Source organism: Roseovarius litorisediminis (assembly GCF_900172295.1).
In the GTDB taxonomy this organism is placed as follows: Bacteria; Pseudomonadota; Alphaproteobacteria; order Rhodobacterales; family Rhodobacteraceae; genus Roseovarius; species Roseovarius litorisediminis.
The window spans coordinates 171,777-283,967 of the sequence record NZ_FWFL01000002.1; the positions used below are offsets into that span (position 1 = coordinate 171,777).

Annotated in this window: 111 protein-coding genes and 1 pseudogene (2 of these 112 running past the window's edge); 42 read left to right on the forward strand and 70 right to left on the reverse strand. The window is 57.7% G+C overall.

Annotated features, from left to right (window positions below):
• Positions 1-352: the 3' portion of an invasion associated locus B family protein gene (locus PEL8287_RS04190; RefSeq protein WP_176228556.1), read on the forward strand. It extends 176 nt beyond the left edge of the window; only the last 352 of its 528 coding nucleotides appear in the window; its start codon lies off the left edge, out of view; the stop codon is at positions 350-352.
• A gap of 218 nt (positions 353-570) precedes the next feature.
• On the opposite strand, the gene PEL8287_RS04195 is transcribed toward PEL8287_RS04190, so the two are convergent.
• The 9 genes from PEL8287_RS04195 to PEL8287_RS04235 form a co-directional block, all read right to left on the reverse strand.
• Complete coding sequence (locus PEL8287_RS04195) at positions 571-2,208, reverse strand: DUF4139 domain-containing protein (protein WP_085891113.1); 1,638 nt, start codon at positions 2,206-2,208, stop codon at positions 571-573.
• 215 nt (positions 2,209-2,423) lie between these two features.
• Positions 2,424-3,446 (reverse strand): aspartate-semialdehyde dehydrogenase, encoded by a 1,023-nt coding sequence (locus tag PEL8287_RS04200; RefSeq protein WP_085891114.1) that lies wholly within the window; start codon positions 3,444-3,446, stop codon positions 2,424-2,426.
• A 76-nt stretch (positions 3,447-3,522) separates the two neighbouring features.
• Positions 3,523-4,695: an MFS transporter gene (locus PEL8287_RS04205; RefSeq protein ID WP_085891115.1), complete on the reverse strand. Its 1,173-nt coding sequence runs from the start codon at positions 4,693-4,695 to the stop codon at positions 3,523-3,525.
• Positions 4,696-5,262: 567 nt separating this feature from the next.
• Positions 5,263-5,832, reverse strand: coding sequence for a PEP-CTERM sorting domain-containing protein (locus tag PEL8287_RS04210; protein ID WP_139837698.1), 570 nt, complete (start codon positions 5,830-5,832; stop codon positions 5,263-5,265).
• Between the two features lie 633 nt (positions 5,833-6,465).
• The gene (locus tag PEL8287_RS04215) at positions 6,466-8,838 is read right to left on the reverse strand and encodes a trimethylamine N-oxide demethylase (protein WP_085891117.1); all 2,373 of its coding nucleotides are present in this window, start codon (positions 8,836-8,838) and stop codon (positions 6,466-6,468) included.
• Positions 8,835-9,218 (reverse strand): cupin domain-containing protein, encoded by a 384-nt coding sequence (locus tag PEL8287_RS04220; protein ID WP_085891118.1) that lies wholly within the window; start codon positions 9,216-9,218, stop codon positions 8,835-8,837. Before PEL8287_RS04220 ends, PEL8287_RS04215 begins: the two co-directional genes overlap by 4 nt.
• Complete coding sequence (locus PEL8287_RS04225; RefSeq protein ID WP_085891119.1) at positions 9,218-11,191, reverse strand: ABC transporter permease; 1,974 nt, start codon at positions 11,189-11,191, stop codon at positions 9,218-9,220. The genes PEL8287_RS04220 and PEL8287_RS04225 overlap by 1 nt, the downstream gene beginning before the upstream one ends.
• A 1-nt stretch (position 11,192) precedes the next feature.
• A complete protein-coding gene (locus tag PEL8287_RS04230) occupies positions 11,193-12,221 on the reverse strand; it encodes a quaternary amine ABC transporter ATP-binding protein (RefSeq protein ID WP_085891120.1) in 1,029 nt (342 codons plus the stop codon).
• Between the two features lie 167 nt (positions 12,222-12,388).
• Entirely contained in the window at positions 12,389-13,339 is a 951-nt protein-coding gene (locus PEL8287_RS04235; RefSeq protein ID WP_085891121.1) for an ABC transporter substrate-binding protein, read from the reverse strand.
• Positions 13,340-13,528: 189 nt separating this feature from the next.
• Here PEL8287_RS04235 and PEL8287_RS04240 point away from each other — a divergent pair, with 189 nt between their 5' ends.
• Complete coding sequence (locus PEL8287_RS04240; RefSeq protein ID WP_085891474.1) at positions 13,529-14,461, forward strand: LysR substrate-binding domain-containing protein; 933 nt, start codon at positions 13,529-13,531, stop codon at positions 14,459-14,461.
• 4 nt (positions 14,462-14,465) lie between these two features.
• Here the strand turns inward: PEL8287_RS04240 and PEL8287_RS04245 are convergent, their stop codons facing one another.
• The gene (locus PEL8287_RS04245; RefSeq protein WP_085891122.1) at positions 14,466-15,392 is read right to left on the reverse strand and encodes a histone deacetylase family protein; all 927 of its coding nucleotides are present in this window, start codon (positions 15,390-15,392) and stop codon (positions 14,466-14,468) included.
• Positions 15,393-15,489: 97 nt separating this feature from the next.
• Here PEL8287_RS04245 and PEL8287_RS04250 point away from each other — a divergent pair, with 97 nt between their 5' ends.
• The 7 genes from PEL8287_RS04250 to PEL8287_RS04280 all read left to right on the forward strand — a co-directional run bounded on the left by PEL8287_RS04250 (position 15,490) and on the right by PEL8287_RS04280 (position 22,747).
• Positions 15,490-16,836, forward strand: coding sequence for a mechanosensitive ion channel family protein (locus tag PEL8287_RS04250; protein ID WP_085891123.1), 1,347 nt, complete (start codon positions 15,490-15,492; stop codon positions 16,834-16,836).
• 217 nt (positions 16,837-17,053) lie between these two features.
• A complete protein-coding gene (rsfS, locus tag PEL8287_RS04255) occupies positions 17,054-17,446 on the forward strand; it encodes a ribosome silencing factor (protein ID WP_176228557.1) in 393 nt (130 codons plus the stop codon).
• Complete coding sequence (gene rlmH / locus PEL8287_RS04260; protein WP_085891124.1) at positions 17,447-17,917, forward strand: 23S rRNA (pseudouridine(1915)-N(3))-methyltransferase RlmH; 471 nt, start codon at positions 17,447-17,449, stop codon at positions 17,915-17,917.
• 176 nt (positions 17,918-18,093) lie between these two features.
• Positions 18,094-18,654, forward strand: coding sequence for a GNAT family N-acetyltransferase (locus tag PEL8287_RS04265; protein WP_139837699.1), 561 nt, complete (start codon positions 18,094-18,096; stop codon positions 18,652-18,654).
• A 107-nt stretch (positions 18,655-18,761) separates the two neighbouring features.
• The gene (gene gpmI / locus PEL8287_RS04270) at positions 18,762-20,279 is read left to right on the forward strand and encodes a 2,3-bisphosphoglycerate-independent phosphoglycerate mutase (protein ID WP_085891126.1); all 1,518 of its coding nucleotides are present in this window, start codon (positions 18,762-18,764) and stop codon (positions 20,277-20,279) included.
• Positions 20,276-21,406, forward strand: coding sequence for a murein hydrolase activator EnvC family protein (locus PEL8287_RS04275; RefSeq protein ID WP_085891127.1), 1,131 nt, complete (start codon positions 20,276-20,278; stop codon positions 21,404-21,406). Before gpmI ends, PEL8287_RS04275 begins: the two co-directional genes overlap by 4 nt.
• 3 nt (positions 21,407-21,409) lie before the next feature.
• Positions 21,410-22,747, forward strand: a complete 1,338-nt coding sequence (locus tag PEL8287_RS04280) for a S41 family peptidase (RefSeq protein WP_085891128.1) — start codon at positions 21,410-21,412, stop codon at positions 22,745-22,747.
• Positions 22,748-22,879: 132 nt separating this feature from the next.
• On the opposite strand, the gene PEL8287_RS04285 is transcribed toward PEL8287_RS04280, so the two are convergent.
• From PEL8287_RS04285 to PEL8287_RS04305, 5 genes are all read right to left on the reverse strand, one after another.
• Entirely contained in the window at positions 22,880-23,482 is a 603-nt protein-coding gene (locus PEL8287_RS04285; RefSeq protein ID WP_176228558.1) for a hypothetical protein, read from the reverse strand.
• A 41-nt stretch (positions 23,483-23,523) separates the two neighbouring features.
• The gene (locus tag PEL8287_RS04290; protein WP_085891129.1) at positions 23,524-23,658 is read right to left on the reverse strand and encodes an aa3-type cytochrome c oxidase subunit IV; all 135 of its coding nucleotides are present in this window, start codon (positions 23,656-23,658) and stop codon (positions 23,524-23,526) included.
• A gap of 94 nt (positions 23,659-23,752) precedes the next feature.
• Positions 23,753-24,205: a DUF6173 family protein gene (locus PEL8287_RS04295; protein WP_085891130.1), complete on the reverse strand. Its 453-nt coding sequence runs from the start codon at positions 24,203-24,205 to the stop codon at positions 23,753-23,755.
• Positions 24,206-24,208: 3 nt separating this feature from the next.
• Entirely contained in the window at positions 24,209-25,252 is a 1,044-nt protein-coding gene (locus PEL8287_RS04300) for an MBL fold metallo-hydrolase (RefSeq protein ID WP_085891477.1), read from the reverse strand.
• Entirely contained in the window at positions 25,252-26,970 is a 1,719-nt protein-coding gene (locus tag PEL8287_RS04305) for an acyl-CoA dehydrogenase family protein (RefSeq protein WP_085891131.1), read from the reverse strand. The genes PEL8287_RS04300 and PEL8287_RS04305 overlap by 1 nt, the downstream gene beginning before the upstream one ends.
• Positions 26,971-27,105: 135 nt before the next feature.
• Between PEL8287_RS04305 and PEL8287_RS04310 the strand changes: the two genes are divergently transcribed.
• Positions 27,106-28,047: an L-threonylcarbamoyladenylate synthase gene (locus tag PEL8287_RS04310; RefSeq protein WP_085891132.1), complete on the forward strand. Its 942-nt coding sequence runs from the start codon at positions 27,106-27,108 to the stop codon at positions 28,045-28,047.
• On the opposite strand, the gene PEL8287_RS04315 is transcribed toward PEL8287_RS04310, so the two are convergent.
• Both PEL8287_RS04315 and PEL8287_RS04320 read right to left on the reverse strand, forming a co-directional pair.
• Positions 28,044-28,370: an AzlD domain-containing protein gene (locus PEL8287_RS04315; RefSeq protein ID WP_085891133.1), complete on the reverse strand. Its 327-nt coding sequence runs from the start codon at positions 28,368-28,370 to the stop codon at positions 28,044-28,046. The two genes, PEL8287_RS04310 and PEL8287_RS04315, sit on opposite strands and share 4 nt — an antisense overlap.
• Complete coding sequence (locus PEL8287_RS04320; RefSeq protein ID WP_085891134.1) at positions 28,367-29,101, reverse strand: AzlC family ABC transporter permease; 735 nt, start codon at positions 29,099-29,101, stop codon at positions 28,367-28,369. Before PEL8287_RS04320 ends, PEL8287_RS04315 begins: the two co-directional genes overlap by 4 nt.
• A gap of 63 nt (positions 29,102-29,164) precedes the next feature.
• On the opposite strand from PEL8287_RS04320, the gene fdhD reads away from it, so the two are divergent.
• The 5 genes from fdhD to PEL8287_RS04345 are packed head-to-tail and all read left to right on the forward strand — an operon-like array spanning position 29,165 to position 32,885.
• Positions 29,165-30,049, forward strand: a complete 885-nt coding sequence (gene fdhD / locus PEL8287_RS04325; RefSeq protein WP_085891135.1) for a formate dehydrogenase accessory sulfurtransferase FdhD — start codon at positions 29,165-29,167, stop codon at positions 30,047-30,049.
• Entirely contained in the window at positions 30,046-30,504 is a 459-nt protein-coding gene (locus PEL8287_RS04330; RefSeq protein ID WP_085891136.1) for a GNAT family acetyltransferase, read from the forward strand. Before fdhD ends, PEL8287_RS04330 begins: the two co-directional genes overlap by 4 nt.
• On the forward strand, positions 30,494-31,141 hold the full coding sequence (gene mobA / locus PEL8287_RS04335) for a molybdenum cofactor guanylyltransferase MobA (RefSeq protein WP_085891137.1): 648 nt from the start codon (positions 30,494-30,496) through the stop codon (positions 31,139-31,141). The genes PEL8287_RS04330 and mobA overlap by 11 nt, the downstream gene beginning before the upstream one ends.
• A complete protein-coding gene (mobB, locus tag PEL8287_RS04340; protein ID WP_085891138.1) occupies positions 31,138-31,629 on the forward strand; it encodes a molybdopterin-guanine dinucleotide biosynthesis protein B in 492 nt (163 codons plus the stop codon). The genes mobA and mobB overlap by 4 nt, the downstream gene beginning before the upstream one ends.
• A 5-nt stretch (positions 31,630-31,634) precedes the next feature.
• Positions 31,635-32,885: a molybdenum cofactor synthesis domain-containing protein gene (locus tag PEL8287_RS04345; protein WP_235862184.1), complete on the forward strand. Its 1,251-nt coding sequence runs from the start codon at positions 31,635-31,637 to the stop codon at positions 32,883-32,885.
• 38 nt (positions 32,886-32,923) lie between these two features.
• On the opposite strand, the gene PEL8287_RS04350 is transcribed toward PEL8287_RS04345, so the two are convergent.
• From PEL8287_RS04350 to PEL8287_RS04440, 19 genes are all read right to left on the reverse strand, one after another.
• Complete coding sequence (locus tag PEL8287_RS04350; RefSeq protein ID WP_085891140.1) at positions 32,924-34,708, reverse strand: ABC transporter ATP-binding protein; 1,785 nt, start codon at positions 34,706-34,708, stop codon at positions 32,924-32,926.
• A 154-nt stretch (positions 34,709-34,862) separates the two neighbouring features.
• Positions 34,863-35,444 carry an amino acid synthesis family protein gene (locus tag PEL8287_RS04355; RefSeq protein ID WP_085891141.1) on the reverse strand — a complete coding sequence of 194 codons (582 nt, stop codon included), beginning with the start codon at positions 35,442-35,444 and terminating at the stop codon, positions 34,863-34,865.
• Positions 35,437-36,279, reverse strand: a complete 843-nt coding sequence (locus PEL8287_RS04360; RefSeq protein WP_085891142.1) for a UPF0280 family protein — start codon at positions 36,277-36,279, stop codon at positions 35,437-35,439. The genes PEL8287_RS04355 and PEL8287_RS04360 overlap by 8 nt, the downstream gene beginning before the upstream one ends.
• Positions 36,279-37,730, reverse strand: a complete 1,452-nt coding sequence (locus tag PEL8287_RS04365; RefSeq protein WP_085891143.1) for a 6-hydroxynicotinate reductase — start codon at positions 37,728-37,730, stop codon at positions 36,279-36,281. The genes PEL8287_RS04360 and PEL8287_RS04365 overlap by 1 nt, the downstream gene beginning before the upstream one ends.
• Entirely contained in the window at positions 37,727-40,417 is a 2,691-nt protein-coding gene (locus tag PEL8287_RS04370) for a molybdopterin-dependent oxidoreductase (RefSeq protein WP_085891144.1), read from the reverse strand. The genes PEL8287_RS04365 and PEL8287_RS04370 overlap by 4 nt, the downstream gene beginning before the upstream one ends.
• Positions 40,414-41,265, reverse strand: coding sequence for an FAD binding domain-containing protein (locus PEL8287_RS04375; protein ID WP_085891145.1), 852 nt, complete (start codon positions 41,263-41,265; stop codon positions 40,414-40,416). Before PEL8287_RS04375 ends, PEL8287_RS04370 begins: the two co-directional genes overlap by 4 nt.
• Before the next feature lie 176 nt (positions 41,266-41,441).
• Entirely contained in the window at positions 41,442-42,137 is a 696-nt protein-coding gene (locus tag PEL8287_RS04380; protein ID WP_085891146.1) for an ABC transporter ATP-binding protein, read from the reverse strand.
• On the reverse strand, positions 42,137-42,844 hold the full coding sequence (locus PEL8287_RS04385) for an ABC transporter ATP-binding protein (protein WP_217807665.1): 708 nt from the start codon (positions 42,842-42,844) through the stop codon (positions 42,137-42,139). The genes PEL8287_RS04380 and PEL8287_RS04385 overlap by 1 nt, the downstream gene beginning before the upstream one ends.
• Positions 42,841-43,785, reverse strand: coding sequence for a branched-chain amino acid ABC transporter permease (locus PEL8287_RS04390; protein WP_085891147.1), 945 nt, complete (start codon positions 43,783-43,785; stop codon positions 42,841-42,843). Before PEL8287_RS04390 ends, PEL8287_RS04385 begins: the two co-directional genes overlap by 4 nt.
• Positions 43,782-44,708, reverse strand: a complete 927-nt coding sequence (locus PEL8287_RS04395; protein ID WP_085891148.1) for a branched-chain amino acid ABC transporter permease — start codon at positions 44,706-44,708, stop codon at positions 43,782-43,784. The genes PEL8287_RS04390 and PEL8287_RS04395 overlap by 4 nt, the downstream gene beginning before the upstream one ends.
• Before the next feature lie 204 nt (positions 44,709-44,912).
• Positions 44,913-45,341, reverse strand: coding sequence for a GNAT family N-acetyltransferase (locus PEL8287_RS04400; RefSeq protein ID WP_085891479.1), 429 nt, complete (start codon positions 45,339-45,341; stop codon positions 44,913-44,915).
• Between the two features lie 349 nt (positions 45,342-45,690).
• Positions 45,691-46,182 carry a SixA phosphatase family protein gene (locus PEL8287_RS04405; protein WP_085891149.1) on the reverse strand — a complete coding sequence of 164 codons (492 nt, stop codon included), beginning with the start codon at positions 46,180-46,182 and terminating at the stop codon, positions 45,691-45,693.
• Entirely contained in the window at positions 46,179-46,820 is a 642-nt protein-coding gene (locus PEL8287_RS04410; RefSeq protein WP_085891480.1) for a ferredoxin, read from the reverse strand. Before PEL8287_RS04410 ends, PEL8287_RS04405 begins: the two co-directional genes overlap by 4 nt.
• Positions 46,817-47,611, reverse strand: coding sequence for a sterol desaturase family protein (locus PEL8287_RS04415; RefSeq protein ID WP_085891150.1), 795 nt, complete (start codon positions 47,609-47,611; stop codon positions 46,817-46,819). Before PEL8287_RS04415 ends, PEL8287_RS04410 begins: the two co-directional genes overlap by 4 nt.
• A gap of 60 nt (positions 47,612-47,671) precedes the next feature.
• Positions 47,672-48,535, reverse strand: a complete 864-nt coding sequence (gene argB / locus PEL8287_RS04420) for an acetylglutamate kinase (RefSeq protein ID WP_235862189.1) — start codon at positions 48,533-48,535, stop codon at positions 47,672-47,674.
• 117 nt (positions 48,536-48,652) lie between these two features.
• Positions 48,653-49,303, reverse strand: coding sequence for a ribosome biogenesis GTP-binding protein YihA/YsxC (gene yihA / locus PEL8287_RS04425; RefSeq protein WP_085891151.1), 651 nt, complete (start codon positions 49,301-49,303; stop codon positions 48,653-48,655).
• The gene (locus PEL8287_RS04430) at positions 49,303-50,046 is read right to left on the reverse strand and encodes an MOSC domain-containing protein (RefSeq protein WP_085891152.1); all 744 of its coding nucleotides are present in this window, start codon (positions 50,044-50,046) and stop codon (positions 49,303-49,305) included. The genes yihA and PEL8287_RS04430 overlap by 1 nt, the downstream gene beginning before the upstream one ends.
• Positions 50,046-51,845: a membrane protein insertase YidC gene (yidC, locus tag PEL8287_RS04435; RefSeq protein ID WP_085891153.1), complete on the reverse strand. Its 1,800-nt coding sequence runs from the start codon at positions 51,843-51,845 to the stop codon at positions 50,046-50,048. The genes PEL8287_RS04430 and yidC overlap by 1 nt, the downstream gene beginning before the upstream one ends.
• Before the next feature lie 111 nt (positions 51,846-51,956).
• Positions 51,957-53,240 carry a putative bifunctional diguanylate cyclase/phosphodiesterase gene (locus PEL8287_RS04440; RefSeq protein ID WP_306372176.1) on the reverse strand — a complete coding sequence of 428 codons (1,284 nt, stop codon included), beginning with the start codon at positions 53,238-53,240 and terminating at the stop codon, positions 51,957-51,959.
• Between PEL8287_RS04440 and PEL8287_RS20505 the strand changes: the two genes are divergently transcribed.
• Positions 53,136-53,363: a hypothetical protein gene (locus PEL8287_RS20505; RefSeq protein ID WP_306372177.1), complete on the forward strand. Its 228-nt coding sequence runs from the start codon at positions 53,136-53,138 to the stop codon at positions 53,361-53,363. The genes PEL8287_RS04440 and PEL8287_RS20505 overlap by 105 nt on opposite strands.
• A gap of 186 nt (positions 53,364-53,549) precedes the next feature.
• Here the strand turns inward: PEL8287_RS20505 and ttcA are convergent, their stop codons facing one another.
• Entirely contained in the window at positions 53,550-54,419 is an 870-nt protein-coding gene (gene ttcA / locus PEL8287_RS04445) for a tRNA 2-thiocytidine(32) synthetase TtcA (protein WP_085891155.1), read from the reverse strand.
• 440 nt (positions 54,420-54,859) lie between these two features.
• Positions 54,860-55,426 (reverse strand): TlpA family protein disulfide reductase, encoded by a 567-nt coding sequence (locus PEL8287_RS04450; RefSeq protein WP_085891156.1) that lies wholly within the window; start codon positions 55,424-55,426, stop codon positions 54,860-54,862.
• 24 nt (positions 55,427-55,450) lie between these two features.
• Between PEL8287_RS04450 and argH the strand changes: the two genes are divergently transcribed.
• From argH to PEL8287_RS04470, 4 genes are all read left to right on the forward strand, one after another.
• On the forward strand, positions 55,451-56,842 hold the full coding sequence (gene argH / locus PEL8287_RS04455) for an argininosuccinate lyase (RefSeq protein WP_085891157.1): 1,392 nt from the start codon (positions 55,451-55,453) through the stop codon (positions 56,840-56,842).
• Positions 56,839-57,018 (forward strand): argininosuccinate lyase, encoded by a 180-nt coding sequence (locus PEL8287_RS04460; RefSeq protein ID WP_085891158.1) that lies wholly within the window; start codon positions 56,839-56,841, stop codon positions 57,016-57,018. Before argH ends, PEL8287_RS04460 begins: the two co-directional genes overlap by 4 nt.
• A 130-nt stretch (positions 57,019-57,148) precedes the next feature.
• On the forward strand, positions 57,149-58,414 hold the full coding sequence (lysA, locus tag PEL8287_RS04465; protein WP_085891159.1) for a diaminopimelate decarboxylase: 1,266 nt from the start codon (positions 57,149-57,151) through the stop codon (positions 58,412-58,414).
• Between the two features lie 38 nt (positions 58,415-58,452).
• Positions 58,453-61,023 (forward strand): TIGR02302 family protein, encoded by a 2,571-nt coding sequence (locus PEL8287_RS04470; protein ID WP_085891160.1) that lies wholly within the window; start codon positions 58,453-58,455, stop codon positions 61,021-61,023.
• 53 nt (positions 61,024-61,076) lie between these two features.
• Here PEL8287_RS04470 and PEL8287_RS04475 read toward each other — a convergent pair whose 3' ends face one another.
• From PEL8287_RS04475 to PEL8287_RS04495, 5 genes are all read right to left on the reverse strand, one after another.
• Positions 61,077-61,958, reverse strand: coding sequence for a DMT family transporter (locus PEL8287_RS04475; protein ID WP_139837700.1), 882 nt, complete (start codon positions 61,956-61,958; stop codon positions 61,077-61,079).
• Entirely contained in the window at positions 61,948-64,023 is a 2,076-nt protein-coding gene (locus PEL8287_RS04480; RefSeq protein ID WP_085891162.1) for an ABC transporter permease, read from the reverse strand. Before PEL8287_RS04480 ends, PEL8287_RS04475 begins: the two co-directional genes overlap by 11 nt.
• Positions 64,020-65,084 carry a quaternary amine ABC transporter ATP-binding protein gene (locus tag PEL8287_RS04485; protein ID WP_085891163.1) on the reverse strand — a complete coding sequence of 355 codons (1,065 nt, stop codon included), beginning with the start codon at positions 65,082-65,084 and terminating at the stop codon, positions 64,020-64,022. Before PEL8287_RS04485 ends, PEL8287_RS04480 begins: the two co-directional genes overlap by 4 nt.
• Positions 65,085-65,099: 15 nt before the next feature.
• Positions 65,100-66,050: an ABC transporter substrate-binding protein gene (locus PEL8287_RS04490; protein WP_085891164.1), complete on the reverse strand. Its 951-nt coding sequence runs from the start codon at positions 66,048-66,050 to the stop codon at positions 65,100-65,102.
• Between the two features lie 335 nt (positions 66,051-66,385).
• Positions 66,386-67,261 (reverse strand): zinc-ribbon domain-containing protein, encoded by an 876-nt coding sequence (locus tag PEL8287_RS04495; protein WP_085891165.1) that lies wholly within the window; start codon positions 67,259-67,261, stop codon positions 66,386-66,388.
• Between the two features lie 163 nt (positions 67,262-67,424).
• Here PEL8287_RS04495 and PEL8287_RS04500 point away from each other — a divergent pair, with 163 nt between their 5' ends.
• The 4 genes from PEL8287_RS04500 to PEL8287_RS04515 are packed head-to-tail and all read left to right on the forward strand — an operon-like array spanning position 67,425 to position 70,330.
• Positions 67,425-68,102, forward strand: a complete 678-nt coding sequence (locus tag PEL8287_RS04500; RefSeq protein ID WP_085891482.1) for a cell division ATP-binding protein FtsE — start codon at positions 67,425-67,427, stop codon at positions 68,100-68,102.
• 8 nt (positions 68,103-68,110) lie between these two features.
• The gene (locus PEL8287_RS04505) at positions 68,111-69,004 is read left to right on the forward strand and encodes a cell division protein FtsX (RefSeq protein ID WP_085891166.1); all 894 of its coding nucleotides are present in this window, start codon (positions 68,111-68,113) and stop codon (positions 69,002-69,004) included.
• Complete coding sequence (locus PEL8287_RS04510; RefSeq protein ID WP_085891167.1) at positions 69,001-69,741, forward strand: lysophospholipid acyltransferase family protein; 741 nt, start codon at positions 69,001-69,003, stop codon at positions 69,739-69,741. The genes PEL8287_RS04505 and PEL8287_RS04510 overlap by 4 nt, the downstream gene beginning before the upstream one ends.
• Positions 69,728-70,330: a pyridoxamine 5'-phosphate oxidase family protein gene (locus PEL8287_RS04515; protein WP_085891168.1), complete on the forward strand. Its 603-nt coding sequence runs from the start codon at positions 69,728-69,730 to the stop codon at positions 70,328-70,330. The genes PEL8287_RS04510 and PEL8287_RS04515 overlap by 14 nt, the downstream gene beginning before the upstream one ends.
• A gap of 2 nt (positions 70,331-70,332) precedes the next feature.
• Here PEL8287_RS04515 and lpdA read toward each other — a convergent pair whose 3' ends face one another.
• The 9 genes from lpdA to mdh form a co-directional block, all read right to left on the reverse strand.
• A complete protein-coding gene (gene lpdA, locus PEL8287_RS04520) occupies positions 70,333-71,721 on the reverse strand; it encodes a dihydrolipoyl dehydrogenase (protein ID WP_085891169.1) in 1,389 nt (462 codons plus the stop codon).
• A 110-nt stretch (positions 71,722-71,831) separates the two neighbouring features.
• A complete protein-coding gene (locus tag PEL8287_RS04525) occupies positions 71,832-72,242 on the reverse strand; it encodes an MAPEG family protein (protein ID WP_085891170.1) in 411 nt (136 codons plus the stop codon).
• A gap of 125 nt (positions 72,243-72,367) precedes the next feature.
• Entirely contained in the window at positions 72,368-72,718 is a 351-nt protein-coding gene (locus PEL8287_RS04530; protein ID WP_085891171.1) for a hypothetical protein, read from the reverse strand.
• Positions 72,719-72,821: 103 nt separating this feature from the next.
• Entirely contained in the window at positions 72,822-74,327 is a 1,506-nt protein-coding gene (gene odhB, locus PEL8287_RS04535) for a 2-oxoglutarate dehydrogenase complex dihydrolipoyllysine-residue succinyltransferase (RefSeq protein WP_085891172.1), read from the reverse strand.
• Positions 74,328-74,330: 3 nt separating this feature from the next.
• Complete coding sequence (locus PEL8287_RS04540; RefSeq protein WP_085891483.1) at positions 74,331-77,288, reverse strand: 2-oxoglutarate dehydrogenase E1 component; 2,958 nt, start codon at positions 77,286-77,288, stop codon at positions 74,331-74,333.
• Positions 77,289-77,385: 97 nt separating this feature from the next.
• Positions 77,386-78,267: a succinate--CoA ligase subunit alpha gene (gene sucD / locus PEL8287_RS04545; RefSeq protein ID WP_085891173.1), complete on the reverse strand. Its 882-nt coding sequence runs from the start codon at positions 78,265-78,267 to the stop codon at positions 77,386-77,388.
• Between the two features lie 11 nt (positions 78,268-78,278).
• A complete protein-coding gene (locus tag PEL8287_RS04550; RefSeq protein ID WP_085891174.1) occupies positions 78,279-79,394 on the reverse strand; it encodes a hypothetical protein in 1,116 nt (371 codons plus the stop codon).
• 101 nt (positions 79,395-79,495) lie between these two features.
• A complete protein-coding gene (sucC, locus tag PEL8287_RS04555; protein ID WP_085891175.1) occupies positions 79,496-80,689 on the reverse strand; it encodes an ADP-forming succinate--CoA ligase subunit beta in 1,194 nt (397 codons plus the stop codon).
• A 227-nt stretch (positions 80,690-80,916) separates the two neighbouring features.
• Positions 80,917-81,879 (reverse strand): malate dehydrogenase, encoded by a 963-nt coding sequence (mdh, locus tag PEL8287_RS04560; RefSeq protein WP_085891176.1) that lies wholly within the window; start codon positions 81,877-81,879, stop codon positions 80,917-80,919.
• A 160-nt stretch (positions 81,880-82,039) separates the two neighbouring features.
• On the opposite strand from mdh, the gene PEL8287_RS04565 reads away from it, so the two are divergent.
• The 5 genes from PEL8287_RS04565 to PEL8287_RS04585 all read left to right on the forward strand — a co-directional run bounded on the left by PEL8287_RS04565 (position 82,040) and on the right by PEL8287_RS04585 (position 85,665).
• The gene (locus tag PEL8287_RS04565; RefSeq protein ID WP_085891177.1) at positions 82,040-82,792 is read left to right on the forward strand and encodes a sulfite exporter TauE/SafE family protein; all 753 of its coding nucleotides are present in this window, start codon (positions 82,040-82,042) and stop codon (positions 82,790-82,792) included.
• Between the two features lie 219 nt (positions 82,793-83,011).
• The gene (locus PEL8287_RS04570) at positions 83,012-83,872 is read left to right on the forward strand and encodes an HpcH/HpaI aldolase/citrate lyase family protein (RefSeq protein ID WP_085891178.1); all 861 of its coding nucleotides are present in this window, start codon (positions 83,012-83,014) and stop codon (positions 83,870-83,872) included.
• 3 nt (positions 83,873-83,875) lie between these two features.
• Positions 83,876-84,424 (forward strand): NnrU family protein, encoded by a 549-nt coding sequence (locus tag PEL8287_RS04575; protein ID WP_176228559.1) that lies wholly within the window; start codon positions 83,876-83,878, stop codon positions 84,422-84,424.
• A 3-nt stretch (positions 84,425-84,427) separates the two neighbouring features.
• Positions 84,428-84,631: a DUF1737 domain-containing protein gene (locus tag PEL8287_RS04580; RefSeq protein ID WP_085891180.1), complete on the forward strand. Its 204-nt coding sequence runs from the start codon at positions 84,428-84,430 to the stop codon at positions 84,629-84,631.
• A gap of 2 nt (positions 84,632-84,633) precedes the next feature.
• Positions 84,634-85,665 (forward strand): MaoC family dehydratase, encoded by a 1,032-nt coding sequence (locus tag PEL8287_RS04585; protein WP_085891181.1) that lies wholly within the window; start codon positions 84,634-84,636, stop codon positions 85,663-85,665.
• On the opposite strand, the gene PEL8287_RS04590 is transcribed toward PEL8287_RS04585, so the two are convergent.
• The gene (locus PEL8287_RS04590) at positions 85,641-86,600 is read right to left on the reverse strand and encodes a LysR family transcriptional regulator (protein ID WP_085891182.1); all 960 of its coding nucleotides are present in this window, start codon (positions 86,598-86,600) and stop codon (positions 85,641-85,643) included. The genes PEL8287_RS04585 and PEL8287_RS04590 overlap by 25 nt on opposite strands.
• A gap of 103 nt (positions 86,601-86,703) precedes the next feature.
• Here PEL8287_RS04590 and PEL8287_RS04595 point away from each other — a divergent pair, with 103 nt between their 5' ends.
• Positions 86,704-87,687: a sterol desaturase family protein gene (locus PEL8287_RS04595; RefSeq protein WP_085891183.1), complete on the forward strand. Its 984-nt coding sequence runs from the start codon at positions 86,704-86,706 to the stop codon at positions 87,685-87,687.
• Here PEL8287_RS04595 and PEL8287_RS04600 read toward each other — a convergent pair.
• The 3 genes from PEL8287_RS04600 to hrpB all read right to left on the reverse strand — a co-directional run bounded on the left by PEL8287_RS04600 (position 87,684) and on the right by hrpB (position 92,264).
• The gene (locus PEL8287_RS04600; protein WP_085891184.1) at positions 87,684-89,165 is read right to left on the reverse strand and encodes an inorganic phosphate transporter; all 1,482 of its coding nucleotides are present in this window, start codon (positions 89,163-89,165) and stop codon (positions 87,684-87,686) included. The two genes, PEL8287_RS04595 and PEL8287_RS04600, sit on opposite strands and share 4 nt — an antisense overlap.
• 90 nt (positions 89,166-89,255) lie before the next feature.
• On the reverse strand, positions 89,256-89,714 hold the full coding sequence (locus PEL8287_RS04605; protein WP_085891185.1) for an NUDIX hydrolase: 459 nt from the start codon (positions 89,712-89,714) through the stop codon (positions 89,256-89,258).
• A 75-nt stretch (positions 89,715-89,789) separates the two neighbouring features.
• Positions 89,790-92,264, reverse strand: coding sequence for an ATP-dependent helicase HrpB (gene hrpB, locus PEL8287_RS04610; RefSeq protein WP_370737912.1), 2,475 nt, complete (start codon positions 92,262-92,264; stop codon positions 89,790-89,792).
• A 105-nt stretch (positions 92,265-92,369) separates the two neighbouring features.
• Here hrpB and meaB point away from each other — a divergent pair, with 105 nt between their 5' ends.
• From meaB to PEL8287_RS04645, 7 genes are all read left to right on the forward strand, one after another.
• On the forward strand, positions 92,370-93,347 hold the full coding sequence (gene meaB, locus PEL8287_RS04615) for a methylmalonyl Co-A mutase-associated GTPase MeaB (RefSeq protein WP_085891186.1): 978 nt from the start codon (positions 92,370-92,372) through the stop codon (positions 93,345-93,347).
• A 290-nt stretch (positions 93,348-93,637) separates the two neighbouring features.
• A complete protein-coding gene (gene sdhC, locus PEL8287_RS04620) occupies positions 93,638-94,021 on the forward strand; it encodes a succinate dehydrogenase, cytochrome b556 subunit (protein ID WP_085891187.1) in 384 nt (127 codons plus the stop codon).
• A 12-nt stretch (positions 94,022-94,033) separates the two neighbouring features.
• Positions 94,034-94,405, forward strand: a complete 372-nt coding sequence (gene sdhD, locus PEL8287_RS04625) for a succinate dehydrogenase, hydrophobic membrane anchor protein (RefSeq protein ID WP_085891188.1) — start codon at positions 94,034-94,036, stop codon at positions 94,403-94,405.
• Positions 94,406-94,420: 15 nt separating this feature from the next.
• On the forward strand, positions 94,421-96,223 hold the full coding sequence (gene sdhA, locus PEL8287_RS04630) for a succinate dehydrogenase flavoprotein subunit (protein ID WP_085891189.1): 1,803 nt from the start codon (positions 94,421-94,423) through the stop codon (positions 96,221-96,223).
• An 11-nt stretch (positions 96,224-96,234) separates the two neighbouring features.
• Positions 96,235-96,648, forward strand: coding sequence for a hypothetical protein (locus tag PEL8287_RS04635; RefSeq protein ID WP_139837701.1), 414 nt, complete (start codon positions 96,235-96,237; stop codon positions 96,646-96,648).
• Entirely contained in the window at positions 96,648-96,974 is a 327-nt protein-coding gene (locus PEL8287_RS04640; protein WP_235862196.1) for a succinate dehydrogenase, read from the forward strand. The genes PEL8287_RS04635 and PEL8287_RS04640 overlap by 1 nt, the downstream gene beginning before the upstream one ends.
• A 15-nt stretch (positions 96,975-96,989) precedes the next feature.
• On the forward strand, positions 96,990-97,769 hold the full coding sequence (locus PEL8287_RS04645) for a succinate dehydrogenase iron-sulfur subunit (RefSeq protein ID WP_085891191.1): 780 nt from the start codon (positions 96,990-96,992) through the stop codon (positions 97,767-97,769).
• A gap of 50 nt (positions 97,770-97,819) precedes the next feature.
• Here PEL8287_RS04645 and PEL8287_RS04650 read toward each other — a convergent pair whose 3' ends face one another.
• From PEL8287_RS04650 to PEL8287_RS04675, 6 genes are all read right to left on the reverse strand, one after another.
• Entirely contained in the window at positions 97,820-97,999 is a 180-nt protein-coding gene (locus tag PEL8287_RS04650) for a helix-turn-helix domain-containing protein (RefSeq protein WP_139837702.1), read from the reverse strand.
• A 306-nt stretch (positions 98,000-98,305) separates the two neighbouring features.
• Positions 98,306-99,184, reverse strand: coding sequence for a DMT family transporter (locus PEL8287_RS04655; protein WP_085891193.1), 879 nt, complete (start codon positions 99,182-99,184; stop codon positions 98,306-98,308).
• Between the two features lie 73 nt (positions 99,185-99,257).
• Entirely contained in the window at positions 99,258-99,500 is a 243-nt protein-coding gene (locus PEL8287_RS04660) for a DUF4166 domain-containing protein (RefSeq protein WP_176228560.1), read from the reverse strand.
• A gap of 40 nt (positions 99,501-99,540) precedes the next feature.
• Positions 99,541-99,837: a hypothetical protein gene (locus PEL8287_RS04665; protein WP_085891195.1), complete on the reverse strand. Its 297-nt coding sequence runs from the start codon at positions 99,835-99,837 to the stop codon at positions 99,541-99,543.
• A gap of 12 nt (positions 99,838-99,849) precedes the next feature.
• Entirely contained in the window at positions 99,850-100,215 is a 366-nt protein-coding gene (locus PEL8287_RS04670; protein WP_235862198.1) for a thiol-disulfide oxidoreductase DCC family protein, read from the reverse strand.
• Positions 100,216-100,521: 306 nt separating this feature from the next.
• A complete protein-coding gene (locus tag PEL8287_RS04675; protein ID WP_085891486.1) occupies positions 100,522-100,857 on the reverse strand; it encodes a DUF8846 family protein in 336 nt (111 codons plus the stop codon).
• Between the two features lie 136 nt (positions 100,858-100,993).
• Here PEL8287_RS04675 and PEL8287_RS04680 point away from each other — a divergent pair, with 136 nt between their 5' ends.
• Positions 100,994-101,383, forward strand: coding sequence for a rhodanese-like domain-containing protein (locus PEL8287_RS04680; RefSeq protein WP_085891196.1), 390 nt, complete (start codon positions 100,994-100,996; stop codon positions 101,381-101,383).
• Between the two features lie 316 nt (positions 101,384-101,699).
• On the opposite strand, the gene dapD is transcribed toward PEL8287_RS04680, so the two are convergent.
• Both dapD and PEL8287_RS04690 read right to left on the reverse strand, forming a co-directional pair.
• Positions 101,700-102,527, reverse strand: coding sequence for a 2,3,4,5-tetrahydropyridine-2,6-dicarboxylate N-succinyltransferase (dapD, locus tag PEL8287_RS04685; RefSeq protein WP_085891197.1), 828 nt, complete (start codon positions 102,525-102,527; stop codon positions 101,700-101,702).
• Between the two features lie 139 nt (positions 102,528-102,666).
• Positions 102,667-103,587, reverse strand: a complete 921-nt coding sequence (locus tag PEL8287_RS04690; protein WP_085891198.1) for a threonine/serine dehydratase — start codon at positions 103,585-103,587, stop codon at positions 102,667-102,669.
• An 81-nt stretch (positions 103,588-103,668) separates the two neighbouring features.
• On the opposite strand from PEL8287_RS04690, the gene PEL8287_RS04695 reads away from it, so the two are divergent.
• The gene (locus tag PEL8287_RS04695) at positions 103,669-104,484 is read left to right on the forward strand and encodes an LOG family protein (protein WP_085891199.1); all 816 of its coding nucleotides are present in this window, start codon (positions 103,669-103,671) and stop codon (positions 104,482-104,484) included.
• Positions 104,485-104,599: 115 nt separating this feature from the next.
• Here PEL8287_RS04695 and PEL8287_RS04700 read toward each other — a convergent pair whose 3' ends face one another.
• The 4 genes from PEL8287_RS04700 to PEL8287_RS04715 form a co-directional block, all read right to left on the reverse strand.
• Entirely contained in the window at positions 104,600-104,803 is a 204-nt protein-coding gene (locus tag PEL8287_RS04700) for a hypothetical protein (protein ID WP_085891200.1), read from the reverse strand.
• A gap of 121 nt (positions 104,804-104,924) precedes the next feature.
• Positions 104,925-106,106, reverse strand: coding sequence for an SRPBCC family protein (locus PEL8287_RS04705; protein ID WP_085891487.1), 1,182 nt, complete (start codon positions 106,104-106,106; stop codon positions 104,925-104,927).
• Between the two features lie 62 nt (positions 106,107-106,168).
• A complete protein-coding gene (rlmN, locus tag PEL8287_RS04710; protein ID WP_085891488.1) occupies positions 106,169-107,344 on the reverse strand; it encodes a dual-specificity RNA methyltransferase RlmN in 1,176 nt (391 codons plus the stop codon).
• Between the two features lie 85 nt (positions 107,345-107,429).
• Positions 107,430-108,002, reverse strand: coding sequence for a DNA-3-methyladenine glycosylase I (locus tag PEL8287_RS04715; protein WP_085891201.1), 573 nt, complete (start codon positions 108,000-108,002; stop codon positions 107,430-107,432).
• Between the two features lie 111 nt (positions 108,003-108,113).
• Between PEL8287_RS04715 and PEL8287_RS04720 the strand changes: the two are divergent.
• The 3 genes and pseudogenes from PEL8287_RS04720 to phbB all read left to right on the forward strand — a co-directional run bounded on the left by PEL8287_RS04720 (position 108,114) and on the right by phbB (position 111,182).
• Positions 108,114-108,955 (forward strand): annotated as a pseudogene (locus PEL8287_RS04720) (EAL domain-containing protein).
• Between the two features lie 132 nt (positions 108,956-109,087).
• Entirely contained in the window at positions 109,088-110,263 is a 1,176-nt protein-coding gene (locus PEL8287_RS04725; RefSeq protein WP_085891202.1) for an acetyl-CoA C-acetyltransferase, read from the forward strand.
• 196 nt (positions 110,264-110,459) lie between these two features.
• Positions 110,460-111,182 carry an acetoacetyl-CoA reductase gene (phbB, locus tag PEL8287_RS04730; RefSeq protein WP_085891203.1) on the forward strand — a complete coding sequence of 241 codons (723 nt, stop codon included), beginning with the start codon at positions 110,460-110,462 and terminating at the stop codon, positions 111,180-111,182.
• 300 nt (positions 111,183-111,482) lie between these two features.
• Here the strand turns inward: phbB and PEL8287_RS04735 are convergent, their stop codons facing one another.
• Both PEL8287_RS04735 and PEL8287_RS04740 read right to left on the reverse strand, forming a co-directional pair.
• Positions 111,483-111,653 (reverse strand): YdcH family protein, encoded by a 171-nt coding sequence (locus PEL8287_RS04735; protein WP_085891204.1) that lies wholly within the window; start codon positions 111,651-111,653, stop codon positions 111,483-111,485.
• A 114-nt stretch (positions 111,654-111,767) separates the two neighbouring features.
• Positions 111,768-112,191, reverse strand: partial view of a tRNA1(Val) (adenine(37)-N6)-methyltransferase gene (locus tag PEL8287_RS04740; protein ID WP_085891489.1) — the 3' portion only. The gene runs 347 nt beyond the window's last position; the window shows 424 of its 771 coding nt (coding positions 348-771); its start codon lies beyond the right edge, outside the window — the gene reads right to left on this strand; the stop codon is at positions 111,768-111,770.

Below are 112,191 nucleotides of genomic sequence, written 5' to 3' on the forward strand. Positions count from 1 at the left end.
CAGCAAGGATGGACGTGTGGTTGCGGTCAAGCGTGGCGATATCCTGTTGATGACCTTCTATCGGCCGGGTGCCGGTGTGAAGGGGCAGATTGCCTTTACAGGTGGCTACCCGTTTGCGGGTGGATCGACGGTGAATGTGAACGTTGGCGGCAGCGAGTTTGAGCTGTTTACCGAAGGGGAATGGGCTTGGCCGGCCAGCACGGCTGATGACGCCAAGATCATTGCAGCGATGAAGCGTGGCAGCGATGCGGTTCTGACCGCGCGTTCGGCCCGGGGCACGGTGACGAAAGATACGTTTTCGCTGCTGGGATATACTGCTGCGGTGGAAGAGGCCGAAAAGCGCTGTCCGTGATCCGGAGACGGTAAAGCGGAGCGTCAGGATTTCTGCACCCGCTGCTGAAATGAAATTCCGACGAATTCAGCCCCAAAAAGTCAGGGTACGTGTTGCTGTCGCAATCCGAAACTTTGATTTCAGAGGAGTGCGCATTCGTTACCGTGACGCCCGCCACGCCAGTTTTTGTGGCGCGCCACGGTTAGGTCTGTTCAAAAACGTCTAGCCGAACGAATCCGTCAGCGCAGAACCTTGCCTTCCGGCCACTCAAGATCGTGGTCCAGGGTGATTTCCTGCGTTTCGCCGGCGGGCAGGGTGAACTCCCACGCCAGAACTCCGCGTTTGCCGTCGACATCCTGTTCGGTCGGACGCGGTTGGGCCTGCCATGCGATTTCAAGGTCTTCCTGTTCGGAATAGGGCACGCGGTCCAGCAGGTTAATGGGCCAGCTTTCACCGGTCAGGTTTTCCACCTCTATGCGAACGCTTTCTGTCAGTTCGTTGGATTTGCTGATGATACCCCGATCACCCTCGTTGCGGTCCAGAACCGTGCGGGTCAGGCGCAGCCCGTCAATCGGGCCAAAGGACAGATCAGCCTCGCCGCCCGCAGGGATCAGGTGGAGGTACTGCTGTCCGATGTAGCGGCCATCAATGTAAAAACTGGCCTCGTTCGAGGGCAGGATCAACTCACCCATATCATTGGTGAGACTCGCCATAAGAAAGGCGGTCTGATCCATCAGCGGGACGGCGCGGGCCTGCAGATCCACCTTTGTGGTGAGCGTACCAAGCGACAGGCGAACACGGTCAGCCCTTGAGGCGACGGAAACCGGTGAAGGGTAGTTATAGGTAACAGCCAAACCGTCAAACTGCGCGTCAGCCTCTTCGCGGACAATGGCGGGTTCTGCGGCCATATCCAGCGCTGCGCCCATTTCCATCTGATCGAACGCGGCGCGGTTTTTGCTTTGCAGACGGGGTTGATCCGGGTCTTCGATCCGTCTGAGCCAGGGCCAGATGTCGCCTGGGGTGGTCTGTTCCGACGGGCGGACAGTGGACAGTGTCAATGACACGTCCTGCCAGTTTTCACCGGTGGCCTGATAGACAAAGGCGCCGCGTTCGATATCCAGCGCACTGGTATCACGGGTCAGTTTCAGGTCATAGACGGGCTGCCAGCCGGCCTGCGCGATATTGTAGGTGACAGTCAGCGTGCCTTTCGATTCAGTCTGCGAAGAAACCGAGACGGCCAGCATGGCGCGCGCCTTGTCCTCGGGGACCAGCGCGGCAAGTACCTGATGGGCCTTTTCCAGCGCTTCGCGGGTGTCCTTTAGCGCACGGTCGGCTGCATCGGCCCGGTTTTGGGCGTCAAGCGCGGTTTTCCTGGCGGCAAGGGTTTCGTCACCGATCATACCAACCAGATCGCGCAGGGCGGTGACATCCATTTTCGCCACGCCGTCGCCTTCGCCGATCTGGCGCAGAAAGGCGACGCGGGCCTCGGCGGCGTCGATCTCAAGCCGGATGGCCTGCACATTGGCCTGCCCATCGCGCAGGGCTTGTTCCAGACGTTCAACTTCGGTTTTGGCCGCGTCAAATGCAGCGTTGATTTCATCGTCGCGGGGTGGGACAAAATCGTTCCGGGCGGTGATGGTGCCCATACTCGCACCATCCACCGCAACGCGGATCGACGCCAGCGGCGTGGATTGTGGAAGGTCGGTAAGGATCAGGTCATGCTGTCCCACCGGAATGGTAAAGGGGACAGCACGGGTGATGGTGGCGCCCTGCGGATAAAGCGTGACCTGGCTAACATCGCTGGTCAGCGGAATGTCTGCGGCCCACAGGGCAGCTGGCGTCAGGGTAAGGATAAGAGGCAGGGTGACGGTACGCATGGGAACACTCCTTTGTTCTGGCGTAACTATCCGCTGCGTAGTTGGTCAAAGGCAAGGGGGGGCCGTTGTGATGTGCGGGTTTACGCTTTGCTACCCATTTCCGGGCCACGGCTACATCTGCCTGTTTGGTGGGGCGGCGAGCAAACCGGACATGAAAACGGGCACATCTGAAGATGCGCCCGAATTAGATGTTATAGAACCGATAAAGGGGCCGCTTAGCCCTTTTTCAGGCAGCGCATTCCTAGCGTTTCGGCGATCTGCACCGCGTTCAGGGCAGCCCCCTTGCGCAGGTTGTCCGAGACGCACCACAGGTTGATGCCATTTTCAATCGTGCTGTCCTGCCGGATGCGGCTGATGAATGTGGCATAGTCGCCAACGCATTCGATTGGGGTGACATAGCCACCATCCTGACGCTTGTCGATGACCATCACACCGGGGGCTTCACGCAGGATATCGCGGGCTTCGTCTGCATCCAGAAACTCTTCGAACTCGATGTTCACGGCTTCGGAGTGACCTACAAAAACAGGCACCCGCACGCAGGTTGCTGTGACTTTGATCGACGGGTCGACGATTTTCTTGGTTTCGGCGACCATTTTCCATTCTTCCTTGGTTTCACCCGAATCCATGAACACGTCGATATGCGGGATCACGTTGAACGCGATCTGCTTGGTGAATTTCCGGGCGGGTTTGTCATCGGTCGGGTTGTAGATCGATTTGGTCTGATCCCACAGCTCGTCAATGCCTTCTTTGCCTGCGCCCGATACCGACTGATAGGTCGAGACGACAACGCGTTTTATCGTGGCGCGGTCATGCAACGGCTTGAGGGCCACAACCATCTGCGCGGTCGAACAGTTGGGGTTGGCTATGATGTTTTTCTTGGTGTAGCCTTCAACCGCCTCGGGGTTCACCTCGGGGACGACCAGCGGCACATCCGCGTCGTAGCGGTAGAGCGATGAGTTGTCGATCACCACGCAGCCGGAGTTGGCGGCTTTGGGCGCATAGATCTTGGTTGCGTCCGAGCCGACAGCAAAAAGCGCGATATCCCAGCCGGTGAAATCAAAGGTATCAAGGTCCTTCGTCTTCAAAGTTCGGTCGCCAAAGCTGACTTCGGAGCCGAGAGACTTTCGGCTGGCAAGTGCCACGATCTCATCGACAGGGAACTGGCGTTCGGCCAGGATGTTCAGCATTTCGCGGCCCACATTACCTGTGGCACCGACAACGGCGACTCTGTAACCCATAATATGTTTCTCCAATGTCCATAGGGTTGGCGTGCGCGTCATAGACCCAATGCGCGGCAGGGGGAAGGGGGGTGCGTCAGTTGGTGGCGTCGCGGCTGAGAAGATAGATCAGCGTGCCGGCCAGAAGTGACAGGCCGAAGAAGGCGAAAAGGATGGAATAGCCCGCCTGGGCACCTGAGGTGGAAGTCGCGGTGTAGAGCGGCCCCGAGGCGAACTGCATGAAGCCCACGCCACCGATACCGAAGAGGTTCATCAGGGTGACACCGCGGCCTGCCAGATGGGCCGGGAAAAAGCTGCGGCCATGGGCGATCAGGACGGGAAAAGACGCACCAAAAAAACCGATGGCGGCAATGAGAATGATGGATGTGCCAACGCCCGAGCCAGTCAGGACGGCCAGAGACAGGATTGCCGCCGCGCAGATCAGGTTGCCGGTGAAGATGACCCATTTGTGCGTGCGGAAAATCCGGTCAAGCGGGCCGTAGCAAAAGGTGCCGCAGATCATCGCCAGCCCCATCACAAGCGTCGCCTGCCCGACCTGGCCGGTATTCAGGCCGTAAACATCTGTCAGGTAGGGCCCGGCCCAGAGGCCGCGAATAGCGGCAGAGGGCGCGTAGCTGACGAACATCAGTGGCAGAATCGCCCACAGGGCGCGCATTTTCAGCAGATCAAGAACCGAGCCTTTGAGATTGCCCTCGACCGGTTCGGGGTCGCGGACGAGAACCGCAATTCCCAGAGCGACAAGGCCAGAAATGACCGCCAGCCCGGCAAGGGCGGCGCGCCAGCCCATGGTTTCGGCGGCGAAGGCCATGGGATAAGAGGCGACGAGGTTGCCGACCGATCCCACGCCCAGCATCAGGGCCGCCAGCGTGGCGAATCGGGCAACTGGAAACTGGCGCGCAAAGATATAGTAAGAGGCCATGAGGACGGGCGAACATCCAATGCCAATGAGAAGCATGGCGATGTTCACGTGGGCAGGCCCGGTGGCGATGGCAAAGACCGCCGCGCCGCCCGCCCCGCCCAAAAGCAGTAGCGCCGAGGCCGTGCGGCGCGGGCCGATGCGGTCAAGCGCCCAGCCAACGGGCAGCTGCATCACGGCAAAGGCCAAAAACCACAGGCCCGAGGCAAAGGCCAGATCATCCGGTGTGGTGCCGATATCACGCGCCAGAACGGTGCTGAGCACCGCCAGAAAAGCGCGAAAGAACTGGCTGAGCACATAGGCCAAGCAAAGCAGGATAAGACCAGCGCGCATTTGATGTCCTCAGGCAGGGTCGGGTTGTGCCTGCGTGGCATGGAGTTAGGGAAATGGCAATGCGCAGGGAGGGGAAACCCACGCTGTTGAAGGGGCAATCTGTCGAACGTCGCATACCTTTGACTTGATGCAGGGATTTTTTGTATTACCACCCTGCCGGTGTTCCAAGCAGCTATGATCCAAACGCGAAGCAAGTACGACCCTATGTCGCCTGTGCGAGACAAAGCGCCAATTCGCTGCTGTGCAGAAAGGCGACGCAGCACGTTTATATTTCTAGTTGGAGGGGCACGTAGCGTACCAAGCCGAGAAAAAACTTGGCCTATGCGATTCTGCCTCTGAGCTTTAGCGGACGTGAACGCTGATCTGCTTTCGGAGCCGTCTCTTGTAATAATCCGAAAATACAGCACGGTGGGCACTGAACGGGCGCGGAACGCGGGAACGGAGCCACGCGCAGGATATGTAGATATTCGAGCATAGTGTGTACCCACCATTTATCCGGGATCCACACCTAAAACGCAAAACGGGCGCAGCCAACGCTTCGCCCGTCTGCCGAGTGGCTTAGCTGAATTAGGCAGCCTTCTTACGGCGCCAGCCCATCAGGCCGAACAGGCCAAAGCCAGCGGCCATTAGCGGCAGAGCGGCGGGGAGCGGAACCGCTCCCACTGCTGCGAAGGTCAGCGTTGAACTGTCCGCGTCCCTGACGCCAGTCGCACCGAAATTTGCCCCGCCCAACAGGTCCAGAAATGAAGCGCCATTCACACCACCCGTATCGCCGGCAAGCGAAATCGCGGTGCCGCCCAGAAACAACGATGTGATAGACGAGTCCGTCACGTTGCCGCCGGCAACTGTGATCGAGTTCTGGAAAAAGCTGTTGATTACGACTGGGAGCCCAAATCCAATCCCGGCCGGCGCTGTCTGGATAGTCAACGAATTGATGGCGAATGTGCCGTCACCATCCGGCGTCAAAATAAGGCCTGTTACGTCGCCTGAAACGAGACCATTCTCGTTGCTGAAGCTGAAGCTGAAAGTTGCGGCGTTCGCTGCGGAAGTTGCCACGAGGAGTGCGGCTGTCGCCAAACCCAATATCATTTTTTTCATAGTCCATCCCTTTTTATTATTCTTATCCGGCATTCCCATTTTGATCGCCGTTGGCAACAGTAACAGCACTCAAAGAGATACACCAAACCTTATTCGGCTGTTTTTCGATAAAAACCATTTGGCTTGGACACAGTGCGCTTGGTTTCCACGTATTGTTTCCGTTTCTGTGTAGTTTGACCATCCGCCGGACACGGCTTTTCCGTCGCCAGCGTTTGATATCGCAGATTTGGGTATGTTGCCTTTGTCAGAAATAGAAGCGGTTTGCGAGCAGGTCTCACAATTCGAAGCTGCCCATTGCCCTTTTTCGACGCGGCCCATGCGGGAAAAGAAACCTATCTGTTTCGCCCCTGTTTTCAGGGGGTCTAGGTGCGTGCCTTCTAGGAACGATGGAGCCGGGTGGCAGATGCCAGTATTTGGCCGCGAAACAGACCACTTTGTATCCCATAGTGGGATTTCGACCAGACCCGTATATCCAGCTTGCGACAACTACACTCAAAATCTCAAAAACTGAGTCCAAAGTGTACATCCCTGACATTTCCCAAAACTTCAACGCGCGGGGTAATTCATCTGTGGAGGCCCAAAAGCCCATCTCTTAGTCGTCACTATGGGCTCCAAGCAGCCATTGGGTCCGTCTGACGTTTAGAACAAGCGTGGGTTTCACCCACCCTACGATCAATCATAATTGCCCTTCACACGTTCTTTGGTGGGGTCGAAATGCGGGTAGGGCACGATGCGGGCCTTGAGGCGTTTTTGCTGGCCGTCCAATTGGCCGATTTCGATCTCGGTGCCGGGGGCGGCATGGGCAGTCGTGATACGGGCAAGGGCGATGTTTTTGCCAAGGAAGGGTGATTTCATTGCCGAGGTCACCTCGCCCACCTGAGCCTTGCCGATGCGCAGGCAATCGCCCGGAGAGGCGACTATGCCACCCTCGACTTCCAATCCGACCATCTGGCGATGGGGGTGCAGTTTGCGTTCTTCCAGAACGGCGCGACCGATGAAATCATCCTCTTTGCTTTTCAACGGCACGGTAAAGCCGATGCCGGCCTCAAAGGGGTCGGTCTGGTCGTCAAATTCACTGCCTGCAAAGATCAGTCCGGCCTCAATCCGAACGAGATCAAGTGCGGCAAGGCCAAAGGGCGTCAGTCCCATCGGCTCACCCACTTTCCAGATGGCATCGAAGACTTCGACCGCGTCCTTGGGGTGGCAGAACACCTCGTATCCCAGTTCCCCGGAATAGCCGGCGCGTCCCAGAACAACCGAGGTGCCGTTATAGTCGCCCAGCCGGGCAGTGGTGAAACGGAACATGCCAAGTTCCTCGACTGTTGGGCTGGTGGGCGGTGTCCAAAGCACCTGTTTCAGGATGTCGCGTGATAACGGTCCCTGAATGGCGACGTTATGCAACTGATCGGTGGAACTGCGCACCCAGGCATTCAGCCCGCGTTTCTGGGCCTGTTCACGCAGCCACAGGCCCGAGGTGTCATTGCCGCCGATCCAGCGGAAATTCGTCTCACCCAGACGGAAGACAGTGCCGTCGTCGATCATGCCGCCGTGTTCATAACACATGGCGGTATAGGTGATCTGGCCTACGGCCAGCTTTTTCATGTTGCGGGTAACGCAGACCTGCATCAGCTCTTCGGCGTCGGGGCCGGTCACCTCGTATTTGCGCAGCGGCGACAGGTCCATGATCACGGCCTTTTCCCGGCAGGCCCAGTATTCGGCAATGGCGCCGTGGTTGGACATCTGGTTGGGCAGCCAATAGCCCTGATATTCCACGAAATCGCGGGTGTGGCGGGCAAAGCAATCGTAAAATCCGGTTTTCTTGGTTTCTTCCACATCGGCCTCCGCTGATTTTCGATAGCCGACCGAGCGGCTGAAGTCGTTTTCCGCACCATAGGTGCGCAGTTGAATGTCTGTTGGGTTCCAGCCGTTGGCCGGGTCTACGTCGCAGGGGCAGGCGGTTGAGACGCAGACAAGATCGGTCAGCGCGCGCAACAGCACAAAATCACCCGGCCGCGACCAGGGATCATCCATGCCGATGGCGTTGGTGTCGTCCAGCATGGTGTTGAAGAAAAAGTTGATGGCGGGCCAGCCGCCGCGCGGGCGGATGCCGTATTGGGCCAGATCGGCATTCATGTTGTCAGAACAGTTTACGTGGCCGGGATAGCCCAGATCCTCGTAGTAGCGTGCGGTGCAGGCAAGGCCAAAGGTGTCATGGCGACCGCAGGTATCCTGTACGATTTCAACCAGCGCTTCCTGATCGACACTCCAGTATTTTGAAAAGATGCCGGGCGTGGGGTAGAGAGAGCCCATAAGCGCGCGGGTGGTTGTCGGGTCGATCTCGCGTTCGATACCTTTGTCCAGTGAACGCAGGGAAAAGGCCTGAAAATCCGAGCATTCGCGGCCCTGCACATCAAGGATCTGGATAAACTCGCCTTTCTTGACCTCGTAGCTGTAGGCTTGTCCGGGCTGGATATTGGCATCCTGCAGCGGGTCGGCCAGAGGGTCGGGTGGGGTAAGGTTGCCCTTGGCATGTTTGGGATCAGCGCGACGGATATAAAGGATCAGTTCGGTCGGCGGGTTTTGCGCGCCCGGGTCCATCGGGCCACCGGGGGCGGCGACGATGAGCAGACCGTCGCAAGAGATGTGGAAGGTGGCCATATCGCCGGGGTTCGAGCCTTGGGTAAAGATGCGCACCGCCTGCGCGCGGCCAAGGTCAAAGCCTGCCTTGTCCAGCGCACGGGCAACTTTGGCACCGGATGCCGAGCCGTTGGCCAGAACGGAAATCACGCCTTCGGCGGGTCCATCGCTGGTTGCGCCCATCATGCCTGCGTCAGATTTTCCGTCAGGCGTGAAAAATACCAGTTCGCCCGTTTGCAGGCCTTCGCGATCCTGCACCGAAATCTGGTCACCTTTATAGACGGGTACTGCTCGCGAGCCGCCGCCGGGGATCGGGTGACGTTCGGTGCCTTGCGGCAGGATCGGCAGGCCGGGGGTGATGACGCCGGCACGCTCGTACGGGGTTTCAAAGATCGGGGTTACATTCATGAGGGGGCTTCCCATTCGCCATGCAGATATTCGGTGGTTGTGCCACGCTGGGTGACAACCAGTTTGCAGCCCGAGGGGGTGACCGAGAAATGTTCGGACCCGGGCGCGAGGCTGATGAACTGGCCTGCGGTATACAGGTGGCCGTCGTGGTCGGCCAGATCGCCCTCGACAATGTAGAATTCTTCGGCGCCGTTGTGGCGGTGCGGATTGCATTTGGTGCCGGGGGCCATGATCATCAGATAGCTGCCCATGCCTGTTTTCTGATCAAACGAGATGTTGCGCCAAAGCACGTCTTGGTCTGGCAGGCCCAAAAGGTTCATTGGTTCAAACCCGGCCGGATCGAAATCTACAACTGTTCGGAATTCATTGATCGCGCCCATCAGCCCAGTCCTAATGCCTTTTTACGTTTTTCAGCCCAGCTCATGATGGTCAGATCAAAGGTCAGCGCCATCAGGGACACGTTCATGCCCAGTACGATGTTTTTACCCAATTCGGTCCCGGCGAGGGTTTTCTGCAATTCCTGCCCCAGATCCTGCGTACCGATAAAGGCCGCGATGATCACCATGAAAAAGGCAAAGATGATCGCCTGATTGAAACCTACTGCCATGGTTGGCAGGGCCAACGGCAGTTGCACGCTCATAAGTTTTTGCTTGGCGGTCGCGCCGGACATATCCGCCGCTTCGGTCATTTCGGCCGGGACGGTTCGCAAACCTTCGATGGTGTAGCGGGTCAGAGGCACTGTGGTAAAGATGACGATCGAGAACACAACGGCCACGTCATTCACGCCAAACAGCATGATGGCCGGGATCAGGTAGATGAAACTGGGAAAAGTCTGTGCTGTGTCGCAGGCCAACAAGATGCGCTTTGACCATTTATCGCTGCGCGAGGCCGCAATGCCCAATGGAATGCCAATGAACGTCGAAATGATCACGGCAGAAATGACTGCGTAAAGTGTGATTACCGAACGGTCCCACCAGCCGCTTAAGGCAACGATGGAAAAGAAGATTGCCGCATAGATCGCAGGCCGTTTGCCGCCCAGATAATATGAAAGCGTTACAATCCCCAGAATGAAGGCCGAGGTCGGTATCCACAAAAGGGCATTTCGAAACGGGATGAGCACCCAGACATTAAGGAACCAGCGCAGCCATTCTGTCACCGCCTGTATGGCGTCGATGGCCAGAATGCCCTTGATCAGATTGTCCAGTTCTTTGCCCTGGGTAAAAGATTGCTGGCGGGTTATGTGGTCCGCCACCTGCACCACCTGTGCAATTAGTACGAAGGCCACAAAGGCGGCAACTGTAGCCAGGGCGTAACCGTGGCGTTTCCACCATGGTGTGCCACGCTCAAAATGTTCGGGTAGTTTGATGACCCACGCCTTGGACATCCGATCAAGCATTACAGCGATCAGCACGATGGTAACGCCAATCTCAAAACTGCGCCCCAGTTTGAAACTGCCCATCATCGCCAGCAGTTTGGCCCCCAGTCCGGGCATCCCGATAAAGGCAGTCAAAACAACCATGGCCAGACAAAGCATGATCACCTGGTTGACGCCGACCAGAATCTCGGTGCGCGCGGCAGGAATATAGACAGATCGCAGCATCTGCCATTTGGAACAGCCTGCCATCTTGCCCGCTTCAACCACCTCGGGTGAGACTTTTTTCAAACCCAGTGTTGTCATCAGGATCATTGGCGGGATGGCGTATATGATGGTGGCCACCGCCCCCGCTGTTGGCCCGACTTTGAAAAAGATCACTGCAGGCAGCAGATAGGTGAAAAACGGTAAAGTCTGGAGAACCGACAGTATCGGCTTGATTGCACGGTCGAACCATGCCCACTTCCAGGCGATAATCCCAAGAAAAAGCCCGATGAGAAAGGCCATTGGTGCCGCGACAGCCAGCACCGACATGGTTTGCATCGCAATTTTCCACTGGCCGATCAGAGCTGTCCAGACAAATGTTCCGCCCGCCAGAAGCGCCATGCGCCAGCCACCAAGGTAATAACCGATTACGGCGGCAGTGGCAGCAATTGCGGTCCAGGGGATGGGCTCAAAATTCGGCCAGCGGCGTTTGCCGAACAACAGGTTGGCCGTTGTATCAAGCATGAATTCAAGCGGCCCTTCGGCGATCCAGCGTGTCAGTACGGCCAGTTTCAGATCGTCTATGATGAAGTTGAATATCGCGTCCATCCAAACGGCCATGGGCGGAATCCAGGCTTCTGGCAGGCGGATCAGGAAATCTGGCAGAATAGGTTTAGCCGCGGTCAGAAGGACCGCCACCGCGATCATAATCTGAATAATGCGGGTCTTGCTCAGCCCGGTCGAACCATCGCTCATGTCTGTTGCGATATTGGCCATGTCACTCTGTCCCCAACAGGACATCAAGCGCTTCCTGCCGGTTCATCGCCCCCAGCAGGGTGCCATTTTTATCAGCCACCGGAATTTCGTCGCGCGTGTCGTTGACCAGCTGCCTGGCCAGTTGATGAATGGTTCTTTCGGCGGGAAACGGATCACCCTCGGGCGCTTTGCCGTTTAAAGGTTTCACAAGGACACGAGCGTGAACGACTCGCGCCTTGTCAATTTCTTCCGTGAACTTGCGCACATAAGGTGTGGCCGGGTTCAAAACGATCTGATCCGGTGTATCACATTGTTCCACGGCGCCTTCTTTCATGATGGCGATCCGGTCGGCAAGGCGCAGGGCTTCGTCGAAGTCATGGGTGATAAAGACGATGGTTTTGCCCAGCATTTCCTGCAGGCGCAGAAATTCGTCCTGCATTTCACGTCGGATCAGCGGATCAAGCGCCGAGAAAGGTTCGTCGAGAAACCAGATGTCTGGCTCGATCGCCAGGCTGCGGGCGATACCAACACGTTGCTGCTGGCCACCTGACAGTTCGCGGGGGAAATATTCTTCGCGGCCTTCAAGGCCCACCAGCTTGATGACTTCAAGCGCCCGTTCGCGGCGGTCGTGTTTGTCTTGCCCGCGCATTTCCAGCGGGAAGGCGACGTTGTCCAGCACTGTGCGGTGTGGCAACAGGCCAAATGACTGGAATACCATGCCCATTTTCTGGCGGCGCATGTCAATCAGGGCCTTGTCGTCAAGCTCCATGATGTTCTGGCCTTCGACGATGATCTCACCGCCGGTAATTTCATGCAGGCGGGAAAAACAACGTACCAGCGTGGACTTACCCGAGCCGGACAGGCCCATGATCACCAGCATTTCGCCACGACTTACGTCCAGCGATACGTCCTTGACCCCGGCGATATATCCGTCAGCCTGAATGCTCTCATAGCTGAGCCCCTGGGGCATTGCTGCCAGATATTGCCTTGGCGATGGGCCAAAAAGCTTCCAGACGTTGCGGCATGAAATGACAGGAGTGTCGACGGTCATCAGGAAACTTCTTTCATGGGATTTCTCAGGTGATCCTCAATTGGAAAACCTTGTTTTGGCTGGAAACGCCGCCCAGATGCAAATGCATGGACGGGTTTACCAAAGAAACTGGCCGGACCGGTTCGATAAGGATTATCGTGCCGGTCCGGCATCCGTATCTTCGTTTTTTAGCTGCCTGAACTCAGCCAGCTTTTCCAGACGTCAGGGTTGGCTTCCAGCCATGCTTCGGCGGCTTCTTCTGGCTCCATTTCATCGACATCAACCAGCTTGGCCATTTCGGCGATCTGCGGGTTGGTGAACGAGATATTGGTCAGAACTTTGTAAGCACTGGGCCATTTGCCTTCCATCCCGTCCCAGGCTGCTTTCTTGAGGTAACCGGTGGCAGGGTTGCCACAGTCATAAAGCGCGTCGGGGTTGGGGCCAACTGCAGGGTCCTTGTCGCAGCCGTCAACCCATTCGGGGAATTCGACAAATTCGCCGGGCCAGACGGCTTCGGCAAAGTTCGGCGTCCAGTTGAAGACCACAACAGGTTTTTTGTCGGCTTCCGCGGCGCCAATTTCAGCCCACAAAGCAGCAGCTGACCCGGCATTGATCACGGTAAAGTTCATGCCGAGCGCTTCAACCCGTTCCTTGCCGTGCTTGAGCCAGTCAACCGGGCCATCCAGATAGCGGCCCTTGTCACCGGTTTCAGCGGTGGCGAACACTTCGGCGCAGTCGTTCAGTGCTTCCCAAGAGGGCAGGCCGGGGCAGGATTCTTTCGTCCACATCGGATACCACCAATCTTCGCGGGTCACCGCGTCATGGTCTCCTGCGTCAACAATGCCGCCTTTTTCCAGGGCTGCGCGGAACGAGGCGCCAAAGGCCCCTTCCCAGACTTCCAGCTCAAGCGTCACATCGCCCAGGCGAATTGATTCGTAGACGGCCTGACTATCGGTGGTGACATATTCAACATTGTTGCCGTTCGCCTCAAGAATTTGGCCAACAACGTTGCTCATCACGATCTGGCTGGACCAGTTGTGAATTGGAATAACAATAGGATCCGAGCTGTCTTCGGCGAAGACAGCCGTTGACGATGCAAAGGCCAGCGCTGCGGCTGACAATAGTGCCGTGGTTTTCATACTAACTCCCCATTAGCTTTTTAGGCGCCTGATTACATCAGGCTGCCGGTTGATAGTAGTTTAGTATCGCAAACTTCTCTGGATATTCAGATTCTAATTTGATTATGCTTTGCCCCAAAAAAAGTTTGGCAAAATGGTGAATCGGGATTAGGTTGTAATGCGTTGCATGGGCCCAAGGATGCACCTGAAATGCTGAAAAATCGCGCGGTTCTGCCACGGCTGGATTATCTGTTGTCATTCGAGGTCGCGGCGGAACTGGAAAGCTTTTCTGCCGCCGCAAATGAGTTGAATGTCAGCGAAACCGCTGTCAGCCGCAAGATCAGGCTGCTTGAATTACACTATCAATGTGCGCTTTTCGTGCGCGGACATCGGTCCGTGCGGTTGACAGATATGGGGCGTAAATTGTTGAACGGTGTCTCGCCCGCACTGGAGTCGCTGGCGCGCGTTTCCGAAGATATGTGCAACGATTTGGAAAAAAGTTCGGTGCGACTGGCGGCCACCAACTCGGTTGCGTCTTTATGGATCATGCCAAGATTGGCCAAATTTCACGCGGCCAATTGCAATATAACAATCAGTCTTGTCTCGTCCGATCGTGATGCAGAATGCCTGAGTGATGATTTTGAGCTGATTATTCTGCGCGGTGATGGCCAGTGGCCGGGTTTCGAAGCGCGCGAGTTGTTCGGCGAGACCGTTTTTCCGGTATGCGCCCCGGGGTATCTGGAAAACCATCTGACGTTTGGGGGTCCAGAAGACTTTTTGAACCATTCCTTGATTGAGGTCAGTAACAATCACACCGAGTGGCTGAACTGGAAAACATGGTTGGCCCACAAGGGCGCAAATCCGGAAAAGGTGCGGCATTCGACCTTTGTGAACACCTATCCGCTGGCCATACAGGCAGCTGTTGACGGATTGGGCGTCGCCCTTGGCTGGGGCCATCTGGTGGACCGGCATTTGCAGGCGGGAACATTGGTGAGGCCCCTGGGGGCAGAGCACGTGCGCACGAAATCAGGCTATTATCTGTTGCGGCGGCAAGGCGCCAAGGCCCACGCCGAAAGCGATGTGGTGGCCAATTGGCTGTTGCAGGAAAGCGCGGGGCGTACGCGATACAGGCAGTCAGTCTGAGGGCTCAGCCGCCTCGCGCTATCAAAACATCTACATGGGCGGCAACACTGGCAGCCAAAGCATTCAGATCATAACCGCCTTCCAGTGACGCCACGATATGGCCATCGCAATGGGTGTCTGCCAGATCGCAAAGCTTTTCGGTAATCCATGAAAAATCCTGTGTTTCCAGCATTATGCCAGCCAACGGGTCTGCCTTGTGGGCGTCAAACCCGGCCGAGATCAAGATAAGTTGCGGGGCAAACTGATCCACCGCGGGAAGGATGATGTTTGTCATCGCCTGCCGAAAATCGGTGCTACCCGCGCCATCATGCATGGGGACATTGATAACGTTGTTATCAGTGCCGGTTTCCTGCGCATACCCCGTGCCGGGGAAAAGCGGCATTTGGTGGGTCGAACAAAACAGCACACGGGCGTCATTTTGCAGCAGATCCTGCGTGCCGTTGCCGTGGTGGACATCAAAATCGACAATCGCGACACGGGACAACCCGTGATGGTCCAGCGCGTGTTTTGCGGCGATCGCCACGGTCCCGAACAGGCAAAAACCCATGGGGGTCTGGGTTTCGGCGTGGTGGCCGGGCGGGCGGCAGGCGACAAAGGCATTGCGGGCCTCGCCGGCCAAAACCATATCGACCGCGCGCACAGCGCCGCCCGCCGCGCGCAAGGCTGCCGACAAGGTGCCGGGTGACATGAATGTATCGCCATCCAGCGCAACGGTTTTGGACTCCGGTGCAGCGGCGCGGATCGCGTCGATATAGGCGCGGGGGTGCGCGCGCATCAGATCTTCGTCCGTGGCCAGCGGTGCGTCCACCCGCGTCAGGTTTTTCCCATTTAACGTAGTCAGGATGAATTCTAACCGGGCTACCTGCTCGGGGTGGCCCTGCGGATTCTTGTGGTTCAGGCAATCTGCATGGGTGATCAGGGCTGTTGTCATTCTTTTCCTCCGGGTCGGGGTCGAAAAGAACGTGAAACCGGCTGCATGTCCAGAGCGGGCTTGTTGCCGTGCATTGGTCATGTAAAGCTATAAAGCCATGGAGCAGGATAATTCAGTACCCCAACAGGACACCCAAGAAATTGCTCTGGGCCTGTGGAGTCAGGCCCAGGATTTTGCTTTGGGGCTGTTGCGGCCGTGGAACGCCTATCAGGTGGGGATCGCCGTCGGGCTGTTTGTGGCAGCGCATCTTTTGTCGCGTTTGCTGGCGCCGCGCCTGCATGAATGGATGCGCACGCGCGAAGGTTGGCCGAAATGGCGCATGCGTTTTCTGGTATTGGTTCACCGGCGGCTGCGGCTGATCTGCTTTGTTATTCTAAGTTGGCCCGTGATTTGGATCATGCGGGCCTATACCTGGCCCAGCCGGACTTATCTTTTGGGGATTCTGGCAAGTCTGGCATTGGCGTGGCTGGTGATAGCGATTGTCACGAGATTGATTTCAAATGGCTTTTTGCGCACGACGGTGCGCTATTTCGGTTGGACTTGGGCGACCCTGATCATCCTGAATCTGACCGGAGAAACACAGCAACTGCTGGACAGTGCAGCCGTTCATCTGGGTGAAACCCGGTTGTCTCTTTGGCTTGTGGTGCAGGCCATTGTGATTATTGGTAGCTTGTTCGCACTTGCGCGGTTCGTGTCGTCAACCACTTCGGCGCAGATTCGCAAGAACGAAGAAATATCGCCCTCTATGCAGGTGCTGGTGGTTAAATTTCTGCAGGTGCTGCTGTATGGGTCAGCCTTCTTTATCGGGTTGCGTACCGTGGGCGTTGACCTGACCGGTCTTGCGGTGCTGTCCGGGGCCATCGGTGTGGGCCTTGGTTTTGGTCTGCAAAAGGTGGTGTCGAACCTTGTTTCCGGCATCATCATCCTTCTGGACAAGTCGATCAAGCCGGGTGACGTGATCAGCCTGGGTGAGACCTTTGGCTGGATCAACAGCCTTGGCGCGCGATATGTCAGCGTGGTCACGCGCGACGGCAAGGAATATCTGATTCCCAACGAGGATCTGATCACCGGGCAGGTGGTTAACTGGTCGCATTCCAACGAATTTGTACGACTGGATATTTATTTTGGCACAGCCTATGCCGATGATCCGCATCAGGTGCGCAAGATTGCGATCAATGCGGCCAAAGGCGTTGATCGCGTGTTAAGCTTCAAGGCGCCGGTCTGCCATATTGTGGGATTTGGCGACAGTAGCGTAGATTACATTCTACGGTTCTGGATCAGCGATCCGACTGGCGGACTGACCAATATCCGCGGGAATGTCTATCTGGCGCTTTGGGATGCGTTTCAAGAGCATGACATATCAATCCCGTTCCCGCAGCGCGAGGTACGGATGCTGGGGGACGATCCCAGCCCGATCGACAAGAAACCTCGAACAGATCCGTAGCCTTTCCGAGGCAGCAGTGTCTGACCTTGTATAAGTCATGACAAGGTCTGAAATTGGGCACATATGTTACACAATCATGCAAGAACATCGCATTACGTATAAGGGTTTATTGAAATATCACGATCCGATTGCTACGTTGGTTTCATCCCCAGCACCGGGGATTTGACGGTGTGCAACGAAGGAGGACTATGTCCTGTCTTTTACGACTGACGCGGCAATGGCCGCTGACAATGGGGTGCCGGTAATGGTGCCTGGAACGAACGCGAACAGCGAAATGCAGCTTGAGCGTATCCTTTCCTCACTTTCTGACGACAAGGCTGAAGACATTGTGCAGATCGATCTGCGCGGGAAATCGGTCATTGGCGACTATATGGTGATTTGCAGCGGGCGCTCGTCGCGTCAGGTGCAGGCCATTGCCGAGAAACTGGCAGATCGGCTCAAGCATGAGTTGGGTGTTGCCAGCAAGATCGAAGGCAAGGATTCAGGCGATTGGGTGCTGATCGACACGGGCGATGTGATTATCCATGTTTTCCGCCCGGAAGTGCGCGAGTTCTATCAGCTTGAGAAGATGTGGTTGCCTGCGGGCGAGGCTGCAGCAACTCGGGTCTGAATGCGTGTTCATGTCTGTGCGGTCGGCCGGTTGCGCGCCGGCCCCGAACGCGACCTGATTGACGATTATCTGACACGGTTTGATCGCACTGGCCGTGCGCTTGGTCTGGGCCCGGCGCAGGTGCATGAGGTCGAGGATAAGAAGGGCGGTGGTATGAAAGCCGAAGCCGCCCTGTTGGGTCGCGCTTTGCCCGATGGGGCTGTTTTGGTGGCGCTGGACGAGCGTGGTGCCCTGATATCATCTCCCAAATTTGCAGAACGTATGGCAGGCTGGCGCGATGACGGCTGTGCTGATCTGGCCTTTGTGATCGGCGGGGCCGACGGTATCGCCCCCGACCTGCGCAACCGCGCTGATCTGAAGCTGTCATTCGGGCAGATGGTCTGGCCCCATATGCTGGCGCGGGTGATGTTGGCCGAGCAGCTTTACCGGGCTGCAAAAATTCTGTCGGGTAGCCCATACCACCGTACGTGACCTGCGCAATTTGAAAGCAGAGCGCCCGATTGCCGCGTTGTGACGCAGCGTTCGTGACGCAGTCACAAAAGTTTATTGCGGGTTTGGTTGGAAATTTCTGCGCTGCAGCATTATGTTTGGGAGGTAAGGCCACCCCGCCGTCGGCCACTTTTGGCGGTTTGAAGGAGTATGCGACCATGACGGCCCAGACTTCAAACTTCGATTTTAAAATACGGAAACTTTGGAAACGTGATCAGGACGCAATCCGGGATCACTTTCTGCGCCTTGATCGTGGTAGCCGCAGAATGCGCTTTGCTGCCGCGGTCAGTGATGCCTTCGTTGAGAGCTACACAAAAGAGCTGCTGTCTTATGACGCGGTGATTTTTGGTGCCTTTTGTGATGGGGAATTGCGCGCCGTTGCCGAGTTGCGCGGCTTGTTCCATTCATGGCCAATGTCCGCCGAGGCCGCATTTACGGTCGAGTCGGGTTGGCAGGACATTGGCATCGGCGAGGCACTTTTTAACCGGCTTGTATCGGCGGCGCAGAACCGGGGTGTCAAAAGGCTGAACATGCTATGTCTGCGTGAAAATGACCGGATGCGCCATCTGGCCAGGAAGCATCACGCGGTGCTGGAGTTTCATGAGGGCGAGGTCGAAGCCACGCTTGCGCCCCCTTGGCCGACCCCTATGTCGCTGACCGAGGAGCTAATCGGTGAAACCACAAATTATGCACGAAACATCCTGCATCTGATGGCCTGATACAGGCCAGCGGCCAATATGCAGTTATTTGCCGGACTGTTATCGCAAAACCGGTTCACCCTGCGAAGCTAAGGCGCTAGAAGGCAGTCTATCAGGCAGGAGCAACCATGCGCACACCAAAACCAGTCGTTCTGTGCATTCTTGATGGGTGGGGACTTTCAGACAGAACCGAAGCGAACGCCCCGGTTTTGGCCGACACGCCCGTGTTCGATCACCTGATGGCGACCTGCCCCAACAATACACTGATTACCCATGGCCCTGACGTAGGCCTGCCAACCGGGCAGATGGGCAACTCGGAAGTGGGCCATACAAATATCGGTGCGGGCCGGGTGGTGGCGATGGACCTTGGCCAGATTGATCTTTCGATCGAGGACGGCAGTTTTTACCAGAATGAGACGCTGCAGGCGTTTATTGAAAAGCTGAAAAAATCGGGCGGCACGGCGCATTTGCTGGGGCTGATCTCGGACGGTGGGGTGCATGGGCATATCACTCATATCGTTGCCGCAGCCAAAGCGCTGACCGATGCGGGCATTCCGGTGGTTTTGCATGCGTTGACGGACGGGCGCGATGTGCCGCCGAAATCGGCACGTTCCTATCTGAGTGCGCTTGATGACATGCTGCCCGATGGCGCCAAAATCGCCACGATTTCAGGTCGTTATTTTGCGATGGACCGCGACAACCGCTGGTCCCGTGTGCAAGAGGCGTATGAGGCTATTGTTCACGCAAATGCCCCGAAATGTGAAAATGCGCGTATGGCGGTGACGAACGCCTATGCCCGGTCGGAAACGGACGAGTTTATAAGCGCCACCGTTATTGACGACTATGCTGGCGCCCAGGATGGCGACGGGTTTTTCTGTCTGAATTTCAGGGCAGATCGGGCGCGGGAAATCATGCGGGCCATCGTGCAGCCGGATTTCGATGATTTTTACCCGGGTAAGCGGCCGGAGTGGGCTGCCGTTTTGGGGATGGTAGAATATTCACGAGCACATAATGATTGGATGGAAACGGTTTTTCCATCACGCGACATCGTCAATACTCTGGGCGAATGGGTGGCCAAGCAGGGGCTGACGCAGTTCCATCTGGCCGAGACCGAGAAATATCCACATGTGACGTTCTTCCTGAATGGCGGCAAGGAAGAGCCCGAGCCCGGGGAAGATCGCTATATGGCCGCGTCGCCGCGGGTGGCGACTTATGACCTGCAGCCTGAAATGTCGGCGGACGAGGTGACCTCGCATTTTGTCAGTGCGATTCACGAAGGGTATGACCTGATCGTGGTGAACTATGCCAATCCTGACATGGTAGGCCATACCGGCGATCTGAAAGCGGCGATGAAGGCCTGTGAGGCGGTAGATCAGGGTCTTGGCCGCGTTGTTGAGGCACTGAACGATGTGGGTGGCGCGATGATTGTCACTGCGGACCACGGAAATTGCGAGGTGATGGTTGATCCGGTGTCAGGCGGGCCACATACGGCGCACACGTTGAATCCGGTGCCTGTGATCCTTGTCGGCGGGCCAAAAGTAGCAAGGCTGCATCATGGCCGGCTGGCTGATCTGGCGCCGACTCTGCTGGAATTGATGAATCTGCCAAAGCCGGATGAAATGACCGGCGAAAGCCTGATTGAATGAGGCTGATTGCGGTTCTGATCGCCCTGATGGTGTCGGGCGCGGCGCTGGCCCAGACGGACCCGGCGGCAGCGGCTCGGGCGGCGTCAGACCGGTTAAGCAACGCGGCAAAGATTCTGGACGAGGCCGATGGCGCCCGTAATCGGGTCAAAGCCCTGTCAGAAGCGGTGCATGCCTACGAGGATGGATTGCAAGCCATGCGTGAGGGGCTGCGCCGTGCGGCAATTCGCGAACAGACACTCACACGAGAGTTGCAGTCGCGCGAAGACGAGATTTCCCGCCTGTTGGGCACGTTGCTGAGTATAGGTGGAACGCCAGCCCCGGTATTACTGCTGCATCCCTCAGGTCCGGTTGGTACCGCCAGGTCGGGGATGATACTGGCCGATGTCACACCCGGGCTGAATGCCCGTGCGCTGGCGTTGCGCGAAAAACTACAAGAGGTCAGCGTTCTGCGCGCCTTGCAGCAAAGTGCGGTCAATAAGCTGCAAGAGGGTCTTCAGGGGGTTCAGGAGGCGCGGACTTCTCTTAGCCAGGCAATTGCGGAACGCACAGAATTGCCCCGCCGTTTTACTGAAGACCCGGTGAAAACGGCGCTTTTGATTGCCTCGACTGAAACCCTGGAAGGGTTTGCCAGTGGTCTGAGTCACATAGCTGTTGACGAGGTGCCGGGCAGCTTGCCTGGGATCAGCAGCCGCAAGGGATCGTTGCCTTTACCTGTGCAGGGGCGTATTTTGCGTCGCGCGGGTGAGGCAGATGCTGCGGGAATTGCACGGCCGGGTATCGTCATGGTGTCGCGACCGCGTGCGATGGTCACAACACCAAGCGCGGCGACAATTCGCTACCGCGGGCCTTTGCTTGACTACGGAAATGTGATCATTCTGGAGCCGCAAGCGGGAATTTTGCTGGTGCTTGCGGGGTTGGACGTGGTCTATGGTCAAATCGGCGAGGTTCTGCCCGGCGGCAGCCCGGTTGGGCTGATGGGTGGCGAAACAACTCAAACCGGGCTGGTTCTGACCGGAAACGGACAAGAGACAGGTGAAGAACAGACTGAAACCCTCTATATAGAGGTCAGGCAAGACAATGTTCCTGTGGACCCGGAAACATGGTTCCAGACAGACAAGGATGACTGAGAAATGAAGAAATTCCTGATGGCTGCCGCAGCCGGAACGCTGGCAGGCGTTATCGTAACAACGCAGGTGGCGGCACCGCTGCTGGCGCAGGAGGCAGCAAAAACCACAAATGTTTACGAACAGCTGGATCTGTTTGGTGACATTTTTGAGCGTATCCGTGCCCAATATGTAGAAGAGGTCGACGAATCGGATCTGATCGAAGCGGCGATAAACGGCATGTTGACGTCGCTTGACCCGCACTCCAGTTACCTGTCGCCGAAAGACGCGCAGGACATGCGGGTGCGAACCCGTGGCGAATTCGGCGGATTGGGAATCGAAGTCACCCAGGAAGACGGATTCGTAAAAGTCGTGTCGCCCATTGACGGAACACCTGCAGACAATGCCGGTATGGAAACGGGTGATTTCATCACCCATGTTGATGGCGAAAGCGTTTTGGGCCTGACACTGGACGAAGCTGTGGCGCTGATGCGCGGCCCGGTTGGATCAGAGATTGTAATCACGGTGGTGCGCGAAGGCGAGGCCGAGCCGTTTGATGTCTCGATTATCCGCGACACCATTCAGCTGACAGCGGTGCGCACCCGCACCGAGCAGGACACCATTGTGCTGCGCGTAACCACGTTCAACGATCAGACCTACAAAAACCTTGAAAGCGGCCTGGCCGAACAGATCGAGGCAGCCGGCGGTGCAGACAAAATCAACGGTGTCGTTCTTGATTTACGCAACAACCCAGGTGGCCTGCTGACCCAGGCCATACGTGTATCGGACGCCTTCCTGGAAAAAGGCGAGGTTGTCAGTACACGGGGTCGCAATCCTGAAGACGGCGAACGTTTCAATGCAACTCCTGGTGACCTTATCAATGGCAAACCGTTGGTGGTGCTGATCAATGGCGGGTCGGCCAGTGCGTCCGAGATTGTGGCAGGTGCGCTGCAGGATCACCGTCGCGCGATTGTTGTCGGGACCAAAAGCTTTGGCAAAGGCTCGGTTCAGACGGTGATGCCGATGCGCGGGGATGGTGCCATGCGCCTGACAACAGCGCGGTATTACACACCATCAGGCCGTTCGATCCAGGCGCTTGGCGTGTCCCCGGATATCGTGGTGGAACAACCTCGCCGCGCACCTGAATCCGAGGATGGCGAGGAAGATAAAAAACCCCGCTTCCGTTCCGAGGCCGATCTGCGTGGCAGCCTGAACAATGACAGTCTGACCGAGGACGAGATTCGCCTGATCGAGGAAGACCGCGCCAAGGCCGAACAAGCGGCCAAGCTGCGCGAAGAGGACTATCAACTGGCCTATGCAATTGATGTTTTGCGGGGGCTAGCGGCACTTGAGGCAGTCAAGTAAGCGATTAGGCCAAAGCGTTTCGGACTTTTGCTGAAACGCTTTCATGCCTGAAACAGAAAACGCCGTGGAGAAATCCACGGCGTTTTTGATTGCGATACGCGGGTGCAGGCCCCGCAGGAAAGTCTCCCGCTGTCAGCTCAGACCTGGTGTCCATTCGCGCAGGACCTTGCTGTTGTCGTCGCTGTCATCTTCGTAAAGCTCCTGCTCTCGCACGCCGGGAAGCTTGCCGAATTCTTCGGCCAGTTGCTTGGGGTACCAGGTTGGCTTGACCTGACCGGGGAAGAGTTGCGCCAGAATCGTCGAGGTACTGCGCGAGCATTGCGCCGAGGGTACCGGGCCGTAGGACTGGACTAACTGCATTGCACGGGCTGCGACCTCGGGCGAGACATCAAGTTTCTGCACCTTCACATGATACGTTTCACGCGCGTGGTAACGGGTATAGACATCTTCGACCTGCGGCGTGACGCCAAAGACGACATCGTTGCGTTCCGGGATAGAGGGATGTTTGAACGAACCCGCCGGATCAAAGATGATACGCTGCGAACCATTGACCATCAACGAGGTATGTGCCCCCGCTCCGCTGCGGTTATTCAGCATGGTATAAAGTGTCAGACGCGTCGGGCCATCGTGGTGATAGGCCGCCTTTGCCACTGCCTCGTCGGGTGCCCAGACACTTTCTGCCGCACAACCGCCCAGCATCATTGCAGCAGATACTGCAATCATCACACTACGCATCGCAACCTCCTTGTCTGGGTAAATGCAGCCGCCTGGCCGGTTTAACCATTTACCAAAGCGATGAAGATCAGCGTGGCGATGATGACAACGCAGGCCCAGGCAACAGTTTTGACGAAGCCGTCAAAGGTTTTTTCCTGTACTTCGATGTTCATTTCACCGTGCTTGTGGTCGGCCATGTGATGTCGTCCTTCATATTCGATAGTTGCGGAATTCTGGCGTCGGAATACTGTATTTAAATGGGGCTGTCACCACCCTTGCTGTCGCAGATGCTCAGGCCTTTCCAAGATCCTCTGCCAGACGAAACCCAATGCGTTTGGGTTCGGCCTGTTCAACCTGTTTAGGCAGGGCGCGCAGCATCACACTTAACTGGCTGACGTGTTGGACAAGCTGGGTTTTCCCGCCCGCCGGATCCGAACCATAAAAGGTAACGATATCCGGATCGAAATACCCCATGCCCTCGATTCGCAGAACCCCGGCATCACCGCCGGTAAATCCCATGGCGACCTCGTGTTTGTTGTCCAGGGTCTTTTCAAAATTCTGAATGTAGAGAATCAGCCGTTCATAGGCCCATTCTGCAGGGCTTTTCTGCTCAACCGGCTTTTTGCGCATACTGTCGGGAACATCGGTTTGTTTCTGCGCATCGGGGTCGGCATGTACCTCGTGGCAGCGCGGAAGGGCCGCTGATTCCGCAGCTTCGGCAGATGTGTCTATCTTGTCATCCATTTCTCATCCCTTCCTCTGCCACAACCAGGCACCATCGGCGCGGCGTATACGAGTTACCTCGCCAGCCTGATGCAGATGATTCAGATGTGCAACCGCTTCGACAAGGGCCAAACCATAGGTGCCGTGATCAATTTTTCGTTTGAAAAGCGGCGCAAAGCAGTCTGCGGCGGTTTTCGGAGACGTCAGATGCTGGCGTAGACGGTTCAGCGCGCCGTGATGATTCTCGATCAGTTGGCGCATACGGACAGGCAGCCCGGTGAAGGGCAGTTTATGGCCTGACAAGACCAGATGGTCCTCGTGCGCCAGCGCCGCCAGCCGCCCGCAGGCTTCAAGCCAGTCGGCCACCGGATCGGCTTCAGGTTCGGTCGGATAGACACCCAGATTGGGGCTGATCGACGAAATAATCTGATCGCCTGCCAGCACCAGATTGTCGTCGCGCGACCAAAGTGTCAGATGTTCGGGCGCGTGACCGTTGCCGATATGCACGTCCCAATCCCGACCGCCCGCACGGATCATGTCACCCTGTTTCACACGGGTGTACCCCACTGGCAGAGGATAACTGGTATCGGCAAAGTTATAGGGGCGGTCGTTTCTACGGCTGTTAAGTATCTCGGGATCCATGCCGGCACTGCGCCAGAAGGCGATGGCCTGTTCTGTCGGCCGCTCTTCAACATCCAGAATAAGCATGCGCGCCAGCAGCCACGAGGTACGGGTGGCGACAAGCCGGGCGTCAAACCTCTCCATCAACCAGCCCGCCATCCCGATATGGTCGGGGTGGTGATGGGTCAGGATCACGCGGGAAACCGGCCTGCCTTGCAAGGGGCCAGCCAGAATGCTTTCCCAAAGCGCAACCGAGCGCTTGGAATAAATGCCGGTATCGATAATGGTCCAGCTGTCGCCGTCATCCAGCGCGTAGACGTTGACGTGATCCAGCGCCATGGGCAGCGGCAGGCGTATCCATAGAACACCGTCAGACACCTGAACCGCTTCGCCATGGGCAGGTGGTTCAGCCCAGGGATACCGCAGCACCCCGCCCGCACCATCCATCATGCGCCCAGATCTTCTGGGGTCAACGCATAAAGATCATCGGCGCCCGCCGTTGCATGGGCCAGCAGTCCCGCGTGTTCCGGCAGCAGACGTGTAATGTAGAACCGGGCAAGTTTGCTGCGGGGGCCGGTGCCACCTTCGGCAATTGCTGCGGACAGGTGGAAATGCCCGCCAAGAATACGGGCGAAGGCGCGCAGGAAAGATGCCGCACCGGCAAACCGCTGGTTCAGGTCTTTTTGCGCCACCATCCATTCCACGGCTTCGCGCAGGGTTTCCGAGGCCTGCCAGACGGGCTCGGCCAGATCGGGCAGCGTGGTACGGCCGGCTTCGGCTTGAGCCTCGATTTCGTCCAGCAGGGTATAGGCAGCTTCGCCGCCGTCCATCAGTTTGCGTGCAACAAGGTCCATCGCCTGAATGCCATTTGTGCCTTCGTAAATCGCGGTGACGCGCACATCGCGGAAGTACTGGGCTGCACCGGTTTCTTCGATAAAACCCATGCCGCCGTGAACTTGAATACCCATGTTCGACACGTCGATGCCGGTTTCAGTACCAAAGGCCTTGGCGATAGGGGTCAGGAAAGCGGCACGTGCCCCCCATTCCTTGTTGCCGGTAGCGGTTTGCATGTCGATGGCTACTGCACAGGCCAGCGCGATCGAGCGCGCAACGGTTATTTCGGCTTTCATCGTGGTCAGCATGCGGCGCACATCGGCATGGTCCAGGATCGTCCCGGTGCCATCCTCGACCGGGCTGCGGCCCTGTTTGCGCTCCAGCGCATAGGCCAGCGCGTGCTGGTAGGCGCCTTCGGCCGTGCCGATGCCCTGACCCCCTACGCCCAGTCGGGCGTTGTTCATCATTGTGAACATGGCGCGCATGCCGTCATGCTTTTCACCGATCAGCCAGCCGGTGGCGCCATCAAATTGCATTACCGCCGTCGGGCTGCCGTGCAGACCCATCTTGTGTTCAAGGCTGACCACGCTCAGGCTGTTGGCACGGCCAGGGTTGCCGTTTTCATCAGGAATGAACTTGGGCACCAGAAACAGGCTGATACCTTTTGTGCCCGGTACGCCATCGGGCAGGCGGGCCAGAACCAGGTGGCACACGTTTTCGGTAAAGTCGTTATCACCCCAACTGATATAGATTTTTTGCCCGGTCACAGCATAGCTGCCGTCACCGTTATCCTCGGCCTTCGAGCGCAGCGCGCCAACGTCGCTGCCGGCCTGTGCCTCGGTCAGGTTCATGGTGCCAGCCCATTCGCCGCTAACGAGTTTGGGCAGATAGATTTCCTTGATGGCGGCGCTGGCGTGATGTTCCAGCGCTTCAATCTGTCCCTGAGTCATTAGTGGATTTAACTGCAATGACAAACAGGCCGAACTCATCATTTCATTGACCGCGGTGGCAACGGCCATCGGTAGTCCCATACCGCCAAACTCGGGGTTGGCGCTAATTGATATCCATCCACCTTCGGCGATGGCTTTGTAGCCGTCGGAATATCCCGGCGATGTGCGGACAACGCCGTTTTCCAGATGGGCCGGATGCAGGTCGCCATTACGCTGCAAAGGATACAGTACCTCTTCGCACATCCGGCCTGCCTCGGACAGGATTGCTGTGGTCATGTCTGGAGTGGCTTCGGAAAAGCGATCTGTTTTTACGACCTTTTCAAGGTCCACGATGTGGTCGAAAATAAACTTGTACTCATCTACCGGCGCGCGATACGGCATCAGATTCTCCTAATATTCAATTGGGGCGGCTTGGAATCGGCAACCGCGCCCTATATGCATTCCATCCTGTGAACTAGAGTAGACAAACGCGGACTGCCAGCAACCAAAACGCCGCGTCATAAAGGAAATTGACCCTTGCAGACCGAACGCCTTGCCGATGACCCGACGGGCCATGCGCGCGCTGCTGCTATCCTGCAGAATGGTGGTCTGGTCGCCTTTCCGACCGAGACGGTTTACGGGTTGGGCGGGGACGCGCGCAATGATCTGGCCGTGGCACGGATATTCGAGGCCAAGGGGCGGCCGCGGTTCAATCCGCTGATTGTGCATGTCGCATCCGTCAAAGCGGCGCAGGAATTTGTTGAATGGCCATTTGAGGCAGATGTGTTGGCGCAGGCGTTCTGGCCCGGTCCGCTGACACTGGTTTTGCCGCTCAGACCGGATGCCGGCCTGTCACCGCTGGTCACGGCCGACTTGCCAACCCTTGCGATCCGCGTGCCTGCGCATCCGGTGGCGCAGGCGTTGCTGGCCGCTTTCGGCGGCCCGGTTGCAGCTCCGTCGGCCAACCCATCGGGACGGATCAGCCCGACAACGGCCGAACATGTGCTTGCAGGCCTGTCGGGTCGGATCGAAGCTGTGCTGGACGGTGGGGCCTGTGTTGTGGGGGTTGAATCGACTATTCTGGGTCTGGATGGCGTGCCCACTCTTTTACGCCCTGGCGGATTGCCGGTTGAAGAGGTTGAGGCTGCTCTGCATGATAGGGTTTTGCACCACGCAGCCAATGATCCGCTGAATGCACCGGGTCAGATGGCATCGCACTATGCGCCCGGCGCAAAGGTCCGTCTTGAGGCGACCGATAAACACGAGGGCGAGGTTTTGCTGGGATTCGGCCCGGTTGAATCCGATCTGAACCTGTCACCGGCAGGTGATATGGTTGAGGCCGCGGCGAATCTTTTTCACCACCTGCATGCACTTGATGCCTGCGGCGCAGATGTCATCGCCGTTTCACCTATCCCGGAAACGGGCCTTGGCCGTGCGATCAATGACCGGCTACGCCGCGCGGCGGCACCCAGGCCTTAGCCAAATATATACAGTCCGGCATAAAGCGTTGCACCGCCACAAAGGATGGCTGGCAGAACGCTGCGGCTGGCCAGACCAACCGCAAGCGTGACAAAGGCTGCCAGCAACCGGGAAATATCCGGTGTCCCGCCTGTTTCTGCGGGCCACAGGACAAGTGGTGCTACAAGCCCCGGCAAAACTGCGACTGCAGTGTACCGAAGATGCCGCAGTAACCAGGGCGGCAGGGGATGGTTGCCGACCAGCCCTAAGAAAATAAACCGCAGCGCAAAACTGCCTAAACCCAGCAGCACAATGACCGTCCAGAGGGCCATTTTATCGATCACAGCAATTTTCCCGGGGCAGAAATTGCGGCACGGCGTTTGGTTAACACCTCGATCTGTGCGCCGGCCATCATACCCGCAACACCTGCTGCCAACAGGCCAAGGTTGTAGGGCAGGCCGGCTGAGATCAGCGCCACAATCACGGATACCAACGCAGCTGCAAGATGCGCGGAGGTGCGCAGCATTGGGGCGATAAGCGCCAGAAAGGTGATCGGGATTGCAAAATCAAGCGCAAGGCCATCTGGGACCGATGCGCCGACCAGTGCGCCGATCACGGTGAATAGGAACCACATTGGGCATATGGGTGTGGCCACGCCAAAGAAATAACTCAACCGTTGTCTTAACGTCCAATGGGAGTTGTCCGCAAACTTCAGGATCGAGCTGGCATAGGTCTGATCAACAGTGAAATAGGCCGCAAGGGCGCGTTGCCAAAGGGGTGCCGCCCCCAGATAGGGCGTAAGCGACGCCGAGTACAAAGCCATACGCAGGTTCACGGCCAGGGCCGAGATGATCGCAATTGTCGTCGGGGCGCCATCACTCAGCAACTGCAGCGCCGTGAATTGCGCCGCCCCGGCAAGGACAGCAACCGAAAAGGTCAATGCCTCCAGGATGTTCAAGCCGGCTTCGGTGGCCACAACGCCGAAGAGTGTAGAGAAGGGAATAAGCACAAGGATAAAGGGTGCCCCGTCACGCGCGCCCTGCCAGAAGATTGATTTCGTGGTTTCCGTCGGCACCGGTTGACCCTAGATTACCCATACAATGAAATCGGTACTAATCTTTCGCGAGAGTAAAATCAATTGGCAGCAACTTTAGATGTATCGGGATACCTGATCGCCCCCGATCCCAACGCGGTGCGCCTGACACGCGCTGTCGAAGGGATTGACCACGAAGGCCAGCGTATCGATCTTTCCGTTGTGGAAGAACGGCCTTTGACGATTTTCCTAAATGGTCAGGAAATAGTGACCGCCATGACCATCGGTGACTACCCCGAATACCTTGCGCTCGGGTTCCTGCGCAATCAGGGCATGCTGCGGGCGGGGGAAACGGTTCTGCGGGTTGATTACGATGAAGAACTTGAAACCGTTGTCGTTCGCACCGACGGGCAGACGACCTATGAAGAGAAGCTGAAGAAAAAGACCCGCACCAGCGGCTGTGCCGTGGGCACAGTCTTTGGCGACATGATGGAGGGGCTGGACAAGGTTCAGCTGCCACAGGTGCAGGTAAAAACCTCGGATCTTTATGCGCTGGCCGCCAAGATCAATCGCACGCCATCGCTTTATCTTGAGGCGGGGGCAATTCACGGCACGGTGCTGTGTCAGGGCGACCGGCCCTTGGTTTATATGGAGGACGTGGGCCGCCATAATGCCGTGGACAAGATCGCCGGCTGGATGCTGAGCGAAGATGTGCAGGCCGGGGATAAGGTGCTCTATACCACCGGGCGTCTGACCTCGGAAATGGTAATCAAAACCGCGCTGATGGGTATCCCGGTGCTGGCCTCACGCTCGGGCTTTACCGCCTGGGGGGTAGAGATTGCCCGCCAGGTCGGGCTGACGCTGATCGGTCGGATGAAGGGCAAGCGGTTCGTCTGTCTTTCGGGCGAGGATCGGCTGGTTTGGGACGCGGATGTGTCTTTGATTCAGGATGAACCCAAAAAGGCGGGCCGCAAAGGCAGCCAGACATGACGACTGATTTCCAGCCCATTCAGGATGACGATGTCGCGCAGGTGGTCAAGCTGTGGCACAGCTGCGATTTGACCCGACCCTGGAATCCGCCGGGCGAAGATATCGCGCAATTGCGCGCCCATCCCACCGCCGAGATACTTGTCGCCCGGAATGCCAACGCCTGCGTGGCCAGCGTTGCGGTCGGGTATGACGGCCATCGTGGCTGGGCTTACTATGTGGCAACTGATCCTGCTTTTCGCAACCGGGGACTGGGCCGTGCCGCGATGCGGGCGGCTGAAGGGTGGCTGACTGTCCGCGGAGTTGCTAAAATCCAGTTGATGGTGCGTGAAAGCAATGCGGCTGTGATCGGGTTCTATGGCGGTTTGGGTTACAAGGATTCAGGTGTGAGGGTACTGCAGAAATGGCTCTCACCCGAACGCGCGCGGCTTTGCGCGGAGGGAACGAATGGTCACTGAACCTCTAGGCGTGATTCTTGCTGGTGGCCGCGCCACCCGGATGGGCGGGGGTGACAAGGGGCTGTTGACCCTTGGGGATGGCACCATTCTGGATCAGGTGATTGCACGACTTGGGCCGCAAGTGGCGGGCATGGCGCTGAATGTCAATGGCGATCCGGCGCGGTTTGACGGGTGTGGGCTGCCGGTCTTGGCGGACAGTATCACAGGGTTTGCTGGGCCACTGGTGGGCGTTCTAGCCGGGCTTGACTGGGCGGCGGAACAAGGCGCCGATACAATTGTGACTGTTGCCGCCGACACACCGTTTTTCCCCTGCGATCTGGTGCCGCGCCTGTTGCTGGCAACCGAAGGTATGGAGCACCGCCTTGCGCTTGCTGCGACGCCACGCGCGGACGACGAGAAAACCAAATCCATGACACGCTCGGGGCTTATCCGGCATCCGACCTTCGGGATATGGCCCGTGGCCCTGCGCGACGATCTGCGCGCGGCGTTGCAGGACGGGTTGCGCAAGGTTGTGATCTGGACCGATAAACACGGCGGACGAGAGGCCATGTTTGACGCATCGGGTGATCCGTTCTTTAACGTCAACACACCCGATGATCTGGAAAAGGCGCGCGAAATGCTAGGGGCCAAGGCATGAGAATTTACGGTGTCGTCGGTTGGAAAAACGCCGGTAAAACCGGTCTGATGGAGCGGCTGGTGACCGAGATCACCGGGCGTGGCCACACGGTATCAACCGTGAAGCATGCCCATCACCGTTTTGACGTCGATCACGAAGGCAAGGACAGTTACCGGCACCGCGTGGCCGGGGCGACCGAGGTTTTGCTGGCCTCGCGCAACCGGTTTGCCCTGATGCACGAGTTGCGCGACGAGGACGAACCGCCGCTTGAAACCTTGCTGGCCAAACTGGCGCCGGTCGATCTGGTGCTGGTCGAAGGGTACAAGCGGGATACCCATCCCAAAGTCGAAGCGCATCGCAACACAACCGGCAACCCGCTGATCGCGCCCACGGACCCGACAGTGAGGGCCGTGGCCAGTGATGTCACGTTAACGCTGGATCGACCGGTGTTTGATCTGGACGACACCGGGGCGATTGCCGATTTCATCCTGTCCGAGGTTGGCCTTTGACCGGCTTGAAGCCACCCCCCCTGCGCGACGATTGTTTTGCGCTGCCCGCCGGTATCGACTGGACCCCGGTGGATGACGCGCTGGCACTGTTGCGCGAAAAATTGCGGCCTGTGGTCGGGCAGGAAAAATCGCCGCTGTCCGGCGCATTGGGCCGGGTGTTGGCCACGCCGCTGGTGGCCGCACGATCCAACCCGCCGCAGGCCAATACGGCGGTGGATGGCTATGGCTTTGCCTACGCCTCGTTGGGAGATGGCGATCAGGTATTGCCTTTGGTGGAGGGGCGTGCCGCCGCAGGTGCGCCGTTTCCGCGTCAGGTGCCGCCGGGGTATGCAGTTCGTATGCTGACCGGTGCGGCCCTGCCTGACGGGGTTGATACGGTTATCCTGCAAGAGGACGTGACGGTTGGGGATGGCGAGATTGCGTTTCGCGCCGGTCTGAAAGCCGGGGCCAATACCCGTAAAGCGGGCGAGGATGTGGCCGCTGGTGACACCGTGCTAAAGGCCGGACGCACCCTTACCGCCGCAGACCTTGCCCTGATCGCGGCGGTGGGCCTGTCGCAAGTAGAGGTATTCCAGCGTCTGAAGGTGGCTGTAGTCTCGACCGGTGATGAGCTGGTCGACGCCGGAGAGCCTGCTGGCCCGGGGCAAATTTATGATGCCAACCGTCCGATGCTGTCAGGGTTGGTGCAGGGATTCGGCTTTGAAACAATTGATCTTGGTAAGGTGCCGGATAATCGCAAAGCTTTGCGCAAGGCGCTGGATGATGCGGCAGACCGCGCCGATGTCGTCCTGACGTCTGGCGGGGCCTCGTCGGGGGACGAAGACCACGTTTCGGCCCTGCTGACCGAGGCGGGCGCCATGACGGAATGGCGAATCGCGGTTAAACCGGGGCGGCCGCTGGCCCTTGGCATGTGGCAGGGCACGCCGGTTTTTGGCCTGCCTGGCAACCCGGTGGCGGCGATGGTCTGCACCCTGATATTTGCGCGACCCGCGATGGCGGTGCTGGCCGGTGCCGGGTGGTCCGCACCGCAATCCTTTGACGTGCCCGCGGCGTTTTCGAAATCCAAAAAACCCGGCCGCCGGGAATACCTGCGCGCCCGAATACGCGATGGGCAAGCCGAAGTGTTCAAATCGGAAGGATCGGGTCGGATCAGCGGGCTGAGCTGGGCCGAAGGCCTGGTGGAACTGCCTGACGCAGCCGCAGAGATCCGGCAAGGTGATCCGGTACGCTTTATCCCCTTAACGAGCTTCAGCTAGACCGTAATACCTTTTGAAATGCTTTATCTCAAAACTCTTTAACGCTCGTCATAGCCCTTCTTTTGTGCCTTGTAGAGCTGGGCGTAAAGACCGTTTTCTTTTAACAATCTGTCATGTTTGCCTTGCTCGACCAGTTTGCCGGATTCAAGAACAAAAATGCTGTCTGAATCGGAAACAGATGACAGGCGGTGGGCCACAATGATGGTCGTCTTACCTTTTGTCAGGCGGTCAAGGGCGGATTTGATGCGTGCCTCGGTGGCCTGATCCAGGGCCGATGTGGCCTCGTCCAGCAAAAGGATCGGCGCATCGCGCAGAAAGGCGCGGGCGATGGCGATACGCTGCTTTTGACCGCCCGACAACTGCGCGCCCTTTGGCCCAACGGGTGCATCACCACGTTGCCGGATGAAATCGGCAATTTCGGCGTTTTCAGCGGCTTGCCAGACCTCGGCTTCGGTGGCGTCCGGGTTCACGTAACGGATGTTTTCCCAGATCGAATTGTTGAAGATCACGATGTCCTGCGCCACCACTGAAAAAGAACTGCGCAGTTTATTGACCTTCAGTTTGTCGATCGGGGTCCCGCCAATTGTTATGTGCCCGCCCTTCACGTCGTAAAGCCGCGACAGAAGTGACAGGATGGTGGTTTTGCCGGAACCGGTTGCGCCAACGATGGCTGACACCTGTCCACCTTTGAATGTCATATCCAACCCGTCGAAAAGTGGTTGTTCAGGACTATAGGCAAATGTCACACCCGACAGGACGATATCGCCCGACGTGTCGAAATCGGTCACTGCAGCAGGTGCATCGGCGATCGTCGGTGTTTCCTGGTAAAGGCTGCGAATACGGTCAAGTAAAACCATCTGGCCGTTCAAGGCGCCAAAATACTGTGCCAGCAGGCGGGCAGGGTCAAAGACCATCACCATGCCCAGAAGGAAAGTGATGATTGCGGCGCCATCCACGTCAAAGTTTGGATTCAGCACCATGTAGCCGCCACCGCCAATCACCAGAACATAGACAAAAGCCGATGAAAGATCGATGGTCGGCATGACCAGCGCCTGTGTGGTTTGTACCCTCATCTGCAAATCGCGGATTGAGCGGGTGCCCTCCAGAAGCCGGCTTTCTTCCATAGGTTCCTGGTTTGAAATCTTGACGGTGCGCATGCCGTTCACTGTTTCTTCGATCCCGTTCATGTAGTTGCCGATAGCTTTTTCAGCCTCGATCTGGCCCTTTTTTACGCGCCAGGCGACATAGTTCATGACCCATATGATAAAAGGAAGAACCACTACAGCGGTGGTGAACAGAATTGGGTTTTTGTAGATCAGGTAGCCCGAGACGATCACCACGGTAACCGCATCACGCACCGCGTTGGCGGTTGACTGGCCTACGAAAGCCCCCAGGCTTTGGGTTTGCCCGACAAGCCGCTGCATGATCTCGCCCGACTTGGTGCGCTCAAAATAGGCAAGATCAAGCGACATCATGTGGCTGACCAGATCACGGCGCATTTCGAAAACTGCCTGATTGCTGATCCGTATGGTGATGCGCGGGACGAGATATGCCATCAGTCCGCGTACCGCGAAAAGAAAGAAGACAACGGCGCAGACCTGGATAAGGTCGTTGATTGCACCGGCGTCAAAGATCACGCGCAGCCCGCTTTCAGTGAGCGACAGAAATTGCTGGTAAACCAACCCCTGTACCAGAACCATCAGCATGACGACCAGCAACCAGGGTGCTTTCTTTTTCAGATATTTCGACCAGAGCCAGCGTAGATTGTCACGATCCTGGGCTGAAAAAAGCGGTATGCGTATCTCGGTTTTTTTTTGCGTCATCTAGGGAAAGGCATCCGTTCAAAGTGGCTTAGCGCGGCTATAGACGGTTCTTGCAGCAAGGTCATCCCTTGGTTTGCGTTTCTCTTTAGACGTGCCTTTCTTGCTTGCCAGCCTGTTTGTTCTTGGCCACCCTCTTTGAACTGATCCATGTACGCTAGCGCAGCCCGTCTTCGCCTTTGACCTCGGACACTGCAAGCCCACCCATTCGGTCATGGACGCGACCGCCGCGGCTCATGGCCAGTACGAAAAGCAATTCATCAGCGCGGGGACCATCCGGCAGCCCTACCTCCATGCCGTCGAAATGGCTGCGCACATAAGCGGCGTTGATGTGGCCAAGCGGTACGTCGATGCGGGTGCCGGGGCCGCCCTGTTTCATCGACGATGGCACAATCGCCTTGGCCTCACCCAAACGGGCCCGCATGGCATAGCCGCCTGGCACGTGCCAAAGCGCGGTATGCTCCAGTTCGCCTGCCTCTCCAGCCATGGCGGCCTTGCCATAGCCGTCGATACCATCGATGCCGCCCATGGCTTCTATCAGCCGGTCGGTCATCATCAGGCCCAGGGGGTTGAGATCGTCCATCGCCGATTGCAGGTCATCGGAATACCCCCCCGCAAACGGATTTTTTACCAGCGCAGCAATGGCTGCGCGGCGCCGGGGTTTAGCAGGAGCGGGGCCGCCATCGTGATGGATGTCTTCGATGAAAATGGCGGTCTTTCGCAGGGTAAATTCAGGCATCCAGGGATTCTTTCTGTTGGACAAGAGGAAGGGAGCCGACCAGACGGATCTGGCCGCAAAGCACCATCGCCGCACCGGTAATCAAGCCCCGAGATTGGCATCTGGCGGCAAATGTAGCGCCGTTTGAAAGCGCAGTATTGATGTCTTCGGGGCCAAGCGGGCCGACATGCGTGGTGACAATACGCGCGCCAAGATCGCTGTCAGGGGCGAGGGCCTTGGCAGGCGTCCGATGAATGGCGGGATGATCTGGCAGGTTGACGGCGTTGGCAATCATGGTGGCGGCGGCATCGGCCTGCGCTGCGGTGGCAGCCAGAACCGTCACGCTGTCTGCAATCCCAAAAGAATGGCTGCGCCCGCGCCAGCCCGAGGTCGCGATGCCGCGCACCGGATCGGCGTACCGGATGCGGATATGGCCCGGCGGATCGCAGGTAATAGCGGCCTGCATATGCTGATCTTCGCTCAGGTAAAACGCCACATCGCCGCCGTTGTTGACATAGGCCTTGGTGATGCCCGACCCGTTGCAGATAGCGGCAAGAATGGTATCGGCCCCGGCGCCCGCGACGGCGGCCATGGGCGTGATGAATTGCGGCACAAATGGCTGGGTTGCATGGTGCATTCGGCGGGCGGTATCGCTGGTGGGTCGGCGGCCAGTAGGCTGGCGCAGAAGCGGAAGCTCAGCGGCAAGCTCTTCCAGAAGGGTGTCAAAACGGGCGACAGCGCGGCCAAGGGCGGCATCGCGCTCCGGGCCGGTGACGCCGACGATCATGTCGATGGGCCCGTGGTGCAGGTGCAGACGCTTGCCGTCGGGCAGCCATGTGGCTTGGGCGCGCTGCATCACGTCCCGTCCTTTTTAGGGCCGACGGTACGGAATTCACTGCCGTATTCGCCACCATGGGCGAGGATGTCCGAGATGCTGCGCACAGCGGCGTCATGGCCACCAAGGGTGCGGTAATCCTCGCGTTTCAGCGTGAACTCCAGCGGGGCGACAAGGGCGGGTGTGGGCACATAGCCAAAAGAGCCGGGAGGCATTTGCGTGACATCAACCATCAGGGTGATGCCGCCGCCGGGCCAGACAAACGCGGGGGCTCCGCCGCAAGTGACACGGGTTTTCAGCGCCTGCACCGAGCGGGTAAGCTTAACTGGGTTCTGCGTGACGCCCGAGCGAAGAGAGCCGCCAGCCCCGGCGGCAAACATCACCGTGCAAAGTGCGGGTTCGCAGTTTTCCGCGATCAGATCGACCGAAGCCCGCAGTGTGTCGGGCAAAGGCGCAGGTTGGGGTTCGAGATTATCGTCGAGGATGTAATACCCGAACTGCTCGCCGGTGGTGGAGACCATGAGCAGAGTCAGACCGGGCCGCGCGCCCTTTTTATCAAGCCAGGGATTGAGGATGGTCAATGGGTCGGTGATATCGGTGCCGCCCCAACCCAGGCCCGGCTTGGCGACCTGAAAATAGCGGCCTGGGGTTGAACGGCGGCCCTTGATACGGATGCCGGTATCGGGCCATCCCAACACCTTGCCGGCCTGATGTTCGCTGACGACGCCGGTGATATGGTCATCGACCACCACAACCTCATCCACCAGACCGTGCCATTGGCTGGCGAACATGCCTATCGTGGCCGAGCCACAGCCGACGCGCATGCGTTCTTCCCGGTGGCCGTCCACGATAGGCGGCTGACCTGCCTGCACGACGACGGTGGCGCCACCGTCAATTGTCAGCTCGACCGCTTCGCAGTTGCACAGGCGCAAAAGGGCGTCGCAGGTTACCCGGCCTTCGGACTTGGAGCCGCCAGTCAGGTGATCAACCCCGCCAAGCGACAGCATCTGTGAGCCATATTCCGACGTGGTGACATGGCCGATCACCTCGCCAGCCGCGCGGACAGTGGCGGCCTCGTGTCCCAGATGCCGGTCAGTGTCGATCTTCACCTTGACGCCGCAGTAGGAATAGATTGCCTCGGTTACCACGGTGATGAAATCTGCGCCCTCAACCTCGCGGCTGACGATGAAAGGCGCGGGCTTGTAATCGGGGTAAGTGGTCCCTGCGCCAATACCGCTGACGAACAGGTCACCCGAGTTCAGCACCTCGCCGTCCCAGTCGGATACCAGAAACGGGCGCACTTCACCGCCGGCCTCAAGGCGGCGGTCAAGGATGGTGATCGGGTCACAGCGGACGATCTTGCCGCCCTCGTTGGCATAGCGGTCACAGGCGCCAATCTTGCCGTCGGCGATATAGCACATCACCGGGCAGGCATCGCAGCGGATTTTTTCTTCGCGCTTGCGATCAGTCATTTAGTGGCCTCACGGATGGCGGCCAGAACGCGATGCGGAAGGGCAGGCAACCGGGTGATGCGTGCGCCACAGGCGTGACGGATGGCATTCAGGATTGCCGGGGCCGTGGGGATCAGCACATGTTCCCCAAGCCCCTTGGCGCCCATTGGCCCCTCAGGGTCGGGCACCTCGATAAAGAGTGTCTTGATCTCTGGCATGTCACCCGTCGTCGGGATCAGATAGTCATGCAAGTTTTCGGTGCGGCCGGGAATATAGTCTTCCATCAGCGCCATGCCCAGGCCCTGGGCAATGCCGCCCTCAACCTGACCTTCGGCCAGCAGCGGGTTGATGACATGCCCAAGGTCGTGGGCTGCGGTGATCCGGGTGACCCTGACGGTGCCAAGTTCGGTATCCACTGCCACCTCGGCGATCTGCGCACCATAGCCATAAACGGCATAGGGCGCGCCCTGACCATTTTCATCCAGCGGACTGGTTGGCGGGTCATAGGTTTCTTCTGCGGCGATGGCATATCCGTTTGGGTCGGGTGCTATATCTGACAGGTCGATGTGGCGCGCGCCTTTGCCATCGGTAACAGTCAGGACACCGTTTCCAAGGCTGACGTGCGCATCCGGCCCCATGTTGCTCAGGCCAAGGATTTTGGCGCGCAGCGCCTGCCCTGCCCGCAGGGCGGCTTTACCCGTCACAAAGGTCTGGCGCGAGGCCGAGGTTTTTCCGCAATCGGGTGTCAGTGCCGTGTCAGGGCTGATCAGGGTGAACTGGTCGACTGGCAAGCCAACCGCGTCGGCGCAGATCTGGGTGATAACCGTATTGGCGCCTTGTCCGATATCGGTCGCGCCCTGATGCAGGCAAAGCTGGCCCTCTGTTGTGATGCCAACACGAATGGTCGAGGGGTTTGGCAGGCCGGTATTTCCGCAACCATACCAGCAGGACGCCAGCCCGGCACCATGGCGGATCGGCCCGCCGCTGATGTTCTTTTCAGCCACGCGCTTTAGCGCCTTGTGCCAGGGGCTGTGCAGCGCTTCAAGGCAGGCAGAAATGCCAATCCCGCCAAGTTGCTGCCCGCAAACCGTGCTTTGGCCATCCCGCAGGGCGTTGATCCGGCGAAATTCCAGCCGGTCGATTCCCGTCTTTTCAGCCAGATCATCGAACAGCGTTTCCTGCACGATTGCCGCCTGTGGTACGCCAAAGCCCCGAAAGGCGCCCGATGAGGGCTGAAAGCTGTGAATCGCCCGCGCCTCGGCATGGTAATGCGGCATGAAATACGGTCCCGAAGCATGAACCGGAACGCGGCCCGCCACGGTGGGGCCCCAGCTGGCATAGGCGCCGGTGTTGAAATCACCGTCAAAGACCATGCCGGTCACATAACCACTTGCATCGGTGCCAATACGGCCAGTCATCTTTGCCGGATGGCGCTTGGTGGTCGAGGCCATGGATTCTGCCCGGTTATAGATCATCCGCGCCGGACGGCCTGTTTTCAATGCGACAAGCCCGATCAGCGGTTGCAGCGATACGTCCAGTTTCGACCCAAACCCACCTCCTGTGGCCGCCGGGATGATGCGCAGGCGTTCGGTAGGCAGACCAAGAATTTTCGCGGTTTCATCCCGATCCATGATCGGGGCCTGGGTGCAGGCCTGAATGACCAGCGTGTCACCTTCCATCCAGGCGACACCGGCCTCGGGTTCGATATAGGCGTGTTCGATATAGGGAGTTTCGATATGGGTCTCGGCCACATGGCTGGCCCTGGCAAGGGCCGCTTCCGCGTCACCCCGGCAAACCCTGCCGGTTATCAGGATATTATCGGGGCGGTTTGCGTGAACTGTTGTGTCATCTGTTTTCACCCAGGTAACTGGAAAACTTTCAAGGTTCAGCATTTCCACTACGGTCGGGTCACCGGCAACCAAGGCCACCGCTTCGCCGCGCAGGCGGGTGTGGCTGTCGGCCAGCGCGGGCTGATCGGCAAAGGCGGGGATGGTGCCGAAACGGTTTTCGCCGGGAATGTCGGCAGCTGTAAAGACCTGCACCGCCCCGGCCTGTTGTTCGCACCAAGCGACGATATCACCAAAGGTAAAGGTCATCGGTGCGTCTGGGGCGCGCAAGGCCCGGACCAACAGGGTTTTTTCAGGTGCGTAATCGGCGCCAAAAACTTCCGTTCCCATAACTTTGGGCACGCCGTCAAGGCGTTCCAGCCGGCTGCCCACCGCTTGTCCCGGCAAGGGGGCGGCGGGGGTGGCACCGGGTTGGGTGTCCAGCACGGCGTCGATGATCTTGGCATAGCCGGTACAGCGACACAGAACCCCGCCAAGCGCTTCTTCAGCTTCCAGGCGTGTTGGTTTGGGGTTTTCCGCCAGCAAGGCGGTGGCGGCCATCAGCATCCCGGGGATGCAGATGCCGCATTGCGCCGCGCCATGGCGCAGGAAAGATTGCTGCAGGGCGGTGTTGCCCAGGCCCTCAACCGTGGATACGTCACACCCGGCAACCTGTGCTGCCGGGGTCAGGCATGCGCAGACCGGCACGCCGTCGACCAGAACGGTGCAGGCGCCGCAATCGCCTGCATCGCACCCCACTTTGGTACCACGCAGGTTAAGGTCTTCGCGCAACACTTCGGACAGGCGCCGTGAGGGATTAACCGGCAGGGTCTTGGGTTTGCCATTGACCGAAAAGCCAAGGATCTCCACAGGCCGGTTCATGCGGCAGCACCGGTCGTCTGGTCAGCCAGATCATTCAGCGCCCGGCGGATCAGCTGGGTGGCAGCATGGGTGCGATAGGCAGCGTCGGCACGGATGTCGTCGATAGGGCTCAGATCTTCCGCGATCAGCGCACCGGTGGCACATGTTGTCAGGCTGGCGTCGATACGCCTGCCGGTCAGTGCCTTTTCCAGCGTGGGCAGTCGCGTGGCAACCGCACTACAGGCGCCGACAGCAACGGCGGCGCTGGTCACGTGGCCGCTGTCAGTGACCAGCCGGGCGGCGACCATGGCAATTGAAATCACAAGGTATTTGCGTGCACCAAGCTTCAGGAAACGCGATTGCCCATCGGGCGTTGGGACGAGCAGGGCGGTCACTATCTCATCTGGCGCCAATGCGGTTTGGCGCACCCCGGTGATGAAATCAGTCAAAGGTAGGGTCCGCGCCCCTTTGGCTGAGGCAATTTCAACAATGGCGTTCAAAGCCAACAGGCAGGGCACCCCGTCTGCAGCTGGCGATGCGTTACAGATATTACCCGCAAGGGTACCGGCATTCTGAATCTGGACCGACCCGACTTCGACCGCAGCCTGTTTCAGCATGTCAAAGGCAGGTTGCAGATCGGCACGGATAATGTCGCTCCAGCGGGTATTGGCGCCTATCCTGATATGATCCGGCGCTTTAGTGATCCCACGCAGCGCACTGATGCCGGTAATGTCCAGAATCGGGCCTTCCAGCGCGCGCCGCCGGGTTGCCGGAAAAAGATCGGTGCATCCCGCCGTAACAGTGGCCGGGGTTTCAGCCAGAAACCCAAGCGCATCGTCAAGCGTGTGAGGCCGGTAATAGACAGCCAAAGGGACCCTCCTGCGCCGGGTCTATCCGGCAAAGAACTCTGCAACGGGATGGTGCGTTAGTGCGGTTGCAGCTGTCAACACGCCTCTTTGAGGTTCAATGGGCAATGCGGGCTTCTTCTTGGTGGAAATACTCTGGGGGTTTGGGGGTAAAACCCCCAACTGGCGCGGCAAGCGATTCACACGCCGATATAGCGCTCGACGATACTGTGATCGTCGCGCAAGGCCTGTGCAGGCAGAACCTCACCGCCCTGACCGTTTTCGATAAAGGCCACCCGGTCTGCCACGGAAAGCACCGCATCGACGCGTTGCTCGACCAGCAATATCGCCACGCCTGCGTCGCGCATCTTCACGATCACCTGGCGGATCGCTTCGATCATCGACGGTTGCAGCCCCTCGGTGGGTTCGTCCAGCAACAGCGCCTTGGGCCGCAGACACAGCGCGCGGGCGGTCGCCAGCATCTGTTGCTCGCCGCCCGACAGGGTTTGCGCGCGCTGGCGATACCGCTCTCGCAGGCGCGGAAACAGGGTCAGAACTTCATCCAGCGTATCGGGGCCGCTTTTGCGCGCCCGCAATCCGATTTCAAGGTTTTGCGCAACAGTCAGTCCGGCAAACAGACGTCGCCCCTGCGGGATATAGCCGATACCGGCGCGGGGCACCTCGTGCGGGGGCAGTTTGCTGACGTTCTGGCCGTCCAGCATTATGGAACCCGACATCAGCGGCAACAGCCCCATGATGGCCTGCATCGTGGTGGTCTTGCCCGCGCCGTTGCGGCCCAAAAGGCACAGGATTTCGCCACTGTTCACCGTCAGCGACAGGTCGCGCAACACCTGGGCACGGCCATATCCGGTATTGATTGCCTGCAACTCCAGCATCAGCCCGTCCCCAGATAGGCGGCCTGAACGGCTGCGTTGGCGTGAATTTCATCCGGCGTACCTTCAGCCAGAACTTCGCCGAAATTCAGCACTGTCACCTGATCGGCAGTTTCCATGACGACGTTCATGTTATGCTCGATCAGAAGGATGGTGGTATCACCTGCCAGTTCGCGGATCAGGTTTTTGAAATCTGTGATTTCGCTGTCGGCAAGCCCTTGAGTGGGTTCATCAAGGATCAGCAACCGAGGCTTTTGCACCAGCCCCATGGCAATTTCCAGCAGCCGCTGGTGGCCATAACTCAGGTCGCCCGCTTCCTGATCCATCCGCTCCAGCAGACCAACCTGGTCAAGTGCCTCTTTCACAGCGGTATCAACCTTGTCGCCGTGCAAGCGGCGGCGGGCGGCAAGCGCTACGTTTTCGGCCGCCGGCAGGCGCGAAAAAACCGAGGTGATCTGAAACGTATAGGCCATGCCCAGCATGATGCGCTTATGCGCAGGCAGCGCGGTGATATCGACCTCGTCAAAAAATACCCTGCCCTCTGAAGGTTCGATGCGACCGCAGATCATACCGACCAGCGTTGTTTTGCCAGCCCCGTTCGGGCCAATCAGCGCCCGCACCTGACCGATGGGCAGGTCAAAATCGACATCCTGAACCGCCTGAAGCCCATCAAAATGTTTGCTTAACCCGCGGGTGGACAAAAGCATCATGGCAGCCACCTCCAGATCCGGGCGCGCAACTCGCCTGTCAGGCCCTGTGGGGCGAACAGCGTCAGCAAGACAAGAACCACACCTGCGATCAGCATATAGGCGGTTGTTATGCCCGAGCTGAGGTCGATCAGGTAAAACATGAACAGCGTGCCGATGAACGGGCCCAGCACAGTGCCTGCGCCACCCAGAAGCACCCATAAAAGCGGAAAAATCGAATATTGCACCGAGGCAAAGCTGGCCCCGGCATAGCCGAAAAGCAGGCCATAAGATGCCCCTGCCGCCGCCGAGATCGTGCCGGAGATCACCATCGCGCCCAGCTTGTGGGCGAAGGTATTATAGCCCAGCATACGCACGCGTTCCTCGTTCTCGCGGATGGCGACAAGGGTTTTGCCAAAGGGGTGACGGATCAACCAGAGCGACGCCAACAGACAGGTGGCGAACAGGCTGAGGGCGGCGAAATACCGGTTCGTGGGCTGACTGAGGTCAATGCCCCACAGCATCCGTTGCGCCTGTTGAATAACAAAGCCTTCGTCGCCGCGGGTGTATTCGCCGAAATAAAGGATGGTCAGGTATCCCGCCTGCGCGAACATCAGCGTGACGATCATGAAAGCCACCCCTGCAGTGCGTAGTGCCAGCAGGGCCAATGCCATGGATACCACAACGCCCGCGGCAATACCGGCCAGCAATGCCGGAGCGGCGGAAAACCCAAGGTGCTGAATGGTCAGCGACATGCCATACATGCCCGCAGCAAAAAACAGGGCGTGGCCAAGGCTCAGCAGGCCGGTATAGCCAAACAGGATATTATATCCCACCGCGTAGCTGGCCAGCACCATGATCCGCGCCAGGTTGCCGTGGTGATAGGCCGGCAACACAAATTGCAGGGCAAACAGAAGCACAAGCAACCCGCCATGCAGGGCGATGGTCTTGGTCGTAACGCTCATGAATGGCGTGTCCCGAACAGGCCCTGCGGGCGGAAGACCAGAACAAGGCCCACCAGCAGGGTCGCCAGAATTTTTGCCAGCGTGGGTGAGAAGAAAACAGATATGATTCCGTCACTCAATCCAATGAGAACCGCTGCCAAAACGGTGCCGGGCAGACTGCCCAGCCCGCCGATGATCACCACGATAAAGCTAAGCAAAAGGGGATCAGCCCCCATCAGGTAATGCGCCTGCTGGATCGGAACGATCAGAACGGCGGCAAGCGCGGCCAACGCGGCCCCCAGCCCAAAGACCAGCGCATAGACCTTTTCAACCGGGATACCGAAGGCCAACGCCATATCGCGGTCGGCCTGTGTGGCGCGCATCACCAGCCCGGCGCGGGTGCGTGTCATCAGGATCCAGACCCCCAGCAGCACGCCCGCTGCCGCCCCAATCACCGCAAGCTTATAAGAGGTCGTGCCAAGACCCCAGGGCCAGATCATCTGCCAACCGTTTTCACCATGTTCGAACCAGGGGATGGCAAGGCGGGTGTTGAACGGGGCCTCAACCGGGCGGGCCTCGGGGCCATAGGTCATCAGGGTAAGTTGCTGGATGATGTACAAAAGCCCGATAGTGGCGACGATGGTGCGCTCGGGGTCATAGTTCACGCGTTTTAGGATAGTCATATCGGCCAGCACGGCGATGACCCCGACGATCAGTGGTGCCACCACAAGGGCCACAGCAAAACCAATTGCAGGATGACCGCCCATGCTATGTGCGATCCACCATGCTATGACGGCGCCCAGCATGAAAAACTCGCCATGGGCAATGTTGACCACCCGCATGACCCCAAAAACCAGACTGAGGCCCACTGCGGTAAGCGCAAGCACGGCAGCGGTAACTGCGCCTTCAAGCGAGGCGAGGATAAGATAAGGGCCAAGATCCATGTTACATCAATGGATGCCCCGGACAGGGGCGTGGGGCAACCTATTTTGTAAGCTTCGCAGGTTTTGCATGTGGATTTCGTGGTTTGCATCGCGAGTGGGGCGCGCAAATGGCTGCTGCAACAGAACGGGACGCAGCCAACCCCACCGAAAATCCGGTGGGGTCTTTTTTGCGCAAGGTTGACATAAACCTTTACCCTGACAAACTCATGGGTTGGAAAATGACATTCGCATCACCTTCTGCCCCGAAGCTTCGTCCAGACGCTCGGCGCCTTCGACAAAGCCGCAGCGCCGATAAAACCGTCGCCCTGCGTTGTTTTGGGTAAAGACTTCAAGTTCCAATGTGCCCTTTTGTCTGAGGGCATGGTCCATCAAAGCCCGGCCAATTCCTAACCCATGATATTCCGGGCGCAGGAAAAGCCCACCAATCTCGTTGCCGATGAGGGCGATGAACCCCACCGAATGCTTGTGCTGTTCAGCGATCCATACCTCGGCCATGTCAAGAAACACATCCCGGATCATCGCTTCGGCCTGGTCCGTGAATTCCGGGGTCAGGAAAGGGTGGGCAAAAGCGCTTGTTTCACGCCAGATGGACAGGACAATAGTTTTGTCGTCCGGCGAATAGGGTCTGATCATTGTCAGAGTCATCCTTTTGAGGGCCTGCAAGTTGCAGCCATAAATTTTTGTTGTAAGTGGATGTCACACTGTCAAAGCCACCGCCCGGTTTATCGGTGCGGCGTTCGCGTTTTACAGTCGTGCGGTCGGCTGGTCGCAGCCTGTTATGCGCGGGGCATAAAATCTCCAGATCAGATGCAGGTTTTTTTAGGGTAGGCCCGAACGTAATACAAGCCGCGTTGCGATCGGGCGGGATCACGTCCTGGCAAATCCGGAAAGCGGCTGAAGCGAACGTTTTGTACGCCTGCCAGCTCTGCCACCCGGAAATGCGTACGGAATCCACGTACGAAACGAACAGAGCGTACGAAATTCAGTCGGTCAATTCCTTCGGAATCACAAAGGCTTTTAACTGTCCGGTGCCCGGTTTCAGATCTGCCCAGTCATCGATTTGAAAATCAACCACTAGTGTCGCACAGGTGGGGAAATCGCTGAATCTGGGGTGGTCCGGTGTCGCGGCTACCAAATCGCCAGCAAAAAAAGCGATGCCGGGATTATGCCCCAGCATCAGAACCACACTTCCGGAAGCCTTGCGCAATTCTTCCAACATCCGCCCGGGTCCGGCAAGATAAAGACTGTCCAGAAAATTTTTCGGGCTATCAAACCCAAGCAGCGCACAGGTCTCTTTCGTGCGCGCTGAAGTCGAGCTAAGTATCTGATCTGGAATATAATTGCTTGATTTCAACCAAGATCCAAGCGCGCCTGCAGCGCGTCGGCCCCGCCCATTCAACGGCCTCTCATGATCATCCAGCCCCGGTTGTCCCCAGCTGGATTTGGCATGCCGCATCAAAATCAAACGCTTCATTTGAACGCCTCCATATGAAATGCCGACTGCTCTTCTGTCCGGCCATAGGACTGGCTGATCGGGCAAGCCCGACGAGTGGCGCAACCCTTTGACATACAATGATTTTCCGGTTGATCAAGATCAGTTTTGCAGGCCGCAACATCATAATTTTCAGGTCTTAATGCATCAACCGGACAAGCAGTTATACAGGGCTTGTTTTCGCATTTTATACAAGGGTTTTCGCTGATTTCAGGCAAATCCAGCTGTTCCCGAAACCCCAAGGCCCCGCGATACGACACCATCAACCCTGCCACATCATGCACCAGCAACCCCACCGGCGAGATAAAAGCCCGCCCACTTTTCGTGGCCCATTGGATAAACGGTTGGTATGGTGGCCCGCCAAACGGAAAATAAGCTTTGGCATTCAGTGTCTTGGCCAGATCAGAAATGACCCTTGACGACCATCGATCCAGCGGGTCATCCAGCCGGTCCCGGTATTCCGGGGAGGCGGTGAAATGGGCCCAGAATCCAGGTTCCCTTGGACCAAGCAGGACCAGTGTCTGAATATCGTCGTTCAGATCACCGGGCGCGCAGTGCAGCGCGCCAAAGACGCAAAGATTTTCAGAATAAGAAGCGATATCAATGTTTTGAAGCTTCATTTCCGTCGAAATGGTAACATCAGAGACCACCCCAATTTTGACGGACGATCATCCTGCCACTGCAATCCGATGGTCATTCCGTCATGTCCTTTTTCCGGCTGCGCAATGTAGGTACCGAACATCCGGTCCCAGATCGAAAGGGAAAATCCGTAGTTGCTGTCATGCTCATGCCGCATGTCCGAATGATGCACGCGGTGCATGTCCGGTGTTACCAGAACCAATCTTACAATCGCATCCAGCCACAATGGCAGTTTGATATTTGCGTGGTTGAACATGGCCGTTCCATTCAGAATGATTTCGAACAGAATGACCCCGACTGCGGGTGGTCCCAAAAGATAAACAAGCCCGATTTTCAGTAACATTGAGAACGCGATTTCCATCGGATGAAAACGGATGGCGGTGGTCACATCGATATCACGATCCGAATGGTGAACCCGATGAAAGCGCCATAAAATTGGTATTTTATGGGTGATCAGATGTTGCGCCCATATCGCCAGATCAAAGACCAGAACAGTGGCAACAATTGTTATCCATAGCGGCAGTTCCAACTTGTTGAACAGCCCCCAACCATTGTTACCTGCGTCCATGGCTGCGCCAACGGCCAGTAATGGCAGCATCAAGGCCAGCAGGCGCAGTGTGATCGTGTCGACGATGGTAATGGCCCAGTTCGTGACCCAGCGAGTGCTGCGTGGCTGGTTGCGTTCGCGGCGTGGCACCAGCGCCTCAATCGTTGCAAACAGGGTGAAGAGGCCAGCAAAAACGGCCAAGCGAATAAGAGCTTCATTTTCCATGGCTCATACCTAAACTTAATCGCGTTTTACGCAAGCATAGCCTGCGTAATGACGCATAAGTTATCTGGCGCGGATCAACGACCCGGCACCGTGTTCGGTATAAAGCTCAAGCAATGTGGCATTGGGTGCACGACCGTCGAGAATGACAACAGCCCGAACGCCACCCTCAATTGCAGCCAGCGCTGTTTCAGTTTTGGGAATCATGCCGCCTGCAATAATGCCATCACGGGTCATCGCCCGGATCTGGTCAGCGGTGAGTTCGGTCACGACTTCTCCGCTGGCGTCACGCACACCGTCAATATCGGTCAGAAGCAACAGCCGGTCAGCCTTGAGTGCGGCAGCGATGGCACCCGCAGCGGTGTCGCCGTTGATGTTATAGGTTTCACCATTGCGACCTGCACCCAAGGGGGCGATCACCGGGATGGCATCATCGTTGAACAGTGTGTGTAAGAATTGAGGTTTGATTTCAGTCGGTTCGCCGACCAACCCCAGCTTTGGATCCGCCGGATCACAGATGATCAGATTGGCATCTTTGCCAGACAGGCCAACAGCTTTGCCACCCTGTGCATTAATCGCCTGCACGATGCGTTTGTTCACCCGCCCGGACAAAACCATTTCCACCACTTCCATGGTGGCTTCATCGGTGACGCGTTTCCCATTCACAAACTCGGATTGTATATCCAGCTTTTTCAACATCTCGTTGATCATCGGGCCGCCGCCATGAACGATTACCGGGTTTACGCCGACCTGCTGCATCAGAACCACGTCGCGGGCAAAAGTTTCCATGGCTTCGTCGCTGCCCATGGCGTGGCCACCCAGCTTTATGACGACAATCGCGCCTGTGTAGCGCTGCAGATAGGGCAGTGCCTCGGATAGTGTCCGGGCGGTGGCGATCCAGTTGCGGTTCATGTCACGTTTCTTCATCTTGTTGTCCTCGTTGCGGGGTTTATCCCCGCATGTGCGCTAACGCGCAAGAGGTAACCTGACCCCCAACCTGTCCTTCCCCATGGGGGGAAGGGACCACGGTACAGGCCTACCCAGTCACTTGATCGTGGCGATTGTGGCACGCAGCGTGGACAGGCCGTCGCCTTTTTCACTGGATGTCAGGATAATTTCGGGAAAGGCCGCCGGATGTGGGGCAAGCTTTTCGCGGACCTGCCTGAGGGTTATTTCAAGGTCTTTCGGCCTGACCTTGTCGATTTTTGTCAGCACGCATTGAAATGTAACGGCGGCGCTGTCGAGCAGGGTCATGATTTCTTCGTCTACGGGTTTGATACCATGGCGGGCGTCAACCAGAACAAAAGCGCGGCGCAGGGTTTGCCGACCGGAGAGGTATCTTTTCAGCAGGGCCTGCCATTTTTCAACAACCGGCAGGGGGGCATTTGCAAACCCGTAGCCAGGCAGATCGACCAGAAAATGGTTTTCGCCCAGGGTGAAGTAGTTGATTTCCTGTGTACGCCCTGGCGTATTTGAGGCCCGCGCCAAAGCTTTGCGCCCTGTCAGCGCATTGATCAGGCTTGATTTACCAACGTTGGAACGGCCAGCAAAGCAGACCTCGGTCCGGTCGGCATCGGGCAGACCCGACATTGCAACAACACCTTTCAGAAAATCGACCTGACCGGCGAAAAGCTTCCGGCCCAGTTCGCTGGTCTGCTCGTCCGGTTCTTCGGCGATGGGAAACGAAAGCTGCATCAGAGAACAACAGCCTTGTCGCCGACAGAGATGTCGCCCGTGGTCGTAACTTCGGCATAGACGCCAAAATTCTGGTGGCGCCAGAATTTGTTCAATGCCCCAAGTGTATCGAGATCACGGACACCTGTTGCGGGATTTGCGGTTGTCGCCAGGCATCGCAGGATCGGTTCTCTTATGGTGACCTTGGCGCTGCCGATGCGCAGCGTTTTGCCAATCCAGTCGAACTCTTCCCAGGGTTCGAGATTTTCAAGGTGGATATTGCAGCGCCAGCGCAAAGGTGAAACCTCTTGCCCCATCTTTTCCGACAGGTCGGCATTTGAAGCCATGTTTATCAGGCTGACCGAAGGATAATCGGTATCTGTCATGCCGCGCCCTTCAACCTTATGGATGCAGGCGGATTGAGCTCGGTCGGTAGGCATCAGCGGGCGGACCCAATCAAGAAATGCCGCCTGATCAGTATCGGGGTTGAAGGTGAGATCAGCAAGTTCGGGGTGGCTGAGCGTGAGGGTGTTTGTGCCCTCATCGGTGCGGGTATTGATCGCCATCAGCGCGCCGTTCTTGGAACCGCGAGACCAGTTGACCGAAGGGGCCCATGCATCTTCACCTACGTGGGCCGCATCATGCGCTACGGCCCAAAGCCTGTCCCATGGCATGGAGTGGCCTTTGGTCAGGGTGACGCGTTCCAACGCCTCGCGTCCGTGCCCCTTGATAGGGTGGCGCCAGAGGGCACAGACCCGAGGCATTACTTGTCGTCCGGTTTTGGTTTGGGCTTGCGTTTGAAGCTGGAGACGATGTTGCCAAACACGTCGGGTTTATAGCCCTGGCTGCGCATGATCAGATATTGCTGGGTAAAGGTGATCGTGTTGTTTGCAATCCAATATACGACCAGTCCGCTGGCAAAGCTGCCCAGCATGAACATGAAGACCCAAGGCATCCATGCGAAGATCATCTGTTGCGTCGGATCAGTCGGGGCCGGGTTCAGCTTTTGCTGAAGCCACATCGAGATGCCCAGCAGAAGCGGCAGAATACCAATGAAGATGAGCGCCAGGATTGATCCGGGCTCGGGTGTGCCCCATGGCAGGGCGCCCCACAGATTGTAGAGTGACGACGGGTCTGGCGCTGAAAGGTCCTTGATCCAGCCGATCCAGGGGGCATGGCGCAGTTCAAGCGTGACGAAGATTACTTTGTAGAGCGAGAAGAAGATCGGGATCTGGAGCAGAATTGGCAGGCAGCCTGACGCCGGGTTGACCTTTTCTTTCTTGTAAAGCTCCATCATGCTTTTTTGCAATTGCTGGCGGTCGTCGCCGGCGGCGGCTTTGAGCTCTTCCATACGCGGTTGCAGCTCTTTCATCTTCGCCATCGAGACGTAGGATTTGAAAGCCAGAGGAAGCAACGCGGCCTTGATAATCAGAGTCAGGGCGATGATCGACCAGCCCATATTCCCGATCAGGGCGTTCAGATTGTGCAGCAGCCAGAAGATTGGCTTGGTCAGGAAAAAGAACCAACCCCAATCGATTGAATCAAGAAACCCTTCCACGTTGGCCTGGTTTTGGTAGGAACGGATTGTGTCCCATTCCTTGGCGCCGGCAAACAGTCGTGTGTGCACTGTCGCCGTTTCACCGGGGGCAAGCGTTTCAGTGCGGAGTTTTGAGTTTGTTTGATAGATGTCGCGGCGTGCATCGTGAAAAGTGCTTATTTTCGCACCAGATTCATTTTGGGGTATCAGGGTGGCCATCCAGAAGTGATCGGTAAATCCGGTCCAGCCATCGGCCTCGACTGCGATTTCTTTCAGGGCGCTTGCAGGTTCGAAATCTTCATAATCGGATTCGGTCAGTTCGCCGTCGATCATCCGAATCCCACCTTCGTGGAGGATGAAGAAGTTTTTCAGATCGGCCGGCATTCCATGCCGGGCGAGGATACCGTAGGGCGCCATTGAGACGCTGCTAGTGCCCGAGTTTTCAACGGTTTGGGAAATTTCGAACATAAAATCGGCGTCAACGCTGATCTGGCGTTTGAACACCTGCCCCGCTCCGTTGTCCCATTTCAGCGTGACGGGAGTGTCAGGAGTCAGTTTTTCTCCGGCTTCGACCTGCCAGATTGTGTTGGCGTTTGGCACTTGCTCGGCATTCAGACCTGCGCCGGGCGCCCAACCGAACAGGGCATAATAGGGCGCATCGCTGCCGACAGGTTTTAGCAAATGTACGATATCAGAGCCGGGATCCAGCGTTTCACGATAATTCTTCAACGACAGGTCGTCAATTCGACCACCCTGCAACGACAGAGTCCCTTTCAGGCTGGGGGTATCGATTTCCAGACGTGGCGCTTCGGGGGCGGTTGCCTCTGTGACCTCAGCGGTAGATGTGGCACTCTTTTCGCCCGAAGTATCCACAGACGGCGTTATCGCAGTATCGGTGGCGACTACCGCAGGGGCATTCGGATCCACTGATTGCGTTTCCGGCGGCGGAAACATCACAAACCACACCATAATAACGATGAAGCTTAGCGCAGTTGCGAGGATTAGATTCTTGTTCTGATCGTCCATCACCGATGGTCACTTATCTGTTTCATGTCAGGGGGGTTCAACAGAGTGCTGATCAAAAGGTCAAGGGGATTCGGGGAAAACCTACAATTCGCAGGCTGTGCGGCAGTATCTTTAACCTGTATGACGTCCGATCGTCGGCGCCTTCGAGAGTTTCGACAAATGTGCATTCATCCAATCGGCAGTCATATCGAATGGCATTGGTCGGCCGATCCCGAATCCCTGAACATGTCTGCACCCCAACTGTGCCAACATGGCATGTTCCCCTGCGCTTTCGACGCCCTCGGCCAGAGAATCGAGCCCTAGGCTTTCGGACATTACAAGGATTGCCGAAACCATGCGCTGTTGTTCAGGGTCCTGATCAATTTTCAAAACGAAAGAGCGATCTATTTTTAGCCGTTGCACCGCAAAACGTCTGATCGATGAGATTGAGGCGTGGCCGGTTCCGAAATCGTCAAGATCAATCAGGCAACCCAGTGTTGCCAGCGCGCTTATGTTGCGTGTTACCATGTCTTTGGGGGATATGCCTATGACGGTCTCAAGTATTTCGACAGCAAGCCGATCGGGTTTCAGTTCGAACCGGTCAAGCTGCCATTCTATCTTTTCCACCAAGCGGGGGTTTTGCAATTCAGACGAAGAAAAATTCACACCGATATGAGGGACATTGAACCCCAGTTGGTCCCATCTGCTCAGGGCAGTTAGGGCCTGAAAAAGCATGACCTCACCCAGCCGCTCGATGCTACCTGATGCTTCGATAGCAGGAAGAAACTCGATTGGTGCAATCATGCCGTGGTCAGGGTGCATCCAACGTGCCAAGGCTTCAAATCCAGTGACCTGTCCGGTGTCGGTTGAGATTTGGGGCTGATACCACGCTTGGAATTGGCCAGCATCCAGCGCCTTTTTGATCTCATCCGCTAAAAGGTGCGGGCAGGCCTGAAAGTCACCCATCCCTTGTGAATAAGCCCTAAGGGCAGATGGCCCATGCCTAAGCGCTTCGCGCAGCGCAAGGGTTGCTGAATCCACAAGGGATTTGCCTGATGGACTGGCGATGTCCGTGGTCATGCAAAACCCAACTGAAACCGACAGATAGATTGTGGTGGTGTCCAGCGCGATTGGTTCTTCAACGGCAGCCTGAAAGCGCGAGGCCATTTGCAGACAAGTTTCGAGGTTCAGGTGTTTTACCGGCGCAGTAGCGACCCCGATCTGACGAATGGGCAAAGGGATCACTTGGTCCCTTGTTCGGATGGCACTCTGCAAACGCTTAGCACACAGGCTCATGACATCTTCAGCCGCTTGCTGACCGTACCGCTCGTGGATCGCATGGAAGTCATCAATTTCAATGAGGAAACAAGCAGTTTTTTGATTGGTTTTTCGGGTTTCGGCCAAAAAACCATCCAACGTCTTGTGGATATTGTTGCCACCGAATTCAGCGAAATGAGGCGCATTTTGGTTTGGGTTTCCGGAGAGGAAATGTTGGAAAATGTATTGGAAAAATGGAAATCCCAACGCCACAGCCACTAACAGTATTTCACCGCCCAGCCAGAATCCGACCAGTACAAATGCTGGCAGAAATGCCAGAAGATGCCGCCCGGACAAGGCGGATATCAGTGTCGGCCAGATATTCGATAGTTTGCTGCAAAGATGCGAAAGCATTTCCTGAATCGCGAGAATACAAGCCAAAGCTATCCGTCGGGTCTCAACACGCGCTTAACGCAATTTCGGCAACCCCTCGGGATTTCCTTCAAGTTTTAGGGAATTTGTCCCAAGCCCTGCAAAATCGAAAAGCTTTGGATCAAGCAGGTGCGAGGGGCGGGCGTTCATCAGGGCGCGAAACATGACCTGACGGCGACCGGGTGCGTTTTTTTCCCAGCCATCCAGGATTTGTTTTACTTGCTGTCGCTGCAGACCGTCCTGTGACCCGCAAAGATCGCAGGGGATGATCGGGTAGTTCATGGCCTTGGCAAACTTTTCGCAATCCGCTTCGGCGACATGGGCCAGCGGGCGGTAGACAAAAAGGTCGCCCTCTTCATTCACTAGTTTAGGTGGCATCGTAGCCAGCCGCCCACCGTGAAAAAGGTTCATGAAAAAGGTCTCGAGGATATCGTCACGATGATGACCCAGAACGACCGCCGAACATCCTTCTTCGCGGGCGATACGATAAAGGTTTCCCCTGCGAAGGCGGGAACATAGCGCACAATAAGTGCGTCCGGCGGGTACTTTATCGACCACGATCGAATACGTGTCCTGATACTCGATCCGGTGGGGCACATCGCGATCGGACAGGAATTTTGGCAATACCGTCGCCGGGAAACCGGGCTGCCCCTGATCCAGGTTACAGGCCAGCAGCTCGACGGGCAGCAAACCGCGCCATTTCAGTTCATAAAGGACCGCCAGAAGCGTGTAGCTGTCCTTGCCGCCAGACAGGCACACCAGCCAGCGGGCATCGTTTTGAATCATGCCGTACTGTTCAATCGCCTCGCGGGTCTGGCGAACAATGCGTTTGCGCAGCTTTTTAAACTCGGTGCTTGAGGGCGCCTCGGAAAAAAGCGGATGGATATCGTCATGATCATCAAGCATGGAGCGGCTTTAGGGCTTTTGCGGGAGCCGGGCAAGAGGATTGCAGAACCCGTGATGACTTGGGCGCACTGTGGGGTAAGGCCCGCCGTTTGAGACCGCGACGACAGGATATGGGGCACCTATGGCTTGGGTATGGCCGACGTCCCGACGTTGAGAGGTTAATGGGACGGGGCCGGTTTTGCGGGTTTTATTCTGCCTGACGCAACTCTGAGCAAGTGACTGGTTCGGTTTTAATATGCAAGATCGGATGGCTGGCGACTGCCGGGTTTGAGCCTGTATCAGCACTGTCTGAAATTCTGAAGATTGATAGCGAATGGCCTTGGTTCCGAGCAGGTGCAGCGGCGGCTCAAGGCCAGACTCCAACCATTTAGTAGGGCGTCTTATGGCAGAAAGCGCCACAAAGCTGTCGCGCCTGACAGATGGAACGGCAGGTTCTGGCCTTACGTGGCATCCGCCCCGTCGATCAGTGCCTGGATGATGGACTGAGCGCTGTCCGAGTTCCATTCGGCGTCGCCCAGAAGGCGGCCGATTTCCATGCCGTTTTTGTCTAGCAAAACGGTAATTGGCAGGCCGAAAACGCCCATTTCGCGGGCAAGTGCGCTTTGCGGGTCGCGGTGCAGGGGCAGGTTGCTGACGCCGATTTCATCAAAGAACTTCTTCATCGCGGGGGCGGGATTACGCCCGGTGGCGATGGTAATAACCTGAAAATTTTCGCCACCCATCCGGGTTTGAAGGTCTGACAGCATCGGCATTTCAGCGCGGCAGGGTGCGCACCACGTGGCCCAGAAGTTCAGGACGGTGTATTTTCCACGAAAATCAGCCAATGTACCCTGACTTCCATCTTCACGTTCAAACCTGGCATCTGAGACGGCTTTGGGTTGGGTATGGAAGTTGAGTTTCTTCATATCCCCGTCACGCAGGGCTTCAAGGGCGGTAGTATCGGCAAAACCCATGTTTGCACCAAGCGCAACAGCCATATAAAGGACGATCAAACGAAAGATTTTCATAAATCCCTCCGAAGGGCAAAAGACATGACTGACAAGACCTCGAACCAGATGTGGGGCGGCCGCTTTGCCGCCGGGCCGGACGCGATCATGGAAGCAATTAATGCATCAATCGGGTTCGACAAGCGGATGGCGGCACAGGATATCGCCGGATCAAGGGCCCATGCCGCCATGTTGGCGGCCACAGGCATTGTCAGTGATAGTGATGCCAGTGCTATGAGGGAAGGTCTTCTCACGGTCTTGTCAGAAATTGAGGGTGGAAAATTTCAGTTTTCGACCGCTCTGGAAGACATTCACATGAATGTCGAGGCGCGACTAAAAGACATAATTGGCGAACCTGCAGGGCGTCTGCATACGGGTCGCAGCAGGAACGATCAGGTGGCGACTGATTTCAAACTCTGGGTACGGGACCAGCTTGATGCGGTTGATGGTGCGCTGCAGGCGTTGATGCGGGCATTGTTGGTGCAGGCCGAGGCGGGTGCCGATTGGGTCATGCCGGGCTTTACCCACCTGCAAGTGGCACAGCCAGTGACCTGGGGGCATCACATGATGGCCTATGTAGAAATGTTTGCGCGGGATTTGTCGCGCATCCGCGATGCCCGCCGACGGATGAATGAATGCCCGCTTGGGGCCGCGGCGCTGGCCGGTACGTCTTTTCCGATTGACCGGGACATGACGGCAAATGCCCTTGGCTTTGACCGACCTGCTGCCAATTCCCTAGACGCTGTCAGCGACCGGGATTTTGCGCTGGAATTTCTGGCTGCGGCCAGCATTTGCGCCATGCACCTGAGCAGAATGGCCGAAGAATTGGTGATCTGGTCGTCGGCGCAGTTCCGGTTTGTGGCGTTGAGTGATCGGTTTTCAACCGGTTCATCTATCATGCCACAAAAGAAAAACCCCGATGCCGCCGAGCTGATCCGCGCCAAGATCGGACGGATTTTCGGGGCCAATGTGGCCCTGATGACGGTAATGAAGGGCCTGCCTATGGCCTATTCCAAGGACATGCAGGAAGACAAGGAACAGGTTTTTGATGCCGCTGACAACATTATGCTGGCGTTGGCTGCTATGGAAGGCATGGTGCGCGACATGTCCGCGAATGTTGAAAACCTCGAAGCGGCAGCGGGCAGTGGGTTTTCCACCGCAACTGATCTGGCCGACTGGTTGGTTCGGGTGTTGGATATGCCCTTCCGTGAGGCACATCATGTGACCGGCTCGCTCGTGGCGATGGCCGAAAAGAAAGGGTGTGACCTGCCTGATCTGAGCCTTGAAGATATGCAATCGGTGCACAAAAACATCCGCGAGGACGTGTTTGATGTTCTTGGGGTCCACAACTCGGTCGCGTCTCGTGTAAGCTATGGTGGGACAGCACCGGCCCGGGTGCGGGCGCAGATCACACGCTGGAAGGAGATTTTGGCATGAGAATTGCTGTTTTAGTCGTCGCTCTGACAGCATTGGCAGGCTGCGGCGTGGATGGGGAGCCGATCCGACCGTCAATGAATACCAACATCGGAGTGGGCAGCCATGGGGTGCACACCTCAACCAGCGTAGGCGCTAGTGTGGGCAATGTCAGCGTTGGGGTCGGTGTGGGCCTATAACCAGACGGGTCGTGGCGGTAGGTGCCGCAATCCCTGACTATTTTACCAAGAAGACGCAGGGGCGTGGCACCTGCAATTGCATTGTTTGGGCGCTTTGATATGACGCAGCCCAGAGGTAAGGACGAGGGCCATGGATCATTTCAATTACCGCAACGGCGAGCTTTTTGCCGAAGATGTGCCGGTGGCGGAAATCGCGGCCCAGGTTGGTACGCCGTTTTATTGCTATTCCACCGCCACGCTGGAGCGGCATTTTCGCCTGTTCGATGAAGCCCTGGAAGGCATGCCGCATCTGGTATGCTATGCCATGAAAGCCGCCAGTAATCAGGCGATATTGAAGACTCTTTCCGCATTGGGCGCCGGAATGGATGTGGTTTCGGGCGGTGAATATGCGCGCGCAATTTCCGCTGGTGTACCGGGAGAAAAGATCGTTTTTTCGGGCATCGGGAAGACGCGTGACGAAATGCGAATCGCGCTTGCGGGCGGAATTCGTCAATTCAACGTCGAAAGCGAACCAGAAATGGTCGCGTTGAACGACGTGGCTGTTGAAATGGGCAAAGTGGCACCCATTACAGTGCGGGTGAACCCCGATGTTGACGCCAAGACCCATGCCAAGATTGCCACAGGCAAGTCCGAGAACAAGTTTGGCATTCCAATCAGCCGCGCGCGCGAAGTTTATGCTGAAGCAGCCACCATGCCGGGTTTACAGGTGATCGGGATAGATGTGCATATCGGCAGCCAGTTGACCGAGTTGGAGCCATTCAGGCTGGCATACCAAAAAGTGGCTGAACTCACCGAAACCCTGCGTGCTGATGGCCATGACATACAGCGGTTGGATCTGGGCGGTGGACTGGGCATTCCTTATACTCGATCCAATGAGGCGCCTCCGCTGCCCACCGAATACGGGAGCCTGATCAAGGAAACCCTGGGGCATCTGGGGTGTGAGATCGAGATCGAGCCCGGGCGCCTGGTGGCTGGAAACGCTGGCATCATGGTGTCCGAGGTGATCTATGTAAAATCCGGTGAAGGGCGGAATTTTCTTATCCTTGACGGGGCGATGAATGACTTGATTCGCCCGGCGATGTATGACGCCCATCACGATATCATTCCGGTGATCGAGCCCACAGCCGGTGCCGAGCAGACGCCCTATGATATCGTTGGGCCGGTTTGCGAGTCTGGCGATACTTTTGCCAAACAGCGCATGATGCCGCCAGTGAAAGCAGGTGATCTTTTGGTGTTTCGCAGTGCTGGTGCCTACGGCGCGGTGATGTCGAGCGAGTATAATACCCGCCCGCTGATCCCCGAAGTTCTGGTGCATGAGCATCAATTCGCCGTCATTCGACAAAGACCGACCTTTGACGAGATGATAAATCGCGATACCATCCCTGAATGGCTGTGATGCGATAGGCGCGTCCGGGCCCTGAAATTGTGCGGATCATGCCAAACCAAGAAAGACCTATCACTACGGTGCTGAACCGGTTGCGAAGGCCCCTGAGCCTAACCTGGGCAGGGTTGATTGCCGAGAGGCTGGTGCGCGCGTTCTGGCCATTCTGGACAGTGCTTGCAGCAAGCGCTGCCGCGCTGATGCTGGGGCTGCACGAAGTGCTGCCGGTCGAGGTCGTCTGGGTCACTCTGATGCTGGCTGGTCTGGCGTTGGTTGTGTTTGCGGGGTTTGGTATTGCTCGGTTCCGCTGGCCGCGTCGTGCCGAAGCGGTGGCGCGCATGGATGCGGCGTTGCCTGGGCATCCGTTGGCCGCACTGGCGGACGCACAGGCCATTGGCAAGGGCGATTTGGCCTCGGAAAGGCTGTGGCAGGCGCATCAATCACGGATGACCGAGCGGGCGGCAAAAGCGCATGCCGTAAGCCCTGATTTGAAGTTGTCACGGTATGACACATTCGGGCTTCGGTATGTGGCGCTGTTGGGTTTGCTGGTAGCGCTTTTGTTTGGTTCGGTCTGGCGCGTTGGCAGTGTAGGTACAATGACGTCCGGGAACGCGCCGCAACTTGCCGCGGGGCCCGCCTGGGAGGGGTGGGTTGACCCGCCTGCTTATACTGGTCTGCCAAGCCTTTACCTGAATGATCTTGAGGGGCAAATCAGTGTTCCCAGCGGCAGCCGTGTGACCGTACGCCTGTATGGCGAGGTCGGTGCATTGAATTTGTCTGAAACGGTATCCGAGCGTACCGGCGAGGTAGGGGCCGCAACAGATTCCGATCAAAGCTTTGACATTCTTCGAAACGGCGAGCTGCGAATTGACGGGCCGGGCGGTCGGGAATGGAAGGTTTTTGCCAAAGCCGATACCCCGCCAGCCGTTGAATTTATGGAAGAGGGCGTCAAGACCACCTTCGATGGGCAGATGAGTCAGCCCTTTCGGGCGCGTGATGACTATGGTGTGACAGGGGGAACTGCCATCTTCAATCTGGATCTGGCGCAGGTCGACCGGAAGTACGGGCTACAGGCAGAGCCCGAGCCTCGCGAACCTATCCAGCTGGATCTGCCTATGCCGATCACGGGTGACCGCGCAGCATTTTCTGAGAGGTTGATCGAGAACCTTTCCCAACATCCCTGGGCGCATCTGCCGGTGACGTTGAGTTTGAGGGTCAAGGATGCCGTTGATCAGGACGGCACAAGTGAGACTTTGCAGATGAAGCTACCGGCGCGGCGGTTCTTTGATCCGCTGGCGGCGGCGGTGATCGAGCAACGCCGCGACCTGTTATGGTCGCGCATCAATGGTCACCGTGTCACTCAGGTTTTGCGGGCTATTTCCTACAAGCCCGAACCGGGGCTTTTCCGGTCGGAAACATCGTATCTGCGGTTTCGCATGATTTTGCGCAAACTCGAAACACGGGTGAGTTTGAACAGTCTGGATGAGGACGCCCGCGATGAGATTGCACAAGCGCTGTGGGATCTGGCCGTGCTGTTGGAAGATGGCGATATAGGTGATGCGCTTGAACGTATGCGTGAGGCGCAGGAAAGGTTGTCCGAAGCCATGAAGAATGGCGCGACGGATGAGGAAATCGCACGCCTGATGCAGGAACTGCGGGATGCGACACAGGATTACCTGCGGCAGAAATCGCAGCAGGCTCAGCGTGAAGACGGTACAGACCAGCGGGGGCAAACCCCGCAGGACATGATGCAGATGTCGCAACAGGATCTGCAGGACATGATGGACCGGATCCAGGAATTGATGGAACAGGGTAGGTTCGCCGAGGCGCAGCAGGCCTTGGAGGAATTCCAGGAAATGATGGAAAATCTGCGCGTGACCGAAGGTCAGGGACAGAACGGTCAATCACCCGGGCAACAGGCGATGGAAGGGCTGGCCGAAACTTTGCGTAACCAGCAGGGCCTTTCAGATCAGGCGTTCCGGGATTTGCAGGAACAGTTCAACCCCAACTCGCAATCCGGGCAGTCACAAAGCAATGAGGGCCAGAGTGGTGGCGAAGGCCGCGGCCAAAGCCATGAGGGACAAGGTCAGGGTAACGGTGCAGAGGATGGCAATCAGCAGGCAGAGAATGGTCAAGGTTCACTTGCTGACCGGCAAGAGGCCCTGCGCCGCGAACTTGAACGGCAACGTGGTAATTTACCGGGTATGGGTGGCGAAGCCGGAGAGCGTGCCCGCGACGCGCTGGACCGGGCCGGGCGCGCAATGGAAGGCGCTGAAGAGTCGCTGCGCTCCGAGGATCTGGCCGAAGCGATAGACCGTCAGTCCGAGGCAATGGAAGCCCTTCGGGATGGTATGCGCAATATGGGTGAGGCTTTGGCCGAAGAAAACCAGAACGCCGGCGGGCAGGGCGAGGCCTTTGGGCAATTGGGCGAGCAAGGCTCTGACCCGTTGGGGCGGACGCCGGGACAGGGCGGTCAGGTTGGCACACAAGACAGCTTGCTGCAGGGTGAAGACGTTTACCGCCGTGCGCGCGAGTTGCTGGACGAGATCCGCCGTCGCTCGGGAGAGGGAGAGCGACCAGAGGTCGAGCGCAATTATCTGCGGCGGTTGCTGGACAGGTTCTAATTTTCTCTCTTCCAAGAGGCGGCTCAAGGCGCCGCAAGGGCGCGATGAGAATGTCAGCCTGATATTTTTCGCATAGTGCCCGGTAATACTTCGGCCACAGCTGCCAGGAATATCATGCACGCGCCCGCGACCTGCTGGGGACCAAAGGGTTCATCCAGAAACAATGCACCGGTCAGCACTCCTGACAGGATTTCAGCGGTCAGCAGAAAGCTGATGACGGAAGGCGACAGGCGTTGTGCGCTCCAAAGTGTCAGCGCCATAATGGGCAGTACATATATTGCGCCAAAGACCGCACCGGTCGCCATGCCGTTGCCGGTGGACCCTCCGGATAGCGACGTACCGACACCAAGCCAGACAAAACAAAGACCGAAAAGGGTAGCGCTGATTGCAGTGACCATCGTCAACATTGTCGGGCTGGAACGTGTGCTGGTAAAAATAAGCGCAGCACCGGCTGCCCATGCCATGCCGGATAAAACCGCCAGAAGATCGCCCAGGCCAATGGCCGCCAGTGACACCTGCCCACCCAGTACAAGGTACGCCCCGCCAAGCGAGGCGGCAACGGTTAGGGTGGAGCTCCAATGCCAGCCGCGCCCCATAAAGACCCATTCGATGATCTTGCTCCAGGCGGGTGCAAGGTAGAACAACAGGATCACACGGACCACTTCGGACATGGTGATAGCTGTTGAATAGGTGGTGACAGCCACGCCCACCAACCCGGCGCCAAGGATTGCATGCAACCCGACCCGAAAAGAGGCCGGGCTAAACACCACCCAAATAAGCGCGGCCAGAAAAGCCCCACTGTTCATGGCGACCCCGCCCCATGATCCATCCAACCCGAGATGTTCCAGATAGCGGATCGGAATCCACCAGATACCCCAGAGGGCGGCGGCAAAAAACGCCAGCAAAACGGGTGTTAACGGATTTTCAGAGACCAAGTGCCTGCCGCCGCTCTTCCGCAAACCCCTGTACCAACCGGTCAGCGACCAGCGCGAGAATGGCCATGGCGGCACCCGAAGTTATCCCAAGACCCACATCGGCCCCGGCCAAAGCGCCATAGATCGACTGGCCCAGACCCGTTGTGCCGATAAGAGCTGCGATAACCAGCATGGCAAATGCATACAGGATCGTCTGGTTGAGCCCCAACAGGATGGTGGGGGCTGCGTATGGCGCGCGAACCTCGATCATTGTCTGCCATTCGGTAGCGCCGGACGATACCGCCGCTTCGATCAGTTCTTCCGGCGTGGTGACAAGACCGTGACGGGTGTAGCGGATCATCGGGACGATGGCATAGAGGCAGATGGCCAGAAAGGCCGAAAATTCACCTATCTGAAAGAACATCAAAACCGGAATAAGGAAAACGAAAAGCGGAATGGTCTGGAGCATGTCGCATATCGGTAGCACGACGCGCCAGGCCATTGGGCTGATGGCGCAGAGCAGGCCGATGGCACCGCCCAGCACAGCGCAGGTGATGACAGAGGCGCCGGACATATAGAGAGACAAAAGCGCCCTGTCCCAGAGGCCACTGATCAACACAAGGCCCAGCATCACAAAGGCAAATGTCGCCAATTTACGCCCACCGGACACCCATCCCAAAGCACCGGCGCCAACCAGTAGAAATGGCCATGGCAGATCAGACACGCCGGTTTCAATCACCCCGGCGATAATGACCAGAATGATCCCAAGCGCGACCCGCCCGCGCAGCGCAAGGACAAGGCCAGCGGCGGCTGCGACGGCAATGAATGCCGCCGACATGACCGGTGTCCACTGGAATCCCCAGGTGAAGGGAAGGACCGCCCCATCAAGCCCGATCCGTAGCGGCAACAGGGCATAGAACATCGCGCCATTCTTGATGCTGTCCAGGGCACCACCGTTTTGTTTCAAAAACCCTGTCAGGCTTTGATCCAACCACGAGGCCACCGGATCCAGAAGCGTGATGGAAGAGGGATTTGACAGCTTGCCCCAAAAGGCCAGCGCGGCCACTAGGCCAACGGCACCGATAGCCAGCGCTACACGCCCGTCATAACGGCTACGTTCGGTCGCCAGCTTTCCGCTATAGCGATCGATGATCATGGCAAAGACGACGATCACCAGACCGGCCATCAGGCTGGGGCCAAACTGCGCCTTGCGCATGGTCAACAATACCTCCCAGCCGATATCTTTGAACCCGCCGATCACGGCGGCGATGATCACCATGCTCAGTGCGGCCATGAGACACTGGTTTACGCCGACCATGATCTGGGTTTTGGCCGACGGAATCTCGATCAGGAAAAGTTGTTGCAGGCGGGTTCCGCCGCTCATTATAGCGGCCTCTTTGATGTCGGATTCAACCCGCTCAAGCCCAAGAATAACATTCCGGGCCATGGGGGGGGCGGCATAGATCGCGCTGGCAATCAGGCCTACCACAGGGCCAAACCCGAAAAGGAACAGCAAGGGGGTGAGGTAGGCGAAAGTCGGCACGGTCTGCATCACATCCAGCACAGTCTGGATGGCGTTTTTGAACTTGGGAAACTCGTTGGCCAGAATGCCGGTTGCACCACCGGTCAGCAGGGCCAGGGGTACCGAAACAGCCACCAGCGACAGGGTGCTCATGCTTTCCAGCCAATAGCCCGAGGCCAGAACAAAGATTAACCCGCCAAGGCCAAGGGCTGCCAAGGACAAGCCGCCTATGTACCAGCCCAGTGCTGTCACCAGTCCGATTGTCAGCGGCCATGGGACAAAGGTGAACAGGGCATGCGCCCAATCCATTGGATAGGCGAGACCCGCTGATATTATCCGCATCGCGGGTTTTATCAGACCCAAGAACCATGTGAGAGCCGACCCAATCCAATCCGAAGCGGGAATAGACCAGGCCGCGGGATATTTCACGAGCCATGGCAGCGTTGGCTCAAGTGCAACGCACAGCGCGCCGACAATCAGCGTGATCATCGCAGCGATACTGGCAGGACTTAGGCCAGCCAGCCTTCGCAAGGGCGCAGCCACGCTGTGATCTTCAACCATCATGTTTCTTCTGCTTGCAGTGCGGCAGCAAGATCCGCCGGATCCACTACGCCAATCATTTTACCGTCCTCCCCCCAGACCGGCACCGGGTCATAGCGTGAGATGCACGAGGCCAGCGCTGCCTCAAGTGTCATGTCCTGACGCAGGCCTGGATCATCGGGTGCCCTGTCCGCCGGGGCGCTGGCGCGCATGACCGAAGCAACGCGGGCATGGCGGCCCTTGGCGACGTCTTTGGAAAACTCTCGTACGTAATCATCGACCGGGTTCAGCACTATTTCGGTCGGAGTGCCGATCTGGACGATCTTGCCGTCGCGCATGATGGCAATCCGATCGGCGATTTTTAAAGCTTCGGCGATGTCATGTGTAATGAAGACAATGGATTTTTTAAGTGTTGCCTGAATGTTGATGAACTCGTCTTGCAACTGACGGCGAATAAGCGGATCGAGTGCCGAAAAAGGCTCGTCCAGAAACCAGATATCGGGGTTTACCGCCAAAGAACGGGCAATGCCCACACGCTGACGCTGGCCGCCTGACATTTCGCGTGGGAATGCCTCCTCGCGGCCTTTCAGGCCGACAAGTTCGATCACTTCAAGTGCACGTTTTGTTCGGTCGGTTTTGTTCTGGCCCTGCATCTTGAGAGGAAAGGCCACGTTTTCGGTTACAGTCATGTGCGGGAACAGGCCAAAATGCTGAAACACCATGCCCAGCTTACGGCGGCGTAGCTCGATCAGGCGGGCCTTGGATGCTTCGACAAGGTTTTCGCCCTCGATGCGGATTTCTCCGCCAGTGGCCTGCAGCAACTGTGATATACAGCGCACAATGGTGGATTTCCCCGAGCCTGACAGACCCATGATCACGAAAAGCTCGCCGGGGAGGACATCAAAACTAGCGTCCTGAACTGCTGGGATCAGTCCCTGGTCGCGCAGCTTTTGGGCGGCGGCGTTGCTGTCGCCGCCCGAACTGGCCAATGCTTCGGCCAGTTTTGATTTTGCGTTGGGGCCAAAGACCTGCCAGACATTCCGGCAGCTGATGGCTGGTTCGTCCGAACCTGTCTGAGAGGTCATTTTTTTGGGCCCGCTTTACTTGGTTGCCGCGTCGACAACCGGTTTCCACGTCGCTTCGTTCGCAGCCATCCAAGCTGCGACGGCTTCTTCAACTGACTGGCCATCAACGTCGATCTGCCCCATCAACGGCTGTTGATCTTCAACGGACATGGTATAATTTGTCAGGATTTCGGCGGCGGCGGGCCATTTATCAGCTAAACCCGACCAACTGGCTTTGAAGATTCGGGTGGGCGCAAAATCGCAGTCATTGACCGCATTGGGGTTGGGCCCCCAAGCCGGATCGTTGAAACATGCTTCTTCACCCACCGGCAGGTCAACGAATTTCACGTCATAAGCCGACATCGCCCAGTGTGGTTGCCAGAATGTGATTAGCAAAGGAGAGCCTTTTTCGGTCGACGCGCGCAATTCAGCAATCAACGCGCCTTCTGACCCGGCAGGTACTGCTTTGAATGGCAAATCCAGACCGGTCATGCGGTCGGCGCCCGGCGTACCCCAGTCAGCGGGGTAGTCTACCAAACGGCCAGCAGGAAGGGTTTCGGCGGTGGCAAATTTCTGGGCACAGTCTTTCAAGGCTTCCCATGCAGGCAGGCCGGGGCACATGTCAGCAACATGTGCGGGGTAGGCGATACCCTCTTTTGCATCAAGGCCCAGATCGCCCAGTTCGGTGACACCCCCAGCTTCGACCTGTTTGGCGTAGTCGTCTGACACATTCGAAGACCAGATCTCCAGGGCAGCATGTAGTTCGCCATCCGACATGGCCTGATACATATTCATATATCCTGCGGTGACATATTCCACTTTATAGCCGGCTGCTTTCAGCATTTCACCGGCCACATGTGTTGAAACGTGCTGGCCGGTCCATTCGTTGACCGCCAACTTGATAGGATCGTCGGTGGCGCCAAGGTCGGCGGCGTGCACCGAGCCCGTCAGGGATGCAAGCGCAAGCCCCAGATACGTTAATTTCATTTTTGTTCTCCCCTTTGTTTTTATTGACTGGTGAGTCAATATAATGTTCAAGCCTGTAGAGCAACTGGTTTGGTGAAACCAGTTGTCTGGCGTCTTGAACGAATGATGGCTCATTTCATTGCAAAAGAATACCATCAACCTTTCGGCACGCAGCAGGCTGTTCAAAGGCAGGGTTGATTGGGCATCTCAAAAGGTCACGCGTCACGGAATATGAAAATGGGCGCTTGTACCCGGCAGCCCATTCAAACCTCTGCGAACAAGCGCAAATGCCAGAATAAAATGGTTCCCGAGGTCTTGAACGTCAGAACCCGATCGCAGCGCAGTTACATCCAAGCCTAACTTGGAGGTGGTGATGCCATTGCATTGATCCAGTCAAAAACTCCACTAAAAAGTAAGTTCAATTGGGCGCGGAAGCCATTCATCATCTCAACAAATACTGACAGCGGGCCTTCCAGAGCAGGAACCGTCTGAGCGATTGTTGGAGCCAGAAGATAAATCAGAACAAGGATCAGAATTAGCGTAACGGACAACATGAAACCGCGTCTGAATCCACTTTTTTTGCTAGCGGCCACCTCGATTTCTTCCATCTCGTCATTTAAGATGTAGCCATCGTTTCTATTGGCGTCCGACGACAAAGAGGAATTTATCTCTTCGATATCCGGAAGCAGGTTGCGACGTGAATTCGGGTCAATCTCTTCATCGGATGACACTGCATCGTTGTCTTCAGCAACATCAGGCTGGGCGCGCGGCTGTGTCCTGCTTGAATCGTCCTGGCCGGAATGTCCTCCGGTCTCGGCTGATTGGCCGCCCAATCCAAGATCTGGCTGGGTTTCAATGCCACCACTTGCGTCGGTTCTACGGGCACTTTCCTCGCGTGCGGCCTCTTCTCTTAAAAGATCTGTGATCGCAGGATCTAGTTCACGGCGAGGTATGTTGGAAAATTTCTGTTCCTCGCTGGCTTCTTTTTCCGGCTCGGTTTCTGGCTCGGAAGGGCTGTCGGGCTCAATTTCCGCAGTCTTATCTTTCTGCGGTGCGTCCCAGTCCCGTTCAGCGACACTTTCCTTTTGGGTTTTGTGTTCAACGGCATGGTCAGGGTGATCCTGAAACCAAGTATCGCCGCAGTTAGAGCACTGCACATCCCGACCTGTTTCAGGGATGACCTCATCTGGTACTTCGTATTGCGCCCCGCAATTCGGGCAAATAAGCCTCATATCGTCACCTGCTGCCTGCCACCGTTGTAACCTCGGTATCTTTGAAAGGCAGCATAAGTGTTAAACATCAATCCGAAAAGAGCAAAGGAAATCCTGCCTGTAATGATTGCACATGTGTGTCCTCTAAGGCATTTAGGGATCAAATGTGCAAGTGAGGGCAGCCGTGATCGAGTTGGAAAACGTGGCCTATAGTTATGGCGGGGCCGAGTTGTTGAGTGACATTTCGCTCAATTTGCAACCGGGGTCGTTTCATTTTCTGACAGGGCCTTCGGGCTCGGGCAAGACAACGCTTTTGAAGTTGTGTTACGGGGCCCTTTTGCCGACAGCAGGGCAGGTACGCCTTTTTGATGCGGATGTCAGAGGCATGGAACGGGATGACATCGCCATGGTGCGCCGCCGGATCGGTGTAGTGCATCAGGATTGCCAGTTTCTGAACCATCTGTCGGTGTCGGACAATATCTCTCTACCCCTTATGGTTTCGGGACGCGATTTGTTGGCGGAAGGTCCGAATATGAAGGAACTGGCCAATTGGGTTGGGCTTTCGTCACGCATTGAAGCTTTGCCGCCCGAGTTGTCGGGTGGGGAACGCCAAAGAGCGGCTTTGGCGCGTGCGGTAATAATGTCACCGGATGTAGTGCTGGCGGATGAGCCGACCGGAAACGTCGACTGGGAAATGTCACAGCGTCTGCTGCGCTTGCTGGTAGAGTTGAACCGCATGGGTAAGACGATCATGATCGCAACCCACGACTTGGCGCTTATCAGGGCCGCAAAATCACAAGTGCAGGCGCGGGTTTTGCGGATTTCCAACAGGCAATTGCAATTGGCGGGGGCAGATCTTTGAATTTGGGTATGTTCAAACTGGTTGATTTTGTTGCAGGCGATGCGCAGGCAGACCGGGTAGTGCCACCGACAGGATTTACCGCGTCGCTGACTTTGTTCAGCGCTGCGGCAATGGGGTTTCTGGCGGTTTTTGCCTTGGCCTTATCGCTTGCCACGGGCCGTTTGGCGGATCGTTGGGGGGATGCGCTGGCGCGCAGTTCGACCGTTCGTATCTCTGCCCCACAAGGGCAGATTGACGCCCAGACCAAAGCGGCATTGAATGTGTTAGAGACCACAAGAGGCGTGGCGGCTGCCCGCGCACTTGCGGATGACGAACAACGAGCTTTGCTTGAACCTTGGTTTGGTCCCGATCTGCCTGTGGATACCCTGCCGATCCCGCAACTGATCGAAGTCATAGAAGATGACGACGGATTCGATACCGAAGGTCTGCGCCTGCGCCTTGCGGCCGAAGTGCCCGGGGCCATTCTGGATGATCATACCCGCTGGCGACGGCCTCTTGTGCGCGCGGCCTCGCGGTTGCGGCTTTTGGGTTGGTTGTCTTTGGTGCTGATCGGGGCAACGACCGCGGTGATGATTACGTTGGCCGCAAACGCGGCATTGGCTGCAAACACCCAGGTCATTTCGGTTCTTCGATTGGTGGGCGCAAGAGATAGCTATATCGCCCAAGCTTTTGTGCGACGGTTTACCCTGCGTGCTTTTGGTGGCGCGGCGATGGGCGTGATTGCCGGATCGGTCGCAATCCTTCTGTTGCCGTCGGCGCAGGCAGAGGGTGGCTTTCTGACCGGTCTTGGTTTTCAGGGGCTGAACTGGTTCTGGCCACTTACAATCCCCCTATTGGCCGCCGTTGTTGCCTTTGGTGCGACACAGGCGGCGGCGCGCAAAACACTGAAAGACATGCCATGAGATATGCGGTTCAATGGATAATGTCGCTGCTTTTTGTGGTGCAGATGTACCTTATGATGGTGGTGCTCGGTATCGTATTTTTTCCTTGGGCTGTTTTTAGTCGCAAGGGCGCGCTGACGGCCTGTAAGAGCTTTTGCAGATGGGTCAGGTGGACCGCCCGCTGGATGGTGGGCCTGCGCACAGAAGTCCGTGGAACACCGCCGACGGACGAAGTTCTTATTGCCGCGAAACACCAGTCTTTTCTGGATATAATCCTGATTTTCGGCGCGGTGCCCGCTGGCAAGTTTATCATGAAGCGTGAACTGATGTGGGCGCCGGTGATCGGGCAATATGCGCTAAAAATTGGCTGCGTACCAGTCAACCGGGGCAAGCGCAGTGCCGCGATCAAAAGGATGGTGACCGATGTCGCAAAAGGTGCACAAAAGCCCGGTCAGTTGATCATCTACCCACAAGGCACACGTATCGCACCTGGTGTGAAGGCACCTTACAAAGTCGGCTCGGGCGTTTTGTATGAACAGTTGGGTCAGGATTGCGTGCCGGTGGCAGCGAATGTCGGTGTGTTCTGGCCGCGACGGGGGATTTACCGCAAGCCGGGTCTGGCCGTTGTTGAGTTCTTGCCACGCATCAAAAAAGGCCAGACGAAGGATGTTTTCATGACGCAGTTGCAGGACGAGGTTGAGACGGCCTCGGATGCACTGATGCGCGAAGCGGGGTTTGATCCGGATGGAGTTTCTTGAAGATATTGCATCACTTGAGGCGCTTTACAGCACACCTGGTGCTGCCGCGATACGCAAGGTGGCAACAAGACTAACACCGCTTTACCGGCGCTGGATCATGACATCGCGGTTTTGTGTTGTATCCACAGTCGGCCCCGAAGGCACTGATGGCAGTCCGCGTGGCGACGATGGCCAGGTGGTTACCGAACTTGATGAACGAACGCTGGCGATGCCTGACTGGCGTGGAAATAACAGATTGGATTCGCTGCGTAATATCTTGAATGATGGGCGGATTTCTTTGATGTTTTTAGTGCCTGGCTCCAACACGATTGTAAGGGTGAATGGGCATGCAAAACTCACCGCTGATCCAGATTTACGTGCACGTTTCGAACACAAGGGGCGACAGCCAGCGACGGTGATCGTGATCGCGATTGCCGAGGTTTATACCCAATGCGCCCGTGCACCCATGCGGGCGGGACTTTGGACTCGCGACGACAGCGGCGCGCTGCCGACCGTGGGTGAGATTTTGGCCGAAGTCTCGGATGGTGAAGAAGGCGGCGCCGAGTATGACGCCGCCTGGAAAACAAGAGCCACCAAAACTCTTTGGTAAGTTCAGGCGTGAATAGCGCCGTCACCACAGGCAAGGGCCGCTTCGCGCACCGCTTCGGAGTAAGTGGGGTGGGCGTGACAGGTAAGGGCCAGATCCTGGGCTGATGCGCCAAATTCCATAGCCACACAAATCTCGTGGATCAGGTCGCCGGCGGCGGGGCCGATAATGTGGGCGCCAAGGATGCGGTCGGTTTCGGCGTCGGCCAGGATTTTGACAAACCCGTCGCCTGCGAACACGGCCTTGGCACGTCCGTTACCCATGAAAGAAAACTTGCCGACCTTATACTTACGTCCTTGTTCTTTTAGCGATTCTTCGGTTGCGCCCACATTCGAAACTTCGGGGTGTGTATAGATCACGCCGGGGATGACGCCGTAATTGACGTGGCCATGTTTGCCCGCCAGTACTTCGGCGCAGGCCATGCCTTCATCTTCGGCTTTGTGGGCCAACATGGGCCCGTCGATGGCATCGCCGATTGCGTAGATGCCTTTGACCGATGTTTGCCAGTGGTCGTCGGTTTCGATCTGACCGCGTTTGGAAAGGGTGACGCCAAGGCCCTCAAGACCCAGACCATCAGTATAAGGTTTGCGGCCTGTGGCGACGAGGACAACATCGGCGTCGAGGGTTGTGTCAGTGTCGTTCTTGCGCAGTTTGTAGTGCACTTTGGCCTTGGTTTTCATCGCCTCAACCGATTGCACGGCGGCGCCCATGACAAATTTAAGCCCCTGTTTTTTCAGCATTCTCTGGAAGGTTTTTTGCACTTCGCCATCCATGCCGGGGGTGATGGCATCAAGGAATTCGACAACAGTCACCTCAGAGCCCAGACGGGAATAGACGCTGCCCAGTTCAAGACCGATGACGCCTGCGCCGATAACGACCATTTTCTTGGGCACTTTGCCCAGTTCCAGCGCGCCGGTGGAAGTGACGACGACCTTTTCATCAACCTCAACGCCCGGCAGAGAGGAAGATTCAGAACCGGTGGCGATGATGATATTCTTGGCTTCGTGCACCACATCCCCGACCTTGACCTTGCCCGCCTCGGGGATCGAGCCCCAACCTTTGAGCCAGTCTACCTTGTTCTTTTTAAAAAGAAATTCAATGCCCTTGGTGTTCTGTCCAATGACGTCATCCTTGTAGGCGAGCATCTGTTTCCAGTCGACCGAAGGGGATTTGCCCTTGAGACCCATCTTGGCAAAATTATGCTCGGCCTCGTGCAGCATATGGCTGGCATGCAGCAGGGCCTTGGAGGGGATACAGCCGACGTTCAGGCAAGTGCCGCCAAGGGTTTCACGGCCCTCGACACAAGCGGTTTTCAGGCCAAGCTGGGCGCAGCGGATGGCGCTGACATAGCCGCCGGGGCCGGAACCGATGATGATAACGTCATATTGTGCCATGGGTATCTCCTATGGGGATTGAAACGTACGAAACGTACGCGAATTTCGTACGCGATTTGAAGGCTTTTCGAAAATGAGCGTACGTTTCGTACGTTTTGATGGGGTTTTGGTCATATCAGGGCGGCCACCAGCATGAGGGCGGTGGCGAGAAATCCGACAGACCAGATCACCGAGCGCCACGGCACAAGGCCAAAGAAATAGGCCGGCACATAGAGGACGCGCGCGGTGAGGTAAGTAAATGCACAGCCGGTTGTGAAAGATGTGGACTGACCCGAAACCGTAATCACCACACAGGCGATGGAAAACAGAATGAGCCCTTCAAAATGATTATTGAGCGCCCGGATAAGCCGACCGGTTTGTGGGCTGACCTGTTCGATCAGCGGCTTGCCAAGACGATGCGGATCGCGGGGCGACAGGGTTTTGGCGGTGCCCAGTTCCATGTTCGCAGGCACGGACATGAGCACGTACTGGACCACTTGCAAAAGGGCGGCGAGGGTGAGGGCGGTGAGTTCAGGGGTCATGTGTGCCTCTCGTCCCGGGCCTGACCCGGGACCTCCTTGTTGATCACGAGGCCCCGGCTCGGAGACCGGGGCGTAGGGTGCCGTCGGGTGAGGGCGGTGAGTTCGGGGGTCATGGTGTATAGGACCTAAAGAGAACGCAAATCGTCGCGCATGGCTTGTTTCAACTTTTCAGTTGTAGGTATCCTTTCTGGGCTACCGGGCTCTGAGTTTTTCCAAAGTTTAAGAAGATCAAAAACTTTGTTTGACGCGACAAGTTCTGCACGGAGTACCCAATGGCCAACGTCGAACAGGTTTTCACTTTTGATACCTTCCTGATCTTGCCGTTTCCAGGCCTCCAAAAGTCCGATGTAGGCCTCTTTGCGTTCCTCATAAATTTTCCGGCGATTATTTAACCTTGTAGTTAGCCAAAATTGAATGAGTGCCGACACAAGAGAGCCAATCCCAAACGCAGTAATATAAGGTAAAAATTCCTGCATTTATGAGCCCGTTCATTTTAAGAAATCACTCTCAATTTAGATGAGGCGGGCTGACGCCCGCCCTGCGCGGATGTGGTAGGCCGGGCTTTAGCCCGGCATCACCTCACAAATCCATCAACAACCGCCGCGGATCTTCCAATGCGTCCTTGACCCGCACGAGGAAGGTCACGGCGCCTTTGCCGTCGACGATGCGGTGGTCGTAGGAGAGGGCCAGATACATCATCGGGCGGGCGACGATTTCGCCGTTCACGACCATCGGGCGCTGCTGGATTTTGTGCATGCCCAGGATACCCGATTGCGGCGGGTTGAGGATGGGCGAGCTCATTAGTGAGCCGTAGACACCCCCGTTGGAGATGGTGAAGGTGCCGCCCTGCATTTCGGCCATGGAAAGCTTGCCGTCGCGGGCGCGCGCACCTTTTTCGGCGATGGCCTTTTCAATCGCGGCAAAGCTCATCTGGTCGGCGTCGCGGATCACCGGCACCACAAGACCCGTGGGCGTGCCAGCGGCGATGCCCATGTGGACGAAGTTTTTATAGACGACATCGGTGCCGTCGATTTCGGCGTTGACCTCGGGCACTTCTTTCAGGGCGTGGCAGCAGGCCTTGGTGAAGAAGGACATGAAGCCCAGTTTGACGCCGTGTTTCTTTTCGAACTCGGTTTTGTATTCGTTGCGCAGGGCCATCACCTCGGTCATGTCGACCTCGTTATAGGTGGTGAGCATGGCCGCGGTGTTCTGGCTTTCCTTGAGGCGGCGGGCGATGGTCTGGCGCAGGCGGGTCATTTTCACCCGTTCCTCGCGGCTGGCATCGTCGGCGCTGACCGGGGCACGCGGGGCCTGAGCGGCCGGTGCTGGCGCCGGGGCTGCGGCACTGCCTGCTGCTGCTGCCTTGGCAACGTCTTCTTTCATCACGCGGCCGTCGCGGCCGGTGCCGGTGACCGCATCTCGGCTGATGCCGGCCTCGGCCATGGCCTTTTTCGCCGAGGGCGCATCTTCGGTGTCTTTGCCGCCTGAGCTGACCGGAGCCGGGGCGTCTGCCGCCGGGGCGGACGCGGCGGGCGCGCCTTCGCCTGCGGACATCACGGCCAGTTTGCCGCCTGCCTGCACGGTGTCGCCTTCACCAGCGAGAATCTCAGTAAGTGTGCCAGAGGCAGGTGCGGGCACTTCGACCGAAACCTTGTCGGTTTCCAACTCGCACAGCATTTCATCCTGGGTGACGCTGTCGCCGGCCTTTTTGAACCAGGTGCTGACGGTTGCCTCGGTCACGGACTCGCCAAGGGTGGGCACCATGACATCGACGCTGCCGCCACCCGATGCGGCGGGTTTGGCGGTTGCTCCGGCAGGTTCGTCGGCGGCGGGGGCTGCGGCGCTGGCCCCTTCGTTGATTGTGGCCAACAGGGCGTTTACGCCGACAGTGTCGCCTTCGGCGGCGATGAGATCGCCCATGGTTCCGGCGGCAGGTGCGGGCACCTCGACCGTGACCTTGTCGGTTTCAAGCTCGCACAGCATTTCATCGGCGGCGACAGGATCGCCGGGTTTCTTGAACCATGTGGCAACCGTCGCTTCGGTGACAGATTCGCCAAGGGTGGGGACGCGGACTTCGGTTGTCATGGATTATTTCCCTTCAATCGTAAGCGCGGCATCCACCAGCGCCTCTTGTTGTGCTTTGTGTTGTTTCGCAAGGCCCGTGGCGGGCGAGGCGGCGGCCGGACGACCGGCGTATTCCGGGCGCGTGTGCTTGGCTTTGATACGTTCCAGGACCCATTCGATGTTGGGTTCGATAAAGTTCCAGGCGCCCTGGTTTTTGGGCTCTTCCTGACACCAGACCATTTCGGCGCCCTTGAAGCGTTCAAGTTCCTTGACCATCGAGATGGCGGGGAAGGGATAGAACTGTTCGATCCGAAGCAGGTAGACATCATCAATGCCGCGCGCATCGCGTTCTTCCAGCAGGTCGTAATAGACCTTGCCCGAACACATGACGACGCGTTTGATCTTGTTGTCGGCGACCAGCTTGGTATCGGAATTGCCGTGCTGGGCGTCATCCCACAGGACCCGGTGGAAGCTGGAACCGGTGGTGAATTCTTCGGTTTTTGAGACCGCCAGCTTGTGACGCAAGAGAGATTTGGGCGTCATCAGGATAAGCGGTTTGCGGAAGGTGCGGTGCAGCTGGCGTCGCAGGATGTGGAAATAGTTGGCCGGGGTGGTGCAATTTGCCACGATCCAGTTGTCGCCGCCGCACATGGTAAGGAACCGTTCCAGCCGCGCCGAGGAGTGTTCAGGGCCCTGCCCCTCGTAGCCATGGGGCAGCAGGCAGACGAGGCCGGACATGCGCAGCCATTTGCTTTCGCCTGAGCTGATGAACTGGTCAAACATGATCTGTGCGCCGTTGGCGAAATCGCCAAATTGAGCCTCCCACAGGGTCAGCGCGTTGGGCTCGGCAAGGGTATAGCCATATTCAAACCCCAGCACCGCGTATTCGCTGAGCATGGAGTCGATGACCTCGTACTGGGCCTGCCCCGCGCGGATGTTGTTGAGTGGGTAATAGCGTTCTTCGGTATCCTGATTGATCAGGCCTGAGTGACGCTGGCTGAAGGTGCCGCGGGTACAATCCTGCCCCGACAGGCGCACCGGGAAGCCTTCGGTAAGCAGTGAGCCAAAGGCCAGGGCCTCGGCTGTGGCCCAGTCGAAACCTTCACCGGTTTTGAACATCTCGGCCTTGGTATCCAGCAGGCGGCCCACAGTTTTGTGCAGCGGAAAGTTGTCCGGTGCGGTGCTGAGCGCCTTGCCGATTTCCTTGAATGTCGCGGGTTTGATCGCGGTTTCGCCGCGCTGGTAATCCTTGTCGCGGTAATCAAGGTGTGACCATTTCCCGTCCAGCCAGTCGGCCTTGTTGGGGCGATATTCTTTGCCGGCTTCAAATTCGTCCGCAAGGTGGGACTGGAACGCCGTTTTCATATCCTCGATCTCGCCTTCGGGGATCAGGCCATCCTTGACCAGACGGTCGGTATAGAGGCTGAGCGTTGTTTTCTGCTTTTTGATCTTCTTGTACATGATCGGGTTGGTGAACATGGGCTCGTCGCCCTCGTTGTGGCCAAACCGGCGGTAGCAGATGATATCCAGCACCACGTCCTTGTGGAACTTCTGGCGGAATTCGGTGGCCACTTTGGCGGCATGCACCACGGCCTCGGGGTCATCCCCGTTCACATGGAAAATCGGCGCCTCGACCATCAGCGCAATATCAGTGGGGTAGGGTGAAGAGCGGCTGAAATGGGGGGCGGTGGTAAAGCCGATCTGGTTGTTGACCACGATATGCATGGTGCCGCCGGTTTTATGCCCCTTGAGGCCTGATAGGCCAAAGCCTTCGGCGACGACGCCCTGACCGGCAAAGGCCGCATCACCGTGCAGCAGGATGGGCAGGACCTTGATCCGATCCACGTCTTTCAGCTGATCCTGCTTGGCGCGGACCTTGCCCAGAACCACCGGGTTTACCGCCTCAAGGTGTGAAGGGTTTGCGGTCAGGCTGAGGTGCACGCGGTTGCCGTCAAATTCACGGTCCGACGAGGCGCCGAGGTGGTATTTCACATCGCCCGAGCCATCGACATCCTCGGGTTTGAAGCTGCCGCCCTGAAATTCGTTAAAAATGGCGCGGTAGGGTTTGCCCATGACGTTGGCCAGCACCGACAGGCGGCCCCGGTGGGGCATGCCGATGATGATTTCCTCGACGCCCAGAGATCCGCCGCGCTTGATGATCTGTTCCATCGCGGGAATAAGGCTTTCGCCGCCATCAAGGCCAAAGCGTTTGGTGCCCATGTATTTGACATGCAGGTATTTTTCAAACCCTTCGGCTTCGACCAGCTTGTTCAGGATCGCCTTGCGGCCTTCGCGGGTGAACTGGATTTCCTTGCCCAGCCCCTCAATGCGTTCTTTCAGCCAGCCAGATTGCTCGGGGTCGGAAATATGCATGTACTGCAGGGCGAAAGTGCCGCAATAGGTGCGGCGCACGATTTCAAGGATTTCGCGGATCGAGGCGACCTGCAGGCCCAGCACGTTGTCGATAAAAATCGGCCGGTCCATGTCGGCCTCGGTAAAGCCATAGGATTTGGGGTCAAGCTCGGGGCGGTTGGGCATCTCGCGCAGGCCCAGCGGGTCAAGGTCGGCCGCCAGATGGCCGCGGATGCGGTAGGCGCGGATGATCATCAGGGCGCGGACACTGTCCAGAACGGCACGTTTGACCGCGTCATCGCTGACCTCGATGCCCTTTTCAGCGGCCTTGGCGGCGATCTTTTTGCCCGCATCCCTGATCTCGGCGGCGGGATATTCGCCGGTCAGCGCGCTGGTGAGATCGTCGTTGGGCATGGGGGGCCAGTCAGTGCGCGCCCAGCTTGGCCCCTGCGCCTCGTGTTTGACGCTGACCTCATCATCGCCCATCGCCCGAAAGAACGCCTGCCAGGCCTCATCCACGGCATTGGGGTCACTGGCGTACCGGGCATAAAGCTGCTCCAGGTATTCCGCATTGTGCCCCTGCATGAACGAAGAGGCATGGAACTGGTCGTTGGGGGATTGGTCGGTCATGGTTGTCTCCCTGAAGAAGCCGTTTTCGATTTTGGACAGGCTCGGTACCCAGTGGGATCGGTGGCCCGCATGAAAACTGCGGGCCATCCGTTTATCTTTATCCAATCGCTTCCATCACTGCCTCACCGAGGCCCGCAGGGCTGTCGGCGACGATGATGCCAGCGGCGCGCATGGCGTCGATTTTATCCTCGGCACCGCCTTTGCCCCCGGCGACGATGGCACCGGCGTGGCCCATGCGGCGGCCCGGAGGGGCGGTGCGGCCGGCGATAAAGCCTGCGGTGGGCTTCCAGCGGCCCTTTTTCTTTTCATCGATCAGGAATTGCGCGGCTTCTTCTTCGGCCGAGCCACCGATTTCACCGATCATGATGATCGATTCCGTTTCGTCATCGGCCAGGAACCATTCCAGCACGTCGATATGCTCGGTTCCTTTGATCGGGTCGCCGCCGATGCCCACGGCGGTGGATTGGCCCAGACCCAGATCGGTGGTCTGTTTGACCGCCTCGTAGGTGAGCGTGCCCGATCGGCTGAGAACGCCACAGCTGCCGCGTTTGTGGATATGGCCGGGCATGATGCCGATCTTGCAGGCGCCGGGGGTGATCACGCCGGGGCAGTTGGGGCCGACGAGGCGGGATTTCGAGCCTTCGAGCGCGCGTTTGACGCGCATCATGTCCAGGACGGGGATACCTTCGGTGATGGCAATGATCACCTCCATCTCGGCATCAATTGCCTCAAGGATACTGTCCGCCGCGAAGGGGGGCGGGACGTAGATCACGCTGGCATTGGCGCCGGTGGTATGGCGGGCCTCGTGGACCGAGTTGAAGACCGGCAGATCAAGATGCGTCTGCCCGCCTTTGCCCGGCGTCACGCCGCCAACCATCTTGGTGCCATAGGCAATCGCCTGTTCGGTGTGGAACGTCCCCTGCGAGCCGGTGAGGCCCTGACAGATGACTTTGGTGTTTTCGTCGATGAGGACTGCCATTGATCGGCTCCTTAAGTCTGCGTTGGAATTTTTTTAGGATGAGGTGTGACGTTGTCGGGGGTCAGAACGTGGGCGACTTTCAATTCATTCCTGTCGAGCACAACCATCTCGCCCAGCCGCAACTTGATAAAGAGCTGCGTCATCAGATCAAGGGCGCGCCTTTTAGTCGTTGCGTCAGGTGGTGGAGGCCTTTGCGGGGCTTCTGAAAAAAGCGTATCGCGATCCGGGAAAAAACTGCGCCTGATCCTTTCGTTCCCGTCTTTTACGTAGGATTTCAGCTCTTTTCTCAGTTCCGGGTCCAGTTGAAGAGGCGGGTCACCGGCTGACATTTGCATCAGTCTGGGGACCAATCCCTTGCGCAATGGGTTGAAGCCACCTTTGGGCAGCACTTCGGGGATTCGCTTGTTCATCGCAAGCAAGCATTCTGTGGCAGCGGCGGAAAGCGATTTATTGGCACGGCTTGGGCGCTGAAGCGGTTTAGGATCAATCCCGCAGAACTGGCAGAAATCATCGATCACGTCGCCATTGACCAGAAAGGATTTGTCCATCAGGCGCACGTTCAGGCGGTCGCGTCCAATCGCATCGCTCCAGTTTTGTACAGTCGTATGGTAATCGAATTCCTGCAGTCTGCTTTTGAAAAAGGGCTCAAATTCCTCTGTGCCACCGCGCTTTACAAATTCCGAATAGGAGCTCTGGACAAGGTCAAGCTGATTCCGGATGTAGAGAATGTAGTGCCTTTGATCGAAATGCTGCGCAAAAATATCATCGAGTGCTTTGATTGCTTCTTTGTCGCGCAGCCAGGGGACCATATGCTCGGATGAAAAAACGGCAACGGGCTCGGTCCAGCGTTTGACGTCCCTGTCCAGGTTTGAAAGCGTTTTTGCGGCCATTTCTTTCTGCGCATCAAGCGTCGGCACCTCATAGCGCGCCCTTGCGCTCTTGATCGGAATTTGCCGGTTCAAATTTGCAAGCGCAGCCATCGGGTATTCAAGCTGACTATGATGCACAGAGTCGATGACGCCATACCGAACACCCTGACGCGCCAGACCTTCAACGTTTTCGATCAGAAACAGCTGAATAGAACTGGACCCGGTTTTGGGGGCACCTATATGGATGATTGCTTTCATTGCTGAAGTTAAATCATTCGTATGGGAGGCCAGACATCTGCGGGCCAGTGAGACCCTGACAGATGACTTTGGTATTTTCGTCGTTGCGGACGGCCATTTTCTTACCCCTTCACCGCTTTCACGATCTTCTGGGCGCCATCCTTGAGGTCGTCCGCGGCGATCACGTCCACGTCCGAATTGTTGATGATCTCTTTGCCTTTTTCCACGTTGGTGCCTTCAAGCCGCACAACCAATGGCACTTGCAGGCCGACCTCTTTGACCGCGGCGACAACGCCTTCGGCAATGACATCGCAGCGCATGATGCCGCCGAAGATGTTCACAAGGATGCCTTTGACCTGCGGGTCCGAGGTGATGATCTTGAACGCCTCGGTGACTTTTTCCTTGGTCGCCCCGCCGCCGACGTCTAGGAAGTTGGCCGGCTCGGCGCCGTAAAGCTTGATGATGTCCATAGTGGCCATCGCCAGACCTGCGCCGTTGACCATGCAGCCGATTTCGCCGTCCAGAGCGATATAGTTGAGATCGTATTTGGACGCCTCAAGCTCTTTTGGGTCTTCTTCGGTGGTGTCACGCAATTCAGCGATGTCGCGGTGACGGTAGACGGCGTTGCTGTCGAAACCCATCTTGGCGTCAAGGCATTTCAGATCGCCCGCGTCGGTTATGATAAGCGGGTTGATCTCGAGCATCTCCATGTCCTTGTCCAGGAACATTTTGTAAAGCGTGCCCATCAGCGCAACACATTGTTTGACCTGCTTGCCCTCAAGCCCGAGGTTGAAAGCGATGCGGCGGCCATGGAAGGCCTGATAGCCGGTGGCGGGATCGACGCTGAAGCTGAGGATCTTGTCGGGGGTCGAATGTGCCACTTCTTCGATGTCCATGCCGCCTTCGGTCGAGCAGACAAAGCTGACGCGGCTGGACTGGCGATCGACCAGAAGGGCCAGATACATCTCGTTCTGGATGCCTGCGCCGTCTTCGATGTAGATGCGGTTGACCTGCTTGCCTGCCGGGCCGGTCTGTTTGGTGACCAGTGTGCGGCCCAGCATGCGCTTGGCTTCTTCTGCGGCCTCTTCGACCGATTTGGCCAGACGGACGCCGCCAGCCTCGCCTGCGCCGGGTTCCTTGAATGTGCCTTTGCCGCGGCCGCCCGCGTGGATCTGGGCCTTGACCACCCAGAGGGGGCCATCCAATTCGCCGGCGGCGGTTTTGGCTTCTTCAGCCCTGAGAACGACACGGCCATCCGAGACCGGGGCGCCGTAGGAGCGAAGAAGGGCCTTCGCCTGATACTCATGGATATTCATGAAACTGTCCCGTTTTGCTGCGATTTGGACAGGTATAGGCACAAGGTTGATGGGTAATTAAACGATTTTTTGTCAAAAGGTGGGTTTTGGGGTGAATTAGTGAAATTTGTGATCACAGTCTTAAATCGTGTGATCACAAAATGGGAAACTTGAAAAATTAAAAGCAATTTTAAAAGAATCAGGGCCGGGAAACCCCAGCCCTGATTGCATTATTTCCGGTGCGAAGATCAGGCCAGTGAAGGGTCGATTTCTTTGCAGGCCTTGACCAGGCCTTTGACGGCCTTGACCGAACTGTCGAACATGGCTTGTTCGTCTTTGTTCATCTTGATGTCGACGACTTTTTCGATGCCGCCTGCGCCGATCACGGTGGGCACGCCGACATAGAACCCGTCAAGACCGTAAGCGCCGTCGACATAGGCGGCGCAGGGCAGAACGCGTTTTTGGTCTTTCAGATAGGCTTCGGCCATCTCAATCGCAGAGGTGGCAGGCGCATAGAACGCCGAGCCGGTTTTCAGCAGTCCGACGATTTCGGCGCCGCCGTCACGGGTGCGCTGCACGATCGCATCCAGTTTTTCCTGTGTGGTCCAGCCCATCTCAACCAGATCCGGCAGCGGGATGCCGGCAACGGTGGAATAGCGTGTCAGCGGCACCATGGTGTCGCCGTGGCCGCCCAGAACAAAGGCAGTGACGTCTTTCATCGAGACGCCGAATTCGACGCTGAGGAAGTGGCGGAAGCGGGCGCTGTCCAGCACACCGGCCATGCCGCAGACCTTTTCATGGGGCAGGCCAGAGAATTCGCGCAGGGCCCAGACCATCGCATCGAGCGGGTTGGTGATGCAGATGACAAAGGCGTTCGGCGCGTGATCGCGGATGCCTTCGCCGACGGATTTCATGACCTTGAGGTTGATGCCCAGCAGGTCATCGCGGCTCATCCCCGGTTTGCGGGGCACCCCGGCGGTAACGATGCACACGTCGGCGCCTGCGATGTCTTCGTAGGATTGGGTGCCGGACATGGCGGCATCGAAACCCTCGGACGGGCCGGATTCAGCGATGTCGAGCGCTTTGCCCTCGGGGGTGCCTTCGGCGATGTCGAAAAGAACGACGTCGCCCAGTTCTTTCAGCGCGGCGAGATGGGCAAGTGTGCCGCCAATCTGTCCTGCGCCGATCAGCGCAATCTTGGGTCTGGCCATTGGAAATGTCTCCGGTCGGTTAGAATTCGCGGTTCGGCGTAGTCCGATTTGAAACCGCGCGCAAGGGCGCTGCAATGCGGCAAAGATGCACAAGATGGCTGTTGTGTGCCATGGAATACGGTAAAAGTTCTGTAAACGAGAAGGGTTAAGGGATGTCACCATGGCCGGAGTAACGATGGGTGTTTTCGCTATCGGAGTCTTTGCCACCCTGTTTGCGGGCGTCTCGAAGGGCGGTTTTGGTTCGGGCGCGGCCTTTGCGGGGGCATCGATTCTGGCGTTGGCAGTGCCGCCGGGGCAGGCGCTGGGCATCATGCTGCCGTTGTTGATGCTGATCGATGTGGTCACCTTGCGGCCCTACTGGCGGCAATGGAGCTGGCCGGACGCAAGATTGCTGGTGCTTGGCGGGGTGCCAGGGGTTTTGCTGGGCGCTGCGTTCTACCGGGTTGCCGATGCCGATCTGCTGCGGCTTTTGATCGGCTTCATTTCAATTGGTTTCGTCGCCTGGCAGGTCGGCGCCCGGGCCGGGCTGATCGGCGCATTGCGGCCGCTTCCAGTCTGGGGCGGGGCACTGGCGGGGTTGGTTGCGGGGTTTACAAGTTTTGTAAGCCATGCAGGCGGGCCACCGGCGGCGGTCTATTTATTATCGCGCAAGCTGACCAAAACCCAGTTTCAGGCCACGACAGTGCTGGTTTTCTGGCTGGTCAACATCGCCAAGGCGGTTCCCTATGGCTTTTTGGGGATCTTCACAGCGCAGACACTGCTGTTTGACCTGGCTCTGGCGCCTTTCGCCGTTGTCGGGGCCTGGCTGGGGGTCAAGGCGCACCAGATCGTGCCGGAACGTATGTTCTTCAGCATCACCTATCTTTTGTTGTGCGTCACAGGGGCCAAGCTGATCTGGGATGCGCTGTCATAAGTCTTGTGTCGCAGATGGTGAAAGCCGTGGTGGGCCATCCTTTCGGCGGGCTGAATAATTGAAGCTGAAAGATGCGGCCAAGCTGGGGAAATGCCGCAGGTTTTGGTTTGATGTCGGGTATTTTCTGCGCTGCGGCGAGAAAGCGCTTGAACATTTCCATTGAAAAATGGCATTCCTGCGCAAGATTATTGCGGAAAAGATTCAGGCGAGGAGTGCCAGATGGACACCAGCACACACCCCTATCGTTCGGTGCTATATATTCCGGGTTCGAAAGAAAGGGCGCTGGACAAGGCGCGCACCCTGCCGACGGATGCAATCATTTTCGACCTAGAAGATGCCGTGGCCCCCGATGCCAAGGCAAGCGCCCGTACGACCCTGGCGGCGGCCTTGCGCGAAGGCGGTTTTGGTAAACGGGCCAAGATCGTGCGGATCAATGCGCTGACTACCGAATGGGGTCTTGAGGATGTGCGCGTACTGCGCGATGCCGGAGCGGATGCGATTTTGCTGCCCAAGGTCAACACCCGCTCGGACGTTGATAATCTGGCCGATCTGTTAAGTCCGACAATGCCGATCTGGACGATGATGGAAACGCCCGTCAGCGTGTTCAACGCACGCGATATCGCGGCGCATGGCCGGGTGACGGGGCTGGTGACCGGCACTAATGACCTGACCAAGGATCTGAATTGCCGCTATCGGGTTGACCGCCTGCCACTGATGACGGCATTGCAGATGATCGTCATGGCGGCGCGTGCGGCAAGGATCGTGGCGATCGACGGGGTTTATAACCGGTTCCGTGATGGTGACGGACTGAAGGCCGAATGCGAGCAGGGCCGCGATCTGGGTTTTGATGGCAAGACGCTGATCCACCCGGCACAGATCGAAGTGACGAACACCGCCTTTGCGCCCACCCAATCCGAGGTCGAACTGGCGGGGCGGCAAATCGCGGCCTATGAGCAAAGCATGGCCTCGGGTCAGGGCGTTGCCGTGGTGGATGGTCAGATCGTGGAAAATCTACATGTGGTTGCGGCCAAGCGTATACTGGCCAAAGCTGAGGCAATTGCCCAAATGGCAGCGGAGTAAATCATGACCCTATTATTTATCGGCCTGATCCTGTGGACGGGGGCGCATCTTTTCAAGCGTATTGCGCCACAAAAACGCGCGGCGATGGGCGACAAGGGCAAGGGCCTGGTCGCTGTCGGCATTCTGGCCGGTCTGGTACTGATGGTGATCGGCTATCGCGGCGCTGAAGTGATTGATATCTGGTATCCTCCGATCTGGACGGTGCATCTGAACAACCTGTTGATGCTGATCGCCGTTTTCATCTTTGGCATGAGCGCCACGACAGGCCGGTTGCGCGGGCGCATGCGCCATCCGCAACTGACGGCGGTGCGTATCTGGGCAGGGGCGCACTTGCTGGTAAACGGCGATCTGGCCTCGATTATCCTGTTTGGCGGGTTGTTGATCTGGGCGCTGCTGGAGGTGGTATTGATCAACAGGTCCGAGCCTTGGGATCGTCCCGCGCCGGGGCACGCCAAGAAAGATCCGGTGCTGATCGCCATCACGCTGGTGATGTTCGGTATTATGACCGCCATTCACGCCTGGCTGGGCGTCTGGCCGTTTCCGGGGTATTAAGACATGAAACTTTACCGTTTTCTGACAGCGGATGACACATCGGCCTTTTGTCACAAAGTGACAGATGCCCTGAACAAGGGCTGGGAATTGCACGGATCGCCCACCTATGCCTTTGATCACGCAAATGGTGTGATGCGCTGCGGTCAGGCCGTGGTGAAAGAGGCGGACGGTACCTATACCCCCGACATCAAGCTGGGAGAGCAGTAATAATGGCCAAAACCAACCCGGGCCGGTTTTTTGAGGATTACACGGTGGGCGAGACGATCCACCATGCGGTGCCGCGCACGGTATCGGGCGGTGAACGCGCGCTCTATCATGCGCTCTATCCCGCGCGCCATGCACTCTATTCCTCGGATGAATTTGCCCGCAGTTGCGGATTGCCCGCCAGCCCGCTGGATGATCTGGCGGCCTTTCACGTGGTTTTCGGCAAGACGGTGCCCGACATCTCGCTGAATGCGCTGGCCAATCTGGGTTATGCCGAAGGACGGTGGCTAAAGCCGGTGTATCCCGGTGACACGATCCATTCCACGTCCGAGGTGATCGGCCTGAAGCAGAACTCGAACGGAAAATCCGGTGTTGTCTGGGTGCGTACCAAGGGCCGCAATCAGCGGGCCGAAGTAGTGCTGGACTATGTGCGCTGGGTGATGGTGCGCAAACGCGATTTTGATGCGCCTGCCCCCGAGGTTGTGATCCCCGATCTGGCCCCGGCGCTGGCGGCGTCGGATCTGACCATTCCCGATGGGCTGAATTTCACCAACTACGATTTCACGCTGGCCGGTGAGGCGCATCGCTGGGGCGATTACGAGGTGGGTGAAAAGATCGACCATGTTGATGGTGTGACCGTCGAAGAGGCCGAGCATATGATGGCGACGCGCCTGTGGCAGAACACTGCCAAGGTGCATTTCGATATCGGCTCGCGCCCGGATGGTCGGCGGCTGATCTATGGCGGGCATGTGATTTCAATGGCGCGCACGCTGTCGTTCAACGGGCTGGCCAATGCGCAGATCATTGCGGGCCTGAACGGCGGGACCCATGCCAACCCGTGTTACAGTGGTGACACGATCAAGGCATGGTCCGAGGTGCTGGACCGCGCCGAAACATCGGCGCCGGGTGTCGGCGCGCTACGTCTGCGGCTGGTGGCCACCAAGGGCGGCGAGGCGTTCACGCTGAAAGGCGAAGATGGCAAATACCTGCCTCATGTGATGCTGGATCTGGATTACTGGGCGCTGATCCCGCTTTGATCGGGTGGGCAGGTCAAGGCTTGCGCGGCACTGCTGCCCCTCCAGTTTTCAATGGCTTCCAGAAAGGCGGAAACCGGTTTTCGGGAGCGGCCGGGGATTCGGCCGGACAGCAGTTGCAGGCCGGGAAGGCCGGGTTCAAGCGGCAGGGTTAAGAGGGTGTCGCCGCCGTAGGAAAGGGCTGTCAGCGGGCGCATCGACAATATGGCCAGACCGGCCCCGGCCCCCACGAGGCTACGCACCATTTCGGTGCTGTCGGCTTGGGCCGCGATATGGGGGGCTAACCCGTTTTGCCGGAACAGGCGGCTGATATAAGGCCGTGCCAGCGGGCGATCCAGTTGCACCAAAGGAAACCGGGCGACATCCGCCAGGGTGACTGCACCGCCCTGGGCAATTTCATGGCCCTGAGGCGCCAGCACATAAGGCGGCAGGTCCAGCAATACGCTTGTTTCGATGCCGGGACGCAAATCCTGACCGGCAAAAAGAATGGTATCCAGTTGGCCGGCCAGCATGGCCTCTTGCGCGCTATCGTTGTCATGCTCAAAAAGCTCTAGCCGCAGATCAGGATTTGCCCGGATCATCGGGCAGAGGAGCGTTGGCAAAAAGGCAGGGGCCACCGGCGCGTAATAGCCGATACGCAGGGTGCCGGTCAGGGTTTGGGCCAGGGCACGACCCTGATCCATGATGCCGCTGTATTCTTCAAGCAATGTCCGGAACCGGGCCGCCATGTCCCGCCCTTCGGGGGTTGGTACAACACCGCGGGCGCGGGTGCGGATCAGCAGGTCGGCGCCGAATTCGGCCTCGACCTGATCCAGCATCGCGGCAATGGCCGAGGCGGCAACGTTCAGATCACGTGCGGCGGCGGTAATTGAGCCATGTTCGACGGTTGCCACAAAGGCGCGCAGGGCCCGCAGGGAAAGGCGAAGATCGATGTGCATGACTAAACCCCGGTTTTTCAGATATCAATTCACATCTTATTCTAATTTTCCATTAATTGAAGCTATGGCAGAGTAAGCCTGTCGCTGAAACAGGAGCCCCGATATGACCGACGCCCCGGAACCACAATTACCCGGCTGGCATTACGTGCCGGACACGCCGATCAGGGTTTCGCCGTTTTTCTGCTGGCCACCGGAGCCGCTGCGTATGCTGGGCTGGTTTGCCAAGAACTGGTTTGCCTTCGCAGAAAACACCATTCTGGTTGCGCTGGCCTTGATCTGCTGGACGTGGCTGAGCCCCTCGCTGGAAACGGCTGCGACGCTGGCGCCGGGTTGGATTGCCGGGCTGTGGTTGCGCAATCTGGTGCTGATGACACTTGTGGCGGGGGGGCTGCACTGGTTTTTCTACGTGCGCAAGAGGCAGGGAAGTAAGCTCAAATTCGATGGGCGCGACCTGATGAACAAGGGCAGGCAGTTCAGTTTCGGCGGGCAGGTCCGCGATAACATGTTCTGGACGCTGGTCAGCGGTGTGGGGTTCTGGACCGCCTATGAGGTTTTGATGCTGTGGGGCATGGGCAATGGCTGGATCCCGTCACTGGTGATCGGGGATCATCCGGTGTGGTTCGTGGCGCTGTTCCTGCTGACGCCGCTGTGGATTTCGTTTCACTTTTACTGGATTCACCGGGCGCTGCACTGGGGGCCTTTGTACCGGATTGCCCATGCGCTGCATCATCGCAACGTCAATGTCGGGCCGTGGTCGGGATTGTCGATGCATCCGGTAGAAAGTTTTGGGTTTTTCAGTAGCATTCTGATCCATCTGATCATCCCGGCGCATCCACTGCATATTATTTTTCATCTGCAACATCAGGCCCTGACAGCGGCTACGTCGCACACCGGGTTTGAGGATTTGTTGGTAAAGGACAAGCGGCAGCTATCGCTGGGGCGGTTTCATCACCAGATGCACCACCGCTATTTCGAGGTGAATTACGGCAATCTGGAGGTGCCATGGGACAAATGGTTCGGCTCGTTCCATGACGGCACGGCGGAGGCACATGAGCGGCTGAAGGAACGGCGGCAACGGCGCGTTTAAGTGGTCAGGCTGTTGAGGATAAAGAAGATGACCGCCGACATAAGTGCTGCAGCGGGAACAGTGATGACCCATGCCGCGACAATGGTCATGAAGTGGCTGCGGCGCACCAGTTTGCGGCGGCGGCGTTCTTCGGGTGCGATGGTTACCTTGGCAGGGTGCGCTGAGTTGTTGTTGCGGCGTCGACGCTCCATGTGCCATTCGCGGAAAAATCCGACGCCAAAGACCCCGCCTACCGCGATATGGGTTGAACTTACCGGCAGGCCCAGCCAGCTGGCCACGATCACCGTGATTGCCGCAGACAGCGCCACGCAATAGGCACGCATCGGGTTGAGTTTGGTGATCTGGCTTCCGACCATGCGGATGAGCTTCGGGCCGAACAGAAACAGGCCGAATGAGATGCCGAAGGCGCCGATTACCATGACCCACATTGGAATATGTACTTTGCTTGCGAAATCGCCAGCCTCGGCCGCGTGCACGATGGCCGCCAAAGGGCCCACGGCATTGGCCACGTCATTGGCCCCGTGCGCGAACGATAACAATGCCGCGGAAAACACCAGCGGCAGGCCGAACAGAACCTTGACCGATTTGTTGCGGTTCTCCAGCCCCTCGGATTGACGGTGGATCAGCGGGCGGGTGATCAAATAGGTGGCAATGCCCAGGCCAAGGCCGATCAGCAGGGCAGCGCCCATCTCGATCTTGATGATCTTCTTGAAGCCTTTGAGCGCCAGATAGGCGGCAAAGGTCCCGGCCATGATCCCCACCAGAATGGGCACCCATTTGCGCGCGGCGGCAATTTTATCTTCCTGATAGATGATACGGCTTTTTATCAGCGCCAGAAAGGCGGCGGCAATGGCCCCGCCCAGAACCGGTGAAATGACCCAACTGGCGGCGATGGCACCCATCGTGGGCCAGTTGACGGCAGACATTCCTGCCGCAGCAATGCCAGCCCCCATCACGCCCCCCACTACCGAATGAGTTGTCGACACCGGCGCGCCTACCTTTGTGGCCAGATTGACCCAGAGCGCGGCGCTAAGCAGGGCGGCCATCATTGCCCATACAAAGGTGCGGATTTCGGTCATGCCCGACGGGTCGATGATGCCTTTGGAAATCGTTGAAACCACGTCGCCGCCAGCCAAAAGCGCGCCTGCGCTTTCGAAAATGGCTGCAATGATGATGGCACCACCCATGGTCAGGGCGTTGGCACCCACAGCGGGGCCCATATTGTTGGCCACATCATTGGCGCCGATATTGATGGCCATATAGGCCCCGATCACGGCCGCGACGACAACGATCAGATTAATAGGCGTGGCCTGAAAGAACAGGGCTGCGGCCAGCCCGGCCAAAACCATGAAGGCCAGCGCGATGCCCGGTGCCACCAGCGGGCGGGCGACATAGGCGGTGGCATACTCGACCTGAGAGATCTTGTTCAGATCCTTGTCGAGGGTATTCCAGTGTTTGCTGTCTGGTCTGTCGGCCATGGTTCGCCCCGGATGTTACGCGTCCTGAAAGCGCCTAAAGATGAAAGCGCGCCAGTTCAACGGACTTTTGTCTGATCCGGTGGCGGGTGGTCATAAATGCCGCAGGATATCCTGCAGTCCCGGTTCCTGTACAAGGTTGGCAGCCTCGGCGGGGCTGAACCATTCGCGTGTACGCTCGTCCATTTCGGGATAGGTATCTGCAAGATCATCGATTCTGACCTTGAAAACCTGCGCCTTGATCGGCGTCTCGTAGCCGTCTTCGACCCATTTTTCATAGTCAAAACTGCCGACGGGTACGGCGGCGTTGACGCTGGCCTTTACACCGGCCTCTTCCCAGGCTTCCTGAAGGGCGGCCTCGGGCGCATTCAGGCCGTCGATGGGCCAGCCCTTGGGCACGATCCAGCGACCGGTACCGCGGCTGGTGATCAGCAAAACCTCGGTCTTGCCATTGTTCTCGCGGTAGCAGATTGCGGCAACCTGCAACTGGCGCGGACGGCGCAACAGGGGTTGCACCAGATTGGTCCAAGTTTTCAATAAACCATCAGCCATGTGTCTTGTTAATCCTGCTCGGGTTAGTTTTTTTTGTTATCATGCCATTATAAGGTGATTTTCAGATAACACAAATCATAGACCCTGGCGCCGTTTGGTGCGCAGGGTCGGATCGGCCTGCGTCGGGTCGTCGGGCCAGGGGTGTTTGGGGTAACGACCGCGCATGTCCTTGCGGACATCGGCATAAGAGGTGGCCCAGAAGCCGGGGATATCCATCGTGGTCTGTACCGGGCGCCCGGCGGGGGACAGAAGGGTAACCCGAAGCGGGGTGCGGCCTATCATCGGATGTGTTGTCTGACCGAACATTTCCTGCAGGCGCAGAGCGATTTCGGGATGTTCGCCCGAATAGTCGATGGGGATGTTCCGGCCCAGAGGTGTGGTGAATGATGCGGGTGCGGTTCGATCAAGGCGCTGCATCTGGTCCCAGTCCAGCATTGCGCGCAGGCCCGCCAGCATATCAAACCGCTTCCAGTCCTGCGCCGATGTCACGCCTTTGAGGAAAGGCAAAAGCCAGTCCTCCAGCGTTGCCATCAGGGTGGTTTCGCTCATGTCGGGCAAGGGGTCGTCTGCATTGCGGATCAGCATCACCCGCGCAGCAAAGCGTTTTGCAGCGTCGGACCAGTTCAGGCCCAGATCGCGCACGCCGTCAAGCATGGCGCGGGCCATGGCCTCGGGCGGGGCATCGTTCCACTGGCGGTCGTCCAGAATGAGGGCGCCAAAACATTCCTGCCGCCGGGCCACCACGCGGCGTTCGCGTTTGGACCATTCGCACACATCACGCCAGCCAATCTGATCAGCGAAAAGCCCGCGAATTTCGGCTTCGGATATCTGGAGCGCCTGCCGGATACGCGCCTCGCGCGGGTTGCCGTCAAGGTCGGTGGCGACGATCAGGCGGGCGGTACACAGCGTATCGCCCTCGGGCAGCAACGCACCTTTGCCGCCTGACAGAACATAACGGGGTTCATCCCCCTTGCGGCGCAGTCCGATGCGGTCAGGATAGGCGAGGGCGGCCATTTCGGCATCGCTCATTGCGCTTTTGCTGGCGCGTTTTGCCTGTTTTGCCAGCCGTTTAGACTCGGTCCTGATCCGCTCGATGGCGCCGCGCTTGGCAGGATATGGATAGCGATCGGAATAGGCACGGAAATCGCGCAGAGCGGCAAGGCGCAGGCTGAGATCCACCGGCGCACCGCGCGAGAGCGGATCGCGATCGGCCAGAAGCGCGGCCAGCGGCGCGGCCTCGGGCCCGGCGAGCGCCAGCATATGCGCCAGACGCGGGTGCAAAGGCAGGGCCGCAAGTGCCTTGCCGTGTTCCGTGATGCGGGTATCGGTGTCGAGTGCACCCAGCATTTGCAGCAGTGCCTGCGCCTCGGCATAGCTGCCGGGGTTGGGGGGCGTCAGGAACGGCAGATCGTCAGGAGCAGCGCCCCAAACGGCCAGTTCCAGCGCCAGACCTGCCAGATCGGCGGCTTCGATCTCGGCCGGGGGATAGGCCTGCAACGCGCCTTCCTCGCCCCTGGTCCAGAGCCGGTAACAGGTGCCTGTGGCGACGCGACCGGCGCGCCCCGTACGCTGCGTCGCCTCGGCGCGGGTCACAGGCTCGGTCACCAGTCGGGACATGCCGCTGCCGGGGTCAAACCTGGCACGGCGCGACTTGCCACCGTCGACCACCACGCGGATATCCTGAATGGTCAGCGAAGTTTCGGCAATCGAGGTGGCCAGCACGACCTTGCGTCCCGTTTCACAAGGGGCGATGGCGGCGCGTTGTGCGGCAAAGTCCATTGCGCCGAACAGCGGGCGGATCTGGCAACTGCGAGGCAGGCTGTTTTTGAGCAAGCTTTCCGTGCGGCGGATTTCGCCTTCGCCGGGCAGAAACACCAGAACGCCGCCATTGGTTTCGCTGGTGGCCTGCGCCACAAGATCGGCCAGCGCGGTTTCAAACCGACTGTTTTTGGGAAGGGGCCGGTCAAGCCAGCGGATTTCGACCGGATAGCTGCGCCCCTCAGAGGTAATTACGGGGGCATTGCCCATCAGATCGGCCACCGGCGCGGCATCCAGCGTGGCGGACATGACCAACAGGATCAGATCCTCGCGCAGGGCGCCTGCAATCTCGAGGCAGAGCGCCAGCCCCAGATCGGCGTTGAGCGAGCGTTCGTGAAATTCGTCAAAGATGACGGCACCGATGCCTTTCAGTTCAGGGTCGGACTGGATCATGCGGGTCAGGATGCCTTCGGTGACCACCTCGATCCGGGTGTCTTTGCATGTTTTCGCTTCACCGCGCACGCGGTAGCCCACGGTTTGCCCGGGCTGTTCGCCCAGGGTTTGTGCCATGCGTTCAGCGGCGGCGCGGGCGGCCAGGCGGCGGGGCTCCAGCATCAGGATGCGGTCTTTGGTCAGCCCGGCCTGCAGGATTTCCAGAGGCACGACGGTGGTTTTACCGGCGCCAGGCGGCGCTTGCAGCACGGCGCGGCCATGATCGCGCAGGGCGGCAATGAGAGGGGCAATCGCGTCATGGATGGGTAAATCGGGTGTCATACCTGCCTTATCGGCCATGCGTGGCGCGATTTCCATAGGGCGCGGCAGGGCTTGGTCTGGACAATTCGGGGCGGGCCAAGGCATGTAAGCAGCGACGTGTTACCACAAGCGAACAGGCCGCAGATGGATATTACAGACCTCAGGGACAGAATCATCAACCGCGACCGGCGGGCACTGGCCCGGGCGATTACGCTGATCGAAAGCTCGCGACCGGATCATCGGGCGCAGGCGGCCGAATTGATGGAAGCACTGAAAACCACTGATCGTCAGGCGATCCGGATTGGCCTGTCCGGCACGCCGGGTGTGGGCAAGTCGACCTTTATCGAAAGTTTCGGCACCATGCTGACCGAACAGGGGTTGCGGGTGGCGGTGCTGGCGGTTGATCCGTCAAGCGCGCGGTCTGGCGGCTCTATTCTGGGCGACAAGACCCGGATGGAGAACCTCAGCCGCAATCCGAATGCCTTTATTCGACCATCGCCGTCGCAAACGCATCTGGGCGGTGTGGCCCGGCGCACGCGAGAGGCGGTGGCGCTCTGCGAGGCAGCCGGTTTTGATGTTGTGCTGATCGAGACCGTGGGTGTGGGGCAATCGGAAACGGTTGTCGCCGAGATGTCTGACCTTTTCATCCTGTTGTTGGCGCCTGCGGGGGGCGATGAGTTGCAGGGTGTGAAGCGTGGCATCATGGAAATGGCCGATATCATTCTTGTGAACAAGGCAGACGGTGACCTGAAGGCGGTGGCCACACGGACCTGTTCGGACTATGCCGGGGCGCTGCGCCTGTTGCGCAAGCGCCCGCAGGATCCCGAAGGATTTCCCAAGGCGATGATGGTGTCGGCGCTGCACGAAGAGGGTTTGCGCAAGGCCTGGGAGGAGATGACGACTCTTATCAGCTGGCGCAGAGAGACGGGGCATTTTGACGGTCGCCGGGCGGAACAGGCACGCTACTGGTTCGAGCAGGAAGTGCGGCAAGGCCTGCTGGCGCGGCTTGAGACGCCCGAAGCGCGCTTGGCAATGAGTGACTATGCAACGCGCGTGGCTGAAGGTACCGTAACGCCAACTGTGGCGGCGCGGGCGGTGCTGGATGCCTTCGGGGGTAACTGACCCCTTTAAGTTTGTGATCACGGGCAGCGGTTGCGCCTTTTATCCTTCACACATGTGCCATAGCCTGATTCACACCTGCGCGATTCAGGTCACAGCGATTGAATGCGATTTTTCAGGCTGTTTGTGATCACTGTATTTTTGATGTGATCACATAAAGGCCAATTGCGACGATTTGCTCTTGGTTTCGCGCAATTGGGGCTGTGCAAGCCTGACAGGAACGTTAAAAGATTATCTGACGGGTCAGCCCAGACAGGGCCTGACCCCCTGGTGACCAGAGAAGGGACCGATCCATGGCTGACGTGAACCGGGGCAATCGCCCGCTTTCGCCACATCTGACAATTTACCGCCCGCAACTTACCTCGATGACGTCGATCCTGACGCGGATCACCGGCAACGCGCTGCTGGTTGCGGCGCTGCTGATTGTCTGGTGGTTTCTGGCGGCTTCGACATCCGAGGCGTATTTCGCGATCGCAAATGCGGTGCTGACCAGTTGGTTTGGCGATCTGGTGATGTTCCTGTCGCTTTGGGCGCTGTGGTATCACACGCTGGCCGGTGTCCGGCACCTGATCTGGGACAATGCCAAGATGCTAGAGATTCACCTGGCCGAACAACTGGGCTGGGGTGTGATCATCGGGTCGGTCGTCTTGACCATTCTGACAGCCATTTTCGTATAAGGGGCCGGGAACATGAGCTATCTGACTGACCGCAAACGCGCCGTTGGCATGGGGTCTGCCAAATCGGGCGTGCATCATTTCTGGGCGATGAAGGTCTCCAGCGTGGCGCTGCTGATTCTGATCCCGCTTTTCGTTATCACTTTTGCCCCTACGCTGGGCGAGCCTTATGAGGCGGTGATCGCCTATTACAGTCACCCCTTACCGGCAATTGTTGCGGCTCTGACCATCGTTGTCGGCTTCAAGCATTTCCGGGATGGTGCGCAGGTGATGCTGGAAGATTACGTTCACGGCACCACCCAAAAGATCAGCATCATCCTGCTGACCTGCCTTTCTTATGGCGCGATGGCCACCGGCCTGTTCGCCATCGCCAAAATCGCCCTTTAAGCGGAGTTCCTTTTCATGGCTGCTTACGAATACGAGACACATGATTATGACGTGGTTGTTGTGGGGGCTGGCGGTGCTGGTCTGCGCGCCACGCTTGGCATGGCCGAACAGGGGCTGCGCACCGCCTGTGTAACCAAGGTTTTCCCGACACGAAGCCACACGGTGGCCGCACAAGGCGGCATTGCCGCGTCGCTTTCGAACATGGGCCCGGACCACTGGCAGTGGCACATGTATGACACCGTCAAGGGGTCTGACTGGCTGGGCGATACCGATGCGATGGAATATCTGGCCCGTGAAGCGCCCAAAGCGGTTTACGAGTTGGAACATTACGGTGTCCCCTTCAGCCGTACCGAAGAAGGCAAGATTTATCAGCGCCCGTTTGGTGGCCACACCACCGAATTTGGTGAAGGCCCCGCGGTACAGCGTACCTGTGCCGCAGCTGACCGGACCGGCCACGCCATTCTGCACACGCTTTATGGCCAGAGCCTGAAGAACAATGCCGAGTTCTACATCGAATATTTCGCGATTGATCTGGTCATGACCGATGGCACCTGCACCGGGGTTGTCTGCTGGAAGCTCGATGATGGCACGATGCATGTGTTCAACGCCAAGATGGTCGTTCTGGCCACGGGCGGCTACGGTCGCGCCTATTTCTCGGCGACTTCGGCCCATACCTGCACCGGCGACGGTGGCGGAATGGTGGCGCGTGCGGGTCTGCCGCTGCAGGATATGGAGTTTGTGCAGTTCCACCCGACGGGGATTTACGGTGCGGGCTGCCTGATTACCGAAGGCGCGCGCGGCGAAGGCGGATACCTGACCAACTCCGAGGGCGAGCGGTTCATGGAGCGTTATGCGCCGCAATATAAAGATCTGGCGCCGCGCGATTACGTTTCGCGATCGATGACCATGGAAATTCGCGAAGGCCGTGGCGTTGGGCCTGAGGGTGATCATATCCACCTGAACCTGAGCCACCTGCCGCCCGAGGCGCTGAACCTGCGCCTGCCGGGGATTTCGGAATCGGCCAAGATTTTCGCGGGTGTGGATGTGACCAAGGAACCGATCCCGGTTCTGCCCACGGTACATTACAACATGGGCGGTATCCCGACCAACTATTGGGGTGAGGTGCTGAACCCCACCAAGAAAGACCCGCATGCAGTGGTACCCGGCCTGATGGCCGTGGGTGAGGCCGGTTGTGCATCCGTTCATGGTGCGAACCGTTTGGGATCAAACTCTCTGATTGACCTTGTGGTCTTTGGCCGCGCTGCCGCCATTCGGGCGGGCAAGGTTGTGGATGCCGACAGTGCTGTGCCTGCAACGAATACCGCGCAGGTCGACAAGGCGTTTGACCGGTTCGACGGGTTGCGCCATGCCGAAGGTGGTACCCCCACCGCCGATCTGCGGCTTGAGATGCAGAAAACCATGCAGGCGGATGCCGCTGTTTTCCGCACCTCGAAAACGCTGAAGGAAGGCGTGGACAAGATGAAGGATATCGCTGCCAAGCTGGATGACCTGAAGGTCACCGACCGCAGCCTTGTCTGGAACAGTGACCTGATGGAAACGCTGGAACTGACCAACCTGATGCCCAATGCGCTGGCCACGATCAACGGTGCCGAGGCCCGGCATGAAAGCCGAGGCGCCCATGCGCACGAGGATTTCTCGAAACGCGATGATGAAAAATGGCGGGTGCACACAATCGCGCGTGTGGAGGGTAACAAAGTTGACCTGACCTATCGGCCAATCATCGCCGACCCGCTGACCACCGAGAAAGAGGGCGGAATCAGCCTGAAGAAGATCGCGCCAAAAGAGAGGACCTTCTGATGGGGGATGTCATGAAAGCCATCGCCATTTTGAGTATCCTTCTGACTTCAGCTTGCACAAGCGGCGGAATTATTGGCAAACGCGATCCGGGTCAGGCACTTGTAAACGAATGTATGTTCGAAACTGGTATTAAGGGCGCATATAGTTCGCCTGCGGGCCAGAAGGTGCCTGTTCTTACCCCAATCACGACCCAAGGTGGCACACAAAGGGGGGCCACGGTGCTGAATGCATGCATAGAAAGCAAGGCGGCCGCCGGTGGCCAGTCTACCGCTGAAGGAACTTCGGGCGCCACCACGTCGAAAACGACAACTTATGGCACCTCATCCGCCAAGGCTGCATCCCGTTTGACGCGCCGGACTGACGGCTTCTGTCCCAAATACGCAGGAGTTATTTATGGTGGTGTAACCTATTGCATAGACAATTAATGATGCGCCGGATTGTTAATCTTATCTTGCCTTTGGCGCTGTTGACCGGCTGTACCGCCGCCAATGACGAGGCGGATGCGGTTGCCCGTGATCGGGCCAAATCAGTGGTCAACGGTGTCGTTGCCAATAGGTTTCCGGGCGTGAATGCCGCGCCGGTGACCGATTGCGTCATCGATGCGGCCTCGGCCGGGGAAATCATTCAGATCGCCGGGGCCAGCGTGACCGGTATGACCCAATCGACGGTGGAACAGGTGGTGGACATTGCCAGTCGCCCCGATGCCGTACAATGCATTGCCGAAAACAGCCTGACCCTGCTGGGCGGCTGAGAAGGAGTAGACAAGATGGTTGAACTTACTCTGCCAAAGAATTCCCGGGTGACGACGGGCAAGACATGGCCCAAGCCCGAGGGCGCCACAAATGTGCGCAAGTTCCAGATTTATCGCTGGACGCCGGATGACGGAAAGAACCCCCGGGTGGATACCTATTTTGTGGATATGGATACCTGCGGGCCGATGATTCTGGACGCGCTGATCAAGATCAAGAACGAGATTGACCCGACGCTGACCTTCCGCCGGTCTTGCCGCGAAGGCATCTGCGGGTCCTGCGCGATGAATATCGACGGCATCAACACGCTGGCCTGTATCTATGGCATGGACGAGATCAAGGGTGACGTGAAAATCTATCCGCTGCCGCATATGCCCGTGGTGCGCGACCTGATCCCGGACCTGACGCATTTTTATGCGCAGCACGCCAGCATCATGCCTTGGCTTGAGACCAAAACGAACCGCCCCGCGAAAGAGTGGAAACAGTCGATCGAGGACCGCTCGAAACTGGATGGGCTTTATGAATGCGTGATGTGCGCGTCGTGTTCGACATCCTGCCCAAGCTATTGGTGGAATGGTGACAAATATCTTGGGCCGGCGGCATTGTTGCACGCCTATCGCTGGATCATCGACAGCCGCGATGAGGCTACGGGCGAGCGTCTGGACGATCTGGAAGATCCGTTCAAACTGTATCGGTGTCACACGATCATGAACTGCACCAAGACCTGCCCCAAGGGCCTGAACCCGGCCAAGGCCATTGCCGAGATCAAGAAAATGATGGTCGAACGCGCGGTTTAACGCGCGGTTCCTCCGTCCCTTTCGTACCGTCCTCGCGAGGCGGGCTGTGGCTATGGGCTTGAAACCTCAATCAGTTCGGCGGCAATCCATGCCGTGGGATAGCAAAGTGCCGCCTCACGCAATACGCCAATCTCGGTCAACTGCCTGAGCAGATTTCGGGCGGCGGCATCGGTGATCCCAATCCGGTTCACCACATCACTGACCTGTACAGCAGGTGTTTCAAACAACATGTCGACCAAAAGACCGATATTTCGGAAAGGCTCAGCGCCACCTTTCCCAGATCAATTTGTGGCGGCAATGGCTTCGGCATAAATGCCCGTTGGTCATAAACCGTGGGAACAAGATATCCGCTCGGTGAATGCTCAAAATCAGCATTTTTCATTTTATAGCCTTTTGTAAATCAGGCCATGCACCTTATAGGCTACGGCATTAAACTATAAAGTACTTCGACAATATTCACGTCAGCTATAAAATATGCGTCATTATGTAGTCCCCAACTCAGAACAGCCTACTATATCCGGATTTGGCCGTCGGACTTACCCCTTGTCCGTCAAAATAAACGCCACCCCCGCGATCACAATCGCACCGCCCAGCATCACCTGCGGGCCCAATACCTCGCCCAGGAAAAGCGTGCCCCCCAGCACCGCAAACAGCGGCAGCAACAACAGGAACGGCGCGACCTGACTGACCGGGTTGCGCCGCACCAGCGTGTACCAGATGCCATAACCGATTGCGGTCATCACCACGCCCAGATAGATCACCGCGCTCCAGACCACCCAATTGGCATGTGTGATGGCGGCGACATGTCCGGTTTCAAACAGCAGTGACATCACCAGAAGTTGCGGGGCGGCCATCACCGCGACCCATGCCGTGACCGTCAGCCCGTCAATGTCGCGCAGATTGCGCACCATGCCCTGGCCGATCGCCCAGACCGCCGCACCAGAAATGACCAGCAGGACAGAACCCCAGGCGGCGGCAATCTCGGGTTCGCCGGAAATCTGATAAACCCCGAAAAACGCCAGTGCGATCCCCGCCCATTTGCGCCAGCCCGGGCGCTCGCGCAGGAAAATCACGCCGGTCAGTACCAGAAACGGCACCTCAAGTTGGACGATCAGCGCGGCCACGCCTGCATCCAGCCCCTTGAGCCCGGTAAACGTCAGGCTGTATTGCAGCGCCGCTGAAATCAGTGCGATGCAAAACAATGCCTTCAGGTGGGCGATGGGCGGGCGCACGAACCACACCAGCACAAGCGCTGTCACGGTAAACCGAAGCGACATCAGCAGGATCGGGGGGAAATGGGTAATTGCCGCCTTGGCAAAAACAATGCCCATGCCCCAAAGCAGCGCCACCGTGACGCCAAGGCAGATATCCAGCAATGTCAGCCGGATCTTTGGGATTTCCACGTCAAGTGACATGGGGCGATGCAAACATAGGGGTGCCGGTGCTTTCTGTCTTGTGGGCGACGTCGCTTTGTGTCGCAAACATGCCTTATGGCGTATCGGGTTGTAATTGGCCCCTGTATTTTACGATCAACCCGACAATGGGCGCGCTTATGGTGACGTCAAAATTGAAATGCCCGTCGCTGGCGTGTTCAAACGATGCGCCGCCAGGCAACAGCGCCTTGGGCAGAGGAAGGCCCAGAACAGACCAGCGTCTGGGTTTCAGATAAAGCCGCCCGTCATCGACAACCAGGGCCAGCGCCACGGTGATGGGCCCGAAACGTTCCAGCAACAGGTGTTTATTGCGCCCCTTTCCCTGACTTTAGAGGTTTTCAAAGGTTGAGTCGCCGAATTGCCGAACCCATAGTTCGCCCGCGTTTTGTGGCGTCAGCGTCACCGTTACGGGCACATCGCGCCCTTGCGGTGGGAAGCCTGTCAAACACATCGCCCAGAACACGCCTGTATAGCGGTGCATATTGCGGCAAGGGGCGGCGCCATCCGGTGAATATTCTGCGTCCCTGAAACAGGTTGTCATAATCCGATAGCTCCAACGCTCGGGTTGCAGGGCGCGCGCCGGTTTCAGGCAGATCGCCGACCATCGCCTTACGCAGGATTGCCTCGATCGCCAAGGATGGCAACCCTCATCTGATCAGCCTGTGTTGCACATCCGGGTCGGGCGGTGTGCACAGGTCTGCATGTCCGCTGAGACGATAGCGTTTGCGGGCAACGAAATAATACAGCCGGTCCTGCAGGCCCTTCGGAATGATGCGCAACAGCGTCAGCGCGCGCCAAATCCCACCCAGTTGCAGGCCCACCCGGATCACGGCGTCAAGCGAGCTGAAGGCAATTCCACGTTCAACATATAGCCAGGATGACGGATCATCCGGGTCCAGATCGTAATGCAGCAACAAGGCGCGGCCCAAGGCGGATTGCATCGGGATGATCCTGAATTCATCACGCCGGTCGTTATGGGCGATCCATCGCGCCCCCCTTTGCGCATAGGGCACAATGGGCATCCATCACGGTGAAATATGCGGGTTCGTCAAACGCGGGCCCGTCTGCATCCTTGAGGTATGAATATGATATGTCGGCGCGTTTATTGAGATGACGCCAGGGAGGTCAAAACCGCGCTGCATTGTGGAAAATGTCCCCTGGCATCGTTGGGGCCGGTTAACTTGCCTACGCAAAAATCTGTGGGAAATCTGCACAACTGATACGTCTGGACTGCCGACATACCAGCGCAAAGTCCGTTTGGGTTGTCAGTTGTCTGTTGGGGCCCACAACACAAAGGTGTTTCAGGTAATCGCAAAGGATCAGTCGAAAAACGGTGTCACCTGCGCCACAATCACGGCGTTTTCCTGCAAGGCACGCTGCATAAGCCCGCGTTCTTCCTCACTGATGTCATGGCCTTCGGATTCGCGCTCTTCCAGCGTGCCGTAGCCGGAGACATCCAGCGGGGCAGTGTCAGCCTGCTTCAGGATCGCTACGGTTTCGCGCACGGCCTCGGCCTCGTCCACGCCGCTGGCATAGACCATCAGTGCCGCGCCGGTCGCCTTTTCAGGCAGGCCGTCTCCTTCTTTGCGGCCAATTTCGACCAGCAGGGTAAAGACCTGCTGGCGTGAAGGTTTCTTTGGTTGTTTGTCACTCATCTGCGCGCCTTTTGATCGTCGCAAGACCTGCGCCACCCCCGGCATGAAGTCAAGCGTCGGAAGCCGTCTTTTCATTTTCCGAAGCGCCGCCTAGTCTTGTCGTCGGACAATATTCTTTACCGCGAGAGGGCCGGGAATGAAACGCATCAAGGATATGGTAGCCGAAGCAAATGCCATGGTCGATCACGCGCCAGCCGCCGATCTTCTGGACCTGCACGGTGCGGAGGATGTGACATTCGTTGATTTGCGCGACCCGCGAGAGCTGGAACGTGAGGGCATGATACCAGGTGCCTTTCACTGTCCGCGCGGGATGCTGGAGTTCTGGATCGACCCCGAAAGCCCCTATGCCAAGCCGCAGTTCCAGTCGGGCAAACGGTTTGTGTTCTACTGTGCTTCGGGCTGGCGCTCGGCCCTGTCGGCGCGCGCAGCGCAGGACATGGGGTTGAAGAATGTAAGCCATATCAACGACGGGTTTTCGGGCTGGAAAAAAGCTGGAGGAAAAGTCGGGGAGAAGCCGAAGAAATGATCAACGATGCCCGATTGTTTGGGGACAATGACGCGGTGTTTGCAGGCTTGCTCAACAACTAGGGCACGATGCAATATGCACCGTGCCCCTGCCTTAACTTGGCAACCTTAATAAGGCTAAACACCCCCACTCGTAATTCGAACTCCACTGGAGAACCTTTTCTTTATAGCATCTTTGCGGTGCAAAAAATTGACGCTGGTCAATTTGCAGCGAGACTTCTGAAGTTACCGCGCCAGTTTAGGCCTGCCGCAGCATTTTCATAAAAAAACGCCCCTCCGACAAAGGGGCGTTTGTCAGCAACAAAGGCTGGGCAGGATCAATCGCGCAGCAATTCGTTGATGCCAGTTTTCGAACGGGTCTTTTCATCCACGCGCTTCACGATCACCGCACAATACAGGTTTATATTGTTCTTGGTTGGCATCGATCCGGCGACAACCACCGAATACGGTGGCACTTCGCCATAGAACACTTCACCGGTTTCGCGGTCGACGATCTTGGTTGACTGACCGATGAACACACCCATCCCCAGAACCGAGCCTTCGCGGATGATGCAGCCCTCGACCACTTCAGAGCGGGCGCCGATAAAACAGTTGTCTTCGATGATTGTCGGCCCGGCCTGCATTGGTTCCAGCACCCCGCCGATGCCCACGCCACCGGACAGGTGCACGTTTTTACCGATCTGGGCGCACGATCCCACCGTTGCCCAGCCGTCCACCATCGAGCCTTCGTCGACATAGGCGCCGATGTTCACAAAGGAGGGCATCAGCACAACGCCGGGTGCGATAAAGGCCGAGCGGCGCACGATTGATCCGGGAACGGCGCGAAAACCCGCGTCGCGCCAACGGTTTTCGGACCAACCATCGAATTTCGACGGCACTTTATCCCACCAGCCGGCATTGCCGGGGCCCCCTTCGATGATTTCCATGTCATTCAGACGGAAGGACAACAAAACTGCTTTTTTGGCCCACTGGTTGACATGCCAGTCGCCATTGTCGCTCCGTTCAGCCACGCGAAGGGTGCCGCTATCCAATGCGTTCAGCGTGTCCTCAATGGCTTCGCGGGTCTCGCCGGTGGTGGCGGTGTTGATTGTGTCGCGCGCCTCCCAGGCGGCTTCGATGGCTTGTTCAAGCTGGGTGTTGGACATGGACTGTTTCCCCTGATCTCTGTCTGGTGTTTGCAATGGCGTATAAGTTGCATCCCCGCCACGCGCAATGCGACCCTGCGTAAACAGATCACGCCACATGGGCGCATTGGGGTTGGGTAAAACTGCGCCGCCGTGTTTATTATTCCAACGGATCGGGCGCGATGTTGCCGCCGCAGACCAGCACTGCTACCCTCTCATCCGGCTGGGGTTGGTATGCTCCCGACATCAACGCGGCAAGGGCCGTGGCGCCTGCCGGTTCTACCAGTTGCCGCATCTCGCGCCAGAGTGCGGCCTGTGCTGCCGTGATATCCTTGTCGCGCACCAGAACGCTTTCAAGGGTCGTTGTCTGCGCCAGGTCGAAACACATAGTGCCGATCCGCCGGGCACCAAGCGCATTGGCGGCCACGCCGGACACCTCGACATCCACCGGCTTGCCTGCCTCAAGGGCGGCATTCAGAGCGCAGGATTTCGCTGGTTCTACCGCCACCACCTTGCGTCGCCCGTCCAGCCAGGCCAGAGCGCCTGCGATCAACCCGCCGCCGCCCACCGCAATCAACACGGTGTCGGCGTCCAGTCCCTGATCTTCCCATTCTGCCATGCAGGTGCCTTGCCCGGCCACCGTGGCGCTGGCATCATAGGGGTGTACCTGCATCGCTCCGGTGGCGTTTTGCCATTCCATGGCCTGTTCTGCGGCGTCAGCATAGGCGCCTTTCACTACTATCAGATTGGCACCCTGTTCCCGGATCAGCGCCATTTTCGCAGGGCCTGCCATTTCTGGCACGTAAATCCGCGCCGGATGCCCGAGTTGTGCTGCGGCATAGGCCACAGCGGCCCCATGATTGCCGCCCGAGGCTGCCACCAGCCCGGCCTTGGGCACAGGCCCGGACAGAAGCGTATTGAACGCGCCACGGGCCTTGAAGCTGCCGGTATGTTGCATCTGCTCGAGTTTCAGCGCGACCGGATAACTCAGTCCGAATCCTTTGGCCTGCAATATCGGGGTCCGGCGGACATGGGGCGCGATACGACCTGTGGCAGCTTTGATTTCTTTGGTCCAATACATCTGTCACACCTCTGTCACTTCCCAAGTTTGTCCGAAACCTATACCCCTAAAGAAAAAGACCCAAGCAAGGATGTATGAGTGATGAAAGACGAACGCCTTAGCCAGTTTCGCGACGCCCATTCCGACCGCAGTTCCGCCGAACAGGTGCCAGACACCGCCCAGACCCGCGCACCGGCCTACCGGCTGGCTTTCAACGATCCCGACTTTATGTGCCGGGACGAGTTGCGCCCGGTGCGTTTGCAGCTGGAATTGCTCAAACCCGAGATGATTCTGAACGAGCGCGGAATTGAAAGCACGGTTGTCCTGTTTGGCGGCGCCCGTATTCCCGAGCCCTCGAAGAAGGACGGCGCACGTACCAAAACCCTGGCGGACCTGTCGCATTATTATGACGAAGCGCGTGAATTTTCGCGGTTGGTAACCGAGAAATCAATGGCCAGTTATGGGCGTGAATATGTGGTGGCGACGGGCGGTGGCCCCGGCGTGATGGAGGCGGGCAATCGTGGCGCGGCTGATGCGGGCGGGTCGTCCATCGGGCTTAATATCGTTCTGCCGCATGAACAGGCACCGAATGAATACGTCACCCCTGGCTTGTGTTTCAATTTCCACTATTTCGCCATCCGCAAGATGCATTTCCTGATGCGGGCCAAGGCGGTCTGCGTCTTTCCCGGCGGGTTTGGTACACTGGATGAGATGTTCGAGGCATTGACGCTGATTCAGACCGACAGGATGAACCGCATGCCCTTCCTGCTGTTTGGCGAGACATTCTGGCGGTCGATCGTCAATTGGGATGCGCTGGCAGATGCCGGCACCATCAGCCCCGAAGATCTGGAGTTGTTCCGTTTTGTCGAAACCGCGCAGGAAGCGATGGAAATCATCAACAACTGGGAGGCGGAATAAACCCAGGGCTTACTGCTGAAAAGGCGCGCCAGCGACGCAAATCGATTTTCAGCGCTTTCGCGCGGTTGGGGGCGCTACCCGCAAGGGAGTGCCGTTCAGAAAAACCGCGAACAGATCAGGCCAATGCGTGTGCGGGAAGGCTGCACAGGGCTGCACCCTGAACAAGCGAAGTGATCATTTGGCCTTCGTCGGTGTCCATGATTGCATAGCCGTAGCCACGCAAGCGGTGTTTCCATTCACGCTCGGACAAAGCCATTGTGCGTTCACGCATAACCAGTTCGCGGATCTGGTTTTTTGCACCGGGGTTCAAATTTTCCATCAATTCCTGCCTTTCAAATGGTTTTGGCAAGGTTCTGGATAGTTAATACTCAAGGCAGAATTCTTGTTGAAAAAAGGCGCAGCCGGGGAATTGTAAGGGCACCTGTCACATTTCCCTTAGGTCACCCGCCGCAACACAGGCGGGCCAGGTACCTGGTGAATTGCCACAGATTACGTTCAATCGGATGAAGCGTGCCCCTGGGCAGATGTGTAGAGGCGGTGCCGCGATAAAGCGCCTCGACCAGCAGTTTATCTTCGTTATTGGCAACATTCATGTAGTCGCGAAGGTTATTCAGCCAGCGATCGTAATCCCCTGCCGGGATATCTGCCAGGATTTCGGGCGGAATGCCCACCCCCCAGGTTGCGCGGAACCGCCCAATCCCTTCGGGTTGCACCGAGATATACCAAAGGTAATCCGGCATCACCGTGACCAGGTGGCAGGGGAAGACACAGAAATCCACCATCATCCGCCGCCATTCGCCCTTGAGCCGGGTATTGCCGGGGTGTGCGGCGCCGCTGCCGGTTTCGGCCTGTTGCGGCGCCCGGTGATAGCCGAAGTGGTCACTGTCTTCGCCGCAAATGTATTTTTCCAGCGGTTTGCCATGTTTGGCAAAGGTCTTTTTATGCGCCATCGGCACATGGTAGCTTTCGGTGAAATTTTCGATCAGGTTTTTCCAGTTGGCATTCCAGATCATTTCCTCGCGCATGACCGTCTGATAGCAGGCCATGTCATAGCGTCCGACGACGTTGGCACGCAGTGGTTCCAGCGCGTCGGCCAGGGATTTGGGTCTTTCAGACAGGCTGACATAGACAAATCCCTCCCAGACCTCTGTGCACAGGCGGCGCAGCCGATGTTCGGAGCGGTCGAACCCTTCTTTCATCTCCATGTAGGGCGCGCGGACCAGCGTGCCGTTCAGGTCGTATGTCCAGGCATGATAGGGGCAGGTAAAGCGTTTGGTTGTGCCCTTTTTATCCGGCACCAGACAGGCAAAGCGATGCGCGCAGGCATTCACGAACCCCTTTATGCTGCCATCCGCCTGTCGCACGATCAGCACTGGCACACCGGTCACCTGATGCGTCAGGTAATCGCCGGCACCGGCAATTTCATCGGCACGGCCGATGCAGATCCACTCCTGCATGAAAAGCTTGTTTCGCTCGTGGATGTAGAATTCAGCCGAGTGATTGACGGCCGCCGGAATCGGATGCGCGTGATCGAATGGGGTTGCTGAAGCCGATTGCAGCGCATCCAGAACCGAGGCAAGCGGCGCATCGGTATGGTCGCTGAAAATACCGTCGTTTTCCATGTCCAAAGGGTACAAGACGACTGGCGCATAGCTAACAGATTTGCGACACGCACCGTCGCAAATCAGGAACGGGTTTCAGCCTCGATCTGGGCGCGGGATTTCCGGGCGCGTTCGGTGGCCGATTTCAATTGCCCGCAGGCAGCCATGATATCCTCGCCGCGCGGGGTGCGGATAGGGCTGGCATATCCTGCCTTGTAGATGATGTCAGCAAAGGCGCGGATGCGATTGTTGCTGGATCGTTGGTAGGGCGCGCCGGGCCATTCGTTGAACGGGATAAGGTTGATCTTGGCCGGGATGCCCTTGATCAGCTGAATCAGGCGGCGGGCGTCTTCGTCACTGTCGTTCACGTCCTTCAGCATGACATATTCAAAGGTGATCCGTTCCGAATTGCTGACCTTGGGATAGCTTCGCAGCGCCTCAAGCAATACCTCTAGATTCCATTTCTTGTTGATCGGCACCAGCCGGTCGCGCACCTCGTCGGTGGTGGCGTGAAAGGATATGGCCAACTGACAGCCGATCTCTTCGGCGGTTTTGGCGATCTCGGGTACAACGCCAGACGTGCTTAGCGTGATGCGGCGGCGCGACAGCTGGATACCTTCCGGGTCCATCGCAATCTTCATCGCGTCACGCACGTTGTCGAAATTATAAAGCGGCTCGCCCATACCCATCAGTACGATGTTCGACAGCAGCCGGGTTTCATCCTTGGGCGCGCCCTGCTCGGGCCATTCGCCCAGATCGTCGCGTGCCATCATTACCTGACCGATGATTTCGCCTGCAGTCAGGTTGCGCACCAGTTTCTGCGTGCCGGTGTGGCAAAACGAACAGGTCAGCGTGCAACCGACCTGAGACGAGACGCACAGCGTACCGCGATCTTCTTCGGGGATATAGACGACCTCAACCTCATGTCCCCCGGCGATTCGGACCAGATATTTACGGGTGCCGTCCGAACTGACCTGTTTGCTGACCACTTCGGGGATCGCAACCACGAATTTCTCGGCCAGTTCTGCGCGGTAAGCCTTTGAGAGGTTTGTCATCGACGCAAAATCGCGAACGCCCCATTGGTAGATCCACTGCCAGATCTGGCCTGCACGCATCTTGCCCTGCTTTTCCGGCGTGCCAAAAGCGATAAGCGTCTCACGCAGCGCCTCGCGGGTCAGGCCAACCAGATTGATCGGTCCGTCGGGCAGCTTTCGGGGAATGGTCATCACATCCTGTGTGATCGGGGCAGTCTGGGTCATGGTTTCGCGCTTTTGGGTCATCAGAGGCGTTTCTTTATAGCATTCATGCTGCAATGCCAAACATTCCCACGGCGGACCGTGGATGTTACCTGGCCAGTTTTGCTACCTGGGCATGACAGGGGCAGGTGACAAGGTGGTCATTGACCATGCCCATGGCCTGCATGAAGGCATAAACAATTGTGGGTCCGCAAAATTTGAAACCTTTTCTTTTCAAATCTTTCGAAATTTCGACGGATAAATCGGTGTATGCCGGTACATCGGCCAACGTCGCCCATCGGTTCTGAATGGGCTTGCCGCCTACAAAATCCCACAAGTAACGGTCAAACCCTTTGTCGATCTCGATCCGCTGCCAGGCGCGGGCGTTTCCAATGGTTGCTTCTATCTTGCCGCGGTGGCGGATGATCCCCGGATCGGCCAGCAGGCGCAGCACGTCATCCTCGCCCCAGCGTGCAATGATATCGGGATCAAATCCTTGAAAAGCGGCCCGAAAATTATCGCGTTTCTTCAGGATCGTGATCCAGCTGAGTCCAGCCTGAAACCCGTCCAGAATCAGTTTCTCCCAAAGGGTCCGGCTGTCGTATTCGGGCACGCCCCATTCCGTATCGTGATAAGCCTCATAGATCGCGTCAACACCAACCCAACCGCATCGCTCTGACATTTCAATCACCCTTTTCCCAAAGATACAGACAGAAAACATTCAAAATGTCTCTTTAAGAGTTCTTTAGTGCGAATAGACCAACCTTTGAACCGCAGGCAACCGGAGACAGCCATGGGTCGACTACGCAAGGGTAAATGGGCAGACGTACCTGCCGGGCATGATAACCCGCTATCATACGCGGCAGTGTCGCGGGATCGTTCAGTAATCCAGATGGTCGAGGACGCGGTGCGCCACAAACAGGTCATGCTGGCTTATCAGGCAGTGGTACCAGCGGGTCGGCAAGGAAACCCGCTTTTTACGAGGGGCTGATTCGCGTGCTGGACAGCACCGGCCGCGTGATTCCGGCAAAGCAGTTCATAACCGCGATTGAAACCACCGAAACCGGGCGTGTGATAGACTGCCTGGCACTTGAAAAAGGCTTGAAAGCGCTCAGAGATTATCCTGACCTAAGGCTGGCCATAAACATGTCGGCCCGGTCTATCGGGTATCGTCGCTGGAACCGCATTCTTGCTCAGGGAGTGGCCAGGGATCCGACCACCGCCGAGCGCCTGATTCTTGAAATCACCGAAAGCTCGGCCATGCTGGTGCCCGAACTTGTGATAGACTTCATGAATAATCTGCAGCGCAAAGGCATCAGCTTTGCGCTGGATGACTTCGGTGGAGGGTATACATCGTTCCGGTACCTGAAGGATTTCTATTTTGATATCCTCAAGATTGATGGCCAGTTCATTCGTGGTATCGCCAGTGATTCGGATAATCAGGTGCTGACCTCGGCGCTGCTGGCAGTGGCCCGCCAGTTTGACATGCTGACGGTCGCGGAAAGCGTCGAGCAACCGCAGGATGCGGCCTTTGTCACAAAAATGGGAATTGACTGCCTGCAGGGGTATTATTTCGGTGCCCCGACTGTGCATCCGCCGTGGCTGGAAACCGATCTTGGCCTCGCTTCTGCCTGACCTGTGACACTCGGTCCATTGCCGCAGTGCGGCATCTAGGATATCACGCAGCGGAAACGAGGGGCTTCAGGAACCCGCCATAGATGTGGTATCCCGAACCTCACGGCCAAGATATTCCGGTGGAGGACACATATGACCAATGTAGTAATCGCATCCGCAGCGCGCACCGCTGTAGGATCTTTCGGCGGCTCGTTCGCCAACACGCCTGCCCACGATCTGGGGGCAGCGGTACTTGAAGCGGTAGTTGCGCGTGCAGGCATCGAAAAGGGCGAGGTTTCGGAAACCATTCTGGGACAGGTCCTGACAGCCGCTCAGGGCCAGAATCCGGCACGTCAGGCCCATATCAACGCAGGCCTTCCAATTGAATCGGCGGCCTGGGGTATCAACCAGGTTTGTGGTTCAGGCCTGCGGGCCGTGGCGCTTGGCGCGCAGCATATCCAGCTTGGCGATGCCAGCATCGTTTGCGCCGGTGGTCAGGAAAACATGACCCTCAGCCCCCACGCCGCAAATCTGCGCGCCGGGCATAAAATGGGCGACATGAAATATATCGACACGATGATCCGTGATGGGTTGTGGGACGCCTTCAATGGCTACCACATGGGGCAGACCGCAGAAAATGTTGCAGACCAGTGGCAGATTACCCGCGACATGCAGGATGAATTTGCCGTGGCCTCGCAAAACAAGGCTGAAGCGGCGCAGAAGGCCGGTAAATTTGACGACGAAATCACCGCCTTTACCGTCAAGACCCGCAAGGGCGACATCGTGGTCGACAAAGATGAATACATCCGTCATGGCGCCAATATCGAAGCCATGCAAAAGATGCGCCCGGCCTTTACCAAAGACGGGTCGGTCACGGCCGCTAACGCCTCGGGTCTGAATGACGGCGCTGCTGCCACCCTTTTGATGAGCGCGGATGAGGCTGAAAAACGCGGAATCGAGCCGCTGGCGCGCATCGCCTCTTATGCAACCGCCGGTCTGGACCCGTCGGTCATGGGTGTGGGTCCGATCTATGCCAGCCGCAAGGCGCTGGACAAAGCCGGCTGGTCGGTTGGTGATCTGGATCTGGTCGAGGCCAACGAAGCCTTTGCCGCGCAGGCCTGTGCCGTAAACAAGGAAATGGGCTGGGATCCGGCGATTGTGAACGTGAACGGTGGTGCCATCGCCATTGGCCACCCGATCGGCGCCTCTGGATGCCGCGTTTTGAACACGCTGCTGTTTGAAATGAAGCGACGCGGCGCCAACAAAGGTCTTGCCACGTTGTGCATCGGCGGCGGAATGGGTGTGGCGCTGTGCGTCGAGCGCGTCTAAGCAACCCTCGCCCCCGAATCGCTTTGGAAAAGGGGTGCCTGACTGGCGCTCCTTTTTTGTAAGATAAGCCCAGGATCAACGACGAACCGGCAAACGTTAGTGGTTCGGTAGAAAAATTCCCGCGCAATAATATTGCGCATGTGTGCACGTAATAGTAACAGAGTTACCAACGCATTTAACCAAATTGGAGAATACCATGGCCCGAACAGCACTTGTAACCGGTGGATCACGCGGGATCGGCGCTGCCATCTCGAAAGCCCTGAAAGCCGAAGGCTATAATGTTGCCGCAACCTATGCCGGCAACGACGAAGCAGCGGCCTCTTTCAGCGCTGAAACCGGTATCAAAACCTACAAGTGGAACGTCGCCGACTATGACGAAAGCGCCGCCGGCATTGCCAAGGTCGAGGCCGAGCTTGGCCCGATCGACATCGTGGTCGCCAACGCTGGCATCACCCGCGACGCGCCGTTCCACAAGATGACCCCCGAACAGTGGCATCAAGTGGTCGACACCAACCTGACCGGCGTTTTCAACACCGTGCACCCGGTCTGGCCCGGCATGCGCGAGCGCAAGTTTGGCCGGGTGATCGTGATCTCCTCGGTAAACGGCCAGAAGGGCCAGTTCGCCCAGGTAAACTATGCCGCGACCAAGGCCGGCGACATCGGCATCGTGCGCAGCCTTGCCCAGGAAGGCGCCCGCGCCGGCATTACCGCCAACGCCGTCTGCCCTGGCTATATCGCCACAGAAATGGTTATGGCAGTGCCGGAAAAAGTGCGCGAGAGCATCATCAGCATGATTCCTGCCGGTCGTCTGGGTGAGCCCGAAGAGATTGCCCGCTGCGTCGTCTTCCTGGCAGCGGATGATGCACAATTCATCAATGGCTCGACCATCTCGGCGAACGGGGCACAGTTCTTCGCCTAAATATCTTTTGAAAGAATTGGAAAGGGCCGGTTTCGCTGACCGGCACTTTGCTTTTTCCAAACCCGCTTGCAACGATCACCCGTAAGATGTGGGTGTTGTAATCTGACGCTGGGCATTAAGCCGTGCATTGCCTATTTTCGCCGGAAGTATTTGAGGTTACAGTATTATTTAAAAATAAAAGGGGCCGAAATCCGGCCCCGTGTTGTTGCTTTTCGCGGTTGCTTGGTCAAACAAAAATCCAACTTGGCAACGCCTACACGTAACCACGGTCTGATTGACATCAGGAAAATTTACGCCAGTTCAGGCGCCGACAGAAAGTCGTTCGATCTCTTCCTTGAGTTTCAGCTTCTGCTTCTTGAGTTCAGCGATTTCCAGGTCATTTGACCCTGGCGCGCGTTGCGCATCTTCTACCTGATCCGAGAGAGTTTGGTGTTTTTTCTTTAGTTCCTCTACATGTGAACTCAAGCTCATGGGCGTTCTCCTCTCTGAATGTGAAATCTACATGACAAGTGCATCATAAATTCTGCCACCTGTCACGCTGCAGTTGCAGCATGCGCTGAAAAAAATTCTGCTAATTTAAAAGGTTCAGGCAGGAAACGGCAGTGCTGAGCCATTACGCAGCACACAAGCCGTTGCTTTGGTGTAGTTTTCACCGTCATGTTTGTGGGTCTTGCCTTTGTGCAATTTCCAGCCGTCATGTAGCCTGAATGCAGCCCGCCCGCTTTTGCGCCCGCGCAGCAGGACCAGAGGCGCAGACCGGCCGCGCCGGGGGATCAGCGGCAATGCCTCAAGCGATCCAAGCCTTTCCGAAAAAGCAGCTAACAGTTCCGGCAGCCTGTCGGCCCGCTGGATCATCGTTACATACCCCTTCGGGGCAACCCGCCTCGCCGCGGCTTTTACCCAGTCGGCCAGTGGCGTTTCACCGCCCAGGGCGGTTTCGCGGCCCGCATCCTGTGCGGCGGTGCTGGACCTGCGGTCAAAGTACGGGGGGTTGGCGATGACGTGGGAA

What these genes read in the sequence shown, in the direction of transcription:
- PEL8287_RS04365 (WP_085891143.1), bottom strand. Translation starts at nt 37,730, where the DNA reads ATGACTGATCGCAAGCGCGAAGAAAAAATCCGCTGCGATGCCTGCCCG.
- mdh (WP_085891176.1), bottom strand. Translation starts at nt 81,879, where the DNA reads ATGGCCAGACCCAAGATTGCGCTGATCGGCGCAGGACAGATTGGCGGC.
- PEL8287_RS04570 (WP_085891178.1), top strand. Translation starts at nt 83,012, where the DNA reads ATGGACACCAGCACACACCCCTATCGTTCGGTGCTATATATTCCGGGT.
- yidC (WP_085891153.1), bottom strand. Translation starts at nt 51,845, where the DNA reads ATGGACGATCAGAACAAGAATCTAATCCTCGCAACTGCGCTAAGCTTC.
- PEL8287_RS04515 (WP_085891168.1), top strand. Translation starts at nt 69,728, where the DNA reads ATGGAGTTTCTTGAAGATATTGCATCACTTGAGGCGCTTTACAGCACA.
- mobB (WP_085891138.1), top strand. Translation starts at nt 31,138, where the DNA reads ATGAGAATTTACGGTGTCGTCGGTTGGAAAAACGCCGGTAAAACCGGT.
- PEL8287_RS04495 (WP_085891165.1), bottom strand. Translation starts at nt 67,261, where the DNA reads ATGAGGCTTATTTGCCCGAATTGCGGGGCGCAATACGAAGTACCAGAT.
- PEL8287_RS04230 (WP_085891120.1), bottom strand. Translation starts at nt 12,221, where the DNA reads ATGACCGTCGACACTCCTGTCATTTCATGCCGCAACGTCTGGAAGCTT.
- rlmN (WP_085891488.1), bottom strand. Translation starts at nt 107,344, where the DNA reads ATGACCCAGACTGCCCCGATCACACAGGATGTGATGACCATTCCCCGA.
- PEL8287_RS04580 (WP_085891180.1), top strand. Translation starts at nt 84,428, where the DNA reads ATGAAACTTTACCGTTTTCTGACAGCGGATGACACATCGGCCTTTTGT.
- PEL8287_RS04605 (WP_085891185.1), bottom strand. Translation starts at nt 89,714, where the DNA reads ATGGCTGATGGTTTATTGAAAACTTGGACCAATCTGGTGCAACCCCTG.
- odhB (WP_085891172.1), bottom strand. Translation starts at nt 74,327, where the DNA reads ATGACAACCGAAGTCCGCGTCCCCACCCTTGGCGAATCTGTCACCGAA.
- PEL8287_RS04400 (WP_085891479.1), bottom strand. Translation starts at nt 45,341, where the DNA reads ATGATCAGACCCTATTCGCCGGACGACAAAACTATTGTCCTGTCCATC.
- PEL8287_RS04650 (WP_139837702.1), bottom strand. Translation starts at nt 97,999, where the DNA reads ATGTTGTTTGAAACACCTGCTGTACAGGTCAGTGATGTGGTGAACCGG.
- PEL8287_RS04370 (WP_085891144.1), bottom strand. Translation starts at nt 40,417, where the DNA reads ATGAACCGGCCTGTGGAGATCCTTGGCTTTTCGGTCAATGGCAAACCC.
- PEL8287_RS04565 (WP_085891177.1), top strand. Translation starts at nt 82,040, where the DNA reads ATGGCCGGAGTAACGATGGGTGTTTTCGCTATCGGAGTCTTTGCCACC.
- PEL8287_RS04480 (WP_085891162.1), bottom strand. Translation starts at nt 64,023, where the DNA reads ATGATGGTTGAAGATCACAGCGTGGCTGCGCCCTTGCGAAGGCTGGCT.
- PEL8287_RS04380 (WP_085891146.1), bottom strand. Translation starts at nt 42,137, where the DNA reads ATGCTGGAGTTGCAGGCAATCAATACCGGATATGGCCGTGCCCAGGTG.
- PEL8287_RS04450 (WP_085891156.1), bottom strand. Translation starts at nt 55,426, where the DNA reads ATGAAAATCTTTCGTTTGATCGTCCTTTATATGGCTGTTGCGCTTGGT.
- PEL8287_RS04715 (WP_085891201.1), bottom strand. Translation starts at nt 108,002, where the DNA reads ATGTCAGAGCGATGCGGTTGGGTTGGTGTTGACGCGATCTATGAGGCT.
- PEL8287_RS04490 (WP_085891164.1), bottom strand. Translation starts at nt 66,050, where the DNA reads ATGAAATTAACGTATCTGGGGCTTGCGCTTGCATCCCTGACGGGCTCG.
- argH (WP_085891157.1), top strand. Translation starts at nt 55,451, where the DNA reads ATGACTGACAAGACCTCGAACCAGATGTGGGGCGGCCGCTTTGCCGCC.
- PEL8287_RS04700 (WP_085891200.1), bottom strand. Translation starts at nt 104,803, where the DNA reads ATGGAAAATTTGAACCCCGGTGCAAAAAACCAGATCCGCGAACTGGTT.
- sdhA (WP_085891189.1), top strand. Translation starts at nt 94,421, where the DNA reads ATGGCTGCTTACGAATACGAGACACATGATTATGACGTGGTTGTTGTG.
- dapD (WP_085891197.1), bottom strand. Translation starts at nt 102,527, where the DNA reads ATGTCCAACACCCAGCTTGAACAAGCCATCGAAGCCGCCTGGGAGGCG.
- PEL8287_RS04510 (WP_085891167.1), top strand. Translation starts at nt 69,001, where the DNA reads ATGAGATATGCGGTTCAATGGATAATGTCGCTGCTTTTTGTGGTGCAG.
- ttcA (WP_085891155.1), bottom strand. Translation starts at nt 54,419, where the DNA reads ATGCTTGATGATCATGACGATATCCATCCGCTTTTTTCCGAGGCGCCC.
- PEL8287_RS04595 (WP_085891183.1), top strand. Translation starts at nt 86,704, where the DNA reads ATGACCGACGCCCCGGAACCACAATTACCCGGCTGGCATTACGTGCCG.
- PEL8287_RS04505 (WP_085891166.1), top strand. Translation starts at nt 68,111, where the DNA reads ATGTTCAAACTGGTTGATTTTGTTGCAGGCGATGCGCAGGCAGACCGG.
- gpmI (WP_085891126.1), top strand. Translation starts at nt 18,762, where the DNA reads ATGCGCACACCAAAACCAGTCGTTCTGTGCATTCTTGATGGGTGGGGA.
- PEL8287_RS04525 (WP_085891170.1), bottom strand. Translation starts at nt 72,242, where the DNA reads ATGACCCCTGAACTCACCGCCCTCACCCTCGCCGCCCTTTTGCAAGTG.
- PEL8287_RS04245 (WP_085891122.1), bottom strand. Translation starts at nt 15,392, where the DNA reads ATGACAACAGCCCTGATCACCCATGCAGATTGCCTGAACCACAAGAAT.
- sdhD (WP_085891188.1), top strand. Translation starts at nt 94,034, where the DNA reads ATGAGCTATCTGACTGACCGCAAACGCGCCGTTGGCATGGGGTCTGCC.
- PEL8287_RS04705 (WP_085891487.1), bottom strand. Translation starts at nt 106,106, where the DNA reads ATGGAAAACGACGGTATTTTCAGCGACCATACCGATGCGCCGCTTGCC.
- meaB (WP_085891186.1), top strand. Translation starts at nt 92,370, where the DNA reads ATGGATATTACAGACCTCAGGGACAGAATCATCAACCGCGACCGGCGG.
- PEL8287_RS04295 (WP_085891130.1), bottom strand. Translation starts at nt 24,205, where the DNA reads ATGGATGACAAGATAGACACATCTGCCGAAGCTGCGGAATCAGCGGCC.
- PEL8287_RS04300 (WP_085891477.1), bottom strand. Translation starts at nt 25,252, where the DNA reads ATGGATGGTGCGGGCGGGGTGCTGCGGTATCCCTGGGCTGAACCACCT.
- PEL8287_RS04410 (WP_085891480.1), bottom strand. Translation starts at nt 46,820, where the DNA reads ATGAAGCTTCAAAACATTGATATCGCTTCTTATTCTGAAAATCTTTGC.
- PEL8287_RS04575 (WP_176228559.1), top strand. Translation starts at nt 83,876, where the DNA reads ATGACCCTATTATTTATCGGCCTGATCCTGTGGACGGGGGCGCATCTT.
- PEL8287_RS04240 (WP_085891474.1), top strand. Translation starts at nt 13,529, where the DNA reads ATGCTGAAAAATCGCGCGGTTCTGCCACGGCTGGATTATCTGTTGTCA.
- lysA (WP_085891159.1), top strand. Translation starts at nt 57,149, where the DNA reads ATGGATCATTTCAATTACCGCAACGGCGAGCTTTTTGCCGAAGATGTG.
- PEL8287_RS04460 (WP_085891158.1), top strand. Translation starts at nt 56,839, where the DNA reads ATGAGAATTGCTGTTTTAGTCGTCGCTCTGACAGCATTGGCAGGCTGC.
- PEL8287_RS04415 (WP_085891150.1), bottom strand. Translation starts at nt 47,611, where the DNA reads ATGGAAAATGAAGCTCTTATTCGCTTGGCCGTTTTTGCTGGCCTCTTC.
- PEL8287_RS04640 (WP_235862196.1), top strand. Translation starts at nt 96,648, where the DNA reads ATGATGCGCCGGATTGTTAATCTTATCTTGCCTTTGGCGCTGTTGACC.
- argB (WP_235862189.1), bottom strand. Translation starts at nt 48,535, where the DNA reads ATGAAGAAACGTGACATGAACCGCAACTGGATCGCCACCGCCCGGACA.
- PEL8287_RS04540 (WP_085891483.1), bottom strand. Translation starts at nt 77,288, where the DNA reads ATGACCGACCAATCCCCCAACGACCAGTTCCATGCCTCTTCGTTCATG.
- PEL8287_RS04285 (WP_176228558.1), bottom strand. Translation starts at nt 23,482, where the DNA reads ATGCGTAGTGTGATGATTGCAGTATCTGCTGCAATGATGCTGGGCGGT.
- sdhC (WP_085891187.1), top strand. Translation starts at nt 93,638, where the DNA reads ATGGCTGACGTGAACCGGGGCAATCGCCCGCTTTCGCCACATCTGACA.
- PEL8287_RS04250 (WP_085891123.1), top strand. Translation starts at nt 15,490, where the DNA reads ATGGAGCAGGATAATTCAGTACCCCAACAGGACACCCAAGAAATTGCT.
- sucC (WP_085891175.1), bottom strand. Translation starts at nt 80,689, where the DNA reads ATGAATATCCATGAGTATCAGGCGAAGGCCCTTCTTCGCTCCTACGGC.
- PEL8287_RS04590 (WP_085891182.1), bottom strand. Translation starts at nt 86,600, where the DNA reads ATGCACATCGATCTTCGCCTTTCCCTGCGGGCCCTGCGCGCCTTTGTG.
- PEL8287_RS04205 (WP_085891115.1), bottom strand. Translation starts at nt 4,695, where the DNA reads ATGCGCGCTGGTCTTATCCTGCTTTGCTTGGCCTATGTGCTCAGCCAG.
- rlmH (WP_085891124.1), top strand. Translation starts at nt 17,447, where the DNA reads ATGCGTGTTCATGTCTGTGCGGTCGGCCGGTTGCGCGCCGGCCCCGAA.
- PEL8287_RS04355 (WP_085891141.1), bottom strand. Translation starts at nt 35,444, where the DNA reads ATGCCTGAATTTACCCTGCGAAAGACCGCCATTTTCATCGAAGACATC.
- yihA (WP_085891151.1), bottom strand. Translation starts at nt 49,303, where the DNA reads ATGCAGCTTTCGTTTCCCATCGCCGAAGAACCGGACGAGCAGACCAGC.
- PEL8287_RS04280 (WP_085891128.1), top strand. Translation starts at nt 21,410, where the DNA reads ATGAAGAAATTCCTGATGGCTGCCGCAGCCGGAACGCTGGCAGGCGTT.
- PEL8287_RS04680 (WP_085891196.1), top strand. Translation starts at nt 100,994, where the DNA reads ATGAAACGCATCAAGGATATGGTAGCCGAAGCAAATGCCATGGTCGAT.
- PEL8287_RS04360 (WP_085891142.1), bottom strand. Translation starts at nt 36,279, where the DNA reads ATGCAGCGCGCCCAAGCCACATGGCTGCCCGACGGCAAGCGTCTGCAC.
- PEL8287_RS04220 (WP_085891118.1), bottom strand. Translation starts at nt 9,218, where the DNA reads ATGGGCGCGATCAATGAATTCCGAACAGTTGTAGATTTCGATCCGGCC.
- PEL8287_RS04600 (WP_085891184.1), bottom strand. Translation starts at nt 89,165, where the DNA reads ATGGCCGACAGACCAGACAGCAAACACTGGAATACCCTCGACAAGGAT.
- PEL8287_RS04395 (WP_085891148.1), bottom strand. Translation starts at nt 44,708, where the DNA reads ATGGATCTTGGCCCTTATCTTATCCTCGCCTCGCTTGAAGGCGCAGTT.
- lpdA (WP_085891169.1), bottom strand. Translation starts at nt 71,721, where the DNA reads ATGGCACAATATGACGTTATCATCATCGGTTCCGGCCCCGGCGGCTAT.
- PEL8287_RS04690 (WP_085891198.1), bottom strand. Translation starts at nt 103,587, where the DNA reads ATGTATTGGACCAAAGAAATCAAAGCTGCCACAGGTCGTATCGCGCCC.
- PEL8287_RS04645 (WP_085891191.1), top strand. Translation starts at nt 96,990, where the DNA reads ATGGTTGAACTTACTCTGCCAAAGAATTCCCGGGTGACGACGGGCAAG.
- PEL8287_RS04735 (WP_085891204.1), bottom strand. Translation starts at nt 111,653, where the DNA reads ATGAGCTTGAGTTCACATGTAGAGGAACTAAAGAAAAAACACCAAACT.
- PEL8287_RS04305 (WP_085891131.1), bottom strand. Translation starts at nt 26,970, where the DNA reads ATGCCGTATCGCGCGCCGGTAGATGAGTACAAGTTTATTTTCGACCAC.
- PEL8287_RS04585 (WP_085891181.1), top strand. Translation starts at nt 84,634, where the DNA reads ATGGCCAAAACCAACCCGGGCCGGTTTTTTGAGGATTACACGGTGGGC.
- PEL8287_RS04530 (WP_085891171.1), bottom strand. Translation starts at nt 72,718, where the DNA reads ATGCAGGAATTTTTACCTTATATTACTGCGTTTGGGATTGGCTCTCTT.
- PEL8287_RS04550 (WP_085891174.1), bottom strand. Translation starts at nt 79,394, where the DNA reads ATGAAAGCAATCATCCATATAGGTGCCCCCAAAACCGGGTCCAGTTCT.
- PEL8287_RS04350 (WP_085891140.1), bottom strand. Translation starts at nt 34,708, where the DNA reads ATGACGCAAAAAAAAACCGAGATACGCATACCGCTTTTTTCAGCCCAG.
- PEL8287_RS04290 (WP_085891129.1), bottom strand. Translation starts at nt 23,658, where the DNA reads ATGGCCGACCACAAGCACGGTGAAATGAACATCGAAGTACAGGAAAAA.
- PEL8287_RS04215 (WP_085891117.1), bottom strand. Translation starts at nt 8,838, where the DNA reads ATGAATGTAACCCCGATCTTTGAAACCCCGTACGAGCGTGCCGGCGTC.
- PEL8287_RS04430 (WP_085891152.1), bottom strand. Translation starts at nt 50,046, where the DNA reads ATGCCTCGGGTCTGTGCCCTCTGGCGCCACCCTATCAAGGGGCACGGA.
- PEL8287_RS04200 (WP_085891114.1), bottom strand. Translation starts at nt 3,446, where the DNA reads ATGGGTTACAGAGTCGCCGTTGTCGGTGCCACAGGTAATGTGGGCCGC.
- PEL8287_RS04725 (WP_085891202.1), top strand. Translation starts at nt 109,088, where the DNA reads ATGACCAATGTAGTAATCGCATCCGCAGCGCGCACCGCTGTAGGATCT.
- PEL8287_RS04265 (WP_139837699.1), top strand. Translation starts at nt 18,094, where the DNA reads ATGACGGCCCAGACTTCAAACTTCGATTTTAAAATACGGAAACTTTGG.
- PEL8287_RS04225 (WP_085891119.1), bottom strand. Translation starts at nt 11,191, where the DNA reads ATGGCCAATATCGCAACAGACATGAGCGATGGTTCGACCGGGCTGAGC.
- PEL8287_RS04390 (WP_085891147.1), bottom strand. Translation starts at nt 43,785, where the DNA reads ATGAGCGTTACGACCAAGACCATCGCCCTGCATGGCGGGTTGCTTGTG.
- PEL8287_RS04330 (WP_085891136.1), top strand. Translation starts at nt 30,046, where the DNA reads ATGACGACTGATTTCCAGCCCATTCAGGATGACGATGTCGCGCAGGTG.
- sucD (WP_085891173.1), bottom strand. Translation starts at nt 78,267, where the DNA reads ATGGCAGTCCTCATCGACGAAAACACCAAAGTCATCTGTCAGGGCCTC.
- PEL8287_RS04210 (WP_139837698.1), bottom strand. Translation starts at nt 5,832, where the DNA reads ATGGGAATGCCGGATAAGAATAATAAAAAGGGATGGACTATGAAAAAA.
- PEL8287_RS04695 (WP_085891199.1), top strand. Translation starts at nt 103,669, where the DNA reads ATGAAAGACGAACGCCTTAGCCAGTTTCGCGACGCCCATTCCGACCGC.
- PEL8287_RS04675 (WP_085891486.1), bottom strand. Translation starts at nt 100,857, where the DNA reads ATGAGTGACAAACAACCAAAGAAACCTTCACGCCAGCAGGTCTTTACC.
- PEL8287_RS04385 (WP_217807665.1), bottom strand. Translation starts at nt 42,844, where the DNA reads ATGATGCTTTTGTCCACCCGCGGGTTAAGCAAACATTTTGATGGGCTT.
- PEL8287_RS04275 (WP_085891127.1), top strand. Translation starts at nt 20,276, where the DNA reads ATGAGGCTGATTGCGGTTCTGATCGCCCTGATGGTGTCGGGCGCGGCG.
- PEL8287_RS04235 (WP_085891121.1), bottom strand. Translation starts at nt 13,339, where the DNA reads ATGAAAACCACGGCACTATTGTCAGCCGCAGCGCTGGCCTTTGCATCG.
- mobA (WP_085891137.1), top strand. Translation starts at nt 30,494, where the DNA reads ATGGTCACTGAACCTCTAGGCGTGATTCTTGCTGGTGGCCGCGCCACC.
- PEL8287_RS04470 (WP_085891160.1), top strand. Translation starts at nt 58,453, where the DNA reads ATGCCAAACCAAGAAAGACCTATCACTACGGTGCTGAACCGGTTGCGA.
- PEL8287_RS04655 (WP_085891193.1), bottom strand. Translation starts at nt 99,184, where the DNA reads ATGTCACTTGACGTGGAAATCCCAAAGATCCGGCTGACATTGCTGGAT.
- hrpB (WP_370737912.1), bottom strand. Translation starts at nt 92,264, where the DNA reads ATGGCCGATAAGGCAGGTATGACACCCGATTTACCCATCCATGACGCG.
- phbB (WP_085891203.1), top strand. Translation starts at nt 110,460, where the DNA reads ATGGCCCGAACAGCACTTGTAACCGGTGGATCACGCGGGATCGGCGCT.
- PEL8287_RS04635 (WP_139837701.1), top strand. Translation starts at nt 96,235, where the DNA reads ATGAAAGCCATCGCCATTTTGAGTATCCTTCTGACTTCAGCTTGCACA.
- PEL8287_RS04195 (WP_085891113.1), bottom strand. Translation starts at nt 2,208, where the DNA reads ATGCGTACCGTCACCCTGCCTCTTATCCTTACCCTGACGCCAGCTGCC.
- PEL8287_RS04485 (WP_085891163.1), bottom strand. Translation starts at nt 65,084, where the DNA reads ATGACCTCTCAGACAGGTTCGGACGAACCAGCCATCAGCTGCCGGAAT.
- rsfS (WP_176228557.1), top strand. Translation starts at nt 17,054, where the DNA reads ATGGCCGCTGACAATGGGGTGCCGGTAATGGTGCCTGGAACGAACGCG.
- PEL8287_RS04405 (WP_085891149.1), bottom strand. Translation starts at nt 46,182, where the DNA reads ATGAAGCGTTTGATTTTGATGCGGCATGCCAAATCCAGCTGGGGACAA.